The sequence below is a fragment of the Kaistia sp. MMO-174 genome (assembly GCF_037147815.1).
Taxonomy (GTDB): Bacteria; Pseudomonadota; Alphaproteobacteria; order Rhizobiales; family Kaistiaceae; genus Kaistia; species Kaistia nematophila.
The window spans coordinates 111,057-224,515 of record NZ_JBBCUO010000002.1 but is presented as its reverse complement, the minus strand read 5'-3'; the positions used below and the strand labels follow the sequence as shown (position 1 = coordinate 224,515).

Annotated in this window: 101 protein-coding genes and 5 tRNA genes (2 of these 106 cut by a window edge); 34 read left to right on the top strand and 72 right to left on the bottom strand. The window is 66.2% G+C overall.

The features are described 5' to 3' along the window. From WFK98_RS07040 to WFK98_RS06890, 31 genes are all read right to left on the bottom strand, one after another. Window positions 1-567 carry the 5' portion of a lipoprotein-releasing ABC transporter permease subunit gene (locus tag WFK98_RS07040; protein ID WP_336799745.1) on the bottom strand. Its footprint begins 702 nt before the window's first position, so only the first 567 of its 1,269 coding nucleotides appear in the window; it begins with the start codon at window positions 565-567; the stop codon falls past the left edge of the window. Between the two features lie 28 nt (window positions 568-595). Next, window positions 596-1,918 (bottom strand): proline--tRNA ligase, encoded by a 1,323-nt coding sequence (gene proS, locus WFK98_RS07035; RefSeq protein ID WP_266340066.1) that lies wholly within the window; start codon window positions 1,916-1,918, stop codon window positions 596-598. A gap of 500 nt (window positions 1,919-2,418) precedes the next feature. Continuing rightward, entirely contained in the window at window positions 2,419-2,679 is a 261-nt protein-coding gene (locus WFK98_RS07030) for a DUF1467 family protein (protein WP_266340065.1), read from the bottom strand. A 5-nt stretch (window positions 2,680-2,684) separates the two neighbouring features. Next, window positions 2,685-3,089 (bottom strand): methylmalonyl-CoA epimerase, encoded by a 405-nt coding sequence (gene mce, locus WFK98_RS07025; protein ID WP_266340064.1) that lies wholly within the window; start codon window positions 3,087-3,089, stop codon window positions 2,685-2,687. 38 nt (window positions 3,090-3,127) lie between these two features. Beyond that, complete coding sequence (locus tag WFK98_RS07020) at window positions 3,128-4,807, bottom strand: ribonuclease J (RefSeq protein WP_266340063.1); 1,680 nt, start codon at window positions 4,805-4,807, stop codon at window positions 3,128-3,130. Further along, a complete protein-coding gene (locus tag WFK98_RS07015) occupies window positions 4,804-5,640 on the bottom strand; it encodes a biotin--[acetyl-CoA-carboxylase] ligase (protein WP_266340062.1) in 837 nt (278 codons plus the stop codon). The genes WFK98_RS07020 and WFK98_RS07015 overlap by 4 nt, the downstream gene beginning before the upstream one ends. Window positions 5,641-5,644: 4 nt before the next feature. Beyond that, window positions 5,645-7,084 (bottom strand): NADH-quinone oxidoreductase subunit NuoN, encoded by a 1,440-nt coding sequence (gene nuoN, locus WFK98_RS07010; protein WP_442907380.1) that lies wholly within the window; start codon window positions 7,082-7,084, stop codon window positions 5,645-5,647. Between the two features lie 17 nt (window positions 7,085-7,101). After that, the gene (locus WFK98_RS07005) at window positions 7,102-8,613 is read right to left on the bottom strand and encodes an NADH-quinone oxidoreductase subunit M (RefSeq protein WP_266340061.1); all 1,512 of its coding nucleotides are present in this window, start codon (window positions 8,611-8,613) and stop codon (window positions 7,102-7,104) included. 10 nt (window positions 8,614-8,623) lie between these two features. Continuing rightward, a complete protein-coding gene (gene nuoL / locus WFK98_RS07000) occupies window positions 8,624-10,708 on the bottom strand; it encodes an NADH-quinone oxidoreductase subunit L (protein ID WP_336799744.1) in 2,085 nt (694 codons plus the stop codon). A gap of 8 nt (window positions 10,709-10,716) precedes the next feature. Beyond that, entirely contained in the window at window positions 10,717-11,025 is a 309-nt protein-coding gene (gene nuoK / locus WFK98_RS06995) for an NADH-quinone oxidoreductase subunit NuoK (protein ID WP_266340059.1), read from the bottom strand. 21 nt (window positions 11,026-11,046) lie between these two features. After that, window positions 11,047-11,655 carry an NADH-quinone oxidoreductase subunit J gene (locus WFK98_RS06990; RefSeq protein WP_266340058.1) on the bottom strand — a complete coding sequence of 203 codons (609 nt, stop codon included), beginning with the start codon at window positions 11,653-11,655 and terminating at the stop codon, window positions 11,047-11,049. A 69-nt stretch (window positions 11,656-11,724) separates the two neighbouring features. After that, window positions 11,725-12,213, bottom strand: a complete 489-nt coding sequence (gene nuoI, locus WFK98_RS06985) for an NADH-quinone oxidoreductase subunit NuoI (protein ID WP_266340152.1) — start codon at window positions 12,211-12,213, stop codon at window positions 11,725-11,727. Beyond that, window positions 12,213-13,259: an NADH-quinone oxidoreductase subunit NuoH gene (gene nuoH / locus WFK98_RS06980; RefSeq protein ID WP_266340057.1), complete on the bottom strand. Its 1,047-nt coding sequence runs from the start codon at window positions 13,257-13,259 to the stop codon at window positions 12,213-12,215. Before nuoH ends, nuoI begins: the two co-directional genes overlap by 1 nt. 7 nt (window positions 13,260-13,266) lie before the next feature. Next, window positions 13,267-15,360, bottom strand: coding sequence for an NADH-quinone oxidoreductase subunit NuoG (gene nuoG, locus WFK98_RS06975; protein WP_336799743.1), 2,094 nt, complete (start codon window positions 15,358-15,360; stop codon window positions 13,267-13,269). Window positions 15,361-15,363: 3 nt separating this feature from the next. After that, a complete protein-coding gene (gene nuoF, locus WFK98_RS06970; protein WP_336799742.1) occupies window positions 15,364-16,671 on the bottom strand; it encodes an NADH-quinone oxidoreductase subunit NuoF in 1,308 nt (435 codons plus the stop codon). Window positions 16,672-16,682: 11 nt separating this feature from the next. After that, window positions 16,683-17,531 carry an NADH-quinone oxidoreductase subunit NuoE gene (nuoE, locus tag WFK98_RS06965; RefSeq protein WP_266340054.1) on the bottom strand — a complete coding sequence of 283 codons (849 nt, stop codon included), beginning with the start codon at window positions 17,529-17,531 and terminating at the stop codon, window positions 16,683-16,685. Further along, the gene (locus WFK98_RS06960; RefSeq protein ID WP_266340053.1) at window positions 17,531-18,721 is read right to left on the bottom strand and encodes an NADH-quinone oxidoreductase subunit D; all 1,191 of its coding nucleotides are present in this window, start codon (window positions 18,719-18,721) and stop codon (window positions 17,531-17,533) included. Before WFK98_RS06960 ends, nuoE begins: the two co-directional genes overlap by 1 nt. 8 nt (window positions 18,722-18,729) lie before the next feature. Next, the gene (locus WFK98_RS06955) at window positions 18,730-19,359 is read right to left on the bottom strand and encodes an NADH-quinone oxidoreductase subunit C (protein WP_266340052.1); all 630 of its coding nucleotides are present in this window, start codon (window positions 19,357-19,359) and stop codon (window positions 18,730-18,732) included. Between the two features lie 9 nt (window positions 19,360-19,368). Further along, window positions 19,369-19,968, bottom strand: coding sequence for a NuoB/complex I 20 kDa subunit family protein (locus tag WFK98_RS06950; RefSeq protein ID WP_442907379.1), 600 nt, complete (start codon window positions 19,966-19,968; stop codon window positions 19,369-19,371). Beyond that, window positions 19,938-20,303: an NADH-quinone oxidoreductase subunit A gene (locus WFK98_RS06945; RefSeq protein ID WP_266331905.1), complete on the bottom strand. Its 366-nt coding sequence runs from the start codon at window positions 20,301-20,303 to the stop codon at window positions 19,938-19,940. Before WFK98_RS06945 ends, WFK98_RS06950 begins: the two co-directional genes overlap by 31 nt. Window positions 20,304-20,752: 449 nt before the next feature. Continuing rightward, window positions 20,753-21,061: a hypothetical protein gene (locus WFK98_RS06940; RefSeq protein WP_266340050.1), complete on the bottom strand. Its 309-nt coding sequence runs from the start codon at window positions 21,059-21,061 to the stop codon at window positions 20,753-20,755. A gap of 593 nt (window positions 21,062-21,654) precedes the next feature. Continuing rightward, window positions 21,655-21,731: transfer RNA gene (locus WFK98_RS06935), tRNA-Asp, on the bottom strand. 137 nt (window positions 21,732-21,868) lie between these two features. Next, window positions 21,869-21,945: transfer RNA gene (locus tag WFK98_RS06930), tRNA-Asp, on the bottom strand. Between the two features lie 305 nt (window positions 21,946-22,250). After that, window positions 22,251-22,326, bottom strand: a tRNA-Val gene (locus WFK98_RS06925). Window positions 22,327-22,471: 145 nt separating this feature from the next. Beyond that, window positions 22,472-22,747: an HU family DNA-binding protein gene (locus WFK98_RS06920; RefSeq protein WP_266340049.1), complete on the bottom strand. Its 276-nt coding sequence runs from the start codon at window positions 22,745-22,747 to the stop codon at window positions 22,472-22,474. Window positions 22,748-22,939: 192 nt separating this feature from the next. Beyond that, the gene (gene lon / locus WFK98_RS06915) at window positions 22,940-25,372 is read right to left on the bottom strand and encodes an endopeptidase La (RefSeq protein WP_266340048.1); all 2,433 of its coding nucleotides are present in this window, start codon (window positions 25,370-25,372) and stop codon (window positions 22,940-22,942) included. Between the two features lie 391 nt (window positions 25,373-25,763). Then, the gene (gene clpX / locus WFK98_RS06910; RefSeq protein WP_266340047.1) at window positions 25,764-27,035 is read right to left on the bottom strand and encodes an ATP-dependent Clp protease ATP-binding subunit ClpX; all 1,272 of its coding nucleotides are present in this window, start codon (window positions 27,033-27,035) and stop codon (window positions 25,764-25,766) included. 243 nt (window positions 27,036-27,278) lie between these two features. Beyond that, window positions 27,279-27,914: an ATP-dependent Clp protease proteolytic subunit gene (locus WFK98_RS06905; RefSeq protein ID WP_266340046.1), complete on the bottom strand. Its 636-nt coding sequence runs from the start codon at window positions 27,912-27,914 to the stop codon at window positions 27,279-27,281. Window positions 27,915-28,201: 287 nt separating this feature from the next. Then, window positions 28,202-29,554, bottom strand: coding sequence for a trigger factor (gene tig, locus WFK98_RS06900; RefSeq protein ID WP_266340045.1), 1,353 nt, complete (start codon window positions 29,552-29,554; stop codon window positions 28,202-28,204). 75 nt (window positions 29,555-29,629) lie between these two features. Next, window positions 29,630-29,714: transfer RNA gene (locus WFK98_RS06895), tRNA-Leu, on the bottom strand. Between the two features lie 63 nt (window positions 29,715-29,777). Then, window positions 29,778-31,250: an NAD(P)H-hydrate dehydratase gene (locus WFK98_RS06890; RefSeq protein WP_336799741.1), complete on the bottom strand. Its 1,473-nt coding sequence runs from the start codon at window positions 31,248-31,250 to the stop codon at window positions 29,778-29,780. Window positions 31,251-31,456: 206 nt separating this feature from the next. Here WFK98_RS06890 and WFK98_RS06885 point away from each other — a divergent pair, with 206 nt between their 5' ends. From WFK98_RS06885 to WFK98_RS06870, 4 genes are all read left to right on the top strand, one after another. Next, window positions 31,457-31,888: a TIGR01244 family sulfur transferase gene (locus tag WFK98_RS06885; RefSeq protein ID WP_336799740.1), complete on the top strand. Its 432-nt coding sequence runs from the start codon at window positions 31,457-31,459 to the stop codon at window positions 31,886-31,888. Between the two features lie 234 nt (window positions 31,889-32,122). Beyond that, window positions 32,123-32,461 (top strand): P-II family nitrogen regulator, encoded by a 339-nt coding sequence (locus tag WFK98_RS06880; protein ID WP_018185381.1) that lies wholly within the window; start codon window positions 32,123-32,125, stop codon window positions 32,459-32,461. Between the two features lie 114 nt (window positions 32,462-32,575). Next, window positions 32,576-33,985, top strand: coding sequence for a type I glutamate--ammonia ligase (gene glnA, locus WFK98_RS06875; protein WP_266340042.1), 1,410 nt, complete (start codon window positions 32,576-32,578; stop codon window positions 33,983-33,985). A 94-nt stretch (window positions 33,986-34,079) separates the two neighbouring features. Next, window positions 34,080-34,487 (top strand): acyl-CoA thioesterase, encoded by a 408-nt coding sequence (locus tag WFK98_RS06870; protein ID WP_266340041.1) that lies wholly within the window; start codon window positions 34,080-34,082, stop codon window positions 34,485-34,487. A 152-nt stretch (window positions 34,488-34,639) separates the two neighbouring features. On the opposite strand, the gene WFK98_RS06865 is transcribed toward WFK98_RS06870, so the two are convergent. Beyond that, window positions 34,640-35,518, bottom strand: a complete 879-nt coding sequence (locus tag WFK98_RS06865; protein ID WP_336799739.1) for an SMP-30/gluconolactonase/LRE family protein — start codon at window positions 35,516-35,518, stop codon at window positions 34,640-34,642. A 212-nt stretch (window positions 35,519-35,730) separates the two neighbouring features. On the opposite strand from WFK98_RS06865, the gene WFK98_RS06860 reads away from it, so the two are divergent. The 6 genes from WFK98_RS06860 (at window position 35,731) to WFK98_RS06835 (ending at window position 43,179) form a co-directional block, all read left to right on the top strand. Further along, on the top strand, window positions 35,731-36,678 hold the full coding sequence (locus WFK98_RS06860) for a dihydrodipicolinate synthase family protein (protein WP_266340039.1): 948 nt from the start codon (window positions 35,731-35,733) through the stop codon (window positions 36,676-36,678). Between the two features lie 31 nt (window positions 36,679-36,709). Next, window positions 36,710-37,513: an NAD-dependent epimerase/dehydratase family protein gene (locus WFK98_RS06855; RefSeq protein ID WP_336799738.1), complete on the top strand. Its 804-nt coding sequence runs from the start codon at window positions 36,710-36,712 to the stop codon at window positions 37,511-37,513. Between the two features lie 362 nt (window positions 37,514-37,875). Next, a complete protein-coding gene (locus WFK98_RS06850) occupies window positions 37,876-38,961 on the top strand; it encodes a substrate-binding domain-containing protein (protein WP_336799737.1) in 1,086 nt (361 codons plus the stop codon). A gap of 143 nt (window positions 38,962-39,104) precedes the next feature. Beyond that, window positions 39,105-41,387 carry an ABC transporter permease gene (locus WFK98_RS06845; RefSeq protein ID WP_336799736.1) on the top strand — a complete coding sequence of 761 codons (2,283 nt, stop codon included), beginning with the start codon at window positions 39,105-39,107 and terminating at the stop codon, window positions 41,385-41,387. Window positions 41,388-41,395: 8 nt separating this feature from the next. After that, window positions 41,396-42,187 (top strand): ATP-binding cassette domain-containing protein, encoded by a 792-nt coding sequence (locus tag WFK98_RS06840; RefSeq protein WP_266340035.1) that lies wholly within the window; start codon window positions 41,396-41,398, stop codon window positions 42,185-42,187. Window positions 42,188-42,525: 338 nt separating this feature from the next. Next, window positions 42,526-43,179 carry a nitroreductase family protein gene (locus tag WFK98_RS06835; protein ID WP_266340034.1) on the top strand — a complete coding sequence of 218 codons (654 nt, stop codon included), beginning with the start codon at window positions 42,526-42,528 and terminating at the stop codon, window positions 43,177-43,179. Here the strand turns inward: WFK98_RS06835 and WFK98_RS06830 are convergent. Both WFK98_RS06830 and moaA read right to left on the bottom strand, forming a co-directional pair. Next, entirely contained in the window at window positions 43,160-44,074 is a 915-nt protein-coding gene (locus tag WFK98_RS06830) for a DMT family transporter (RefSeq protein ID WP_336799735.1), read from the bottom strand. The genes WFK98_RS06835 and WFK98_RS06830 overlap by 20 nt on opposite strands. 212 nt (window positions 44,075-44,286) lie before the next feature. After that, window positions 44,287-45,315: a GTP 3',8-cyclase MoaA gene (moaA, locus tag WFK98_RS06825; RefSeq protein WP_336799734.1), complete on the bottom strand. Its 1,029-nt coding sequence runs from the start codon at window positions 45,313-45,315 to the stop codon at window positions 44,287-44,289. A 155-nt stretch (window positions 45,316-45,470) separates the two neighbouring features. Here moaA and WFK98_RS06820 point away from each other — a divergent pair, with 155 nt between their 5' ends. The 8 genes from WFK98_RS06820 (at window position 45,471) to WFK98_RS06790 (ending at window position 52,977) form a co-directional block, all read left to right on the top strand. Beyond that, window positions 45,471-45,842 carry a DUF971 domain-containing protein gene (locus WFK98_RS06820; RefSeq protein ID WP_336799733.1) on the top strand — a complete coding sequence of 124 codons (372 nt, stop codon included), beginning with the start codon at window positions 45,471-45,473 and terminating at the stop codon, window positions 45,840-45,842. Between the two features lie 107 nt (window positions 45,843-45,949). Then, the gene (locus tag WFK98_RS06815; protein ID WP_336799732.1) at window positions 45,950-46,138 is read left to right on the top strand and encodes a hypothetical protein; all 189 of its coding nucleotides are present in this window, start codon (window positions 45,950-45,952) and stop codon (window positions 46,136-46,138) included. Between the two features lie 216 nt (window positions 46,139-46,354). Further along, window positions 46,355-46,744: a ParB-like protein gene (locus tag WFK98_RS27340; protein WP_442907378.1), complete on the top strand. Its 390-nt coding sequence runs from the start codon at window positions 46,355-46,357 to the stop codon at window positions 46,742-46,744. A gap of 298 nt (window positions 46,745-47,042) precedes the next feature. Beyond that, window positions 47,043-47,135: transfer RNA gene (locus WFK98_RS06810), tRNA-Ser, on the top strand. Between the two features lie 695 nt (window positions 47,136-47,830). Continuing rightward, window positions 47,831-49,039, top strand: a complete 1,209-nt coding sequence (locus WFK98_RS06805) for an AI-2E family transporter (protein ID WP_336799731.1) — start codon at window positions 47,831-47,833, stop codon at window positions 49,037-49,039. Window positions 49,040-49,112: 73 nt separating this feature from the next. Further along, window positions 49,113-49,760 carry a cysteine hydrolase family protein gene (locus WFK98_RS06800; protein ID WP_336799730.1) on the top strand — a complete coding sequence of 216 codons (648 nt, stop codon included), beginning with the start codon at window positions 49,113-49,115 and terminating at the stop codon, window positions 49,758-49,760. Between the two features lie 121 nt (window positions 49,761-49,881). Further along, entirely contained in the window at window positions 49,882-51,687 is a 1,806-nt protein-coding gene (locus WFK98_RS06795) for an aminodeoxychorismate synthase component I (protein ID WP_336799729.1), read from the top strand. A 60-nt stretch (window positions 51,688-51,747) separates the two neighbouring features. Next, complete coding sequence (locus WFK98_RS06790; protein WP_336799728.1) at window positions 51,748-52,977, top strand: DUF763 domain-containing protein; 1,230 nt, start codon at window positions 51,748-51,750, stop codon at window positions 52,975-52,977. Window positions 52,978-52,980: 3 nt separating this feature from the next. Here WFK98_RS06790 and WFK98_RS06785 read toward each other — a convergent pair whose 3' ends face one another. From WFK98_RS06785 to WFK98_RS06760, 6 genes are all read right to left on the bottom strand, one after another. After that, a complete protein-coding gene (locus tag WFK98_RS06785) occupies window positions 52,981-54,033 on the bottom strand; it encodes an endonuclease/exonuclease/phosphatase family protein (RefSeq protein WP_336799727.1) in 1,053 nt (350 codons plus the stop codon). Window positions 54,034-54,047: 14 nt separating this feature from the next. Then, entirely contained in the window at window positions 54,048-54,968 is a 921-nt protein-coding gene (locus WFK98_RS06780) for a sugar phosphate isomerase/epimerase family protein (RefSeq protein ID WP_336799726.1), read from the bottom strand. Between the two features lie 21 nt (window positions 54,969-54,989). After that, window positions 54,990-56,099 (bottom strand): sn-glycerol-3-phosphate ABC transporter ATP-binding protein UgpC, encoded by a 1,110-nt coding sequence (gene ugpC, locus WFK98_RS06775; RefSeq protein ID WP_336799725.1) that lies wholly within the window; start codon window positions 56,097-56,099, stop codon window positions 54,990-54,992. Window positions 56,100-56,117: 18 nt separating this feature from the next. Then, complete coding sequence (locus WFK98_RS06770) at window positions 56,118-57,032, bottom strand: ABC transporter permease subunit (RefSeq protein WP_336799724.1); 915 nt, start codon at window positions 57,030-57,032, stop codon at window positions 56,118-56,120. A gap of 12 nt (window positions 57,033-57,044) precedes the next feature. Next, window positions 57,045-57,929, bottom strand: a complete 885-nt coding sequence (locus tag WFK98_RS06765) for a carbohydrate ABC transporter permease (protein WP_266340021.1) — start codon at window positions 57,927-57,929, stop codon at window positions 57,045-57,047. 193 nt (window positions 57,930-58,122) lie between these two features. Then, entirely contained in the window at window positions 58,123-59,472 is a 1,350-nt protein-coding gene (locus WFK98_RS06760) for an extracellular solute-binding protein (protein WP_336799723.1), read from the bottom strand. Window positions 59,473-59,838: 366 nt separating this feature from the next. Between WFK98_RS06760 and arsK the strand changes: the two genes are divergently transcribed. The 3 genes from arsK (at window position 59,839) to WFK98_RS06745 (ending at window position 62,338) form a co-directional block, all read left to right on the top strand. Further along, window positions 59,839-61,044, top strand: a complete 1,206-nt coding sequence (gene arsK / locus WFK98_RS06755) for an arsenite efflux MFS transporter ArsK (protein WP_336799722.1) — start codon at window positions 59,839-59,841, stop codon at window positions 61,042-61,044. A gap of 133 nt (window positions 61,045-61,177) precedes the next feature. Continuing rightward, window positions 61,178-61,438 carry a hypothetical protein gene (locus WFK98_RS06750; RefSeq protein ID WP_266340018.1) on the top strand — a complete coding sequence of 87 codons (261 nt, stop codon included), beginning with the start codon at window positions 61,178-61,180 and terminating at the stop codon, window positions 61,436-61,438. Between the two features lie 111 nt (window positions 61,439-61,549). Further along, window positions 61,550-62,338 carry a class I SAM-dependent methyltransferase gene (locus WFK98_RS06745; protein ID WP_336799721.1) on the top strand — a complete coding sequence of 263 codons (789 nt, stop codon included), beginning with the start codon at window positions 61,550-61,552 and terminating at the stop codon, window positions 62,336-62,338. A gap of 30 nt (window positions 62,339-62,368) precedes the next feature. On the opposite strand, the gene phnN is transcribed toward WFK98_RS06745, so the two are convergent. The 9 genes from phnN to phnG are packed head-to-tail and all read right to left on the bottom strand — an operon-like array spanning window position 62,369 to window position 69,207. Continuing rightward, window positions 62,369-62,935, bottom strand: a complete 567-nt coding sequence (phnN, locus tag WFK98_RS06740; protein WP_336799720.1) for a phosphonate metabolism protein/1,5-bisphosphokinase (PRPP-forming) PhnN — start codon at window positions 62,933-62,935, stop codon at window positions 62,369-62,371. Window positions 62,936-62,939: 4 nt separating this feature from the next. Continuing rightward, window positions 62,940-64,106 carry an alpha-D-ribose 1-methylphosphonate 5-triphosphate diphosphatase gene (locus WFK98_RS06735; RefSeq protein WP_336799719.1) on the bottom strand — a complete coding sequence of 389 codons (1,167 nt, stop codon included), beginning with the start codon at window positions 64,104-64,106 and terminating at the stop codon, window positions 62,940-62,942. Between the two features lie 22 nt (window positions 64,107-64,128). Next, on the bottom strand, window positions 64,129-64,836 hold the full coding sequence (gene phnL / locus WFK98_RS06730) for a phosphonate C-P lyase system protein PhnL (RefSeq protein WP_336799718.1): 708 nt from the start codon (window positions 64,834-64,836) through the stop codon (window positions 64,129-64,131). Then, window positions 64,833-65,621: a phosphonate C-P lyase system protein PhnK gene (gene phnK / locus WFK98_RS06725; RefSeq protein WP_336799717.1), complete on the bottom strand. Its 789-nt coding sequence runs from the start codon at window positions 65,619-65,621 to the stop codon at window positions 64,833-64,835. Before phnK ends, phnL begins: the two co-directional genes overlap by 4 nt. Then, entirely contained in the window at window positions 65,618-66,118 is a 501-nt protein-coding gene (locus tag WFK98_RS06720) for a GNAT family N-acetyltransferase (protein WP_336799716.1), read from the bottom strand. Before WFK98_RS06720 ends, phnK begins: the two co-directional genes overlap by 4 nt. After that, window positions 66,115-67,026, bottom strand: a complete 912-nt coding sequence (locus WFK98_RS06715) for an alpha-D-ribose 1-methylphosphonate 5-phosphate C-P-lyase PhnJ (RefSeq protein WP_336799715.1) — start codon at window positions 67,024-67,026, stop codon at window positions 66,115-66,117. The genes WFK98_RS06720 and WFK98_RS06715 overlap by 4 nt, the downstream gene beginning before the upstream one ends. Next, window positions 67,023-68,117: a carbon-phosphorus lyase complex subunit PhnI gene (locus WFK98_RS06710; protein ID WP_336799714.1), complete on the bottom strand. Its 1,095-nt coding sequence runs from the start codon at window positions 68,115-68,117 to the stop codon at window positions 67,023-67,025. Before WFK98_RS06710 ends, WFK98_RS06715 begins: the two co-directional genes overlap by 4 nt. Before the next feature lie 2 nt (window positions 68,118-68,119). Beyond that, window positions 68,120-68,719, bottom strand: coding sequence for a phosphonate C-P lyase system protein PhnH (phnH, locus tag WFK98_RS06705; protein WP_336799713.1), 600 nt, complete (start codon window positions 68,717-68,719; stop codon window positions 68,120-68,122). After that, entirely contained in the window at window positions 68,719-69,207 is a 489-nt protein-coding gene (gene phnG / locus WFK98_RS06700; protein ID WP_336800308.1) for a phosphonate C-P lyase system protein PhnG, read from the bottom strand. Before phnG ends, phnH begins: the two co-directional genes overlap by 1 nt. Before the next feature lie 73 nt (window positions 69,208-69,280). On the opposite strand from phnG, the gene phnF reads away from it, so the two are divergent. After that, the gene (gene phnF, locus WFK98_RS06695) at window positions 69,281-70,042 is read left to right on the top strand and encodes a phosphonate metabolism transcriptional regulator PhnF (protein ID WP_336799712.1); all 762 of its coding nucleotides are present in this window, start codon (window positions 69,281-69,283) and stop codon (window positions 70,040-70,042) included. Window positions 70,043-70,238: 196 nt separating this feature from the next. Here the strand turns inward: phnF and phnE (WFK98_RS06690) are convergent, their stop codons facing one another. The 4 genes from phnE (WFK98_RS06690) to phnC all read right to left on the bottom strand — a co-directional run bounded on the left by phnE (WFK98_RS06690) (window position 70,239) and on the right by phnC (window position 73,929). Beyond that, window positions 70,239-71,129 carry a phosphonate ABC transporter, permease protein PhnE gene (gene phnE / locus WFK98_RS06690; RefSeq protein WP_336799711.1) on the bottom strand — a complete coding sequence of 297 codons (891 nt, stop codon included), beginning with the start codon at window positions 71,127-71,129 and terminating at the stop codon, window positions 70,239-70,241. Next, complete coding sequence (gene phnE / locus WFK98_RS06685; protein ID WP_336799710.1) at window positions 71,126-72,010, bottom strand: phosphonate ABC transporter, permease protein PhnE; 885 nt, start codon at window positions 72,008-72,010, stop codon at window positions 71,126-71,128. The genes phnE (WFK98_RS06690) and phnE (WFK98_RS06685) overlap by 4 nt, the downstream gene beginning before the upstream one ends. Window positions 72,011-72,125: 115 nt before the next feature. Beyond that, entirely contained in the window at window positions 72,126-73,064 is a 939-nt protein-coding gene (phnD, locus tag WFK98_RS06680) for a phosphonate ABC transporter substrate-binding protein (protein ID WP_266340006.1), read from the bottom strand. Window positions 73,065-73,122: 58 nt separating this feature from the next. Next, complete coding sequence (phnC, locus tag WFK98_RS06675; protein ID WP_336799709.1) at window positions 73,123-73,929, bottom strand: phosphonate ABC transporter ATP-binding protein; 807 nt, start codon at window positions 73,927-73,929, stop codon at window positions 73,123-73,125. A gap of 173 nt (window positions 73,930-74,102) precedes the next feature. Between phnC and WFK98_RS06670 the strand changes: the two genes are divergently transcribed. Then, window positions 74,103-74,729 carry a chloramphenicol acetyltransferase gene (locus WFK98_RS06670; RefSeq protein ID WP_336799708.1) on the top strand — a complete coding sequence of 209 codons (627 nt, stop codon included), beginning with the start codon at window positions 74,103-74,105 and terminating at the stop codon, window positions 74,727-74,729. A 52-nt stretch (window positions 74,730-74,781) separates the two neighbouring features. On the opposite strand, the gene WFK98_RS06665 is transcribed toward WFK98_RS06670, so the two are convergent. The 3 genes from WFK98_RS06665 to WFK98_RS06655 form a co-directional block, all read right to left on the bottom strand. After that, window positions 74,782-75,552: an IclR family transcriptional regulator gene (locus WFK98_RS06665; RefSeq protein WP_336799707.1), complete on the bottom strand. Its 771-nt coding sequence runs from the start codon at window positions 75,550-75,552 to the stop codon at window positions 74,782-74,784. 56 nt (window positions 75,553-75,608) lie between these two features. After that, the gene (locus WFK98_RS06660; protein ID WP_336799706.1) at window positions 75,609-76,805 is read right to left on the bottom strand and encodes an adenosylhomocysteinase; all 1,197 of its coding nucleotides are present in this window, start codon (window positions 76,803-76,805) and stop codon (window positions 75,609-75,611) included. A gap of 121 nt (window positions 76,806-76,926) precedes the next feature. Next, window positions 76,927-78,393 (bottom strand): glucosamine inositolphosphorylceramide transferase family protein, encoded by a 1,467-nt coding sequence (locus WFK98_RS06655; protein ID WP_336799705.1) that lies wholly within the window; start codon window positions 78,391-78,393, stop codon window positions 76,927-76,929. Between the two features lie 83 nt (window positions 78,394-78,476). On the opposite strand from WFK98_RS06655, the gene WFK98_RS06650 reads away from it, so the two are divergent. After that, window positions 78,477-79,547, top strand: coding sequence for a glycosyltransferase (locus WFK98_RS06650; RefSeq protein ID WP_336799704.1), 1,071 nt, complete (start codon window positions 78,477-78,479; stop codon window positions 79,545-79,547). A 4-nt stretch (window positions 79,548-79,551) separates the two neighbouring features. Here the strand turns inward: WFK98_RS06650 and WFK98_RS06645 are convergent, their stop codons facing one another. Together WFK98_RS06645 and WFK98_RS06640 are read right to left on the bottom strand one after the other, a co-directional pair. Continuing rightward, complete coding sequence (locus WFK98_RS06645) at window positions 79,552-80,748, bottom strand: glycosyltransferase (protein ID WP_336799703.1); 1,197 nt, start codon at window positions 80,746-80,748, stop codon at window positions 79,552-79,554. A gap of 12 nt (window positions 80,749-80,760) precedes the next feature. Next, a complete protein-coding gene (locus tag WFK98_RS06640; protein WP_266339998.1) occupies window positions 80,761-81,543 on the bottom strand; it encodes a WecB/TagA/CpsF family glycosyltransferase in 783 nt (260 codons plus the stop codon). A 132-nt stretch (window positions 81,544-81,675) separates the two neighbouring features. Here WFK98_RS06640 and WFK98_RS06635 point away from each other — a divergent pair, with 132 nt between their 5' ends. Continuing rightward, window positions 81,676-82,782, top strand: coding sequence for an endo-1,4-beta-xylanase (locus WFK98_RS06635; protein WP_266339997.1), 1,107 nt, complete (start codon window positions 81,676-81,678; stop codon window positions 82,780-82,782). Here the strand turns inward: WFK98_RS06635 and WFK98_RS06630 are convergent. After that, window positions 82,779-83,840, bottom strand: coding sequence for a glycosyltransferase (locus tag WFK98_RS06630; RefSeq protein WP_336799702.1), 1,062 nt, complete (start codon window positions 83,838-83,840; stop codon window positions 82,779-82,781). The two genes, WFK98_RS06635 and WFK98_RS06630, sit on opposite strands and share 4 nt — an antisense overlap. 5 nt (window positions 83,841-83,845) lie before the next feature. Next, window positions 83,846-86,014 (bottom strand): Wzz/FepE/Etk N-terminal domain-containing protein, encoded by a 2,169-nt coding sequence (locus WFK98_RS06625; protein ID WP_336799701.1) that lies wholly within the window; start codon window positions 86,012-86,014, stop codon window positions 83,846-83,848. 347 nt (window positions 86,015-86,361) lie between these two features. Here WFK98_RS06625 and WFK98_RS06620 point away from each other — a divergent pair, with 347 nt between their 5' ends. The 3 genes from WFK98_RS06620 to WFK98_RS06610 are packed head-to-tail and all read left to right on the top strand — an operon-like array spanning window position 86,362 to window position 90,184. Continuing rightward, window positions 86,362-87,444 (top strand): acyltransferase, encoded by a 1,083-nt coding sequence (locus tag WFK98_RS06620; protein WP_336799700.1) that lies wholly within the window; start codon window positions 86,362-86,364, stop codon window positions 87,442-87,444. Continuing rightward, complete coding sequence (locus WFK98_RS06615; protein ID WP_336799699.1) at window positions 87,441-88,742, top strand: VpsF family polysaccharide biosynthesis protein; 1,302 nt, start codon at window positions 87,441-87,443, stop codon at window positions 88,740-88,742. Before WFK98_RS06620 ends, WFK98_RS06615 begins: the two co-directional genes overlap by 4 nt. Continuing rightward, window positions 88,736-90,184, top strand: a complete 1,449-nt coding sequence (locus WFK98_RS06610; RefSeq protein ID WP_266339992.1) for a lipopolysaccharide biosynthesis protein — start codon at window positions 88,736-88,738, stop codon at window positions 90,182-90,184. Before WFK98_RS06615 ends, WFK98_RS06610 begins: the two co-directional genes overlap by 7 nt. A gap of 6 nt (window positions 90,185-90,190) precedes the next feature. Here the strand turns inward: WFK98_RS06610 and WFK98_RS06605 are convergent, their stop codons facing one another. The 9 genes from WFK98_RS06605 to WFK98_RS06565 form a co-directional block, all read right to left on the bottom strand. Then, entirely contained in the window at window positions 90,191-91,318 is a 1,128-nt protein-coding gene (locus WFK98_RS06605; RefSeq protein WP_336799698.1) for a GNAT family N-acetyltransferase, read from the bottom strand. Window positions 91,319-91,358: 40 nt separating this feature from the next. After that, window positions 91,359-92,297 (bottom strand): hypothetical protein, encoded by a 939-nt coding sequence (locus tag WFK98_RS06600; RefSeq protein ID WP_336799697.1) that lies wholly within the window; start codon window positions 92,295-92,297, stop codon window positions 91,359-91,361. A 169-nt stretch (window positions 92,298-92,466) separates the two neighbouring features. Then, window positions 92,467-94,533 (bottom strand): glycogen debranching protein GlgX, encoded by a 2,067-nt coding sequence (gene glgX / locus WFK98_RS06595; protein WP_336799696.1) that lies wholly within the window; start codon window positions 94,531-94,533, stop codon window positions 92,467-92,469. After that, entirely contained in the window at window positions 94,533-95,984 is a 1,452-nt protein-coding gene (glgA, locus tag WFK98_RS06590) for a glycogen synthase GlgA (RefSeq protein ID WP_336799695.1), read from the bottom strand. The genes glgX and glgA overlap by 1 nt, the downstream gene beginning before the upstream one ends. A gap of 150 nt (window positions 95,985-96,134) precedes the next feature. Next, window positions 96,135-97,400: a glucose-1-phosphate adenylyltransferase gene (gene glgC, locus WFK98_RS06585; RefSeq protein ID WP_266339987.1), complete on the bottom strand. Its 1,266-nt coding sequence runs from the start codon at window positions 97,398-97,400 to the stop codon at window positions 96,135-96,137. 71 nt (window positions 97,401-97,471) lie between these two features. Continuing rightward, entirely contained in the window at window positions 97,472-99,664 is a 2,193-nt protein-coding gene (gene glgB / locus WFK98_RS06580; protein ID WP_336799694.1) for a 1,4-alpha-glucan branching protein GlgB, read from the bottom strand. A gap of 16 nt (window positions 99,665-99,680) precedes the next feature. Beyond that, window positions 99,681-102,179 carry a glycogen/starch/alpha-glucan phosphorylase gene (locus WFK98_RS06575; RefSeq protein ID WP_336799693.1) on the bottom strand — a complete coding sequence of 833 codons (2,499 nt, stop codon included), beginning with the start codon at window positions 102,177-102,179 and terminating at the stop codon, window positions 99,681-99,683. A 251-nt stretch (window positions 102,180-102,430) separates the two neighbouring features. Further along, window positions 102,431-103,168 carry a Crp/Fnr family transcriptional regulator gene (locus tag WFK98_RS06570; protein ID WP_266339984.1) on the bottom strand — a complete coding sequence of 246 codons (738 nt, stop codon included), beginning with the start codon at window positions 103,166-103,168 and terminating at the stop codon, window positions 102,431-102,433. Window positions 103,169-103,174: 6 nt separating this feature from the next. Then, complete coding sequence (locus WFK98_RS06565) at window positions 103,175-104,233, bottom strand: nucleotidyltransferase family protein (protein WP_336799692.1); 1,059 nt, start codon at window positions 104,231-104,233, stop codon at window positions 103,175-103,177. Window positions 104,234-104,615: 382 nt separating this feature from the next. Between WFK98_RS06565 and WFK98_RS06560 the strand changes: the two genes are divergently transcribed. The 3 genes from WFK98_RS06560 to WFK98_RS06550 are packed head-to-tail and all read left to right on the top strand — an operon-like array spanning window position 104,616 to window position 106,338. Continuing rightward, entirely contained in the window at window positions 104,616-104,909 is a 294-nt protein-coding gene (locus WFK98_RS06560) for a PqqD family protein (RefSeq protein ID WP_266339982.1), read from the top strand. Continuing rightward, on the top strand, window positions 104,906-105,337 hold the full coding sequence (locus WFK98_RS06555) for a lasso peptide biosynthesis B2 protein (protein WP_336799691.1): 432 nt from the start codon (window positions 104,906-104,908) through the stop codon (window positions 105,335-105,337). The genes WFK98_RS06560 and WFK98_RS06555 overlap by 4 nt, the downstream gene beginning before the upstream one ends. Further along, window positions 105,337-106,338, top strand: coding sequence for a hypothetical protein (locus WFK98_RS06550; RefSeq protein WP_336799690.1), 1,002 nt, complete (start codon window positions 105,337-105,339; stop codon window positions 106,336-106,338). Before WFK98_RS06555 ends, WFK98_RS06550 begins: the two co-directional genes overlap by 1 nt. Before the next feature lie 259 nt (window positions 106,339-106,597). On the opposite strand, the gene WFK98_RS06545 is transcribed toward WFK98_RS06550, so the two are convergent. Further along, window positions 106,598-107,203: a TetR/AcrR family transcriptional regulator gene (locus tag WFK98_RS06545; protein ID WP_336799689.1), complete on the bottom strand. Its 606-nt coding sequence runs from the start codon at window positions 107,201-107,203 to the stop codon at window positions 106,598-106,600. A gap of 191 nt (window positions 107,204-107,394) precedes the next feature. Here WFK98_RS06545 and WFK98_RS06540 point away from each other — a divergent pair, with 191 nt between their 5' ends. From WFK98_RS06540 to WFK98_RS06530, 3 genes are all read left to right on the top strand, one after another. Next, window positions 107,395-110,856 carry an acyl-[ACP]--phospholipid O-acyltransferase gene (locus tag WFK98_RS06540; RefSeq protein WP_336799688.1) on the top strand — a complete coding sequence of 1,154 codons (3,462 nt, stop codon included), beginning with the start codon at window positions 107,395-107,397 and terminating at the stop codon, window positions 110,854-110,856. Between the two features lie 287 nt (window positions 110,857-111,143). After that, window positions 111,144-111,920, top strand: coding sequence for a 2'-5' RNA ligase family protein (locus WFK98_RS06535; protein ID WP_336799687.1), 777 nt, complete (start codon window positions 111,144-111,146; stop codon window positions 111,918-111,920). 116 nt (window positions 111,921-112,036) lie between these two features. Then, window positions 112,037-112,525, top strand: a complete 489-nt coding sequence (locus WFK98_RS06530) for a Crp/Fnr family transcriptional regulator (protein WP_336799686.1) — start codon at window positions 112,037-112,039, stop codon at window positions 112,523-112,525. A 3-nt stretch (window positions 112,526-112,528) separates the two neighbouring features. Here WFK98_RS06530 and WFK98_RS06525 read toward each other — a convergent pair whose 3' ends face one another. Continuing rightward, window positions 112,529-113,299 carry a metallophosphoesterase family protein gene (locus tag WFK98_RS06525; RefSeq protein ID WP_266339976.1) on the bottom strand — a complete coding sequence of 257 codons (771 nt, stop codon included), beginning with the start codon at window positions 113,297-113,299 and terminating at the stop codon, window positions 112,529-112,531. Window positions 113,300-113,440: 141 nt separating this feature from the next. Further along, window positions 113,441-113,459, bottom strand: partial view of a TfoX/Sxy family protein gene (locus WFK98_RS06520; RefSeq protein WP_336799685.1) — the end only. It continues 332 nt past the right edge of the window; 19 of the gene's 351 nt are visible here — the last part of the coding sequence; its start codon lies off the right edge, out of view — the gene reads right to left on this strand; it ends in the stop codon at window positions 113,441-113,443.

Below are 113,459 nucleotides of genomic sequence, written 5' to 3'. Positions count from 1 at the left end.
TGGCGTCATCCCCATGGGGGTGACATTGCCGCGCGGCGAGACAAGCGTCAGCTTGTCTCCGATCGTCAGTCCCATGTTCGTGGCAAGCCGCGTGCCGATGGCGACACCCTCGGCCTCGTCGAAATTGTCGAGCGTGCCGAGGCGGACATTCTTCGAGATGCTCGGCAGGCTGGGCAAATCCTCGGCCCGGACGCCGCGCACGAGCGCGCCGGTCGAGTTGTTGGCGCCCGAGGCCAAGACCTGGCCCTCGACCAGCGGAATCGCGGCCGTGACGCCCTTCACCATCGCGATACGACTGGCGACGTCAGCGAAATCGGTGAACGGCGTATCGATCGGCTGCACCACGACATGACCGTTGATACCGAGGATCTTGTCGATCAGTTCGCCGCGAAAACCGTTCATCACCGCCATAACGATGATCAGCGTCGCGACGCCGAGCATGATGCCGATGAAGGAGAAGCCCGCGATGATCGAGATGAAAGTCTCGCGCCGGCGTGCGCGCAGATAACGCAACGCCAGCATCCATTCGAAGGCGGAAAACGGTTTGGTGCCGGTCGGCTCAGCCATTCCTGTCCTGATCGCGGCGCGCCGCGCCTTAAGAGCTGCCAAGAAGTTTGGCCACTGCCGCATCCACGCTAATGGATTCGCGGTCGCCCGTCGCCCGTTGCTTGAGCTCGACTTCGCCGCGCTCCAGCCCCTTCGGACCGACGATCAGCTGCCAGGGCAGGCCGATCAGGTCCATGGTCGCGAACTTCGCTCCCGCGCGCCCCTCGACATCATCGTAAAGGACTTCGATTCCGGCTTTCGTAAGGCGCTCATAGAGCTGGTCGCAGGCGAGATCCGTCGCCGCGTCGCCCACCTTCAGGTTGATCAGGCCGACCTTGTAGGGCGCGATGCTCTCCGGCCAGATGATGCCGGCCTCGTCATGGCTCGCCTCGATGATCGCGGCCACCAGGCGCGAGACGCCGATGCCGTAGGAGCCCATGTGGACCGCGTGCTCGACGCCGTCCGGACCGGTGACCTTGGCGCCCATCGGCTCGGAGTACTTGGTGCCGAAGTAGAAGACCTGCCCGACCTCGATGCCGCGCGCCTCGACCCGGTTCTCTTCCGGAAGTGCCTCGAACACGGCCTTGTCGTGCATCTCCTCTGTCGCGGCATACTTCTCGGTCCAGGCCGCCACGATCGGCGTCAGGTCGCCATAGAAGTCGATGTCGTCGCCCGGAACCGGCGTATCGAGCGCCGCCTTGTCGAGGAACACGGCGCTCTCGCCGGTCGAGGCAAGCACGATGAACTCATGCGTGGCGTCGCCGCCAATCGGGCCCGAATCGGCGCGCATCGGGATCGCCTTGACGCCGAGACGGTCGAAGGTACGCAGATAGGCGACGAACATGCGGTTATAGGCGCGGCGGGCCGAAGCCTCGTCGATATCGAAGGAATAGGCATCCTTCATCAGGAATTCGCGGCCGCGCATCACGCCGAAACGCGGGCGCAGCTCGTCGCGGAACTTCCACTGGATATGGTACAGGTTCAGCGGCAGCTCCTTGTAGGAGCGCACATAGCTGCGGAAGATGTCGGTGACCATCTCCTCGTTGGTGGGGCCGTAGAGCATTTCGCGCTCCTGCCGGTCCTGGATGCGCAGCATCTCCTTGCCGTAATCGTCATAGCGGCCGCTTTCGCGCCAGAGATCGGCCGACTGGAGCGTCGGCATCAGGATCTCGACAGCGCCGGCTCGGTCCTGTTCCTCGCGGACGATGCGCTGGATGTTGGACAGAACCTTCTGACCCAGCGGCAGCCAGGAATAGATGCCCGCGCTCTGCTGGCGAATGAGGCCCGCGCGCAGCATCAGCCGATGGGAAACGATCTCCGCTTCCTTCGGCGTCTCGCGGAGGGTCGGCAGAAACGAGCGGGAAAGGCGCATCAGATAGGGCTCCAGCGAGTCGAATGGGCGCACATCAAGCCACACACGGACGAAAACACAAGTCCCGGAAATCAGCGCGTTTGTCGCGGCGATTGATGAAGCGTTGGGCAGGATCGCACCCTGCCGTCATCAGCACGTTCCAACGCGCAAACGGGGCATTTCCGCGACGGAGGAACTAAGGTCAGTCATGTTGACGCAAAAAATATGGGCTGCCCATGCACAATTAGATGACAAGCGCGTAGCCATTGGATAACGTCGGGTCATAACAAAGGACCACGCAGTAAAGCGTGGCTCCAAACAAAGGCACGCGGTCTAAGTCTTGGGAGGAAGCCCCCTCTGGCGCGCTGAAAAGCAGCTGCCGCCGAGCTCGATATAAAGAGCTCGATCAAAGCCAATCGAGCGAAAAGCTCGGCTGAGGGGTTGAGCGCGAACTAAAAAAGGCAAGATCCTCGCGGATCTTGCCTTTTTTGTTTGCCATCTCTTGCCGGAATCGCGCCTGTTCAGAGCGCGATCTTGCTGAGCACCTCGGCGGTCCAGCCCATCTTCACGTAGCCGTACCAAATCCCGTACACGATTATTGCGCTGATCACGGAGGTGATGATCGCCTTGCGGACCAGGCGCAGATTGGCCGGAGCGCTCGGCGTCGTGCCGAGCAGGACGTTGCCTTCCTCTTCATGCGTGCGCACGCCGAAGGGCAGCACCATGAAGAGCACCAGCCACCAGATGATGAAGTAGACGGCGAAAATGCTGTAGATCGGCATCTCGTTCAGGCCTCCTCGAGTTCGACCAGCGTTCCGCAGAAATCCTTCGGATGCAGGAACAACACCGGCTTGCCATGCGCGCCGATCTTCGGCTCGCCATTGCCCAGCACGCGGGCGCCCTCGCCTGCGAGCCGGTCGCGGGCGGCGAGGATGTCGTCCACCTCGTAGCAAAGGTGGTGAATGCCGCCGTCCGGATTGCGGGCCAGGAATTTCGCTATGGGCGATTCCTCGCCGAGCGGCGCCAGAAGCTCGATCTTGGTGTTCGGCAGTTCGACGAACACCGTGACGACCCCGTGATCGGGCAGGCTCAGCGGCGCGGAAACGCGCGCGCCCAGCGTGTCGCGGTAGGTACGCGTCGCGGCCTCGAGATCCGAAACCGCGATCGCCACATGGTTCAGTCGGCCGATCATGCCATGGCTCCCTCGCAGACCTTACGTCTGCAAAGGCGTCATACGATCGCGACGAAGACAGTGCAAAGTGGCTTTTTGCCCCAAGCCTGCCGAACGGCGGCGCGGACGGAGCGACGAATCGCCTCGCGGACCAGATCGGGATCGCGCCGCCGGGCGCGCGGAATGCTCTCGATCGTGCCGAGAACCGCCGTCATCACCGTCTCTTCGAACGGATGGCCGGAGACGCCGTGGATCGGCAGGCCCGTCAGGGCGATCTCCGGATCGACGGCCACGCTGCCCTTCCCGTCGAGGACGACCGATACGGCGACATGCCCGGCGAAGCCGAGCTTGCGCCGCTCCGGCACGCCGACCGAATCCTCGTCGGCGATGATGATGCCGTCCTTGTAGAGGCGGCCGACCGGAACGTCGTCGATCTCCTCGGCGGCGCCAGGCGCCAGGCGAACGATGTTGCCGTTCTCCGTCAGCATGACCTGCTTGACGCCCATGTCGCGGGCGAAGGCCGCATGGGCCCAGAGATGCATCGCCTCGCCATGGACGGGAATCGCGATCTCGGGTCGAACCCAGCCATACATCTCGGCGAGTTCGTCGCGGCGCGGATGGCCGGATACATGCACCAGCCGATCGCGGTCCGTCAGCACGATGATGCCCTGGTCGCAGAGCTGGTTGATGATGTTGCCGATCGCCTTCTCGTTGCCGGGAATCGGCCGCGCCGAGAACACGACGGTGTCGCCCGGCGACAGCCCGACGAACTTGTGCTCGTCCTCGGCGATCCTGGCGAGCGCTGCGCGCGGCTCGCCCTGGCTGCCGGTCAGGATGGCGACGACCTTGGAGCGCGGCAGATAGCCGTAGGATTCCTCGTCGAGGAAGGGCGGCAGCCCCTCCATGTAGCCGAGCTCGGTCGCCACATCGATCGCCCGGCGCAGGGCGCGACCGACGACCACGACCTGACGATCCGCCGCCTGCGCGGCGAGCGCGATCGACTTGATGCGGCCGACATTCGACGCGAAGGTCGTGAAGGCGACGCGACCGGTGGCTTCCTTGACGATCTCGGCCAGCGACTGGCCGACCTCGGTCTCGCTCGGGCTGCGGCCGTCGCGCATGGCGTTGGTCGAATCACAGACGAGCGCCAGCACGCCTTCGTCACCGATTTCGGCGAAGCGGGCGGCATCGGTGACCGGGCCGATCACCGGCTCGGGATCGAGCTTCCAGTCGCCAGTATGGACCACGGTGCCGAGCGGCGTGCGGATTGCCAGCGCCATCGGCTCGAGGATCGAGTGGGCGACGGCGATGAACTCGACATCGAAATCGCCGATCGTCACGTGCTCGCCCGGCGAGACGATGGTGACCGGGATCTCCGGCGCGCCGGGCTGCGCCGCGCGCTTGGCGTTCAGCAGGCCGGCCGTGAAGGCGCTCGCATAGACCGGCACATGCAGCTGCGGCCAGAGGTCGAGCAGGGCGCCGAAATGGTCTTCATGCGCATGGGTGATGATGATCGCGTCAATGAAGTCGCGCTCTTCCACCATGTAGCGGATATCCGGCAGGACCAGGTCCACGCCCGGCAGGTCCGGGCCGGCGAAGCTGACGCCGAAATCGACGCAGATCCAGCGCCGGCGATTGGACGGACCATAGCCATAGAGCGACAAGTTCATGCCGATCTCGCCAACGCCACCCAGGGGAAGGAAGACGAAGTCGTCCGTAGCTGCTTTTTTTGCGCTCATTGCCTCGACGTCGCCACTGTACCGAAATGGACCTCGCCCGCGGCGATCGTCCGAACCAAACCATCCGGGGAACGGATGACGAGCCGACCTTCATCGTCGATCGTCTCGAAGACCCCGGAAAACACCTGCTCGCCGATCCGCACGGCGACCGTCTCGCCGAGACCGGCGGCGCGATCGAGCCAAAGCCGTCTCACCGCCTTGAAGCCGCGACCGTCATTCCAGACCCGAGCCACGCTCGCCCAGGCATCGGAAAGCGCCTCGAACACACGAGCCGCGTCGATGCCGACTCCCAGTTCCGCCAGTGCCGTTGCAGGATAGGGCAAGCCCTCCGGCGCGGCGACGACATTCACGCCGATCCCGATCACAACCGCGAGGCGATCGCCGGGAATCGGCTCAGCTTCCAGAAGAATACCCGCTAGCTTGGCGCCGTCGAGGAGAACGTCATTCGGCCATTTGAGGCGAAGACGATCGCGGCGACCGGCGGGACCTACTCCCTCAACGCCATCGAGCCCGATTCGCAGCATCAGGTCCGGCGCCACCGAGCGCAGCGCCTCGTCCAGGGCGAGACCCGCGACGAAGCCGAGCGTCGCGGCCGTGGCCGGGTGATTGGGAACGACGACCAGCAGGCTCGCCGCCATGTTGCCGACCGGCGTCACCCAGTGACTGCCGCGACGGCCCCTGCCCTGCGTCTGATGCGCGGAAACGAACCAGCACGCGCCGGGATCCCCGGCGCGCGCGGCTGCCATCGCCTCCGCATTCGTCGAACCGACCGTCTCGAAAGTCCTGAGGCGGTAGTGGTTCTCTGCGGAGGCCCGGCCGAGCTTGAACTCCATCAAATCAGAAGAAGGTCTTGGCTGCGACCGTCGCCGCCGAGCCGAGCGGGCCGGCGACGAAAACGAAGAGCATCACGAACAGCCCGGACAGGCCGAGCACGAGACGAAGCTCGCCCGACATCGGCTCGAAGGCGCCCGCCGGCTCGTCGAAATACATGATCTTGACGACGCGGAGATAATAGTAGGCGCCCACGACGCTGGAGAGCACGCCGATCACCGACAGGATGTAGAGGTGAGCCTCGATCGCCGCCAGGAAGACGTAGAACTTGGCGAAGAAGCCGGCCAGCGGCGGGATACCCGCCAGCGAGAACAGGATCATCGCGAAGATGAAGGCCACCACCGGATGGGTGCGCGACAAGCCGGCGAGATCGCTGATCTGCTCGACCGCTTGCCCCTGGCGGCGCATGAACAGGATGACCGCGAAGGCGCCGAGCGTCATGGCGACGTAGATCGCCATGTAAATCAGGACACCCTGCACGCCGGCCTCCGTGCCGGCGGCGAGGCCGACGAGCGCGAAACCCATGTGGCCGATGGAGGAATAGGCCATCAGGCGCTTGATGTTGCGCTGGCCAATCGCAGCGAAGGCACCGAGGATCATAGAGGCGATGGCGATGAAGGTGATGACCTGCTGCCAGTCCGACGCCGCCGGACCGAGCGCGCCGACGAGCACGCGGACGAACAGGGCCATCGCCGCCGCTTTCGGCGCAGCGGCGAAGAACGCCGTCACCGAGGTCGGAGCGCCTTCATAGACGTCCGGCGTCCACATGTGGAACGGCACGGCCGAGACCTTGAAGGCAAGGCCGGCGATCACGAACACCAGGCCGAACACGACGCCGACCGAGATCGAACCGCCGCCGAGCGCCGCGGCGACGCCCGGGAACTGGGTATGACCGGTGAAGCCGTAGATCAGCGAGATGCCGTAGAGCAGCATGCCGGACGAGAGTGCGCCGAGCACGAAGTACTTCAGGCCCGCCTCGGTCGACTTGACGGATTCCCGGTTGCTGGCCGCGACGACATAGAGCGCGAGCGACTGCAGCTCGAGGCCGAGATAGAGCGCGATCAGGTCATTCGCCGAGATCATCAGCATCATGCCGAGCGTCGCGAGCAGGATCAGCACCGGATACTCGAAGCGGGCGATCTTCTCCTGCTTCGTGTAGCCGGTCGACAGCAGGATCGCGAAGCCGGAGCCGATAAGCGCCAGCAGCTTCATGAAGCGGGCGAACGGATCCAGCACGAAGGCGCCATTGAAGGTGACACCGTCCTCGGCCTTAAAGATCAGCACGAGAGCCGCGACCAGAACCAGCAGCATGGCGAGCGTGGTGACGAGCGAAGTGGTCCGCTCGCCGCCGAAGGCGCCGATCATCAGCAGCACAAGAGCGCCACCTGCCAGAACGAGTTCCGGCAGGAACGGCATGAGCGAGGGGAACGTAGCGAGGTCCATCATGATCTATCCGTGTTCCCTCACTGCGCCGCCAGCGCGAGCTTGCCGGCAGCGGAAAGCGCGGCCTGATAGTTGGTAATCAGCTTGTCCACCGCCTGACCGGTCACGTTGAAGACCGGGGTCGGATAGACGCCGAAGAAGATGGTCAGCACGACCAGCGGGACGAGAATGGCGATCTCGCGACGAGACAGGTCGAAGATCGACTTGAGGTTCGCCTTCTCCAGCGCGCCCATGATCACCTTGCGGTAGAGCCACAGGCCGTAGCTGGCCGACAGGATGACGCCGGTGGTGGCGAAGGCGGCAACCCAGGTGTTGGCGCGGAAGACGCCGATCAGGACCATGAACTCACCGACGAAGCCGCTGGTGCCCGGAAGGCCGACATTCGCCATCGTGAAGACGAGGAACACGGCCGCGTAGAACGGCATCCGGTTGACCAGGCCGCCATAGGCCGCGATCTCGCGGGTGTGCATGCGGTCATAGATGACGCCGACGCAGAGGAAGAGCGCGCCCGAGACGATGCCGTGCGACAGCATCTGGAAGATCGCGCCTTCGACGCCCTGGGCGTTCATCGTGAAGATGCCCATCGTCACATAGCCCATGTGGGCGACCGACGAATACGCGATCAGCTTCTTCATGTCCGCCTGAACGAGCGCCACCAGCGAGGTATAGATGATGGCGACGACCGACAGCGTGTAGATGATCGGCGCGAAATCGGCCGAGGCGATCGGGAACATCGGCAGCGAGAAGCGCAGGAAGCCGTAGCCGCCCATCTTCAGCAGCACGCCCGCCAGGATGACCGAGCCGGCCGTCGGCGCCTCGACGTGTGCGTCCGGCAACCAGGTGTGCACCGGCCACATCGGCATCTTCACCGCGAAGGAGGCGAAGAAGGCGAGCCACAGCCAGGTCTGCATCGAGGCAGGGAACTGGTGGTCGAGCAGCGTCGGGATGTCGGTCGTGCCAGCCTGCCAGTACATCGCCATGATGGCGAGCAGCATCAGCACCGAGCCGAGCAGCGTGTAGAGGAAGAACTTGAACGCCGCATAGACGCGCCGCTGTCCGCCCCAGATGCCGATGATCAGGAACATCGGGATCAGGCCGCCTTCGAAGAAGACGTAGAAGAGAAGCAGATCAGTGGCGCAGAACACGCCGATCATCAGCGTCTCGAGCAGCAGGAACGCCAGCATGTATTCCTTGAAGCGGAACTTCACGGAGTACTTCGACGCCACGATGCAGAAGGGCATCAGGAAGGTCGTCAGGATGACGAACAGCATCGAGATGCCGTCGACGCCCATCGAATAGGAGATCTTGCCGCCGAGCCAGTCGGCGCGCTCGACGAACTGGAAGCCGGCGCTCGAATTGTCGAAGTCCTTCCAGATCAGCAGCGACACCACGAAGGTGACGAGCGTGGTCCAGAGCGAGATCCAGTAGACGTTGCGCCGCGCCGCGGCGTCATCGCCGCGGACGAGCAGAAGCAGGAGTGCGCCGACCGTTGGCAGGAAGGTAACGGTCGAGAGGATCGGCCAGTCAGTCATCTAAAACCCCTCAACCCGCGAACATCATCCAGGTGACCAGCGCAGCAACGCCGATCAGCATGGCAAAGGCATAGTGGTACATGTAGCCGGACTGCAGCCGGATCACCCGGTTGGTGACGTCGATGACGCGCGCCGAGATACCGTCGGGCCCGAGCCCGTCGATGACCATCCCGTCGCCCTTCTTCCAGAGGAAGCGGCCGAGCCAACGGGCCGGGCGGACGAACAGGAAGTCGTAGATCTCGTCGAAGTACCACTTGTGCAGCAGGAACCGGTACAGCACCGGCTGCTCGGCCGCGAGGCGCTTCGGCGTTTCCGGCGACCGGATGTAGAAGTAGTAGGCAATCAGCAGGCCGATCACCATCACGATGAAGGGCGAGTACTTCACGAGCGACGGCACGCCGTGCATCTCATGCAGGATGTGGTTGTCCGGGTTGGTGAACAGCGCACCCTTCCAGAACTCACCATAGCCTTCACCGATGAACTGGTTGGCGAAGACCATGCCGGCGAACAGCGCACCGACCGACAGCAGCAGCAGCGGCACGGTCATGACCGGCGGCGACTCGTGCACGTGGCTCATGACCTCGGCCGAAGCGCGCGGCTTGCCGTGGAAGGTCAGGAAGATCAGGCGCCAGGAGTAGAACGAGGTCATCAGGGCGGCGGCCACCGTCAGGACGAAGGCGTAGCCCGAGAAGGCGTTGTGACCGACGAAGGCGCTCTCGATGATCGCGTCCTTCGAGTAGTAGCCGGCGGTCAGCGGGAAGCCGGTCAGCGCCAGCGTGCCGATGATCATCGTCCAGTAGGTCAAGGGGATCTGCTTCCGCAGGCCGCCCATGTGACGCATGTCCTGCTGGCCCGAGACGGCATGGATGACCGAGCCGGCGCCGAGGAACAGCAGCGCCTTGAAGAAGGCGTGCGTGAACAGGTGGAACACGCCCGCGCCATAGGCGCCGACGCCGAGCGCGACGAACATGTAGCCGAGCTGCGAACAGGTCGAGTAGGCGATGACGCGCTTGATGTCGTTCTGCACCAGGCCGACGGTGGCGGCGAAGAACGCCGTCGTCGCGCCGAAGAAGGTGACGACCGTCAGCGCCGTCGGCGCCAGGTCGAACAGCGGCGACATGCGCGCGACCATGAACACGCCGGCGGTCACCATGGTGGCGGCGTGGATGAGCGCGGAGACCGGCGTCGGGCCCTCCATCGCATCCGGCAGCCAGGTGTGCAGCAGGAACTGCGCCGACTTGCCCATCGCGCCGATGAACAGAAGGATGCAGATGACGGTCAGCGCATCCAGGTCCCACGACAGGAAGTGGATCGTCTGGCCGGCGACGCTGCCGGTATTGGCGAAGATCGTCTCGAACTCGACCGAGCCGAACATCACGAAGATCGAGAAGATGCCGAGCGCGAAGCCGAAGTCGCCGACGCGGTTGACGACGAACGCCTTCATGGCGGCGGCGTTGGCGGCCGGACGCTTGAACCAGAAGCCGATCAGCAGATACGAGGCGAGACCCACGCCTTCCCAGCCGAAGAACATCTGGAACAGGTTGTCCGACGTCACCAGCATCAGCATGGCGAAGGTGAAGAGCGACAGATACGCGAAGAAGCGCGGCCGGTGCTCGTCATGGCTCATGTAGCCGATCGAGTAGAGATGGACGAGCGACGACACCGAGGTGACGACGACGAGCATCATGGCGGTCAGCGTGTCGACGCGCAGCGCCCAGTCGAAGGACAGCGTGCCCGAGGTGACCCAGGGCAGGACCTTCACGCGGACCGCCTCGCCTTCCGGCGAGCCGATCGTCAGGAACGCGATCCACGACAGGATGGCGGAGACGAACAGCAGGCCGGTGGTGATCAGCTCGGCCGGACGGGAGCCCGGCGCGGAAGCGTGATGGTGGTCATGGCCGTGGTCGTCATGGCCGTGATCGTCGTGACCATGGCCGTCGTGATCGTGGTGCGCGTGGTCATGGCCATGACCCGCATGGTCGTCCGAGCCGTCCTTGGGCGCGCCGACCATGGCGGCGGCGTAGCTGCCGCTGAGCGCGATGATGCCGGCAAGGATGGCGCCGAGAAGGGGAAGAAAGACGATGGCTGAATACATGGCTGGCCTCAGCCCTTCATCATGTTGATGTCTTCCACCGCGATCGAGCCGCGGTTGCGGAAGTAGACGACGAGGATGGCAAGGCCGATGGCCGATTCAGCGGCCGCGACGGTCAGTACCAGGATCGCGAAGACCTGCCCCACGAGGTCGCCCAGGAAGGACGAGAACGCGACGAAGTTCAGGTTCACGGAGAGAAGGATCAGTTCGACCGACATCAGGATGACGATCACGTTCTTCCGGTTCAGGAAGATGCCGAACACGCCGATCGTGAACAGGATCGCCGCGACGGACAGATAATGGGAGAGACCGATTGCCATGGTGTTTTCCTCGTCTCTCGCTCAGATGCCCTTGCCGGGTTCAACGGGACGCAGCTCGATCTTCTGAGACCGCGCGACCTGGTCGGCGATGACCTGGCGCTTGACCCGCGGCTTGTGGCGGAGCGTCAGCACGATGGCGCCGATCATGGCCACCAGCAGCACGAAGCCGGCGATCTGGAAGAAGTAGATGTAGTGGGTGTAAAGCAGCCGCCCGATCGCCGCCGTATTGGTGACCTGGCTCATGTCGGGGATCGGCTGCACGGCGTTGCCCGCCACGTTGGGCGCGAAGGCCCAGCCGCTGAGGACGATCAGCAGTTCCGCCAGCAGCACGACGCCGATCAGGCCGCCGACCGGCAGATACTGCAGGAAGCCCTGCCGCAGCTCCGTGAAGTCGACGTCGAGCATCATGACGACGAAGAGGAAGAGCACCGCGACCGCGCCGACATAGACAACGACCAGCAGCATCGCCAGGAACTCGGCGCCGAGCATCACGAAGAGCCCGGCCGCGTTGAAGAAGGCGAGGATCAGGAAGAGCACGGAGTGCACGGGATTACGGGACGAGATCACCATCAGCGCGGAGGCGATGGTGATGCCCGAGAACAGATAGAAGAAAATGGTATGCAGGATCATGATCCGTGCCCTCGGACAGCGCGGCGAGCCGCGGCATCCCTCCAGAATTGCGTCGTAACCACACCCCGCCTAGCGGTAGGGCGCGTCCATGCTGATATTCTGCGCGATCTCGCGCTCCCACCGGTCGCCATTCGCGAGAAGCTTCTCCTTGTCGTAGTAGAGCTCCTCGCGCGTCTCCGTCGCGAATTCAAAGTTCGGTCCCTCGACGATGGCGTCGACGGGGCAGGCTTCCTGGCAGAAGCCGCAATAGATGCACTTCACCATGTCGATGTCGTAGCGCGTCGTGCGGCGGGTGCCGTCGTTGCGGCGCGGACCGGCCTCGATGGTGATCGCCTGCGCCGGGCAGATGGCCTCGCACAGCTTGCACGCGATGCAGCGCTCCTCGCCGTTCGGGTAGCGGCGAAGCGCATGCTCGCCACGGAAGCGCGGGCTGAGCGCGCCCTTCTCGAACGGGTAGTTCAGCGTCTTCTTCGGAGCGAAGAAATAGCGCATGGCGAGGAAGAAGGCGGAGACGAACTCCGACAGGAACAGCGACTTGGCGGTCTGGTCGAGGCGCATCACGGTGCCCATCCCATGGTCTGCAGAACAACGGCCACGAGCACGACCATGCCAAGCGAGATCGGCAGGAACACCTTCCAGCCCAGCCGCATCAGCTGATCATAGCGGTAGCGCGGTACGATGGCCTTCGCCATGGCGAACATGAAGAAGACCAAGGTGCCCTTGAGCACGAACCAGACGATGCCCGGAACCCAGGTGAAGGGCGCCACGTTCACCGGCGGCAGCCAGCCTCCGAGGAACAGGATCGTCGTCAGCGCGCACATCAGGCAGATCGAGGCATACTCGCCGAGCATGAACATCATGTACGGCGTCGAGCCATATTCCGACATGAAGCCGGCGACGAGCTCCGACTCCGCCTCGACCAGGTCGAAGGGCGGACGGTTGGTTTCCGCCAGCGCCGAGACGAAGAAGATGACGAACATCGGCAGCAGCGGCAGCCAGTACCAGTCGAGGAAGCTGCCCGGCAGGCCAAGCTTGGTGCCGAGGCCCGACTGCTGCGACAGCACGACATCCGAGATGTTGAGAGAGCCGACGCAGAGCAGCACGGTGATCAGCACGAAGCCGATCGACACTTCGTAGGACACCATCTGCGCCGCGGCGCGCAGCGACGACAGGAACGGATACTTCGAGTTCGAAGCCCAGCCGCCCATGATCACGCCATAGACGCCGAGCGACGAGATCGCCAGCAGGTAGAGGATGCCGACATTGATGTTGGCGACCACCCAGCCCGCGTTGAACGGGATCACCGCCCAGCCGGCGAGCGCCAGCGTCACGGTGACGAGCGGCGCCAGCAGGAAGATGCCCTTGTTGGCGCCCGACGGAATGACGGGTTCCTTCAGGACGAACTTCAGAAGGTCGGCGAAGGACTGGAACAGGCCGAAGGCGCCGACGACGTTGGGGCCGCGACGCATCTGGACGGCAGCCCAGATCTTGCGGTCGGCCAGCAGCACATAGGCGATGAAGACCAGCAGCAGCACGAGCACGAGCAGGCTCTGCCCGACAATGATCGCGCCCGGGATGAGGTAGTTTTCGACGAAGCCGTTCATTCCCGCCTCACTCCGCAGCAGCGGCAAGCTGGCCGGCCGCGAGCGCCGAGCATTCCGCCATGATGGCAGACGCGCGAGCGATCGGGTTGGTCAGGTAGAAATCAGAGATCGGATTGGCGAAGGCCGCCCAGCCGAGCGAACCGCCGGCCGAAGCGAGCGCCGCCACGTCGGCGAGGTCGCCGGCGCGGACCGTGTCGATCGCCGCCAGGTGCGGATGCGCCGCATAGAGCGCCTTTCGCAGCTCGCCGAGCGAGTCGAACGGCAGCCGATGGCCGAGCACGTCGGAGAGGGCGCGAAGGATCGCCCAGTCCTCGCGCGCGTCGCCGGGCGGGAAACCGGCCCGGTTGGCGATCTGCACGCGGCCTTCGGTGTTGACGAAGGTGCCGGACTTCTCGGTGTAGGCGGCGGCCGGCAGGATGACGTCGGCGCGGTGAGCGCCCGCGTCGCCATGGGTGCCGATATAGACGACGAAGGCAGAGCCGAGCGCGGAGGTGTCGATCTCGTCGGCGCCGAGCAGGAAGAGTACGTCGAGCGCGCCCTGCCCTGCGGCAGCGACCATGCCGGCGACGTCCAGCCCGCCTTCCGCCGGCACGAAGCCGACGTCGAGCGCGCCGACGCGCGAAGCGGCGGTGTGCAGGATGCCGAGGCCGTTCCAGCCCTCGTCACGGCCGGGAGCCGTGGCGATGGCGGCAGCCGTCGCCAGAACCGCCTTGCCGTCGTCACGGGCAAGAGCGCCCTGCCCGACGATGACGATCGGCCGCTTCGCGGCGGCGAGCGCCTCGCCGAACGAGCCCTTGCCGGCGGCGATCTCGGCCAGCGTCTCGGGGCCGGCGCCGAGGTAATCGTGCGGGTAGGTCAGGTCGACGTGCTCGCCGACGACGCCGATGCGCACATTGCCGGCGCGCCAGCGCTTGCGGATGCGGGCGTTGAGGACCGACGCTTCCTTGCGAGGATTGGCGCCGACGATCAGGATCACGTCGGCCTGCTCGATGCCGGCGATGGTCGGGTTGAACACGTAGCTCGCGCGGCCGAACGCCGGATCGAGCTTCGCGCCGTCCTGGCGGGCGTCGAGATTGGCCGAACCGAGCGAGCCGATCAGCGCCTTCAGGGCGTAGAGTTCTTCGACGGCAGCCAGATCACCGGCGATGGCGCCGATCTTCGAAGCCGAGGTCGCGTTCACGCGGTCGGCGATCGCGGCGAAAGCCTCGGCCCAGCTGGCCGGCTTCAGGCGACCGTCGACGCGCAGATACGGGCGGTCGAGGCGCTGCGTGCGCAGGCCATCCCAGATGAAGCGCGTCTTGTCCGAGATCCATTCCTCGTTGACCGCCTCGTTGAGACGGGGCAGCACGCGCATGACCTCACGACCGCGCGTGTCGACGCGGATGTTCGAGCCGACGGCGTCCATGACGTCGATCGACTCGGTCTTGGCCAGTTCCCACGGACGCGCCGTGAAGGCGAAGGGACGTGAGGTCAGCGCGCCGACCGGGCAGAGGTCGATGACGTTGCCCTGCAGCTCCGAGGAGAGCGCCTTCTCGAGATAGGTGGTGATCTCGGCGTCCTCGCCGCGGCCGATCAGGCCGAGCTCGGAAATGCCGGCGACTTCCGTGGTGAAGCGGACGCAGCGCGTGCAATGGATGCAGCGGTTCATCACCGTCTTCACGAGCGGGCCGATATACTTGTCTTCGACGGCGCGCTTGTTCTCGGAGAAGCGGTTCTTGTCCACGCCATACGCCATGGCCTGGTCCTGCAGATCGCACTCGCCGCCCTGATCGCAGATCGGGCAATCGAGCGGATGGTTGATCAGCAGGAACTCCATCACGCCTTCGCGTGCCTTCTTCACCATCGGCGACTTGGTGAGCATGACCGGCGGCTCACCGTTCGGGCCCGGACGCAGGTCGCGCACGTTCATGGCGCAGGAAGCGGTCGGCTTCGGCGGACCGCCCTTCACCTCGACGAGGCACATGCGGCAATTGCCGGCGATCGACAGACGCTCGTGGAAACAGAAGCGCGGCACCTCGGCGCCCGCGGCTTCCGCCGCCTGCAGCAGCGTGTAGTCCGGCGGAACGTCGACTTCGATGCCGTCAACGATGATCTTGGCCATGGTTTACTCCGCCGCTTCCATCATCTGCCGTTCGACCGGCCGGGGGTTGCGGGAATAGAGGTCGATGCGCTCCTCGATCTCATGCCGGAAATGCCGGATCAGGCCCTGGATAGGCCATGCGGCGGCATCGCCGAGCGCGCAGATCGTGTGGCCTTCGACCTGGGTCGTGACCTGCAGGAGCATGTCGATTTCACGCTTCTCGGCTTCGCCGCGCGCCATGCGGTCGATCACGCGCCACATCCAGCCGGTGCCTTCGCGGCACGGCGTGCACTGGCCGCAGCTCTCATGCTTGAAGAAGTAGGCGATGCGGGCGATGGCGCGGATGACGTCGGTCGACTTGTCCATGACGAGCACGCCGGCGGTGCCGAAGCTCGACTTCACGGCGCGCGTGCCGTCGAAGTCCATGATCAGGTCTTCGCACTGCTCGGCCGGGACGATCGGGCAGGAAGCGCCGCCCGGAATTATCGCCTTCAGATTGTCCCAGCCGCCGCGGACGCCGCCGCCATGCTTCTCGATCAGTTCCTTGAACGGAATGCCCATCGCCTCTTCGACGATGCAGGGCGTGTTCACGTGGCCGGAGATACCGAACAGCTTGGTGCCGACATTATTCGGACGACCGATCGACGAGAACCAGGCCGGGCCGCGACGCAGGATCGTCGGGGCGACCGCGATGCTCTCGACGTTGTTGACCGTCGTCGGACAGCCATAGAGGCCGACGTTGGCCGGGAACGGCGGCTTCAGGCGCGGCTGGCCCTTCTTGCCCTCGAGGCTCTCGAGCAGCGCGGTCTCTTCGCCGCAGATATAGGCGCCGGCGCCGTGGGCGACGAAGATGTCCATGTCCCAGCCATGGACGTTGTTCTTGCCGATGAGGCGGGCTTCATAGGCCTGGTCGATCGCGGCCTGCAGATGCTCGCGCTCGCGGATGAACTCGCCGCGGACATAGATGTAGGCCGCATGGGCGCCCATCGCGAAGCCGGCGATCAGCGCGCCTTCGACGAGGTGGTGCGGGTCGTGGCGCAGGATCTCGCGATCCTTGCAGGTGCCCGGCTCCGACTCGTCGGCGTTGATGACGAGGTAGTGCGGCCGACCGTCGTTCTGCTTGGGCATGAACGACCACTTCAGGCCAGTCGGGAAACCGGCGCCGCCACGGCCACGAAGGCCGGAGGCCTTCATCTGGTCGATGATCCAGTCGCGTCCGGCCTCGAGGATGGTCTTGGTGCCATCCCAGGAGCCGCGCTTCAGCGCGCCCTGCAGGCCCCAGTCGTGATGACCGTAGATATTCGTGAAGATGCGGTCTTTGTCCGAAAGCATCGTCCGCTCCTCTACTCTTTCTTGGCCGCGTCCGGACGGACGGCGGGGTCCGAAGCCGGCACGGTCTGCTTGACCTGGGTGGGAACCTTGTCCTTGTCGGCCTCGCCCTGCGCCTTGACGGCGGGGGCGGCGGGCGGCTCGGCAGGCGCGGGGTTGGCGGCGGCGCGTGCAGCCTCGGCGGCCGCGGCCTCGCGGGCGGCGATCGCCTCGCGCGCGGCGGCCAGACCGGCGCCCTGCCCGACCATGGAGCCATCATAGAGCTCGGGGGTCGTCAGCGCCCGGAAGCCGCCGACCGGCGCCGAATGATGGCGTTCGATCTGCGGGCCCGGCTTGATCGGCCGGCCGGCCTGGATGTCGTCGATCAGCTTGTCCAGCGTCTCGACCGTCAGATCCTCGTAGGTATCGGGGACGATCTGCAGCATCGGGGCGTTGACGCAGGCGCCCAGGCACTCGACCTCTTCCCACGACAGGCTGCCGTCCGCCGACGCATGGAACGGCTCCGGATGGATCCGCTCCCGGCAGCGCTCGATCAGCTTGTTGGCGCCGCGCAACATGCAGGGCGTGGTGCCGCATACCTGGATGTGCGCCTTCTTGCCGACCGGAGCCAGCAGGAACATGGTGTAGAAGGTCGCGACTTCCAGGACGCGGATATAGGCCATGTCGAGGAACTCGCCGACCCAGCGGATCGCCGGCTCGGAAACCCAGCCTTCCTGCTCCTGAATGCGCCACAGGATCGAGATAACAGCGGAGGCCTGCTTGCCTTCCGGGAACTTCTGAACCTGCTTCTCGGCCCAGGCGAGGTTCTCGGGGGAGAACGCGAAGCTCGCGGGTTGCTCGGCTGCGAGACGACGTACGGACATTAGCGGTCAACCTCTCCGAACACGATGTCGATGGAGCCAAGGACCGCCGAGACGTCGGCAAGCATGTGGCCCTTGCACAGGAAGTCCATCGACTGGAGATGCGCGAAACCGGGAGCGCGGATCTTGCAGCGGTACGGCTTGTTCGAGCCATCCGCCACCAGATAGACGCCGAACTCGCCCTTGGGCGCTTCGACGGCTGCATAAACCTCGCCGGCGGGCACGTGATAGCCCTCGGTGTAGAGCTTGAAGTGATGGATGAGCGCTTCCATCGAGCGCTTCATCTCGCCGCGCTTCGGCGGCACGATCTTGTTGTCGGTGTAGGAGACCGGGCCGATCTTCTCGGTGCCGAGCAGGCGCTTCACGCACTGCTTCATGATCCGGATCGCCTCGCGCATCTCGGCCATGCGGACGAGGTAGCGATCGTAATTGTCGCCATGCGTGCCGACTGCGATGTCGAATTCCAGCTCCGAGTAGCACTCGTAGGGCTGGGCCCGCCGCAGATCCCACGCGGCGCCGGCGCCGCGGATCAGCACGCCCGAATAGCCCCACTTCCACGCCTCTTCCTGCGTCAGCACGCCGATGTCGACGTTACGCTGCTTGAAGATGCGGTTGCCGGTGACCAGGCGGTCGAGATCGTCGAGCCGCTTCAGGAACGGATCGCAGAAATCGCCGATGTCGCGAACGAGCTGCTCGGGGATGTCCTGGTGGACGCCGCCGGGACGGAAATAGGCCGCATGCATGCGGGAGCCAGACGCGCGCTCATAGAAGATCATGAGCTTTTCGCGTTCCTCGAAACCCCAGAGCGGCGGCGTCAGCGCGCCACAGTCCATCGCCCAGGTCGTCACATTCAGGATGTGCGACAGGATGCGACCGATCTCGGAGTAGAGGACGCGGATCAGCTGGCCACGCTTCGGCACCTCGATCTCGAGGAGCTTCTCGACGGCCAGCGCGAAGGCGTGCTCCTGGTTCATCGGCGCGACATAGTCGAGACGATCGAAATAGGGCACGGCCTGGAGATAGGTCTTCTGCTCGATCAGCTTCTCGGTGCCGCGATGCAGCAGGCCGATATGCGGATCGACGCGATCGACGATTTCGCCATCGAGCTCGAGCACGAGGCGGAGCACCCCGTGCGCCGAGGGGTGCTCGGGGCCGAAATTGATATTGAATGGACGAACCTGGGCTTCTGCCATCTCGTGCCTCAGCTCGACTTCTGTTCAGGCTTGGGGGCTTCCTTGGCCTTCTCGTCGCCCGGCAGCACGTATTCGGTGCCTTCCCACGGCGAGAGGAAGTCAAAGTCGCGGAATTCCTGCGTCAGGCGGACGGGCTCGTAGACGACGCGCTTCTGCTGATCGTCGTAGCGAACCTCGACATAGCCCGACACCGGGAAGTCCTTGCGGAGCGGATGCCCCTCGAAGCCATAATCGGTGAGAAGACGCCGAAGGTCAGGGTGACCGATGAACAGGATGCCATACATATCGTAGGCTTCGCGCTCAAACCAGTCCGCACCCGGCAGGATCGGCGTGATCGAGGGAACCGGCGTGACTTCGTCGGTCTCGACCTTGAGGCGGATGCGGAGGTTCCGCGTCGGGCTCAGCAGGTGATAGACGACGTCGAAGCGCATCTCGCGCTGCGGATAATCAACACCGCAGACGTCGGTGATGTTGAGGAAGCCGGTATTGGCGTCATGCGCCAGCCAATCGACGAAATGGCGGATGGCGTCGCGATGGATGCCGACGGTGAGTTCGCCATAGGCGACCTCGAAGGCGATCACATCGTCCGGACGCTGCGCGACGAGGTAGTCACCGAGCTCTTTGAGGGTCTCTTCCATGCTGTACCTTCAGCGCTCGATGGTGCCGGTGCGGCGGATCTTCTTCTGCAGGAGCAGAACGCCATAGAGCAGCGCCTCGGCCGTCGGCGGGCAGCCCGGAACATAGATGTCGACCGGGACGACGCGATCGCAGCCGCGCACGACCGAATAGGAATAGTGATAGTAGCCGCCGCCATTGGCGCAGCTGCCCATCGAGATGACATAGCGCGGTTCCGGCATCTGGTCGTAGACCTTGCGGAGCGCGGGGGCCATCTTGTTGGTGAGCGTGCCGGCGACAATCATCACGTCCGACTGACGCGGCGAGGCGCGGGGCGCGAAGCCGAAGCGCTCGACGTCGTAGCGCGGCATCGAGACCTGCATCATCTCGACGGCGCAGCAGGCGAGGCCGAACTGCATCCACATCAGCGAGCCCGTGCGGGCCCAGGTGATCAGGTCATCCGCAGCCGCGACAAGGAAACCCTTGTCCGCCAGCTCATTGTTGACTTCCATGAAAAAGGGATCGTCGTGACCGATCGGACGGCCCGACGCATCGACAAGCCCCTTCGGCCGCTGCGCGACCTGGGTGCCAGAGGTTCCGCTCAATCCCATTCGAGCGCTCCCTTCTTCCATTCGTAAATGAAGCCGATGGTGAGGACGGCCAGGAAACTCATCATCGACCAGAAGCCAAACCAGCCGAGATCGCCGAACACGACCGCCCACGGAAACAGGAAGGCCACTTCCAGATCGAAGATGATGAACAGGATCGCGACGAGGTAGAACCGCACGTCGAACTTCATGCGCGCATCGTCGAAGGCGTTGAAGCCGCACTCATAGGCCGAGAGCTTTTCGGGGTCGGGGTTCCGGTACGCGACCAGGAACGGCGAGATCAGCAGCGCAAGGCCGATCACGAGGGCGATCCCGAGAAACACGACAATTGGAAGGTATTCGCGCAACAGGTCTTCCATGTATCCGGCTCCGTTGCTCCCTCTCGCGCAGCCGCGCCGCTGCCCGAGATGGTGCGGCGCAATAGGCCGCCAAGCGTTTCACTCGTCTAAGATATCGGCCGGCCGCGGGAAACGCGGCGATCCGCCGGGGCGGCGGTCGAAAACATGAGGCGAGGCTTATCGGAGGCGAACAGACGTGGCAAGCCCCAAGCCCGCCGCCGACGGCGCCCCGGAACAACAACCTAGCGCATCAGACGCCGAAAACCGGCAAAAATTAGAACTGGAAGAATGAAAGCGATTTTGTGTGCGGCGAGATGTCCCGGCGGAGCAGGCCGAAGGCGCGGCAAAATCGGCAAAAACCGACAATTCACCATAAGGCTCACTTTCATAAAAAAATGGGGGCGAATCGCCCCCATCGACCGTCCGCAAGCGCTTCGGATGGCACGCGCCGCCGGGTGCCGGACGAGCGCCTACCGCGCCCCGGAAACCTGATTCTTCAGCATGCCGACGATCGCGGTCAGGATTGCGCCGCCCGCGCCGCCGCCGACGATGTCGGTGACGATCTTGCCGATGTCCAGCCCGGCCATCGCCGCGCCCGCGTCAGGCGCGCCGCCGCCCATGACGGCCTGCAGGATCTGGCCGAGGACGATGCCGCCGATGCCGCCGGCGATCGAGTTGCCGGTCGTGCCCAGGCTCCGCTCCTTCAGCGCGGAGCCGGCCGCGTTGCCGCCGATGAGGCCGGCGACCACCTGGATGATCAATGGCAGTAGAGTTTCCATGAGAACCCCCTCAAAGGCCGACCGAGCCCGAATCATTCGTGACCGTTGTCAGCAATCGAATGATAAACTTGTCACGTCGGCCGACCTAATCTTATTGACGCTGCGTCGCAGCATAAGTAATGGCGCCCCGGAGCCTTCCCGACATCCGATTTGAACCGCAACAACAGAGAATCGTGCTGCACGCGGCGACGCCCGATCCGGCGATTGCATCCGCCATGCCCGAGTTCGATCCCCCGCCACGCCATCCGCGCCGACGCAAGGCTCTCGATCCCCGGCGTGGGGCAACTGGCTGCCCTCACCCAGGGATGCAGCGGACCGCCGCGAGGGCCAGGCGAGGCGCGGGAGGCTGGGATAGACGGTGCGCTAGCCTCACCGGCCCCGGGAGAGACTGCCACTCCTTAGCGCCCTCTTCCGCCCGCTGCGCGGGTCGCTGGCGGCCGATCGGCACAGCCCGCGGGGGAGAGCCTGAAACGGCCTGCAGCGCGCCAGGCGGCCGCGCAGGCGCGATTGCCGCAAAGACAGAACCCAACACCGGATGCCTGCCGTACGCGCACTCTGTGCAGTGCCGGAAATCGTCTGGGAGAAGAAGAAAATGGCGGGAGTGACGGGGCTCGAACCCGCGACCTCCGGCGTGACAGGCCGGCGCTCTAACCAACTGAGCTACACCCCCGCGGGTGCCCCTTTCGGGCAATGCGGCCATGACCGCATTGAGGTGGATACGAAGCGCCAATTGACCGGACGGGTCCGCGCGGCTTCGATCCGCATTCCAAGCAGATTGACAAGATGCAATCCGATGGTCGGTAAAAATGGCGGGAGTGACGGGGCTCGAACCCGCGACCTCCGGCGTGACAGGCCGGCGCTCTAACCAACTGAGCTACACCCCCGCTGGGGTCCCCTTCCGGGGCCGCCGCAGCTCGTCGCCGCGTCGTGTTGAGCGCTGAAGTACGGTACCGACCTATCCAAGTCAAGCACGCTGTCCAGCGGTATTGTGGAAAACCACGGTCGCCGCTCAAAGCGGCGGAATTCCGCCAAAACGACCCTGCCCTTCCTGTGGACCCCGCGCATCGCCGGGAAAGCCGGGCGCGAGCGCACGGCCACGACGACGCCTGTGCGGCGATCGACGACGGCAAAAGAATATCACGATGGGGGAAGCTTGGGTGCAGGCCCGGCGCCTGGTGCGCGGGGAGCATGGTGGGCGGTGAGAGACTCGAACTCCCGACATCCTCGGTGTAAACGAGGCGCTCTACCAACTGAGCTAACCGCCCGCAGTTTCCTGCAGCGCGTGACGTGTAGGCGAAAAGCGGCCCCCCTTACAAGGGCGGAAGGTCGGGCTTTCGGTCGCACGCACAAAATAAAACGGCCTCACGCTGTCCGCGCAAGGCCGTAGAAACCCAATAAGCCCGACTTGGCCTAGTTGACGGCGTCCTTGAGGCCCTTGCCGGCCTTGAACTTCGGCGTCTTGGAAGCGGCGATCTGGATCGTCTCGCCGGTACGCGGATTGCGGCCTTCGCTGGCGGCGCGCGATGCAACGCTGAAATTGCCGAAGCCGATGATCTTGACTTCGTCACCCGACTTCAGGGCAGCCGTGATCACGTCGAACGTTGCGTCGACAGCCTCCGCGGCGGCGGCCTTGGACGTGCCGGTACGCTCGGCGACGGCGGCGATGAGATCGTTCTTGTTAGCCATGGATGATCCTTTCTCAGGTCTTGAGCCGGGACGATTCGCAAGCCCCGACCGAGCGCGAGAAATCCCTGAAAATGGGCCCAAAGGCAAGCGAAACTGGCGGATTTCCGCGCTTTTGATCGATATTTGGTCGAAATACCACATGAAAACGCCCGCCGAAGGGGCGGGCGTCGTCATTTTGGCGGGATTCCGCCGTTAGTGAGCGGTCAGAGCCGATGCCGGATCGTCCTGTGCGACGACCGTCTTGTCCGCCACTTCCTTGCTCTCATCCCAGGTGATCGGCTCCGGCTGACGCACCAGGGCGTGGGCCAGAACATCGTCCATCCGGGCGACCGGAATGATCTCGAGGCCGTTCTTCACATTGTCCGGGATCTCGGCGAGATCCTTGGCATTGTCCTCGGGGATCATCACGGTCTTGATCCCGGCGCGCAGCGCCGCGAGCAGCTTCTCCTTCAGGCCACCGATCGGCAGGACGCGACCACGCAGGGTGATCTCGCCCGTCATGGCGACATCCTTGCGGACGGCGATGCCGGTCATGGTGGAGACGATCGCCGTCACCATCGCGATACCGGCCGACGGGCCATCCTTGGGCGTCGCGCCTTCCGGCACGTGCACGTGGATGTCGCGCCGGTCGAACAGCGGCGGCTCGATACCGAAATCGACCGAACGCGAGCGGACATAGGACGCCGCCGCGGAGATCGATTCCTTCATCACGTCGCGAAGGTTGCCGGTCACGGTCATGCGCCCCTTGCCGGGCATCATGACGCCTTCGATGGTCAGGATCTCGCCGCCGACTTCCGTCCAGGCGAGGCCCGTCACGACGCCGACCTGGTCCTCGAGCTCCGCCTCGCCGTAGCGATAATGCGGAACGCCGAGGTATTCCTCGACGACCTTCTCGGTGACATCGACCGACTTCACCTTCTTCAGCAGGATGTCCTTGACCGCCTTGCGGGCCAGCGTGGCCAGCTCGCGCTCCAGGCTCCGGACACCGGCCTCCCGCGTGTAGCGACGGATGACGAAGCGCAACGCCTCGTCCTCCAGCGTGAACTCCTTGTCGTGCAGGCCGTGGTTCTTCACGACCTTCGGCAACAGGTGGTTCCGGGCGATCGCCAGCTTCTCATCCTCGGTGTATCCGGCGATGCGGATGATCTCCATACGGTCCATCAGCGGGCCGGGGATGTTCAGCGTGTTGGCCGTCGTCACGAACATCACGTTCGACAGGTCGTAGTCGACCTCGAGGTAATGATCGTTGAACGTGCTGTTCTGCTCCGGATCCAGCACCTCGAGCAGGGCCGAAGACGGGTCGCCGCGGAAGTCCTGGCCCATCTTGTCGATCTCGTCGAGCAGGAAGAGCGGGTTGGACTTCTTCGCCTTCTTCATCGACTGGATGACCTTGCCGGGCATCGAGCCGATATAGGTGCGCCGGTGGCCACGGATCTCGGCCTCGTCGCGCACGCCGCCGAGCGACATGCGGACATATTCACGGCCGGTCGCCTTGGCGATCGAGCGGGCGAGCGAGGTCTTGCCGACGCCCGGAGGGCCGACGAGGCAGAGGATCGGCCCCTTCAGCGTGTTGGCGCGGCTCTGCACGGCCAGGTACTCGATGATCCGGTCCTTGACCTTGTCGAGGCTGTAGTGATCCGCGTCGAGCACCTCCTGCGCGAAACGCAGGTCGTGCTTGACCTTGGAGCGCTTGCCCCACGGAATCCCGAGCAGCCAGTCGAGGTAGTTGCGGACCACCGTCGCCTCGGCCGACATCGGCGACATCTGGCGGAGCTTCTTCAGCTCGCCGATCGCCTTCTCGTTGGCTTCCTTCGACAGCTTGGTCTTGGCGATGCGCTCCTCGAGTTCGGCGAGTTCGTCCTTGCCGTCCTCCTGGTCGCCCAGCTCCTTCTGGATCGCCTTCATCTGCTCGTTCAGATAGTACTCGCGCTGGGTCTTCTCCATCTGCCGCTTGACGCGGGAGCGGATGCGCTTTTCCACCTGCAGCACGGAGATCTCGCTCTCCATCAGGCCGAGCACGCGCTCCAGGCGGCCGGCGACGGTCGGCAGGGCGAGGATCGCCTGCTTCTCCGGGATCTTGATGGCGAGGTGCGAGGCAACCGTGTCGGCCAGCTTCGAATAGTCGTCGATCTGCGTGACCGCGCCGACGACCTCGGGCGAGACCTTCTTGTTGAGCTTCACATAATTCTCGAACTCGGTGACGACCGAGCGGGCGAGCGCCTCCACCTCGACCTTGTCGCCAAAGTCGTCGGGGAGAACCTTCGCATAGGCCTCATAATAGGCCTCATGGTCGGTGTAGCGCTGGATCTCGGCGCGGGCGATGCCCTCGACCAGAACCTTCACGGTGCCGTCCGGCAGCTTCAGGAGCTGCAGCACGCTGGCGAGCGTGCCGACGGGGAAGATCGCGTCGGGCGCCGGGTCGTCGTCGCTGGCATTCTGCTGGGTCGCCAGCAGGATCTGCTTGTCCGCCCGCATCACCTCTTCCAGCGCACGGATCGACTTCTCTCGCCCGACAAACAGCGGCACGATCATATGCGGGAACACGACGATGTCACGCAGCGGCAGGACCGGATAGAGTTCGTCGCCCGCTTCGAGGCCGATCGAACGCTTGGTATCAGCTGTCATGAGGCATTCCTTTCGAACCGGGTACGGCCCAGAATTGGCACCGTTCGGCTTGGGAGATGAGCCGCCCGCCAAGAAAAGGATGGCCGGCGGATCGACTCAGGGGTCGGAGCATCTTGCAATGCGTTGTCCATTAGGTGGCGTTGCACCATCGGGGTGTCAAGTTGCCGGCCTCACGCTTCCTGTCTCCAGGATCCAGGTTTTCGTCGGGTCCCTTACGACAGAAGGGCCGTCCCGCTCCACGGCACGCGCCGACCGCCGATAAACCTCTGAGCGCCAAACCGATTTGCCCAGTTCATCGGCATTCGGACACCCTCATCATGCTGCCCGAAAACGGACAAAAAAACGGCGGGGACAAGCCCCGCCGTTTTCAACTCGCTATGGCAGCCTTCGCTTACGCGCCGGCGTTCGCCACCACTTCGTCCTGCCGCTCGGCATAGATGTAGAGCGGACGGGCGGAACCATCGACCACCTCGGCCGAGATGACGACTTCCTGCACGCCATCGAGGCCCGGCAGGTCGAACATCGTCTCGAGCAGGATCGCTTCCATGATCGAACGGAGGCCGCGGGCGCCGGTCTTGCGCTCGATGGCCTTGCGGGCGATCGCCGAAAGCGCGTCCGGATGGAAGGTCAGCTCGACATTCTCCATCTCGAACAGGCGCTGGTACTGCTTGACGAGCGCGTTCTTGGGCTCGGTCAGGATGGTGATCAGCGCCGGCTCGTCGAGATCCTCGAGCGTCGCCAGGACCGGCAGACGACCGACGAATTCCGGGATCAGGCCGAACTTCAGCAGATCCTCGGGCTCGACATTGCGGAACAGCTCGCCGGTGCGGCGATCTTCCGGCGCCGCGACCCGCGCACCGAAGCCGATCGAGGTCGACCGGCCGCGATCCGAGATGATCTTCTCGAGGCCTGCAAAAGCGCCACCGCAGATGAACAGGATGTTCGTGGTGTCGACCTGCAGGAACTCCTGCTGCGGATGCTTGCGGCCGCCCTGCGGCGGCACGGAGGCAACCGTGCCTTCCATGATCTTCAGAAGCGCCTGCTGCACGCCCTCGCCCGACACGTCGCGCGTGATCGACGGGTTGTCGGACTTGCGGGAGATCTTGTCGACTTCGTCGATGTAGACGATGCCGCGCTGGGCCCGCTCGACATTGTAGTCGGCCGACTGCAGCAGCTTCAGGATGATGTTCTCGACGTCCTCGCCGACATAGCCGGCCTCGGTCAGGGTGGTAGCGTCGGCCATCGTGAAGGGCACGTCGAGGATGCGGGCCAGCGTCTGCGCGAGCAGCGTCTTGCCGCAACCGGTCGGGCCGATCAGCAGGATGTTCGACTTGGACAACTCGACGTCGTTGTTCTTCGCCGCGTGGTTCAGCCGCTTGTAGTGGTTGTGGACCGCGACCGAGAGCACGCGCTTGGCGTGGCGCTGGCCGATCACGTAATCGTCCAGAACGGCGCAGATCTCGAGCGGCGTCGGAACGCCGTCACGCGATTTCACCAGCGAGGACTTCGATTCCTCGCGAATGATGTCCATGCAGAGCTCGACGCATTCATCGCAGATGAACACGGTCGGACCTGCGATCAGCTTGCGCACCTCATGCTGGCTCTTGCCGCAAAACGAGCAATAGAGCGTATTCTTGGTGTCGCTTCCGCTGACTTTGCTCATCCGTCTACCTCGCTGTCGTTCAGGCTTAGGACCTCCAAACGACTTCTTCGATGTCTCGTCCGGTCCGACCTGGCTCGAACCGGTGGTCGAAAATCGGACCCTTGTGTCCCTTCCGACGGAAGCAATCCTACGATTGCGATCCAATCATGCTAAGCGCGACATGATCAACAGATACTTAATGTCGCGGTCGGCCGTCGTACAGCCGACCCAGCTTGGCGGGAGGGTTAGTCCGGATCGATGCGATCAGTCCTTCTTGATCGAATCGAGCGCCTCGCGGCTCGTCAGAACCTGGTCGATCAGACCAAACTCGACGGCGCGCTCGGCCACCATGAAGTTGTCGCGCTCGAGCGCGTCTTCAACCGTCTTCATGTCCTGGCCGGTGTGATGCACGTAGATCTCGTTGAGCCGCTTGCGCAGGCTCTCGACCTCGCGGGCATGGATCAGGATGTCCGTCACCTGGCCCTGATAGCCGCCGGAGGGCTGGTGCACCATGACACGGGCGTTCGGGAGCGCGAAGCGCATGCCCTTCTCGCCGGCGGTCAGGAGCAGCGAACCCATCGAAGCCGCCTGGCCGACGCAGAGCGTCGAGACGGCCGGCTTGATGAACTGCATCGTGTCATAGATCGCCAGGCCCGACGAAACCACGCCGCCCGGCGAGTTGATGTACATCGCGATCTCTTTCTTCGGGTTCTCGGCCTCGAGGAAGAGAAGCTGCGCGGTGATCAGCGTCGCCATGTAGTCCTCGACGGGACCCGTGACGAAGATGATCCGCTCCTTCAGCAGTCGCGAATAAATGTCGTAAGCACGCTCGCCGCGATTGGTCTGCTCGACCACCATCGGCACCAGCGTGTTCATGTAGAGGTCGATAGGATCTTTCATGATCTTCCTTCGGCGCAGTGGACTGCCACGGTTACCTTGAGATGCCCCGGCCGACCTCACTCGGCTCGACCGATTCCCCGGGGCTTGAAGGCCCATACATATGGTACGCCGTCTGCGTTCGAAAGGGGTCGCGGAAGACCCTTTCGCAGATCGTCATCCCGACACGGTCGAGATCGGCGATCTCCTTGCATCCCGACCGTTTCGTGCGGAAGACCCGGCTTTCGCCGGGTCGCCCAGTTCGTTGCGGAGACGAGCCTCGCCCGTCAAGGAGGCGGAACGGAGGCCGATCAGGCCTTCGCTTCTTCCTCGTCGTCCTTCATCAGCTCTTCGCGCGACACCGTCTTGTCGGTGATGTCGGCGAGGCCGAGAACGTAGTCGACGACCTTCTCCTCGAAGATCGGCGCGCGCAGGCTGGCCAGCGCGTCCGGGTTCTCGCGGTAGAAGTCGTAGACCTGCTTTTCCTGGCCCGGGAACTGACGGATCCGGTCGACGAGAGCGCGCTGCACCTCCTCGTCGGTGACCTGGATCGAGTTCTGCTCGCCGATCTCCGACAGGACGAGACCGAGGCGCACGCGGCGCTCGGCGATCTTGCGGTAGTCGGCCTTGGCGGCCTCTTCCGTCGTGTCCTCGTCGGCGAAGCTGCGGCCCGAACGCTGCAGATCCTGGGTGACCTGGTTCCAGACGTTCTGGAACTCCTGCTCAACCATGGTCGGCGGCAGCTCGAAGGCATGCTTCTCGTCGAGCTGGTCGAGCAACTGACGCTTGACCTTGGTGCGGGTCGCGGCGCCGAGCTGGCTCTGCAGCTGCTGGCGCATGGTGGCCTTCAGCTCGTCGAGCGATTCGATACCGAACTTCTTCGCCCACTCGTCGTCGATGGTCGTCTCGGCCGGAGCCGCCACTTCCTTGACGACGACGTCGAAGGTCGCTGCCTTGCCGGCCAGCTGCTTCGCGCCATATTCCTCGGGGAAGGTCACGTTGAGAACGCGCTCTTCACCGGCCTTGGCGCCGAGGAGCTGCTCCTCGAAGCCCGGAATGAAGCGGCCCGAGCCGAGCGTGACGAACGCGTTGTCGTCGGCGCCGCCCTCGAAGGCCTCGCCGTCGAGCTTGCCGAGGTAGGAAATGGTCAGGCGATCGCCGTCGGCAGCCGCGCCATCCTTGGCAGCGTAGTCGGCCGAATCGCGGGCGAGCCGCTTGATCTCGCCGTCGACTTCCTCGTCGGTGACTTCGGCGACCGGACGCTCGATCTTGACGCCCTTGAAATCGCCGAGCTCGAACTTCGGCAGGACCTCGTAGGTCATCGTGTAGGCGAGATCCTTCTTGCCCTCGAGCACGGCGCCGGCATCGGCCTCGTCCTCGGGCAGATCGAAGCTCGGCTGCATCGCAGCACGCTCGCCGCGCTCCTCGAGCGTCTTGCGGGCGTTCTCGTTCAGCACGTTCTGGACGATCTCAGCCATGGCCGACTTGCCGTAGATGCGGCGCAGATGCGCCACCGGCACCTTGCCCGGACGGAAGCCCTTGAGCTGGACCTGGCCCTTCATCTCTTCCAGGCGCGCCGAAAGGCGGCTGTCGAGTTCGGTCGCCGGGACCACGATCTTGAGTTCACGTTTCAGGCCCTCTGCGAGGGTCTCGGTCACCTGCATGTTCAGCGCTTTCTGTCTTGATCCGATCGGTCTTTGGCGTTTCGCCCGGCTGCATTCACGGCTTATTCCGGACGTTGGTGCGGGCGGAGGGACTTGAACCCCCACGGCGCAAGCCACTGGAACCTAAATCCAGCGTGTCTACCAATTCCACCACGCCCGCAATAACCGGTCGCGGCTAGGCTCCGGCCAAGGTGGCGCCTCTATAGCACTAGCGGTCGCAGGGTCAAACGAAAAGCCGCGTGAACACACGGGGAAGCGCGTCGGCGAGATCTTCCGCAATCAGGCCGCGCCCCAGCACCGCTCCCGCCTCGCCATGCAGCCAGACCGCCGCGCCCGCTGCCTCGAAAGCGGGCATGCCCTCGGCGACTAGGCCGAGGATGATGCCGGCGAGCGTGTCGCCCGAACCGGCCGTGGCGAGATAAGGCGGCGCATTGTCGGCAATCATCGCCCGGCCGAACGGATCGGCGACGGTCGTGTCCGCCCCCTTGAGCAGGACGACCGCGCCCGAACGGGCCGCCGCCTGGCGGGCGCGGTCGAGCTTGCCGGGAAGCGCGGCGAGATCGGGAAAGAGACGCGCGAACTCGCCGTCATGCGGGGTCATCACCACCGGCGCCGGCCGGCCGGCGATCCGCGCGAACAATTGCTGCGGCTCCGCCTTGAAGGCGGAAAGGCCATCGGCATCGAGGACCACGGCCGCCGGGGACGCCAGCGCCGCCTCGACCAGAGGCCGCGCCACCTCGATCGCGCCGAGGCCGGGCCCGAGGCCGACCGCGTTGAGCCGGCGATCGGAAAGGAGCGCCGCCAGGCCGTCGGCGCCGTCCATCCGCTTCAGCATGACGGCCGTCAGATGGGCGGCGTTGACCGCCAGCGCATCCGGCGGCGATGCGAGCGTCACCAGCCCCGCCCCGCTCCGCAGCGCCGCATGCGCCGCGAGCCGCGCCGCCCCGGTCTGCGTCATGCCGCCGGAAACCACCACGGCATGACCGCGGTCATATTTGTGGCCGTCGACCTTCAGCACCGGCAGAGACGGCAGCCAGGCCTCGGGGCGGTTGAGCGCGGCCTTGGGCGCGATCCGCTCCAGCACCGTCTCGCGGATGCCGATGTCGGCGACCGTCAGCCGGCCCACATGCACCCGGCCCGGCATCAGCACATGGCCGGGCTTCGCGCGGAAGAAGGTCACGGTCTCGGTCGCCCGCACGGCGACGCCCAGAACCTGGCCGGTCTCGCCCTGGATGCCGCTCGGCAGGTCGACGGCGACGATGCGCGCGCCCGAACGATTGATCGTCTCGATGGCGCGCGCCGCCTCGCCGCCGATCTCGCGATCGAGGCCGGCGCCGAACAGCGCGTCGACGATGACGCCGCTGCCATGAAAATCGAGTTCGGCGAGCGACACGACCTCGCCGCGCCAGGCTGCGGCCGCCAGCGCCGCGTCCCCCTTCAGCCGGTCGAGCCCGCCGAGCAGGCCGAGTTGCACGCGGTAGCCGCGCCCGGCCAGGATGCGCGCCGCGACGAAGCCGTCGCCGCCATTGTTGCCGGGGCCGCAGGCAATGGCGATTCGCGCGCCGAGCGGCGAGCGCGCCACCACGTCGGCGACGGCCCGCCCGGCCGTCTCCATCAACTCGATCCCCGGCGTTCCCGCGGCGATCGTCAACCGGTCCGCCTCGGCCATCTCCGCCGGCGTCAAAAGCTCGATCATGCTCTCCACCCATCTGCCGCGCACGGGCGCCCTGCAGCCCGCCCTGTCGCCCGGGCAGAGTGGAGCGGCACCGGCCATATCGCAACCGCGTTGCCGGCAGGATCGGTGGCCGCGACGAAGCCACCCGCGGCGCCATCGGCGAGGTTGTTCATTTTCCGTGCTGCGGTAAGTTCTCCGCCGACATCATTCGGAACAGGGACACGCGCATGACCGCCCTCATCAAGATCAACGACAAGCTCTCCGTCGCCGGACAGATCGAACTCGAGGATTTCGCCACGCTGGCCGGGCTCGGCTTCAAGGCCGTCATCAACAATCGCCCCGAGGGCGAGGAGCCGACGCAGCCGGCATCGGCCGAGGAAGCCGAGGCCGCGGCGAAGAACGGGCTCACCTATGCCCACATTCCCGTCACCGGCCCGTCGATCCGCGAGCAGGACGTGCGCGACCTGCAGGCGGTGCTGGCGAAGACGGACGGCCCGGTGCTGGCACATTGTCGCAGTGGAACGCGCTCGCTGACCCTCTTCGCCATCGGCGAGGTGTTGGATGGCCGCATGAAGCGCGAGGATCTGCCGGCTTTCGGCGCCAGCCACGGCCTCGACATGCGGGGCGCCGACGCCTGGCTGGCACGCAACGGCCACTGATTGCCGGGCGCGCTGCGCAACTGATGCCAGCTTGTTGATCAATTGCCTATAAATTGATCAATATTCAGATGGCTTTTGCGCGATACGCGCTATGATGCGGTGCGATAAGCCCAATTTTCTGGCGTTTTCTGGCAAAGCCGGCAATTGGCACGGAGACTGCAAGTGAGGTTGCCAGGCCGACAGATCGGCCAGGTTGGCAGGCATTTGAGGCAAGCATTCGGAGATGCGGAGGCAATGAAGAAGATCGAAGCCATCATCAAGCCCTTCAAGCTCGATGAAGTGAAGGAAGCGCTGCAGGAAGTTGGCCTGCAAGGCATTACCGTCACCGAAGCCAAGGGCTTTGGACGGCAGAAGGGCCACACCGAGCTGTATCGCGGCGCGGAATACGTGGTCGACTTCCTGCCCAAGGTGAAGGTCGAGATCGTGCTGGGCGACGAGCTCGTCGAACGCGCGGTCGATGCCATTCGCAAGGCCGCGCAAACTGGTCGCATTGGTGACGGCAAGATTTTCGTCTCCAACATCGAGGAGGCGGTTCGGATTCGCACAGGCGAAAGCGGACTCGACGCGATATAGCTCTTTCATTCCGCCGACAGATGTGATTGTCGGCATTCCCTCCCCCGGCCCAGCCGGTTCCTGCTTGCCTCAGCCACGACCGGGCACAATTCCCCTGATAGAAGGAAGAAACTGATGACGACCGCGAAAGACGTCCTGAAGCTCATCAAGGAGCAGGACGTGAAGTATGTGGACTTCCGGTTCACGGATCCGCGCGGCAAGTGGCAGCACGTGACGTTCGACATCGGCATGATCGACGAAGAGATCTTCGCCGAAGGCACGATGTTCGACGGCTCCTCGATCGCCGGCTGGAAGGCGATCAACGAGTCCGACATGCTGCTGATGCCCGATCCGTCGACCGCCGCGATCGACCCGTTCTTCGCGCAGTCCACGCTTTCGATCGTCTGCGACGTACTCGAGCCGTCGACCGGCGAAGCCTATGACCGCGACCCGCGCGGCATCGCCAAGAAGGCCGAGGCCTACCTGAAGCAGACCAAGATCGGCGACACGATCTATGTCGGCCCGGAAGCCGAATTCTTCGTTTTCGACGACGTCAAGTTCTCGGCCACCCCGTACAACACGGGCTTCAAGCTCGACGACATCGAGCTGCCGACCAACTCGGACACCGACTACGAGAGCGGCAACCTCGGCCACCGCGTCAAGACCAAGGGCGGCTACTTCCCCGTCCCGCCGATCGACAGCCTGCAGGACATGCGCGGCGACATGCTCGCAGCGATGCAGTCGATGGGCGTCGTCGTCGAGAAGCACCACCACGAAGTGGCTTCGGCCCAGCATGAGCTCGGCGTCAAGTTCGGCACGCTCGTGACGATGGCCGACCACATGCAGATCTACAAGTACGCGATCCACAACGTCGCAAACTCGTATGGCAAGACCGCCACCTTCATGCCGAAGCCGGTCTATGGCGACAACGGCTCGGGCATGCACGTGCACCAGTCGATCTGGAAGGAAGGCAAGCCGGTCTTCGCCGGCAACGAATACGCCGACCTGTCGGAGACCTGCCTGTACTACATCGGCGGCATCATCAAGCATGCCAAGTCGCTGAACGCCTTCACCAACCCGCTGACCAACTCCTACAAGCGTCTGGTCCCGGGCTACGAGGCTCCGGTCCTGCTCGCCTACTCGGCGCGCAACCGTTCGGCTTCCTGCCGTATCCCGTTCGCGACCTCGCCGAAGGCGAAGCGCGTCGAAGTCCGCTTCCCGGATCCGGGTGCGAACCCCTACCTCGCCTTCGCTGCCATGCTGATGGCCGGCCTCGACGGCATCAAGAACAAGATCCATCCGGGCGCCGCGATGGACAAGAACCTGTACGACCTGCCCCCGAAGGAACTGAAGAAGATCCCGACGGTCTGCGGTTCGCTGCGTGAAGCGCTCGCCTCGCTCGAGAAGGACCACGCCTACCTGCTGGAAGGCGGCGTCTTCTCGAAGTCCATGATCGACGCCTACATCGAGCTCAAGATGGAAGAAGTCATCCGCTTCGAGCACACCCCGCACCCGGTCGAATTCGACATGTACTATTCGGTCTGACCGGACCCGGATGCAGTATCAGCGGGGCGCCTTCGGGCGCCCCGTTTCGTTTCAAGTCCGATCGCCAGCCGATCGCCAGCTTTCAGGAACCACGATGACCGCCCAGAACGCGCCGGACTTCCCGCACCAGACGACCATCCCCGTCATCCGCACCATCGCCATGCCGCACGACACCAACCCGGCCGGCGACATCTTCGGCGGCTGGCTGATGTCGCAGATGGATCTCGGCGCGAGCACGATCGCGACCCGGCGCGCGCGGGGCCGCACGGTGACGGCATCGGTGGATGGAATGTCGTTCCTGAGCCCCGTCTTCGTCGGCGACGAAGTGACGATCTACGGGCGCATCCTGTCGACGGGCCGCTCGTCGATGCGCGTCTTCGTCGAGGCCTGGCGGCGCAACCGCCAGAGCGACGAGGTCACCAAGGTGACCGAGGCGACCTTCACCTTCGTGGCGATCGACGCGACCCGCAAGTCGCGACCGCTGCCGCCGGAAGAGGGCTGACGCGCGCTCCGATAGGAGAAAGGCCCTCGCCCACCCCTCTCCCGCGAGCGGGCGAAGGCGTTTGGGCCGGCGCCAGGGCGGGCGACTACTCCCTCCCCCCGCTCGCGGGAGAGGGTTGGGGCAAGGATCTTCGAACCTCGCCCCTTGAAAAGCTAGACGTCGCGGAAGCGCGAGACCGGCGAGCCGGCGACCGGTGACGTGCCGATGAAGACGGAACCCGTCAGCGGCCAGCGCTGCAACTGCTCCTCGGTCCGGCCGTCGCGCAGGCTGGTCAGGAACAGGGTCTTCATGTCCGGGCCGCCAAAGGCCGGCATGGTCGGCGCGGCGGCGGGAACGTCATAGCTCGCCAGCAGTTCGCCCTCCGGCGAGAAGCGGTTCAGCTTGGCGCCCGAGACGCCGGCGCTCCAGTAGCAGCCCTCGGCGTCCGTGGCGCCGCCATCCGGCCGGCCGATCGTGTCGTCGAGCACGGCGATGCGCTTGCGATCGCTGATTTCGCCGGTTGCCGGATCCAGGCTCCAGCGGTCGATCCAGGGGCCGCGCGAATCCGAATGGAACATCGTCCGCCCGTCCGGGCTGAAGGCGAGACCGTTCGACACCATCAGGCCGTCGACCTTCTTCTCGACGGTGCCGTCCGGCGCGACGCGGTAGAGCGCGCAGACCGGCTGGCGATTCGCGTCCATGCTGCCGACCCAGAAGCAGCCATCCGGCCCGACCTTGCCGTCGTTCAGGCGCGTATCGGGCATGTCGGCCTCGATTTCGGCCAGCGTCCGGCTGTCACCCGTCTCCGGATCGAAGATCACGACGCTGTCGCGCAGCGCCACGACGAACCGGCCGCTCTCGGTCAGGCCGAACGAGCCGACCACGGTCGGAAAGCGCCACACCTGCGTCTCCCCCGTGGCGAGGTCCACCGCGTGGATCGCCTTGTCGGGGATGTCGCAATAGAGCAGCCGGTTGTTGCGATCGTCATAGACGGCACTCTCGGCAAGCTGGTGCAGGGTGGGAACGAGCGGGCGAAGGCCGAGATCCGTCATGAAGAGTCTCCAGTTGATTGCAGGGGCGCACCATCGCACGCCCTTTGCTCCGCGTCGACCGCCGCCAGGTGCGGCTTCGACCGTTGCAGAGCCCCGGATTTGTCACCTGCCTGCTCAATCCCGATCACGGAATCGCGAAATGCACGGATTTCGGTCGCCAGAACGGACCCAATATGTAATAATAAATTACAAGTTGATGTCGGAGCCGTCAGATGAAGACAGATGCCGTTACCCCCGCCGATCTCGCCCGTTCCGTTCTGTCCGTGCCGCCGCTGCCGCGCGGCGCGGATGGCGCCATCCATGAGGGAGAGACAGGGCGGCTCGTCGAGTGGCTGCATTCCGGCGGCGTGACGACCTATCTCTTCGGCGGCAACGCCAACCTCTACAACATGGGCACCGCCGAACTGGCGACGCTGCTCGATGTGCTGGAACGGATCTCGCCGGCCGATGGTTGGATGATCCCGTCCTTCGGCGCGGACTACGGCAAGTCCTGCGATCAGATCGACCTGCTGCGCCAGCGCGCCTTCCCGACCGCGATGCTGCTGCCCCTCACCTTCCCGGCCACGCCCGGCGGGGTCGCGACCGGCATCCGCAAGCTGGCCGACCGCTATGGCAGGCCGGTCATCGCCTACCTAAAGAACGAGGGCTACCTGGAGCCGCGCGATCTCGCCGCGCTGCTGGCCGATGGCGCGGTGTGCGCGGTCAAATATGCCGTCGTGCGGAAGAACCCCGCCGAGGACGCCCTGCTCGCCACCCTGCTCGATGCCGTCGGCTCGGCCGAGCGGATCATCAGCGGCATCGGCGAGCGGCCGGTGATCGACCATCTGACCGGCTTCGGCCTGAACGGCTTCACGTCGGGCTCGGTCTGCATCGCGCCGCATCTCTCGACGGCGATCCGCCGGGCGCTGGCGCAAGGCGACGTCGCCAAGGCCGCCAGCCTGCGCGAGCACTTCCTTCCGCTCGAGGACCTGCGCGACCGTCATTCGCCGATCCGCGTCCTGCACGAGGCCGTGGCGCTGGCCGGCATCAGCGCGACCGGACCGATGTCGCCGTTCCTGACCAATCTGGACGATCCGACCGTGCTGGCCGACATCCGAGCCGCCGCGGCGACGCTGCGGGCCGCCAGTCTTGAGCATGGAAGCGCCACGACGGTAAGGTGATCGGCGACGGCGCCCGAGCAAAGGACGGATCATGCCCTATCATCGCGTCCTGCTGACCGGCGCCGCCGGCAATCTCGGCCGCGTGCTGCGCGAGCGTCTCGCCGGCCGCTTCCCCGTGCTGCGGCTTTCCGACGTCGCCGAGATGGCCCCGGCCGGCCCCGGCGAGGAAGTCGTCCGCTGCGACCTCGCCGACGCCGATGCCGTGACCAAGCTCTGCCGCGACGTCGACGTCATCCTGCATTTCGGCGGCCGCTCGACCGAGGCGGACTGGGACACGGTCGTTCCGGCCAACATCCTCGGCGCGGTCAATCTCTGGGAGGCAGCGCGCAAGGCCGGCGTGAAACGCATCGTCTTCGCCAGTTCCAATCACGTGATCGGCCTGCACAGCCGCAGCGAGCGCATCGATCATCGCGCCATGGCGGCGCCCGACTGTCGCTATGGCCTGTCGAAGGCGTTCGGCGAGGATCTCGCCGCGCTCTACGCCTACAAGCACGGCATCGCGGCCCTCTGCATCCGCATCGGCTCGTCCTATGCCGAGCCGGCCGACGCCCGGCAATTGTCGACCTGGATGTCGTTCGGCGATCTGGTCCGGATGATCGATGTCGGGCTCACGGCCGACTACACCTACGAGATCGTCTACGGCGTTTCCGACAATTCGCGCTCCTTCTGGGACAATGCCAATGCCGAGCGGCTCGGCTACACGCCCCGGGACAGCGCCGACCGCTTCATCGCGGCCCTCGCCGGCAAGACCTCCGACGACCCGATCGCCGAGAAAACCCAGGGCGGCAGTTTTTCGGGCGTCGAGTTCAGCGGCGATCCGGACGCCCTGCCCTAGCCTCGGCACGCCGTCGACCGCCGGCCGCGCCGCCGATCGACAATTCCCGTCCGTCTGGCGCCTCGGGGCTGCCTTTCAGTAAATCCACCGCCGGGGCCACGGGCGATACAAAGCCTGCCGCAGCGCAACGGCGCCGCTTCGCAAGTGTGAATTGCTGCGGATTTTGAACTATCTAGACTTTTTGCATTGCAGCAATCGATCTCACATTGTTGAAGCAATGCGATGTAGATTGAGGTGCGAACCTCAAAACTATGACAACTTGCATCATCTGGACGTTGCGGCAGGTCGGCGGCTTGCCTATGCTGCGCTGATCCCGGAGCGCCGCAGAACGCTCCCGGGTTTAGCTATTGGGGAGGATAGTTATGAAAAAGGTTCTGAAGACGCTGGCGCTCGGCGCGTCCGTCTCGCTGATCGCCACGCTGGCGCACGCTCAGGGCGGCGGCTCGCTCGGCAAGGCCGTCGGCGGCTATTCGTTCGAGGATGCGGCCAAGGAAGCGCCGACCACCAAGGATTTCCACTCCAAGGATGGCAAGCTCACCTTCGCCATCGTCACGCACACGGCCGGCAACGGCTTCTTCGATCCGACCTATGTCGGCGCGCAGGTTGCCGCCGACGCCTTCGGCATCAATCTGATCAAGCTCGGCTCCGAAGCGCCGGTCGACGACATTCCGCGCGAAATCGAGATCCTGAACCAGGTCATCAACGATCCGACGATCGACGGCCTGATCATGACCACGCCGCAGTCGGGCGCTTATGACGACATCGTCAACAAGGCCTTCGCCAACGGCATCCCGGTCGCGACCACCAACTCGTTCGATCCGAAGCTCGCCCACCGCTCGCAGATCAGCCACACCGGCCAGCTCTCGTCGGCGGCGGCGATCGGCGGCGAGGCGCTCGCCAAGTGCATCCTCGACTCGGGCGCCAAGGGCGGCTCGATCATCTTCCCGTCGACGACGACGCTCGGCAACGAGGAGGTCAACCGCCGCGTCACGGCTGCGTTCGAGGCCACCGTCAAGGCGCTGAACGACGCCGGCCGCCTGGCCGATTTCAAGGTCGACGCCGGCCCGGAGAACATCGGCATCGACGTGAACAAGGACGACATCGTCAACTCCGTCGTCTCGCTGATCGAGTCGCGCGGCGACGTCGTCGGCGGCTTCGCGGCGAACGGCTTCGTCACCCCGGCGCTCGGCGACGCCGTCGCCCAGCTGAAGCTCAACGGCAAGATCTGCGCCTTCGGCTTCGACCTCGGTCCGAAGCAGCAGGAACAGATCCGCACCGGCGCGCTCACCGGCTCGCTCGGCCAGCAGCCCTTCCTGCAGGGCTTCTGGCCCGTCGCCCAGCTCTATCTCCAGATCGACCGCGGCGTTTCCGCCGCCAATCTCGACACGAGCGCGCAGCTCGTGACGAAGGACACGGTCGACCTGGTCGGCAAGCGCTTCGAAAACTAGGCCGCTTTCCGCCAGCCTTCCCCGCGAAGCGCTGGCGGACGACGCTTCCGTCTCTCTGTCCGGATCGGCCTCGCGCGCCCGGACGGAGAGACGCGACGCGCCCTGGAGCCAGAGGCTCGTTTCGACGCAAAGATGCAAAGCCCATGACATCGACGACCCTTGCCCCCGCACGCAGACGCCTGCCGCTCGAACTGATCGGGGGCTGGGAAGTCGGCCTGCTGATCTTCATGGTGCTGCTCTACCTCGCGGGCGTTTTCATCAACCCGAAGTTCTTCGGTCAGACCGACGCGATCTCGGCGATCCTGCGCGACACCGCCCGCTACGGCGTGATGGCCGCCGGCATGACGTTCGTGATCATCAACAAGGACCTCGACCTCTCGGTCGGATCGACCTTCGGACTGGTCGCGACGATCTTCTCGCTCGCTTTCTCAACCTCCTACTATGACCTCGGCATCGTGCCGTCGCTCGTCGCTGCCATTCTCGTCGGCCTGGGCGTCGGGCTGATCAACGGCTTCTTCATCACCGTCCTGCGCGTTCCCTCCTTCATCACGACGCTGACCATGCTGTTCATCGGGCGCGGCTTCGTACTCGGGCTCACCGGCGGCAAGACGGTCTCCTACAGCGAGAAGGCGGCGACGGCGCCCTGGTTCTTCCAGATCGGCGAGACCAACGCCTTCGGCTTCAACAACCAGATCCTGATCTTCGTGCTGGTGACTGTCGTCGGCATGATCGTGCTCGCCAAGACGCGCTGGGGCTACGAGACCTACGCCACCGGCGGCAACGAGCTGGCGGCGACCTATGCCGGCATCCCGACCCGTCGCGTCCGCATGCGCGCCTATGTGCTCTCGGCGCTGGCGGCCACCCTCGCCGGCCTGATGAGCGTCGCGCAGGACAAAGGCATAACCTCGCAATATGGCCAGGGCGCCGAGCTGATCGTCATCGCCGCCGTCATCGTCGGCGGCGCCTCGATCCTCGGCGGTCGAGGCCGGCTCATCGGCGGCGCGCTCGGCGCGGTCCTCGTCACGCTAATCGACAAGGTGCTGCGCGAGGGCATCCCGATGACCCGCACCGTCAAGGTGGGCGACGTCGAGATGCAGGTGCAGGGGATGGCGCAGCTGCCGCCCGGCGCGGTGCCGGCCTTCCTCGGCCTGATCCTGCTGATCTCCGTGCTGATCGAGCCCTGGGTCATCCGCCGCAACGTCTTCCCGCGCCTCTGGGCGCGGCTGCGCGGGCGTCCTCTGCCACCCGTCATCGAGGTGGGCGGTGTCGCGATCGAGGGCGCGCAGACCAAGGGCTCGTCCGCCTCCGACCGCTCCATGCGGGCGCGGGGTCCGATCGGCCACTTCCTGGCCCGGCGCGACGCGGCGGCGATCATTCTCGCCGTCGTGCTCTGGTGCGTCGGGCTTTATCTCCGTCCCGACTTCTGGGGCTCGCTCGACAACACCTTCAACCTGATGCTGTCCTTCACCGAGGTGGGCCTGCTCGCGATCGGCATGACCTATGTCATCGCCAATGGCGACATCGACCTCTCGGTCGGCTCGGTGCTGGCGCTTTCCGCCGCCACCTGCGCCTTCCTGATGAAGCAGATGGGCTTCGATCCCTGGCAGGCCGTCTTCATCGCCCTGATCGCCGGCGCGGCGGCCGGCGTGGTTAACGCATTGCTAACAGTCAGCTTCGGTCTGCCGGCCTTCGTCGCGACGCTCGGCATGTTCTACATGGCGCGCGGCATCGGCGCCTGGCTGACGGCGGGCCGGCAGCTCTCCTCCTTCCCGGAGGCGTTCAACCTGATCGGCCGCAAGCTGATCGACGCGCTGGCCTATTTCGGCATCGCGCCGGCGCGGGGAACGCTGCTCTACGACATCGCGGCGGCGCTCAGCGTGCAGACGATCTTCATGGTCGTGGTCGCCGTTCTCGCCGGCATCGTCCTGGCCAAGACGCCGTTCGGCCAGATGGTCTATGCGACGGGCGGCAATCGCCGCGCCGCCGACTATGCCGGCATCAACACGGCGCGGGTGCGGGCGCTCAGCCTGGTGTTCTCGGCGCTCTGCGCGGCGTTTGCCGGCGTCATCTACGTCGCCTTCCTGCGCTCGTTCAATCCGTCGGCCGGCCAGCTCCGCGAGCTCGACGCGATCGCCGCCGTCATCATCGGTGGCGGCTCGATCTTTGGCGGCTACGGCACGGTGCTCGGCGCCCTCGCCGGTGCCGCCGTGATCGCGCTCATCCGGTCGCTGCTGTCGCTGCAGTTGATCCTCGGCAACGGCCAATCCTTCGTGATGCCGCAGCACTGGGTCAACGTCTTCATCGGCCTGATCCTCGTCGTCGCCGTCGTCGGCGACATCTGGTTCCGCCAGGGCGACCTGGCCGGTGCCATCCGTCGCCGCCTTTCCCGCAAATCCGGGCCCGCGCCCGAAACAGCGCACGTCTGAGAACGCCCATGTCAGAAAACAAGACCGCCAAGCCGATCGTCGAGATGCGTCACATCTCCAAGGCCTTCGGCCCCGTCCAGGCCCTGAAGGACATCAACCTGACCCTCGGCGAGGGCGAGATCCTCGGCCTCGTCGGCGACAATTCGGCCGGCAAGTCAACGCTGATGAAGGTGATGACGGGCGCCTACCAGCGCGATACCGGCGACGTTCTGGTGTCGGGCAAGCCGACCCACTTCAAGAACCCGCATGAAAGCCGCGAAGAGGGGATCGAAATGATCTACCAGGACTTCGCTCTGTGCGGGAACATGGACATCGCCCAGAATATCTTCCTCGGTCGCTGGCCGAAGAAAGGCCTCTTCGTCGATCGCAACCGCATGTATGCCGAAGCCGACGAGGTGCTGAAGCGGCTCAAGGTCGACGTCAATTCCGTGTTCCAGAAGGTAGAGAGCCTTTCCGGCGGCCGCCAGCAGTCGGTCGCCATCGCCCGCGCCATCTCCTTCAACCCGCGCGTCGTCGTCCTCGACGAGCCGACCGCCAATCTTTCCGTCATGGCGACGGAACGGCTGCTCGAGACCATGGCCGAGTTGAAGCGCCAGGGCGTGGCGCAGATCATCATCTCGCACCGCCTGACCGACATTTTCGAGGTCGGCGACCGCATCATGGTGATGAAGCGCGGCCAGAATGTCGGCGACCGCTACATCCAGCACACGACCGAACAGGAAGTGCTGGAACTGATCGTCTCCGGCACGCCCGAGACGGCCCTGACCGCCGACCAGGCGCTGGCAGGCCGCGCCGCCTGAGTCGGCTTGCGCGAGCCGTGATCCGGCTCGCGAGGTATGGCGCGGCACGATGAGGCGCCGCGCTCCGCGCGCGCAATACGCATCGACATGTCCGTCGCGGTGGATGAGGCCGAGTTCGCGCGCCTGCGGCACCTGCCCACAAATTTGCCGCCTCAGGTCGGAATTTGTGCAGGTTTCTGTTCGGATACTGTCGAATCCGCGCAACACGAAACGCGAATTCGTCCTCAGCGTGTGCTGGAAGCAGGGTATTCCACCCTCCTCCCAATCTTGCAAATCATCCGGTCGGGGAGCATTTCTTGCGCGTAAACCGCGCCTGAAGATGAAAGCCTGCCCCCCACATGACCCATCAAGGCTCCTCCCATCACGCCGCACCGGCTTCGGCGGCCGTTCCGGTCTATGACGACGACTTCGAACTGCAGTTCTCGCCGAACATGCTCGCCAAGCTCGAAACGCGCCGCTCCGTGCCGATGCGCGCCTTCGACCCGATGCCGATCCCGGCCGATCATCTCGACCGTATCCTGAAGATTGCCGCCCGCTCGCCCGACCATGGACGCCTGGCGCCCTGGCGCTTTATCGTGATCGCCGGCGAGGCCCGGCAGGCCTCAGGCCGGCGCTTCGACGCACTCTACGCCGCCCGCAATCCGGGCCTCGACCTCTCGAAGCGCGATATGTGGACGCTCTACATGATGCGCGCGCCTGTTACCGTCGTCGTCGTCAGCCGCCCGGATCCGACGTCTCGCATCCCGGAATGGGACCAGATCCTCGGCTCCGGCGCCGTCGGCATGAACCTGATCTCGGCAGCCTCGGCGCATGGCTACGCGACCCAGTGGCTCTTGAAGTGGCCGGGCCGCGACCCCGAAGCCGCCGCAATTCTGGGCGTCCAGGCAGGCGAGCGTGTCGCCGGCTTCATCCATCTTGGCCGCCAGACCGAGCGTCCCGCCGATCGGGCTCGCCCGGACATGGACGCGATCGTCACGCACTGGACCGGCTGACAGCGCTCGCCTCGATCGACCGCACCTGCTGTGCCAGCCGCATTTCCCTCCGGAACGTATAGACGCCGGTCGCCACGACGATGAGCGTGCCGACCAGCGTCAGCACGTTCGGCACGTCTCCCCAGACCAGGAAGCCGAGCACGACCGCGAACAGAATGCCGGTGTAGCGGAAGGGCGCCACGACGGCCATGGCGCCAAAGCGCATCGCCATGATTGACGTCCCGTAGCCGCAGAGCAGTAGCGTCGACGCGGCTCCGAGGATCGCCCACTGCTTCAGCGACGGAACCGGCCAGTTCTCCACCAAGGAAAGGGTTGCCCCCGTCGCCGTCATCGCGGCGGCCGTGACCGCAACCACCAGCAGCGTCGGCACGCCGGACGGCATCTCGCGCGTGACGAGATCGCGCATGGTGATGAACCCCATCGAGGCGAACGCAGCCAGCGAGAACATGTCGAAGCCCGATACGCTCGGCCGCATGATCAGCAGCACGCCCAAGAAACCGACCGCGATCGCCGTCCACCGGCGCCAGCCTACCGGCTCCGCCAGGAAGATGGCGGCCGCGGCCGTCGTCATCAACGGCACGATCTGGCCAATCGCAGAGACATTGGCGATCGGCATGTTGAAGAGCGCGTAGAGGTAAAGCACGGTTGCGCCGATCTCACCGACCGTCCGCCAGGCGACCATGCGGTTGCACACGGCGCGCCACTGACGGTGCATGCCAGTCGCGAACACGACGGCGGAGATCAGCAGGAAGGAAATCGCGCCCCTTATGACGAGGATCTGGCCGGTCGGCAGGCCCTCGCTGACCAGCTTGATCAGGGTGTCGTTGATGATGAAGACCAGGTTCGAGAGCACCATCATGATGATGCCGCGAGAATTATCGGCCAGGGCGGGCATGGGACTTCAGGCAATGCGCGGCAACGCGGCGCCGCAGATGATCCGGGTCCGGGCGGCTCGGCCCTGACTGGACGAGATTGACCAATAAACCGGCACGAAGCAACCGAAGTGACGCCGTTTGCGTCACGAAATACATGAAAGGGAAGAAAAACGGGCGCGCTCGCCAGCTACGCGGAGTGTGCAGCGCAGCATAGACGGGGCCGTTTCGAGAACTAGCCGCCGGTCATGCTCATGTGACGGGCTACGGCCGGTCGGCGATGGTCGCGATCGATAACGAAGTCGTGCCCCTTGGGCTTGCGCCCGATCGCCTCGTCGATGGCGGCGGAAAGCAGGGCGTCGCTTTCGGAGGCACGCAGCGGCGCACGCAAATCGGTGGCGTCCTCCTGGCCGAGGCACATGAACAGCGTGCCCGTGCAGGTGACCCGCACGCGGTTGCAGCTTTCGCAGAAATTATGAGTCAGCGGCGTGATGAAGCCGAGCCGCCCGCCCGTCTCCGCCACCTCGACATAGCGCGCCGGACCGCCCGTCTTGTAGGGGATGTCTTTCAGCGTCCAGTGCTGTTCGAGCCGCGACCGCACGGTCGAAAGCGGGAGGTATTGCTCGGTTCGGTCGAGCTCGATCTCGCCGAGCGGCATGGTCTCGATCAGCGTCAGGTCCATGCCGCGCCCATGCGCGAAGCGGATCAGGTCGTCGATCTCGTGCTCGTTGACGCCCTTGAGCGCGACGGCGTTGAGCTTGACCTTGAGGCCGGCCGCCTGGGCGGCATCCAGTCCCGCCATCACCTTGTCGAGGTCGCCCCAGCGGGTGATCTGGCGGAAGCGGGCCGGATCGAGCGTGTCGATCGAAACATTGATGCGGCGCACGCCGGCATCGGCCAGTTCCCCAGCGAAACGCGAAAGCTGCGAGCCATTGGTGGTGAGGGTCAGTTCGTCCAGATGGCCGCTGTCGAGGTGGCGACCGAGGGAACGAACCAGCGACATGATATTGCGGCGGACCAGCGGCTCACCGCCCGTCAGCCGCAGCCGGCGCACGCCCTTGGCGATGAAGGCGCTGCAAAGCCGGTCCAGTTCCTCGAGCGACAGCACGTCCCGCTTCGGCAGGAAAGTCATGTCCTCGGCCATGCAATAGACGCAGCGGAAATCGCACCGATCCGTCACCGAGACGCGGAGATAGGTAATGGAGCGACCGAAGGGATCGACCATCGGCGTCGTTTCGGCCACCAGAGGCACGATCTGGTTCATGCACATTCCTCGACCCGCCCGTCTTGTCGTCTGGGCGGCGATCTCTGCTATGTAGACGAGATGTCGCGTCGTTTCAAAGGTGCGCGGCTGAAAGCGGGCGTCGCGGCGCGGCGACCCGAGCCATTTTCGCGGCCTGCCGGCCGCCGGGGTCCATCATGAATACCGCATCCACGCCTTGGCCGACCGAAATCCGCCTGTCGCCCGACAAGCGCACGCTGACCGTGACCTTCGAGGACGGCGCGCGCTACGCGCTGGCGGCGGAGTATCTCCGCGTCACCAGCCCCTCGGCCGAGGTGCAGGGCCACAGCAAGGCGCAGAAGCAGACCGTGCCCGGCAAGATCGACGTCGCGATCGGCTCGATAACGCCGGTCGGCAACTACGCCGTCCGCCTCAATTTCGACGATGGCCACGACACCGGCCTCTTCACCTGGACCTATCTCGCCGAGCTCGGCCGCGACCACGACAGGCTCTGGGCGGCCTATCTGGCCGAGTTGCAGGACAAGGGCCTTTCGCGCAACCGCCGCTGAGGTTGCAACGACGCCGTCCCTCCCCCATCGCCATTGAACTTTTGCCACTACTTCCGCGTTGTATTCGCGGAAGCGCAGCTGGCGACAAGGCTGCCGGGAGGAGACAGATGACCGACGCCAAGGTCCTGATCGAAATCGATGCCCGGATCGCAGCGATCCGGGAAACGATGCAGCGTTTGACGGAGCAGGCTTCCTCCGCCTCGGGCGCGGCCAGCGAGACCCGTCTGGCGGACCGGATGGCGGATCTGGAGCAGCAGCTCGAAACCCTGCAGAACGAACGCGCCGCGCTGTCGTGACTCTTTCGGGCGCCCTCCGTGACGGACGAAAGCGAATGAACAATGGGACGCGGGAGCCTTTCACCCGCACGCGGACAATCGGCGCTTCGACCGGGTAGGAGCCCAGATTTCGACATTGGAAGGTCGGAAAACCGGCGCTCCGGACCGGTCGTACTCGCGAACTGCGGCCGACCCAGTTGACCGTCGGATGCTGGAAGTTCGCGAGAAGCAGCCGCAATGGCACGAGGCCGGCGATCTAAGGCCGGAGTTCCCCTGGGGCAGCGCGAGCAAGTGAGGCATGTGCTGACCAGGCCGGTCGCCGATCTGCACCACCTCGACACCAGCACGTTCTGGTTCGTGATGGCCCACCAGAACGGGATGCATCGCTACCACGCCGATGGTGAGTTCCACACCTACAAGGACACCCCGAAATCGATCGGCCAGATGCAGGACACCCCTTTCAATCGCTTGCAGGGGCGCTGCGTCGCGTTGGCGGCTATGCCAAGGACATGTCGCTCTGCAGCGAATTCCTTTTGGCGGATTCCCTCCGGCGAACCATCGAGAGGTCCCGCGTCACCGACAATTTCGCCGGCCAAGACCAGGAGCGCCAGCCACATGCCCGGCTGATGCGGCCGTTCCCTGCCGGATTCGGGCGGCGGATATCCCGCCATCGGCAGCCCCGGCCGCACGGCACGGCAGCCCGCCAGACTTCGCCTCCGGCTTCCTATCCGCAACCGGCGCCTGAACAGGCGGAGCGCGAACAGAGCGCGACGGCACCCGCTCCATTCGGGTGCACCCAGATCCCTGGATCCCGCTTTGTTCCCCACCGAGCCTTGAGAAGCCGCAAGATCGTCCCGTGTGGAAAAGGTCAGCCCCCGCACGAAACCGCTTGTATCCCGCGATTTGTGCCGGTAACACCAGCGGCGGAGAGGTGGCCGAGTGGCCGAAGGCGCTCCCCTGCTAAGGGAGTAGACGGCTTAAAACCGTCTCGAGGGTTCGAATCCCTTCCTCTCCGCCATTCCCTTTATCTATCGATTTGATACAGCTGTTGCTTCGTTGGCTAGAGGCGGAACATCCCGCTTCGGTCCCCGTCTCCACGACCGGCGTCGCCAGGTGCAGGATCATCCCGTTGTAGCCAGGATCCAACCGCCGCGGCTCGGGCCCGTGCCATATCGGCTCGGGAATCGGCCTTCGTGAAGGTCGAGGGCGAACCTAGAAGGCGGAACTCGGCATCTGAGCCCGCGCGTGACTGGCTCGTCCGGCAGACGAAAGCAAAGGAGCAAGCTGCGCGCGATGGCGCCGTCTTCGCCCCGCCACTTTCCTCGCGTGACCTGACGAATGTTGCCACCCGCCCCTGGAGCGGGCCACCAGGGCGTCACCTTCGCCCTCTCCTCTCCTTCCGCCGTCATCCGGGCGCGACAATCGCCGGCTAGGATCGGGCGATTTGGCGTTCCGCCGGGATCCGGAGTCTCCAGCCCCGGCGTGCCGGAAAGGCGCTCTCCCGGCGTCGAAAGGGTGGAGGCCATCGGCTGCGCGGGACGCTGCGACGATGGGACCACCCCGGCGTCTCCCATGGCGGAGTCAAAAATGCCAAACTGGCTGCGTTGGCACGGGCGATTGCATCCGCCACACTGACAACGGCTTCCGCCTCCGGCTGTGTCGCCTGCTATCGGGGTCGCGTGTCCCACGCGCTAAGCTATTGGAGTTTATGACTTGCCTGATGCGCGCCTTCCTGTGGAGCCCCCGACGCCGACGCGTGAACCCCGGCTGCTGGGCACTGCAGGATCGTCGAGATCGGGGCTGATCGCCCCGCTTTCCGCCGCGCGCTGGCTTCTGATCCTGATCGCGATCGCCGGAATCTATTTCTTTCACAGTTTTGTCGTGCCGGTCCTCGCGGCGCTGGTGATCGCCTTCGCCGGCTGGCCGATCTATCGCCGCATCGTCGATTTCACCGGCGGCAACCGGACGGCGGCGGCATCCCTGGCGCTCGCGCTTTTCACACTGTTCCTGATCGTGCCGATCGCCATCGCCGGCTGGTATGCCATCGACGAAGTGCGCGGTCTCTCTGCCTGGGCGATCCAGACCAACCGCTTCGGCGCCGACGTTCCGGCCTGGATGGCCAATATCCCCGGCATCGGCGAATGGCTGTCGATCCGCTGGGCCGAATATGTCGGACGCCCCGGCGCGATCGGCGAAATGATCTATGCGATCAGCGGCGCCAATATCGGCAACATTTACCGAGCCGTGCTCGCCGCCGGCGGTGGCCTTTTCGGCCTGCTGCTAACCCTGATCTTCATGCTGATCACGCTGTTCTTCGTCTTCCGCGACGGCGAGTTGTTCGTCGCCAAGATCGACCTGATCGGCGAGCGCATCATCCCGATGCGCTGGGAGCGGATCTCGCGCGTAGTTCCGGCGACGATCAGCGCCACGGTCACCGGCATGACGCTGATCGCCATCGGCGAGGGCATCGTGCTCGGCTTCGCCTACTGGATCGCCGGCGCGCCCTCCCCGATCACGCTCGGCGTCATCACCGGCATGATGGCGCTCATCCCCGGCGGCGCGCCGCTGGCGATGTCGCTGGTTTCGGTCTACCTCGCGGCCAGCGGCTCGATCGTCGCCGGTCTTGCGCTGTTCGTCTGGGGAACTGTGGAGCTCTTCATCGTCGACAAGACGCTCCGCCCCAAGCTCGTCGGCGGACCGATCAAGCTGCCCTTCCTGCCCACCATTTTCGGCCTCGTCGGCGGCGTGAAGACGCTGGGCTTCCTCGGCCTCTTCATCGGCCCGGTGCTGATGGCGCTTCTCGTCGCGATCTGGCGCGAGTGGATCCGCGACATCGAGGCTACCGACCCGCCGCTCACGGGAATCAAGCCCAAGCCTGGCGAGCTGCCCGAAGAGATCCGCTCCGAAATCGCGCAGCTCTAGGCCGAGAGGCTGCCTACCCAGCGCAACCCGCCTGTCGAGACCAGGCATCGCCACACCCGGAAAGACACGCTCGATGAACCCGACCCTGCCGCGCCGCGACGAGCCGTTCCGCCGCAACGAGACCGCGCTTCTCCTCGTCGACATGCAGCGCATCTGGCTGGAGCCGGGCCTCGATCCCGACCATGCGGACTGGGGACCCGACCACTATTTCTACCGCCAGACCCGCGAGACAGTGATCCCGAACCAGCAGCGCCTGCTGGCGACGGCGCGAGCGGCCGGTGTCGAGGTGCTGCACACCATCATCCAGAGCCTGACCGAAGACGGTCGCGACCGCTCGCTCGACCACAAGCTGACGCCGATCCACATTCCGCCGAGCCTTGCCGCCGGACGCCCCTCGCCCGCCGTCGCGCCCGTCGGCGACGAGATCCTGCTGCCGAAGACCTCCTCCGGTGTCTTCAACTCGACCAACCTCGACTATCTGCTGCGCAATCTGGGCATTCGCCATCTGGTGGTGGCCGGCATCCTGACCGACCAGTGCGTCGACATGACGGTGCGCGACGGCGCGGATCGCGGCTTTCTGGTAACCTGCGTCGCCGACGCCTGCGCCGCGCCGACGCCCGAGCGGCATGCCAATGCCCTGAAAGCGTTTGGCGGCTATTGCTGGGTCTCGGACACAGCCATCGTCGCCGCTCGTTTCGAGGCCATGGCCCGCGACGCCTGAGCGACGGCTCGCGGGCTCGCCGCAGTACAAAGGCGCGGGCGGTCGCCTTCCGTCCCGCCTCGGGCTATGGAAGGACCCGCGCCGCTTCCGGCCTTCGCTTCGCTCAGGATCAACGCCCGCAATGCCGCCTGCTCTTGCCGACCTGCTCACGGCATCGTCGCCCTTCGTGCTGCTGGAAGACCGTCTGGCCGCTTCCGCCACGGCGGCCCTCTATGCCGATCCGGTCGAGATCGTCCGCTGCGAGGACGCGGCGGCTGTCCCGGATGCAATGGCCAGAATGGAGGCCGGGCTGGGGCGCGGACTGCATGCGGCAGGATTCCTCGGCTACGAGCTCGGCTATGCGCTGCAGGACCGCCTCGTCGCCGCGCTTCCGGCCGGGCGAGAACTGCCGCTTCTCTGGTTCGGCCTGTTCCACGAAGCGCTCCGCCTGGGGGCGGCGGAACTCGATGCCGTTTTCGGCGCCCTCGCCCCGCCGCCTGCGATCGCCGATGTCCGCCCCCGGCTGGACGAAGCCGCGCACGCATCGAAGATCGGCCGCGTGCTCGACTATCTTGCCGCCGGCGACGCCTATCAGATCAACCTCACCTTCCCGATCGATTTCCGCTATGGCGGCGACCCGCTCGCGCTCTATGCGGCGCTGCGCGCCAACCAACCGGTCGCGCATGGCGGCATCGTTTCCTTCGACGGCGCCACGATCCTTTCGGTGTCGCCGGAACTGTTCCTCGACGTTTCGGCAGGCCGGGCCACGACACGGCCGATGAAGGGCACCGTGCCTCGCCAGGCCGACCCGGACGCCGACCGGGCGGCGATCGACGAACTGCGCGAGGATCCGAAGCAACGCGCCGAGAACCTGATGATCGTCGACCTGCTGCGCAACGATCTCGGCCGGATCAGCGAGATCGGATCGGTCGAGGTCGAGAACCTCTTCAATGCCGAGACCTATCCGACCTTCCATGCCATGGCGTCGACTGTGACCTCGCGACTGCTGCCCGGAACCTCGCTCTCCGAGCTCATGCAGGCCGCCTTCCCCTGCGGCTCGATCACCGGCGCGCCGAAGCTGCGCGCGATGGAGATCATCCGCGAACTGGAAGAGGACCCGCGCGAGATCTACACCGGCTCGATCGGGGCGATCGCGCCGAATGGCGACCTCCGCTTCAACGTCGCGATCCGGACGGCAACGCTCCTTGCCGATGGCCGCGGCCGCTATGACGTCGGGAGCGGCATCGTCGCGGATTCGCGCGCCGAAGCCGAATATGCCGAATGCCTCCTGAAGGCGCGGGTACTGACCGATCTTGGAGAGGACTATGGCCTGATCGAGACGTTGCGCGGCTCGACCGAAACGGGGCTTGGGCGGCTGGACCTGCACCTGGATCGCCTCGCCGCTTCGGCAAGCGCGCTCGGCTTCGTCTTCGACCGCGGCGAGGCGGAAGCCCGGCTCGAAGCCCTGCGGGAGGCCTTCGGCGGCGAGCAGGACCGCCGGGTCCGCCTGGAGCTGCGCCGCGACGGAGCGCTCGACATCGTCGCCCCGGCCCTGCCGCCCGAGCCGGACCGACCGGTCGCCACCATCATCGCCAGTCTGCAGGCCGATGCCGGCGATCCCTTCCTGCGCCACAAGACGACGAAAAGGCGGCTCTATGAGGCCGCCTTCGCCGAGGCCGGCGCCCGCGGCGCCGACGAGGCCATCCTCGTCAACCGCTCCGGCTTCGTCACCGAGGCGACGCGCAGCAACATATTCGTCGAGCGCGAGGACGGCATGCTGCTGACGCCGCCGATCGCCGACGGCCTGCTGCCCGGCATCCTGCGCGAGAGCCTGCTCCGGTCCGGCAAGGCCATCGAACGGCAATTGACGCCGGACGACCTCGTCACGGCCGGGCGCTGGTACCTCGGCAACAGCCTCCGCGGCCTCCGCCCCGCACGGCTGCTGTAGGCGCAGCCTGACATGCTAAGCTCGCGCCAACGCCACCAGACGTAACGGACGGAACCGATCATGGCCAAGCGAGCCGGGAGCGCGGATCTGCCGCTGCATGGCGGGCATGTACCGCGCTGGCTCTCCGACCGGATGACCCGGCTTGGCGCCGTCATCAGCGAGGCCATCGTCCAGGAATATGGCCGCGACGAGCTGCTTCGCCGCCTCGCCCATCCGTTCTGGTTCCAGTCCTTCGGCGCCGTGATGGGGATGGACTGGCATTCGTCGGGGATCACCACCAGCGTGCTCGGCGCGCTGAAGCGCGGTTTGACGCCGCTCTCCGGCGAGCTCGGCATCCATGTCTGCGGCGGCAAGGGCCGCCATTCGCGCCTGACACCGCAGGAACTGATCGGCATCGGCGACCGGGTCGGCTTCGACGGCATGGCGATGGCCCGGGCGAGCCGGCTGGTCGCCAAGGTCGACAGCGCCGCGATCCAAGACGGCTTCGACCTCTATCTGCACGGTTTCATCGTCACCGACGACGGCAGCTGGGTGGTGATCCAGCAGGGCATGAACGAGGACACCCATCAGGCGCGGCGTTATCACTGGCAGTCCGAGGGCCTGAAGAGCTTCGTCGACGAGCCGCATGCGGCGATCGACGGCGAGCGGCAGGGCGAGATCGTCAACCTGACCGACAGGCGGGCCGAGGCCTCGCGCAGCGGCCAGCTCGACATGCTGAATGATCTCGGGCCGGACAAGATCGCGCTCGAATTCGCGGCGCTCCGCGCGGAAGCGGCGCCGCCGCCCGCGCAGACCGACGAGCCGCTGCTGCCGCATCTGATCATGCCGGCGCATCACGACGTGCGCTCCAGCGATGTGGTGACTCGACGCCTGCATGGCGCGCTGGCGGCAGCCGCCGACCAGGGACCGGCCGATTTCGCCGATTTGCTACTGGTGCCGGGCGTCGGCGCGCGGACGGTGCAGGCGCTGGCCATGGTCGCCGAGGTCGTGCACGGCGCGCCCTATCGCTTCAGCGATCCGGCGCGCTTCTCGTTCGCGCATGGCGGCAAGGACCGCCACCCCTTCCCGGTGCCACTCCGGGTCTATGACCACACCATCCGCGTCATGACCTCGGCCGTGCAGAAGGCGAAGCTGGGCGAAGCGGAGGAGATGGCGGCGCTGAAGCGGCTCGACGAGCAGGCGCGCCGGCTGGAGCGCGTCGCCACCGGGCCGAGCGTCGAGGAGATGATCGCCGACGAACGCGAGCGGTCGGCGAGCTATGCCGGCCGCAGCGTCTTCGGCTGGGAATAGGCGCTATCGGAACGCAAAGTCGGCGACGATGAGGTCGTGGTCCGAGATGGCGTCGCCGGCCTTGTCGAGCGCCGGCACGGTGCGGGCGTTCGATGCGTCGAGGCCGCGGGAAAGCAGCCAGTCGATCCGGCAATAGGGCGGCAAGGGCGTGCCGTCCGGACGCATCCGCAGGGTCGCGTCGGCCGTGTTGCCGTCCTGCCAGTCGAAGCCGGCTTCGGCCATGACCGCGAACAACAGCTCGTGCTTCTGCGGCCCAGCCAGCCAGTCAGCCGGGCTATGCCCCATCAGCGCATTCGTGTTGAGATCGCCGCCGATCACGACCGGCAATCCCTGCGCCAGGCCATCGACGGCCTGCAGCAGGCGGATCATCTGGCGGGCACGATCGGCCGCGTCCGATTTGCTTTCGAGATGGACGACGACCGCCCAGAACGGTCCCTGCTCGGCTTCGACCCTCGCGGCGATCGCCATGCGCCAGCCGAGCCGGTGCTCGCCATCCTTGGCATCGAGCCACCAGACGGCGCCGTCGTCGAGCCGGATCAGCGCGACGTCGCCGAACGACAGTCGCGACAGCAGGGCATTGCCGTGAAAGCCGGCGGCATTGGTCTCGCCGGCATGCCAGGCGCGTTCGCGGTCGTCGCCGAGGCCAAGTTCCAGGAACTCGACGCCATAGGCGTAGCCCATGCCGAGCGCGGCGGCGAGGTCGCCGGCGGTGTGGCGGTTGCCGGCGCGCGCCATGCCGAGATCGGTCTCGGACAGCAGCAGCACGTCCGGCGCCACGCCGGCGACCAGATCGGCGGAAGGCTTCTGGTATTTGAGCCGCTCGGCATTCCAGGCGGCGATACGGAGCGGACCGTCCGGTCGGATGATGGGAGCCGGACCGCGGATCTCGACGGCGTTGAAGGCCGGCAGGTCGAGGGCGAGGCGGTCATGCTCCGCCCTCGTCTTCGGCGAACGCATCGCCTCCTCGCGGAACGCGATCGTCGGAACCGGCAGCTTCGGCACGACGGTCGTCACCAGTTCGACAGCTTCGTTAGGAGCCAGATCGTCCGCGGTCATGGCATTTCCCTCGGTCAGGCGGCGCGGGCGGCGTGACGGGCGTTGAGGCGGGCGGCCAGCGCGCGGGCCATCTCGATCGACTCGGCCCTCTCGGCATCGAAGCGCTCGCCGATCTCCATGATCAGCGCCGTGCCGGGCAGCACGTCGATGGTGTCGAACACGCTTTCCCACGGCAGGTCGCCCCAACCGAGCGGCAGGTGCAGATCGCCGATGCCGAGCGCGATCGCCTCGCTCTGGTGATAGAACTTCGACATCGTGTAGGGACGGCCGAAGCTGTCATGCACATGCAGATGGCCGGCGACCGGCCCCATCGCCGCAACCTCGGAGAGGAAGTCGCCGCCGGTGCGGGTCGCCTCGATATAGGCGTGGCCGAAGTCGATGGTGGTGACGAGATAAGGGTGATTGATCGCCTCGACCGTCGCCGCGACCTCGGAGGGCTGCTGGCGATACATGTCGTCGTCGACGGCGAAGATGTTTTCGAGCGCGATGCGAACGCCGTGCTTGCCGCCGAAATCGGCCAGCTCCTTCAGCGCGTCCTCCTGCATGCGGTCATAGCCGGCGATCACGCGGCGCGGCGCCATCGGCGCGTGGCCGCTGTGATGGACGAGCGTTTCGGCTCCGACGCGCTGGGCGAGTTCGACCATGGCCTTGGCGGCGGCCATCTGGAATTCGAGGTTCGGCGCATCCATGAAATTGGAAACGATCAGGCCGTGTACCGTGTAGCGCAGCGGGAACCTGGCGCAGATATCGACCAGGCGTTTGGCGCGGGCTTCCAGCACGCGGCCGCCGGCGATCAGGTCGTCGCCGCAGAGCGAGAGTTCGGCGACGTCGGCCCCGAGTTCGACGATGCGGGCGAGCGACGCCTCGATATGGTTCATATCGCCCTCGCCGGAGGTGGTGGCGAAGCCGACATGCGTGATCAGGTCTTGGGTCATGACAGGTCTCTCGGCTTGGGGTCAGAGGGAGGCGACAGCGGCCGGCTGCGACCCGAGGGCGTCGATGCGCCGGCCGGTATCGACAGCGAACAGGTGGACGTCGGCCGGATCGATCCGGATGCCGACGGCATCGCCGGTCTGGACGGTGGCGGCATCACTCAATGCGACCGCGAAGGAGAGGCCGTCGAAATCGGTGTGGACGACACGGCCGGCGCCAAGTTCCTCGATGAAGTCAACGGTCGCGGGGATCGAGCCCGGCGTGCCGGCGGAAACGAGGCGGGCGGCCTCGGCGCGGACGCCAAGCACGACCTTGTGGCCGACGAGACGCGCCTCGACGGCGCCGGGAAGCGGGATACGGCGCTGGTCGTCATAGACGAACACGCCATGCCGGTCGATCTCGCCCTCCATCAGGTTCATCGACGGCGAGCCGACGAAATTGGCGACGAAGCGGGTGGCCGGGCGATTGTAGACCTCGGCCGGCGTGCCGACCTGCTCGATGCGGCCGCCATTCATCACGACGAGCCGGTCGCCCAGCGTCATCGCCTCGGTCTGATCATGCGTGACGAAGACCGAGGTGGCGCCGAGGCGGCGATGCAGGCGGCGGATCTCGGCGCGCATGGCGACGCGCAGCTTGGCGTCGAGGTTGGAGAGCGGCTCGTCGAACAGGAACACCTTCGGCTCGCGCACGATGGCGCGACCCATGGCAACGCGCTGGCGCTGGCCGCCGGAAAGCGCGGCCGGCCGGCGATCGAGGAAGGCTTCCAAACCGACGATCTTGGCCGTCGCGGCGACACGCTTCATCCGCTCGGCCTTCGGAACGCCGGCGACCTTGAGCGCGTAGCCGATGTTTTCCGCCACCGTCATGTGCGGATAGAGCGCGTAGTTCTGGAACACCATGGCGCAGCCGCGTTCGCGCGGCTCCATGCGGTTCACCAGCTTGCCGTCGATCCAGATCTCGCCGCCGGAAATCTCTTCCAGCCCGGCGATCATGCGCAGCAGCGTGGACTTGCCGCAGCCCGACGGACCGAGGATGACGATGAACTCGCCGGCGGCGATCTCGAGGTCGACGCCGTGGACGACGGCGTTCTTCGAATAGGCTTTCCTGACGCCCCGGATGGCAATGGATGACATCGGTTTGGTCCTTTCCAATCACTTCTCGGTCGAGATCAGGCCGCGCACGAACCAGCGCTGCATCAGGATCACGACGATGAGCGGCGGAGCCATGATGATGAGCGTCCCCGCCATGGCGACGTTCCAGTCCGGCAAGCCGAATTCAGAGGGAATGAGGTGTTTCAGCTGGGTCACCGCGATGCCGAAATTCGGGTCGGTGGTGATCAGCAGCGGCCAGAGATACTGGTTCCACGACCAGACGAACATGATGGTGAAGAGCGCGATCATGTTCGGCTTCGACAGCGGCAGCAGGATGTCGGCGAAGAAGCGGACCGGGCCGGAGCCGTCCATCTTCGCCGCTTCCGCCAGTTCGTCCGGCACCGTCAGGTAGAACTGGCGATACAGGAAGGTGCCGGTCGCCGTGGCGACGAGCGGCAGGATCAGGCCTGTATAGGAATTGAGCAGGCCCCATTCGAGCTTCAGCTGCAGGCCGGCGACCGTCTGCACCAGCCAGGTGATACCGGTGATGTTCAGGATCGCCTGGAACGGCGCCAGCGCGTTGGCCGCGACCGCATAGGTCGGCACGATGCGGACTTCGAGCGGCAGCATCAGCGTGACGAAGATCAGCCAGAACATCAGCGACCGGCCGGGAAAGCGGAAATAGACGATCGCGAAAGCCGCCATCGACGACAGCAGCACCTTGCCGGCCGCTACGGCGCCGGCGAACAGCAGCGAGTTGAAAAGCTTGCGGCCGAGATCGGCGCGAACCCAGGCCTCGTGCAGATTGACGAGCAGATCCGATCCCGGGACCAGGGGCATCGGCACCGTGTTGACGGTGCGGATGTCGTGCGTCGCCGCGACGATCACGATGACGAAGGGCAGCAGCACCGTGACCAGGCCGATCAGGAGAACGATCTGGCAGATGGCGTTGAAGATGGGAGTGCGTTCGACCATGGGACCCGCCTCCTATTTGTAGTGCACGCGCCGCTCGATGAAGCGGAACTGCACGATGGTGAGGAGGACGACGAGGCCCATCAGGATGATCGACTGGGCGGCGGCGCCCGAATAGTCGAGGCCTTTGAAGCCGTCGAAATAGATCTTGTAGACCATCAGCTCGGTGGCCCGCGCCGGGCCGCCCTGGGTCATGATGTCGACGATGCCGAAACTGTCCTGGAAGCTCTCGGTGATGTTGATGACCAGCAGGAAGAACAGCGTCGGGGTCAGCAGCGGCAGCTGGATATCCCACATGCGGCGCATCGGGCCGGAGCCGTCCATCGCGGCGGCCTCGATCAGCGAGCGCGGGATCGACTGCAGCGCCGAGAGGAAGAAGATGAAGTTGTAGCCGATATATTTCCACGAGAAGGCGATGATGACGGCGATCATCGCATCGGTGCCGTCGAGCGCCGGATTCCAAAGGCCCGGCCAGATCTGGTTGATCAGCGACAGGAAGCCGGCCTCGGGCGCGAGGATGAAGCGGAAGGCGAGGCCGAGCGCCGGGGCCGCGATGGCATAGGGCCAGATGAAGATGGTGCGATAGGCCTTGTGGCCACGGAGCTCGCGATCGGTGAACAGCGCCAGCAGCAGCGCGACGCCCATGGCGATGCCGGTCGAGCCGAGGCCGAACACCATGCTGCGCGAAATGGCGCCCCAGTAATAGGGATCGCTCAGAAGCTGACGGAAGTTCTGGAGCCCGACCCAGGTGTTGCCACCGCCCCAGGGCTGTTCCAGCGTGAAGGCCCAATAGAGCGCCTGACCGCTCGGCCAGTAGAAGAAGACGAAGATCAGCACAAGCATCGGCAGGGCGAACAGAATGCCGATCGTCGTGGACGAGAAGGTAGCGCGCTTTTCCATCGGACGGTCTCGTTCTTCAGGCTGCCGGCGTCCCGCGACGGTGGGACGACGGCGACCTGGATCCGGCGCTGCGCATGGGGGACGAGGCCGGATCGAGGAATAGGCGGAACGTGAACGGGTCACGTTCCGCCCGGCCTCCCTTGTCCCTCCCCGCCGGGGCTGGGAGGGTGGGGTGGGAGCTCAGCGTGGCAGACTACGGCAGCGTCTTGCCGGCGTAGGTCTGCTCGAACTTGCGCAGGATCTGGTTGCCGCGGTCGGCAGCCGTGTCGAGCGAAGCCTGGACGTCTTCGTTCTTGATGAAGATGGCCTGAAGGCCGTTCGAGACTTCCTGGCGGATCTGCAGCAGGCCGCCGAGACGGATGCCGTGCGGAGCCGGATCTTCGGCCGGCGAGGCGGTCAGGCTGGCGATCGCCAGTTCACGGCCCTTGTACGGGGCCTTGTCGTAGAAGGCCTGCTCGTTCAGGTACTTGAAGCCCGAGTTGCGGACCGGGATATAGCCGGTCACGGTCGACCAGGTCAGCGCTTCTTCCGGCTTGGCGATGAAGTCGAAGAAGGCCGCGGCCGCCTTATATTCCGGCTCGGACTTGCCGGAGAGAACCCAGAGCGAGGCGCCACCGACGAAGGAGCTCTTGCGAGCGGTGCCTTCGTAGACCGGCAGCATCGCGACGTCCCAGTTCATGCCTTCCTTGGCGGTGCGGCCGATATTGCCGTGGTCGCCGACCGAGGTCAGGATGACCTGGCAATCGCCATTGGCGAAGGCTTCGATGAAGGTCTGGCCGGTTTCCTTCGACTTGATGACGGCTTCGCCGTTGTCGTACCAGCCCTTGAGATCCCGAACGAACTGGACCCACTTGCCCTTGTTGAAGGTCAGTTCGGCGTCGAGACCGTCGAAGCCGTTGCGCTTGGTCGCGATCGGCTCGCCATGGATGGCGTTGAACTGCTCTTCGAGCTGCCAGACTTCGTCACGCGAGATGTTGAAGCCGAGCGGGCAGGCATAGCCGGCAGCCTTCAGCGCCTTGAAATCGGAGGCGGCTTCTTCCCAGGTCGCGGGAGCATGGTCCTTGCCGATCTTAGCAAAGGCGTCCTTGTTCCAGTAGAGCAGCGCGGTCGAGGAGTTGAAGGGGAACGAGTACATCTCGCCCTTCGACGTCGCGTAGTAGCTGGCGATGCCGGAGAAATAGTCCTTCCAGTCGACCGTGTAGCCCATGTCGGTCATGAGCTTGTTGGCCGGGTAATAGGCGCCCGACAGCATGATATCGAGGGTGCCGGCGTCCGAGACCTGCGCGATCGTCGGCTGCTGGCCGGCGCGGAAGGCCGCGATGGTGTTCTGCAGCGAGGCGTCATACGAGCCCTGGCTGGTGCAGACGACTTCATAGTCGGACTGGCTGGCGTTGAAGCGGTCGCACTGTTCCTGGACGCGCTTGGCAATGTCGCCCGAATTGCCGAACCAGAAATCGATCTTGGTCTTTTCTGCCGCGGCGGGGCCGGCGAGCAGCGCGGCAACGGCGAAGGTGCCGACGGCGCTGAGAAGCTTGGCGTTCATGAGAGCCTCACGAAGGAAAGGGAGCGCCTGGACCGGCGCGACGGCCACCGCCTTAGCCCGCAGGCCGTAACGCTCGGATGACACGCCGGCTAAGGGGAGAACAAAGCCCGTCCGGGGGCTGGCGGACGCTGCGAAAAGCCCCTTCCCCAGCCGGCAGGCCGTCCTCACGGGCGACCGGGCAGCGACGGCGCGGCGCGTCCAGTCGCGCTCTTCTTGCTGCAGGAGAATCCTCCGCTTCCCCCGCGTTTTCGGTTGTCTTGTCCGATCGCGAGCGCGCATAGAGCCATCGAGCGGCACGATTCGCGGCAGCGCTCGCCGCAGGTTTTCAAGCCGTCCGACGACGGGCAGGCATCCAAGGCGTCCACCATGAAATCCCGCACGGCGGTCCTAGCCCTCGGCCTGACCCAGATCATCGGCTACGGCACGCTCTACTACAGCTTCAGCGTCCTCGCGCCGGCGATGGCGCGCGAGTTCGGCCTCTCGACCGAGTGGGTGTTCGGCGCGCTCTCCGTATCACTGCTGGTCGGCGGGCTCTCCGCGCCCTGGGTCGGCGGCTGGATCGATCGCCGGGGCGCCGGACGCGTCATGACGATCGGCTCGCTGGCCGCTGCACTGGCGCTCGCCGTCTGCGCCATGGCCTATAACAGCGCCATGCTGGTTCTAGGGCTGATCGCCATCCAGATCGCCTCTACGCTGGTGCAGTACAGCGCCTCGTTCACGCTGCTGGTGCAGCTGAACCCGGCTAATGCGCAGCGCTCGATCACCTATCTGACGCTGATGGCCGGCTTTGCGTCGACGCTGTTCTGGCCATTCACGACGGCGCTGCATGCGAGGCTCGACTGGCATCATGTCTATCTACTGTTCGCGCTGATGCATCTCTTCGTCTGCTTGCCGGTGCATGGCTGGCTAATGGTCAAGACGCGCACCATCTCCGACCGCCGCGACCCGCCCGACCACACGCCGCGAGCCGCCGCGTCGGTGACGGGCGTCATCGAGGGAGCCGCAAGGCCGCGCGCCTTCGGGCTGATGCTGCTCGGCTTCGCGATCCAGAGCTTCGTGACCTCGACCTTCCTGGTCCACATGCTGCCGATGCTGACCGGGCTTGGCCTCGCCAAGGCGAGCGTGCTGGTCGCCTCGGTCTTCGGCCCGGCGCAGGTATTGAGCCGGTTCACCAACATGACCTTCGGCGGGCGATTGTCGCAGCGGACGCTCGCCATCATCGCCTCCGGCTTCCTGCCGCTCGCGACCGGCATCCTGCTCGCCACCGCGCCAAGCCTCTCCGGGGCCTTCGCCTTCGCCATCGTCTTCGGCCTCAGCTCCGGGCTCTCGAGCATCGTTCAGGGCACACTGCCGCTCGAACTCTTCGGCAGCGACGGCTATGGCAAGCGCCTGGGCCGCCTCACCTCGGTGCGGCTGGTGGTCTCTTCCGCCGCGCCTTTCGCCTTCGCACTGATGACGGAACATCTCGGATATCCGATCTCGCTCTCGATCGTCGCGGTGCTGAGCACCCTGGCCGTCATCGCTTTCCTGGCCATCGGCAGCCCGGCGGGACCACGCCCCACATCGGCCTGAACTCGCCCCGGGACAAGGACCGAATAGCCACACTCCGTCCACAACCGACCGGACCTGCAACCGGAAGTGCTTTCTGCGCACACATGACCATCCGACTCAGCTAAGCAGTCAGAGGAGCTTAAGGAGACGTTAAGTGTTTGATTCGGCGGTCTACTATGTTCAGCCCAATGAAGACCGGGGCTATGCGATCGTGAGCCAGAGCGGATCGCAAATCGGAGCTTTCACCTCGCATGATGTCGCGGTGTCGATGGCCAAGCATCTCGGCCACTCCGCGGCAGAACTCGGCATGGCCGCGCGCGTCTTCGAGCGCTCCGCCGAAAATGAAGAGACACTGGTCTACGAACGCTGGCCGATCCGCGTCGCCGATCTGCCCTGGGACGCGGTCACGGACTGAACGGCCGGGGCCGGCCGCCCCCTCACCGTCCTGACGTGCGACCGCCGGCTTGACAGCCGGACCCCGATCTGTTGAAAGGCGCGCCCCTCACGAACTGGAAGGCGCTGCCCCATGGACCCTTCGATCGTCGCCGCGCATTGGGAAGCCAATGCCGAAGCCTGGACCCGTCACTCGCGCGCCGGCTACGACGTCTATCGGGACGCGCTGAACACGCCGGCCTTCCTGGCGATTCTGCCGCCGATCGACGGCCTCGAGGGGCTGGACATCGGCTGCGGCGAGGGTTCGAACACCCGCAAGCTCGCACAGCGGGGCGCGCGGATGACGGCGGTCGACATCGCCCCGACCTTCATCCGCCACGCGCAGGAGAGCGAAGCGGCCGAGCCACTCGGCATCCGCTACCTGCATGGCGACGGCATGGCCCTGCCCTTCGCCGATGCGAGCTTCGATTTCGCCACCGCCTTCATGTCGTTGATGGACATGCCGAGCCAGCAGACCGTACTGCAGCAGGCGCGGCGCGTCTTGCGCCCCGGTGGCTTCCTGCAGTTCTCGATCCTGCATCCCTGCTTCGTGCCGCCGCGCCGCCGCAACATCCGCGATGCGGACGGCATACCGCGCGCCGTCGAGGTGGCGGACTACTTCGAAGAGACGAACGGCGCGGTGGAGACGTGGTGGTTCTCGTCCCTGCCGGCCGAGGAGCGCAGCAAGGTCGAGCCGTTCCGCGTCCCGCGTTTCCACCGCACGCTCACCGACTGGGTCGCGATGATCGTCGGCGCCGGGCTCGCCATCGAAGCCTTCGGCGAGCCAAAGGCGACCGAGGCGCAGGCCGCCGCGGAGCCGATCATCGCCGACACGCGCGTCGCGCCGATCTTTCTGCATGTTCGGGCACGCCGGCCGGACTGAGCAAGCCGAGTTCCCCACGGCGAGGCTGCATCAGGCGGAGGCTGTCGTCCGCAGCCCCTTCAGATAGGCGACCAGTTCGCCGCCGGATTGTTCGATCGGACGGTCATTGACGATGGTGAGATCGGGATCGATCTCGCGGGCGCATACCGCCTCGCGCGCAAGGCGGGCGGCGACGCCCTCTTCCGTCTCGCGCCCACGGGCGATCAGGCGGGCCGCGAGGATCGCGTCCGGCGCCGAGATCGCCACCACACGCACTGCGGGGAAGCGCTCCCGCGCCGCCGCGATGGCGCCGCGGGAGAAGTTGCAGATGACGACTGCGCCGGCCTCGATCGCCTCAAGGGTCGCGGCGGGAAGCGCATAGCCGAGGCCGTGCGCGCGCCAGGACACCGGAAAGCGGCCTGCCTCGACGCCCTCGGCGAATGCCGCCTCGTCGAGCGTATCGTGGTCCTCGAAGGCGTTCTCGCCGCGCGTCACCAGGCGGCGGACGAAGACGAAGCCGTCATCCCTCACCAGCGATGCCCTGGCATGGCCGATCAGCGTGTCCTTGCCGACGCCGCTCGGTCCGACGACCGCCACCAATACGCCCGTTCCCATCATGCCCTCACGAGATCCGCTGGCCTTCGCGCCAGACCTGGCGAACGATCGGCGTCGGGCTTTCCCTGTCCTTGCCGGTCACATGCACCCGCACGAGATCGGCGCGCAGGCCAGCCTCGATGGCGCCGCGATCCGAGAGCCCGGTGGCGCGCGCCGGCGTCTGCGTCACGGTGCGGATCGCAGCCGCGAGGTCGATCGAGGCAATGCGACGGGGCAATTCGAAGGCGGACATCAACAGACTCGCAGGCACATAATCCGACGACAGAATATCGAGAAAGCCGGCGCGTGCGAGATCTTCGGCTGCGACATTTCCGGAATGCGAGCCGCCGCGCACGACATTCGGGCCGCCCATGATCACGCTGATGCCGGCATCGTTGAGAGCTTCGGCCGCTTCCAGGGTCGTCGGGAACTCGGCCAGCGCGACGCCATTGCCGACCGCCTCCGCCGCATGCGCGGCCGTGGCGTCGTCATGGCTCGCGAGAACGGCGCCCTTCGCGGCGGCGATCGCCACCAGCTTCAGGCGGTTCGGGCCGGCATTGTTGGCATGCAGTTCGAGGCGGGCCGAAACGAAGCGGTTCACGTCCTCGTCCGACATCGGCTTCTTGCGCATGTAGTAGCGCCGCCAGGTCTCCAGATCCTTGAACTGGCGCTGGCCGGGGGTGTGGTCCATCAGCGACATCATGTCGACGGGATAGAGCGCGGCGTAGGCTTCGACATGCTCGATGACGTCGTCGCAGGCGATCTCGCAACGCAGATGCGTCCGGTGATCGACGCGCAGGTGGCCGGTGGCGCGCGCCTCCTCGATGGCCGACGCCAGCAAGGCGAGGTCGGTGCCGATCGACGCGGAGTCCGCATCGGAACCGGCGCGGAGTGAGTCGAACACCGTGGTGATGCCCGCCGCCGCGATCTGCGCGTCATAGGCCATGACAGAGGAAAGCGCATGCCAGCGCACATGCGGGCGCGGGGCGAAATGCGCCTCGAGGTGATCGGTGTGCAGTTCGACGAGACCCGGCACCAGATAATCGCCGGCGATGTCGATGCCGCGTTCCGGCGCCCTGCCCTCGCCGATCTCGGCGATCTTGCCGCCGGCAACGGCGATCCAGCCATTCTCCACCACACGATCGGGCAGGACGAGGCTGGCATTCTCGATCAGGAATTCGGTCGGTTCGGTCATTTCGATCCCGTTTGGTCTGAGCTCAAGCCGCCCTGGAGGAGGCGAATTCCGTGACGTCGACGATGCGGTCGGCGACATGGTCGCGAACGTCCTCGTCGTGGAAGATGCCGATGACAGCCGCGCCGGCCCGCTTCTTCTCCTCGATCAGCCGCACCACGACGGCACGGTTGGCCGCGTCGAGCGAGGCGGTCGGTTCGTCGAGCAGCAGGATCGGCCGGTCCGCCGCGAGGCCGCGCGCGATGTTGACGCGCTGCTGCTCGCCGCCGGAGAAGGTTGCCGGCGGCAGGCTCCAGAGCTGCTCCGGCACGTTCAGGAGCGTCAGAAGCCGCTCGGCCCGCGCCCAGGCCTCGGCCTGCGCCACGCCACTGTCGGTCGCCGCGCCGGCGACGATATCGAGCGAGGAGACGCGCGGGATGACACGCAGGAACTGGCTGACATAGCCCATCACCGATCCGCGCAGCGCCAGGATCCGGCGCGGCTCGGCGGTGGCGACATCGACCTGCTCGTCGCCGTCGCGGACCCAGATGCGGCCCTGGTCGCAGCGATAATTGCCGTAGATCATCTTGAGAATCGACGACTTGCCGGCGCCCGACGGCCCGCCCAGCACGACGCATTCGCCCGGCTTCACGCCGAACGAGACATTGTCGACGACGCTGATCTTCATGCCGTCGCGCAGATGCAGGGTGAAGGCCTTCGAGACGCCTTCGAGACTGACGAGGTTCTGGGTCATGCTGCGAGCACCGAGGAAACGAGAAGCTGGGTGTAGGCTTCGCGCGGATCGTCCAGCACCTGGTCGGTGAGGCCGGTCTCGATCACGCGGCCCTGCCGCATCACCATGATCCGGTGCGACAGGAGACGGGCTACGGCGAGGTCGTGGGTGACGATGATGACGGCGAGGCCAAGCTCGGAAACCAGCCCGCGGATCAGGTCGAGCAGGCGCGCCTGCACCGAGACGTCGAGGCTCGATGTCGGCTCGTCCATGAAGACGAGGCGCGGATGGGTGACGAGGTTGCGGGCGATCTGCAGGCGCTGGCGCATGCCGCCGGAGAAGCTCTTCGGCAGGTCATCGATGCGCTCCGGCTCGATCTCAACGCGGTTGAGCCAGTCGCTCGCCGTGTCGCGGATGCGGCCATAGTGCCGGCCACCGACCGCCATCAGCCGCTCGCCGACATTGCCGCCGGCCGAGACGGCCATGCGCAGGCCGTCGCGGGCATCCTGGCGGACGAAGCCCCAGTCGGTACGCAGTAGGAAGCGGCGATCGGCCTCGGAGAGGTCGAACAGGTTTCGCGTCTCGCCATCGCGCATGCGGTAGTGGACCGCGCCGGCCGTCGGCGCCAGTTCGGTCGCGAGCAGGCCGAGCAGGGTCGACTTGCCGGAGCCGGATTCACCGACCACGGCCAGAACCTCGCCTTCGTAGAGGTCGAAATTCACGTCGCGGCAACCGAGCCGTTGGCCATAATGCTTGCCGAGATTGCGCGCGGAGAGAAGCGGCTTGTCGTTGAGATTGGCCGTCATGATGCACGTCCGTCGATGAGTTCTGGCTGAAGGGCAGGCTCGGCCGGCACCGGCTCCAGGCGGAAGCTGAAGCCGTATTTCTCGAAGCCTAGGCTCTCGTAGAAGGCATGCGCCCGGATCGAACGGATGTTGGAGGAGAGCGCCACCTTGTAGGCGCCCTTCGCCTCGGCCAGCCGGAACGCCTGCTGGATCATGGCGCGGCCGATGCCCTCGCCCTGATGGCCATTGGCGACGACGACGTTCTCGACCAGCGCCGATGCCATGCCCCAATGCGCGAGATTGTCGATCACCATCAGCGAGAAGGTGCCGACGATCTCGCCCTCTACCTCGACGCAGTAGGCGGCGAAATCGGGATAGGTCGCCATGCGGGCAAGCGTCGCCCGCGCCGCCTCAAGCGAGGTGACGCGGCCATTGTTGAAGTCCGGCTGGCCATAAAGCGCGAGCAGCGCCGGCAGGTCGGCCTCGGTCGCCTTGCGGACGGAGATCTCGGCCATCATGCCACCCCGCCGACCGCATGCAGCGCCGGCGCCTCACCGGAAAGCTCGCCGCGATGGCCCTCGGCCCGGCGTTCCTCGCAATAGTCGGAGTCCGAGCAGACGAACATCCGGCCGCCACGATCGTCGAGCACGACCTCGTCGAGATAGACGTTGGTCGCCGCGCAGAGCGCGCACGGCTTGTCGAAGCGCTGCACCTCGAAGGGATGATCCTCGAAGTCGAGGCTGCGCACCTTGGTGAAGGGCGGCACGGCGTAGATGCGCTTCTCGCGACCGGCGCCGAACAATTGCAGGGCCGGCGACATGTGCATCTTCGGATTGTCGAATTTCGGCGTCGGCGACGGGTTCATCACATAACGATCCGCGACCTCGACCGGATAGTCGTAGGTGGTGGCGATGTGGCCGTGCCGGGCGATGTCCTCGTAGAGCTTCACATGCATGAGCCCGTAATCGGCGAGCGCGTGCAGCTTGCGCGTCTCGGTCTCGCGCGGTTCGAGGAAGCGCAGCGGCTCCGGGATCGGCACCTGGAAGACGATCGTCTGCTTCGCCGTCAGCTCGCGCTCCGGGATTCGGTGACGCGTCTGGATGATCGTCGCGTCCTTCGTCTCCGTCGTCGTGGCGACGCCGGCGGTCTTGGCGAAGAACTTGCGGATCGAAACGGCGTTGGTGGTGTCGTCCGAGCCCTGGTCGATCACCTTCAGCACGTCGTCCGGGCCGATGATCGCCGCCGTCACCTGCACGCCGCCGGTGCCCCAGCCATAGGGCATCGGCATTTCGCGGCTGGCGAACGGCACCTGATAGCCGGGGATCGCGATCCCCTTCAGGATCGCGCGGCGGATCATCCTCTTGGTCTGTTCGTCGAGATAGGCGAAGTTGTAGCCGCTCGCCTGCGGCGCTGCCACGGCGCTCATTCCGCCGCCTCCTTCAGCTCTTGCTGGCGCGCCTGGTATTCGGCGCGCATCTGGCGGACGAGCCCGAGCTCGGCCTGGAAATCGACATAGTGCGGCAGCTTCAGATGCTCGACGAAGCCGGTCGCCTGGACGTTATCGCAATGGGAGAGGACGAATTCCTCGTCCTGCGCCGGGGCGACGACATCCTCGCCGAACTCGCGGGTGCGAAGCGCCCGGTCGACCAGCGACATCGACATCGCCTTGCGCTCGCTCTGGCCGAAGACGAGGCCGTAGCCGCGGGTAAACTGCGGCGGGATCTCGGCCGAGCCGTGGAACTGGTTGACCATCTGGCATTCGGTCAGGGCGACCGGACCCAGCGGCACGGCGAAGCCGAGCTCTTCCGGCACGAATTCCGCCATCACCTCGCCGAAGCGGATCTCGCCGACAAAGGGATGGGTACGGCCATAGCCGCGCTGGGTCGAATAGCCAAGCGCCAGCAGGAAACCCTCGTCGCCACGCGCCAGCGCCTGCAGGCGCAGGTCGCGATCGGCCGGGAAATCGAGCGGCGCGCGGGTCAGATCTCCGACCTCCGCCGTGTCGTCGGGCAGTTCCTGCTCGATCAGCCCCTGGCCGTCGAGCAAGTCCGTCACGCGCGGCGATGCCTCGTGCTCGGTCTCGACCTCGACGGGAGCCGGCGGCTCGACACCGGCGGCCAGCATGAAATCGATCAGGCGATGGGTGTAGTCGAAGGTCGGCCCCAGCACCTGCCCGCCGGGCAGATCCTTGAAGGTCGCGGAGATGCGGCGCTCGATCGCCATGGCGCCGGTATCGACCGGCTCGGCATTGCCGAAGCGCGGCAGCGTCGTGCGGAAGGCGCGGACGAGGAAGATCGCCTCGATCAGGTCACCGCGCGCCTGCTTGATGGCGAGCGCCGCCAGTGCCGGATCGTAGAGCGAGCCTTCGGCCATGACGCGGTCGACCGCGAGCGCCAGCTGGCTCTCGATCTGGTCGGGAGAGAGGTCGGGGATGGAGGTCGAACCGCGACGCTCATGGGCGAGCAGCCCATGCGCATTGTCGATCGCCTGCTCGCCACCCTTGACGGCGACATACATGATCAGACCTCCGAAACGAGTGTCGTGCGCGGCAGCGCCGCGACTTCGCGCGTGCCTGCGAAAACCAGATCGACGCCGCGCGGGAACTGCGCGCGGTTGATGGCGAGTTGCGCCGTGAAATCGGCAGGAACCGGCGAGAGGCCGATCCGTGCGCAATCCTGAATGCCCGGGCCGCTCAGTTCAAAGCTGCCCTCGGGCTCGATGGAAGCGGCGGCGAGGATGATCGTCGTCGAGCGGTCCGGGTATTCGTCCGTGCCCTGCGCGAAGCTCGCGAGCGACGGCATGGCGGCGACATCGACCACCAGGGCGAAGGCGGCGTCGGCCGGGTCGGCGACGATGCGCGCGCCGGTGTGGAAACGGATGTAGTCGACGACCGGCTTCGCGGCGGCAAGCGTCGCGTCGAGCCAGAGCGTCGCCTCATGGTCGACGAGTGTCAGCGCGACGGCGGCGAGTTCCGCCGTCAGCGGCGCCGGGGCGTCGAGGGCGGCCGGGAAAGACTGGATCGAGCCGGGCCGGGCCAGCGCGTTCATCAGCGCGTGGAAATGCGCCTGCGCTTCGATGACCGGATCGGCGAAACCGGCCGTGATGGCGAGGGCTGACATCAATCGTCTCCGCGAACCATGGTGAAGAAGTTGACCCGCGTGGCGGCGACCCGGCGCGCCTTGGCGGCGGCCTCGTCGGCAATGCGCTGCCGCGCCGGGGCGAGCGCCGCCTCGACGGCCGTCCGTTCCGCGCCCTGCCAGAGGGCGTCGAGGATGGCGGCGGCGCGCGTCTTGGCGGCGTCGCGGCCGAGCTGGTAGGCGAAGCCGGTGCGGCCATCGGCAAGCCGGACAGCGGCGCGGGTCACCGTCGCCTCGCCGAGATTGAACGGCCGGCCGTCGCCGCCCATCCGGCCGCGCAGCATGACGAGGCCGTTCTCGGTGCCGCGCAGGTCGGTCGCCTGCGGGATGTCGCCAAGGGCAGCCAGCGCCTGCTCCAGCTCGACGCACGTCGCGCCCGTGCAGGTCGCCATGACCGCCTGACGGGCGGCAATCTCGGGATTTTCCGCCGGCTTCGCGCCGGCCGCCTCATGTCGCATGATTTGATCCATCATCATCGAAGGCTTCTCATTCGAGTTGTCTAATGATATAGACAACCACATGAATAGGTCCAGTGACGATTTGATGACAAACACAGTGCTCCCGGCCGACGACAACGGCGTGACGGAGGTCGCCCGCGGCCGCGGCATCGCCGCCTGGCGGCAGATCGCCGACGAGATCGAGGCGGATATCCGCAGCGAGCGGCTGCGCGCCGGCATGCAGCTTCCGACCGAAAGCCAGTTGGCGACCCGCTTCGCGGTCAACCGCCATACGGTGCGGCGCAGCCTCGCCGAACTGGCGTCGCGCGGGCTGGTGCGGGCAACGCAGGGACGCGGCACCTTCGTCGAGGACAGGCCGATGCCCTACCCGATCGGCACCCGCACCCGCTTCTCGGAAAACGTCTCCCGCGCCGGGCGCGAAGCCGGCGGCAAGCTTCTCGAGGCCTATGAGACGGTGGCGGATCCGGGCGTCGCCAAGGCGCTGGCGATTGCGTTGGGTGCGCCGGTGATGCGCCTCGACACGGTCCGCATGGCGGATGGCAGCCCGATCTCGCTCGGCAATGCCTATTTCCCGCTGCCCCGCTTCGCCGGGCTGGTCGCGGCCTATCGCGACACGGGAACGGTAACGCAGGCACTCTCGGCCTGCGGCGTCAGCGACTATCGCCGCCTGGAAACGCGGATCTCCGCGCGGCCGGCCGGCGCGGAGGAAGCGCAAAAGCTCGACCTCGCGCCGGGCCGGCTGCTGCTGACGGTCGAAAGCATCAATGTCGATACGGACGGCACGCCGATCCAGTTCACCCGCGCCGCCTTCGCAGCCGACCGGACGGAGCTCGTGGTCGAGAGCTGAGTGCTTTCACTGGCTGAGCGCGTGAGTGCGGGCGTCTAGCAGCACGCACGGCTTGAACCCTCCCCTGGAGGGAGGGCAAAACTGGCCGGAGCCAGCTTTGGAGAGGGGTCTCAGACTGAACGGCGCAGCCACCCCCCTTCCCGAAAACGCATGCGCGTTTTCGACCTCCCCTCTGGGGGGAGGTTCAAGAGCGGCCTCACACCATCTTCGACTTGCCGATCACCGCCATGCGCAGCTTGGACGAGATGAAATCGATGACCGCGACGGTGACGAGGATCATCAGGATAAGGAAGGCGACCTGCTTCAGTTCCAGTACGCGGATCAGTTCGGTCAGGTAGGCACCGACGCCGCCGGCGCCGACAATGCCGATGATCGTCGCCGAGCGGACGTTGGATTCGAAGAAGTAGAGCACCTGGCTCGCGATCACCGGCAGCACCTGCGGCACGAGGCCGAAGCGGACCTGGTGAGCCTTGCTGCCGCCAGACGCCGCGATGCCTTCGGTCGCCTTGCCGTCCGTCGCCTCGATCGCCTCGGAGAACAGCTTGCCAAAGGCGCCGAAATCGGCGCAGGCAATCGCCAGCGCGCCGGCGAACGGGCCGAGGCCGACGACGTTGATCCACATCAGCGCCCAGATCAGCGTATCGACCGAGCGGAAGACGTCGAAGGTCCGGCGGGCGCCGAAATGCACGAAGATATTGGGAATGACGTTCTTGGCGGCGAGGAACGCGACCGGGAAGGCGAGGATTGCCGCCGTCAGCGTGCCGAGAAAGGCGATCGCCAGCGTTTCGCCGAGCGCGATGGAAAAGGCCATGAACCGGCCTTCGGGCGCCGGCGGGATCATCAGGATGGCGAACTGGCCGAGACGATGCAGGCCGTTCCAGATCCTGACCAGCGAGAAATCGAGCCAGACCATGGCGGCAAGCGCCAGAGCCACCATCACCACCGGCAGGCCGATCATGAACAGCCGCCGCAGCGGCGACTTGGCGAAGGCACCAGGGTGGCGTCGTCGCAGGCCGTCGAGATCGGCCAGCGCCGTCTCGCGGATGGCGCGCTTGCCGGGAGAAATCGAGGGGACAGCCGTATTCATCGCATGCGCTCCATGCCGATCAGCCGATGACGGACCTGCTCCGTGCCGAGATCGATCAGGATCACGGTGGTGATGATCATCAGGAGGATGGCGCTGACGTCGGTGTAGTAGAAATTGCGGATGGCGATCAGGAACTCCTGGCCGATGCCGCCGGCGCCGACGAAGCCCATCACGCCCGCGCCGCGCACGTTGATCTCGAAGCGCAGCAGCGCATAGGAGGCGAAGCCGGACGAGACCTGCGGCAGCACGCCGAAGCGCACCGTCTGCAGCCAGGAAGCGCCGGTCGCCTGCAGGCCCTCGACGGGTTTCATGTCGATGTTCTCGACGACTTCGGCAAACAGTTTGCCGAGCGCGCCGACCGTGTGGATCGTCAGCGCCAGGACGCCCGCCATCGGGCCGAGGCCGAAGGCGATGACGAAGATCAGCGCGAAGACGATGTCGGGAACGGTGCGGCAGAATTCGAGGAAGCGCCGGGCGACGAACCGCGTCGCCTTGTTGCGGACGAGGTTGGCCGAAGCGAAGAAGCAGAGGCAAAAGGCGAGGATGCCGCCCAGGAAGGTGCCGAGATAGGCGATCAGGATGGTCTCGACCAGCAGGCGAAACCAGGCGCCGAAGTTCCAGTACCAGGCGGCGATATCGGGGAAGAGATTGCCCAGCGTCAGCGTCGGCAGCGTGCGTCCGATGAAGGAGCCGAAATTGCCGATGTTGGCGATCAGCTTCCAGGGGCGGATATCCGCCATCTGGCCGCTGATGACGATCAGCACCGCCAGCACGGCGAGGACGGCCAGCGTCTTCATCCGCTTGGCTGCGACCGCGCTGGCATAGCCACGACTGAGCGCGGCGGCCTGCTGGTCCGGAAGCTTTGCAATGGCGGTCGCCAAGGGCCGTCTCCGCTTGTTCTTCATCCGCCGGGCATGACGGACAACCGCGACATGCGGCCGGTTACGAAAAAGGCGGCCGGATGGACCGGCCGCCTCCCGAAAGGCTCGAAGGGGCTCAGGAGCCCTTCTTGCGCTGCTCGTCGTTGAACTTGACCATGTCGATGATCGGCTGGAGCGTTGCCGGCTCGATCGCGACGAACTCGGTGTCCTTGCCGTCCGAAAGGCCGGCGAACGCCTTGGCGTCGTTCTTCGGCATGTCCAGGAAGGCCTGCTTGATCTGTGCCTTCAGGTCGGCCGGCAGAGCCGACAGGACCGAGAACGGGCCTTCCGGCAGGAAGTCGGTCTTGAAGACGATGCGGAAGTCTTCCTTCGTCATCGGCTTGCCATCGGCATTCTTGAGAACGCCCTTGGAGATCATGCGGGTCAGGTTGGAATCGTCTTCCGAGTTCCAGGAATTGGCAGCAGCGTCGACGGTGCCCTGGGCAAGCGCGAGGACGGCGTTGTCATGGCTGCCGGCGAAGATCGCCTTGCCGAAGAACGTGTCGACGTCCTTGCCATCGCGATGCAGGAAGAAGCGCGGGGCGTTGTTGCCCGAGGTCGAGTTGGAATCGACCAGAGCGAGCGTCTTGCCCTTCAGGTCGTCGATCGACTTGTAGGGGCCGTTCGCGAGCGTATAGATGACCGAATAATAGCCGGTGGCGCCGTTCGAATGGCGCGGAACGACCAGCGGGTCGACTTCGACGCCGGTCAGCACGGCGCGAGCGTAGGAGGCCGGGCCGTACATGGCGATCTGGGCATTGCCGGCGCGCTGCGCCTCGATGACGGCGGCGTAGTCGGTGGCGACGGCCAGCTTGACCGGAACGCCGAGCTGCTTGCCGAGATAGTCGGCCAGCGGCTGGTAGCGGTCGGTGGTGGTCGAGGCGTTCTCAGCCGGGATAACGGCGATGGTCAGCTCCGGGAAATCCGCCTTCCAGTCGGCGAAAGCGGGCGAAGCGACACCGGCAAGCGCGAGGCCTGCGAAAGCGGCGCCGAAAAGCGTGCGGCGGTTCAGCATGGGTATTCTCCAGGTGTTGGCAGTGCCGTTCCGGCACCGTTTGAACTCGGTCTTGAGATCAGGCCGCGGCAGGCACGGCGCCGCGGAAACGCTCCGGCGAAATCGCCGGGTCGAAATCGAGAACGTCATCGGCCTCGAGGCCGTAGAGGTCGCGGGCGACATCCTCGGTCAGTTCTTCGGGAACGCCGTCGAAGACGACACGGCCGGCCGACATGCCGATCAGCCGGTCGCAATAAGTGCGGGCCAGATCGAGCGAGTGCAGGTTGCACATGACGGTGATGCCGTAGTGGCGATTGATGCGCAGCAGCGCATCCATCACCACCTTGGTGTTGCGCGGATCGAGCGAGGCGATCGGCTCGTCGGCGAGAATGATCTCGGGTTCCTGCACCAGCGCGCGGGCAATCGCGACACGCTGCTGCTGGCCACCGGAAAGGCTGTCGGCGCGCTGCGCCGCGAGTTGGGAGATATCGAACTGCTCGAGCGCGGAAAGCGCCACGGCGCGGTCCTCGTCCTTCCAGAGCTGCAGCAACGAACGCGGCGTCGAGACGGTGTTCAGGCGGCCCATCAGGACGTTGGTGAGGACATCGAGGCGGCCGACGAGGTTGAACTGCTGGAAGATCATCGCGCAGCGGGCGCGCCAGTCGCGCAGCGCCTGGCCCTTCAGCTTGGTGACATCGACATCGCCGAAGCGAATGGAGCCGGCCGTCGGATCGACGAGGCGGTTGACCATGCGCAACAGGGTCGACTTGCCGGCACCGGAACGCCCGATCACGCCGACAAAGCTACCGGAGCCGATCGTCAAGCTGACGTCGCTGACGGCTGCCTTGTTGTTGAAGTGTCGCGCAACGCCGTCCAGAACCAACATGTCATGATCTCCCGAATTGGGCGGATCATGCAATTTCGAAGCAAAGCTTTTGTGACGGTCTTTTCCACTTGGGGCCCGAACAACACTACACGGCAGATCAAGCATAAATCGGCTTCGCCGGCTTAGTCATCGCAGCGTCATGATCTGGATCCACTTATCGCCGGATCCACCACATGGGAGTTCCCGCGATGCCGCTCGGCCTGACGCCGTCCATCCACACGACCGCCCGCGTCGAGCAATCGACGCTCGGGCGCTACACCGAGGTCGGCGCCGGAACGTCGATGATCGAGACGACGATGGGCGATTATTCCTACGTCTCCGAGCAGGGCGACGTGATCTATTCGACGATCGGCAAGTTCTGCTCGATCGCCGCGGCGGTGCGCATCAACCCGGGCAACCATCCGCAATGGCGGGCCAGCCAGTCCCACTTCACCTATCGCGCCTCGAAGTATTTCGAGGGCGAAGCCGACGAAGCCGCGTTCTTCGACTGGCGCCGCTCGACCCCATGCACGATCGGCCACGACGTCTGGATCGGTCACGGCGTCACGGTGCTCGCCGGCGTCTCGATCGGCACCGGCGCGATCATCGGCTCCGGCGCCGTCGTCACGAAGGATGTCGGCCCATATGAGATCGCCGTCGGCGTCGCCGCCAGAACGATCAAGCGCCGCTTCCCCGCCGAGATCGCCGACCGGCTGCTGGCGCTCGCCTGGTGGGATTGGGATCACGAGGCGCTGCGGCTCGCCCTGCCCGACTTCCGTACCCTCGAAATCGAGGCGTTCCTGGAAAAATACGAGCGCTAGTTTGGTCGCGTTTTCTTCACGCGAACCGGTCTCCACTTCGCTCGGAAACGCTCTAGCCGCCCTCGCCCCGGATCGCCGCGTTGATCGCCGCGGCGGCATTCCCGGCCGCTGCACGGACATCGGCGATCGGCCGGCGACTGTAGCTCGTCGTCACATAGGGCACGGTCAGGGCCGCGACGACGCGGCCGTCGCGAGAGAGGATCGGAAAGGCCAGGTCGGTGACGCCAGGTTGCAGGCTGTCCGCCTCCTCCTCGAAACCGCGCTCGCGGATCGTCGCGAGACCAACCCCCAACGTTTCCAAGGCCGACTCGCTGTCGCCCTGCAGCCAGCACCGCACCTTGGCGTCATCCGGCTCAAACGCCATCAGCAGCCGGCCGGTGGCGCTTTCGAACAGCGGAAAGGTCGCGCCGGCGCGGACGCGAAAGCCGAACGGGCTGGGACTGTCGATCTGAGCGATGACGACGACCCGGCCGGCATCGTGGATGCTGAGATTGCAGGACTGGCCGATCGCCTCGCTGAGGGCGCGCATCGCCGGCAGAGCCATATCGATAAGCCCGCGCATCGGCTCCTGCCGGTGCACGATCTCGAACAGCATCAGCGACAGGAAATAGAGCCCGGACGGACGGGCGCGGAACAGATAGCCCCGCCGCTCCAGCGTCACCAGCGTCCGGTAGATCTGGTTGACCGAGCGATCCACCGCCGCCGCGATCTCGCCCAGCGTCATCCCCTCCTTGCTGCCGGCCAGCAGTTCCAGGATATCCAGCGCCTTGTCGAGGGCGGGTACGCCATAGTTCGGGCTCTCGATCCCGCCTTCGTCCGTCATCCGACCGCCCGCTCCCGAAGGTTCCATCCTGCCGCGCCGATGGCGACAGGGTGCTTCTACAGATGCGCTCCCATCTCGGCCACCATGCGGCGGGCGATCGTCTGGTTGATGTCGTCCGGAACCGGCTGGGCGCCCGGCACCAGTCCCGTACGGCCGGCCCCGGCGACGCGCGCGAGCGACAGCGCCTGCAGCATAAAGCCGATGTCCATGGATTCGATCGAATTGCCCTTCGGCTCGCGGCCAGCGAGGTTGAACATGCGCCCGTCGGCGACAAGCACGACATGGCGGCCATCCGCGAGTTCGATCCGCTCCAGCGAATCGTCCACCAGTTGCGAGCCGACCGCCTGGGCCCGAAGTGCCGCGACATCGATCTCCCAGGGAAAGTGGCCGGAATTGGCAAGCACCGCGCCGGAGCGCATCCCGGCGATCGCCTTGGCGCCGAGCACGCCCGGTCGCCCGGTCGCCGTGATGAAGACTTCGCCCCAGGGGGCCAGGTCCTCGGCCGTCCCGACGCGATAGCCGTCGAGGGCCGCCTCCAGGGCCTTGATCGCATCGGTCTCGACCACCGCGACGCGACCGCCAAGCGCATCGAGATATTGCGCAATGCCCCGCCCGCACCAGCCATAGCCGACGACGACGAAGCGCCGGCCGGGGATCATCAGGTTGGTGATCCGCATGAAGCTCTCGACGATCGACTGGCCGACGGCATGGCGGTTCTCGGCGATCTGCTTCAGCGGGCTGTCGTTGATGACGATGACCGGAAACGGCACCTTGCCGGCGAGTTCGCCGCGCAGCCGGTCGCCGCCCGATGTCGTCTCCTCCGTGCCGCCCCGGATCGTGGCTTCGGTGCCCGCCTCGATCGCGAGCGCGACGAGATCGGCGCCATTGTCGAGCAGGATGTCCGGCTTCGCCGCGACGACCTTCGCCACGTTCGCCAGATGCTGCTGGAGGTCATCGTCGCGCTTGCCGAACAGGTTCATGCCCTGCGCCCGCAGAACGGCGACGATGTCGTCCTGCGTCGAGCCATGATTGCCGGTGCCGACGATCGCAGCACCGCCTGCCTTCAGAACCTCGAGCAGCACCGCCGTCTTCGGCTCCAGATGCAGCGAGACGCCGATGGAGAGGCCGGCAAAGGGCTTCTCGCGCTCGAACTCGGCCCGGACGCCCGCGAGCAGCCGCATCCGCGAGCGGATCCAGTCGATCCGCTTGCCGCCCCGCACGACCAGGTCGCTCTCCACCATCGTGTCCGCCATATCGACCCCTCACTCGGATTTCTTATGCAAAAATCTTTTTCATATTTGTCGAGATCGAGTCAATAGAACCCTCCCCCAGCCCGCTGGGGGAGAAGGTCGGGTGACGGACTTTGGCGAAGGTTCAGCCGCGCGGGCCGAAGAGGTCGATCACTTCAAGCGTGGCGCTGCGGTTGTAGGTATGCAGCCCGCTGTTGTCGCCCCAGGGCAGCGCGGAAGCCGACAGCGTCTGCGCATAGGTCTGCGACGAGAGAGTGCGGATTTCGGCGAAGCCGAGCGCGGCGCCATAGAGCCCGTCGCAATTCTGCACCGGCCGCACGAGCCGGCCGCCGATGTCGAGAATGCGGCCGGCCGGCCGCGCGGCGTGGAGATCGACCAGAACCGGATTGCCGGGATGCGGCTGCCACGGCCCGAAGGGCGACGGCGCACGAAAGAGCGAGAGCGCATCCCAGCTCGACGTCCAACGCTCGCGCGAGCCGGCGAACATCCACCAGATGTCGCCGACCTTCTGCAGCGTCGCGTCGCCGAGATCGACATTGTCGAGCAGCACCGAGTGCAGCGTCCAGCGATCCGGGAACGGATCGGCGCGATAGAGCTCGACGGTCCGCCGCGACGAGGTCTCGGGGATCATCCAGTGGGCCCCATCATGCTCGAACAGATAGGGATAGGAGAGATGGCAATCCGTCTCGAAGATGACGCGCGGCGTCGTGGCCTTGCCGTCGCTGCCGATATCGCTCAGCGAGAGCACACCCTTGCCGGTCGCATAGGGAAACTCCTCGACGAAAAGGTAGCGTTTGCCGCCCTGCTCCCAAAGGAACGGATCGGCGTAGAAGCGCTGGCCGTCATCGGCGAGCCGGCGGAAGCCAGCCGGGCCGATCACCGGCAATTCGTCGCCGCCCACGCGGTCGCGCCAGGCGACGAACCAATTCGGCGCGCGACCGAGCTGGCGCTCAATGCGATTGCGCACGCGAGCGGCCAGCGAGGTGGTGAAGAAGCTGGCCGCGGAACGGTCCAGCGTCTCAGGAAGAGGCGGAGCGGCAAGGCTGCCTCCCGGGATGCCATCCGCGAGGCGCGCCGCGTCATGCACCAGCATGTGGGCGGCGCGGCCGAGCAGCATGCCGAGCGCTGCCGTCGCGCTGCGCCGGTTTTCGACCGCCGGCCGCCAGACAGAAAGAATGCGCACGGCGCCGTCGAGCGCGAGACAGGTGTGCATGGAGGGCGCGCGTTCGTCGAGGACTGCGGCCAGCGCCCCCGCCTCCGGCTCTTCGCCGTCGCAGCGGAGGCTGAGCACGCCCATCGCCGTCCCCTCGGAAGTCCCGTCACCGCAGAAATCGATCCTGAGGTCAGGGCTCCAGTCGTCCTCCGCCGCCGGCAGGTCGGGCCAGGCCGCCCCCGTCGCGAGGGCGCCGTGCTCGGCGTGGAAGAGCGTGCGCTCCAGCCAGAGCAGCGTGTCGGCGGATTTCGGCAGGCCGGCGTTCGCCGTGCCCCTGGAAAGGCGGACGTCGCAGCCAGGCCGCGCCCGCAATGCGGTGACGACCTCGCACTGCCAGCCGCGCAACTTGCTCGGGTCGAGCCGGATATCGATCCGCATCGGCATCTCTCTCCTTGGCGCGACGCGCATTCGGCATTACGGCTCGGTGCGGTAGATTCCCGGCACGCGGAACGAGCAGGCTAGTGGCAAAGCGTAAGTATCTCTTTTACACGCGATCGCTCGCCGGAGGCGGCGGGGCCGAACGCGTCTGGGCGCTGCTCGCCTCGCATTTCGCAGCAGAGGGCAATGACGTGGTGCTCGCCGTCGACGGCGTGGGCGACGGGACGACCGGGCTCGATCCGGCCGTGCGGGTCGAGGTGCTGCCCTCCGGAAACCGCGCCGGCGTCGCCGCTCTCGCCCGCCTGCTTCGCGATTTCGCGCCAGATGTCGCGCTCTCTGCCCTTTCCGGCAATGCCACCAAACTGGCGCTCGCCAAGCTCCGGGCCCGCAACCGCGTGCCGCTGGTGATCTCCTTCCATGGTTTCGAGGAATACAAGACCGGCAAACTCGCCGCCGCCGCCTATTACGGCATGCCGATCCTCACCAAGCTGTGCAGCCGGATCGTCTGTGTCTCCGAGACCCTGAAGACGGTGATGGTCGACCGCTGGGGCGCCGAAGCCGACAAGACGGTGCGGATCTACAATCCGGTGCCCCTGCCCGCGACGACAATCGACGCTTCGAGCCTCGCGGCGCGCGCGCCAAACATCGTCGCCGTCGGCCGGCTGTCGCGCGAGAAGGGCTTTGACGATCTGATCGCCGCCTTTGCCCTGGTCTCCGCCTCCGGCGCGACGCTGACGATCGCGGGCGAAGGACCGGAACGACCGGCGCTGGAAGCGCAGATCCGGCAGCTCGATCTCGGCTCGAAGGTGCGGTTGGCGGGATATACCGATCCGACGCCGCTCTATGACGCGGCGCGGCTCTGCGCGATCCCATCGCGCACCGAGGCGTTCGGCATGGTCGCCGTCGAGGCGCTGGGAGCCGGCCTGCCGGTGGTCGCCACCGCCTGCGCCGGTCCGCGCGAGATCCTGGCAGGCGACCGCTTCGGCAAGATCGTGCCGATCGGTGCCCCGCGGGCCATGGCCGAAGCGATCGACGCGACGCTGGCCGATCCCGGCGATCCCGCCCCCCGCATCGCGCGCGCCCGCCAGTTTTCGAGCGAGGCCGGCTTCGCGGCCTGGCAGAAGCTGCTCGACGAGATCGCCCGCGAGGAGTGACCCGCTAGCTCCGATCGGCCGCCAGTTGCCGATGCCGCTCGAACAGCTTCGGCATCTGCACCTTGGTCGAATAGGGAAACGCCTTGGCGCGGATCGCCTCCGGCGCCAATCGGCCGGTCGCGATCTCGTCCCAAAGCGTCAGGAAGCCCGCCGTCATCTGCTCCGCCGAGGCGAGGGCATCCGCGGGGCGCTCGACCAGGAATCCGCTCTCGCCCGCGACGAGCAGCGGATCGAACTGCGGCAGGCGGATCGCGCCGACGGGACGGCCGGTCGAGAGAAGTTCGAGCAGGTAGCAGGGCATGCCTTCGAAGAAGGAAGTGAGCACGCCGGAATGGCATTGCCGCATGATCGCGGCCACGCCTTCGGAATTCTGGAAGCCATGCCGGATCGTGAACGGCTCGATCGCGGCGAATTCGGCGAAGCGATGGGGATCGCTGGTTCCGATATAGTGAAACTCGAACCGCCCGCCCCGCGCCGCATGCAGGCGGCGCATGGTCTCGAACATCAGGGGCGGGTCCTTGAAGGTGTCGAGGCGGCCGGCGAAGACGATGCGGAACACGTCGCCTTCCGGGAACGGCGCCAGCGCGAAGCGGTCCATGTCGACCGAGACGGTCAGCAGCTCCGACTTCGTCACGAATTGCGGCATCACCTTCTTGAACCGCTCGATGATGTTCTGGTTGACGCAGACGATGCGGCTGGCGAGGCGAAGCGCGATGCGCTCGTTCAGGGCGTTGATGTACCAGAATCGCTTGATGAGCGAATCCATCTGGTCCTTGCGGCTACCCTCGCCATGCACGAGTTGAACCACCGGACGCCCGAGCATCCGGCCGATCGGCGCGAACTCGAAACGCTGCAGCTCCGTCGTCGCGTGAGGCGCGTCGCCGAGCCGGCGGATCGTCGGCAGGTAGCGCAGCGCGCCGAGCGCGAAGCGCAGCGTCACCGATTGCCAGAGCTTCTTGGCGGCGCCATGGATCTCGCGGTCCGGAATGTGCACGACGGGAAGGAAGTCGATCGTGTGGTCGCCGACCGCCAGCTTGACCACCTTGCCGAGCTCGAGATCGCCTCGCTCGTCGACGCCAACCAGCAGGACCGAGAAATCCGGCGGATGGCGCTCGAACATCAGGCGGACATGCGTCTCGATACCGCCGACCTTCGAGCCGCGCGGATCGATCGGATGCAGCATGGTCAGCCGGTGTGTCATTCTCGAATTACCCTAGCCGCGCGCGGAGCCCTTCATCAGGTAACCGATGTAGTAGCCCATCGAGCGGGCGTAGCGCATCCCCAACCGGCGCGGCTCCTGGATGAAGCGCCAGACCCATTCCGTCCCGGTGCGCTGGAACAGAAGCGGCGCGCGCTTGCTGCGGCCCGAAATGAAATCGAGCGCCGCGCCGATGCAGATGTAAATGACCCCGGAGGGCCGCTGCTGCACGGCGGCATGTGCGAAGAGCTCCTGCTTCGGCGCGCCGAGCGCCACGAAGCAGATGCCGGCGCCTGAAGCGGCGATGCGGCCGGCGGCGGCCATCGCGTCGGCCCCGACCGGATCGAAGCCGCGCGGCGGCGATTCCGAACCCGCGATCTCAAGACGGGGAATGGCGGCTCTGAGCCGCGCGGCGGCCTCGTCGCGGATGGCGTCGGATGTGCCGAAGAGATGGATCGAGACGCCGGCGGCGGCGGCGGCCTCGCAGAGCGGCACGACCAGATCGGCGCCGGTCACGCGATCCACCGCAACGCCCTGGCGTCGCGCGATGCTGACGACGGGCGCGCCGTCCGCCGTCACATAGGTCGCGGCGGCGTAGGCCTCGCGAAATCGGGCATCGTCCCTGAGCTTGACCAGATGGTCGAGGTTGAGCGTGAAGACATCACCGCCGATGCCGTTCGCCGCATCCGAGATGACGCGTGCGATCAGTTCGGCCTGCGTCGCGACATTCACCCGCCCAGCATCGATGCGCACGAGATCCGGCGGCGTTGTCGATCGCATGGTGTCTGAACTTGCCATGATCGCCTGCTCGTCTCCCGTTTATCCAATCGGCGGCTTCCGGCCAAGGCGTTGCGCCTCGCCGAGGCTTGCCGGGTACCGATATAGCTGAGAAGGTTAAAAAGACTGGAACCGGACGCGATGGAGACCGCCGTGAAGTTCTCCCGCAGGGATTTCCTTGCCGCTGGCGCCGGATTGTCAGCCGCGCTGCTGCGGCCGCCAGGGATCGCGGCGACACCGAAGAGCGAAACTCTGGGCGCGATCGCCGGGCAAGCCCGCGTCGTCTTCGGCACGTCGATCGCCGCCGATACGCTGGAGAACCAAGCCCAGGCTTCGCTCTATGTCGAACAGGCGCGGATCTTCACGGTCGACTGGGCGCTGATCTTCGGCCATCTGCGGCCCGAAGCCAATCTCTTCCTGCCGGGAGACGCGGAAGCGATCCTCGCCTTCGCCGAACCGGCGGGCATTCCCGTTCACGGCCACGCCCTCGCCTGGAATGAGAGCCGGCCGGAATGGCTGATGGCGCTGTCGCGGGCCGAAAAGCAGAAGGCGCTCGACCGCCATATCGACGAGACCGTCGGCTATTTCGCGGGCCGTCTGCCGTCCTGGAATGTGGTCAACGAACCATTCTGGCCGGGCCACGGCCTGGCCGGCGACTTTCGCGGCGGTCCCTGGCTGGACGCGTTCGGTCCGGACTATGTGAGCCGCGCCTTCAAGCGCGCTCAAGCCGCTGACCCGAAGGCTCGGCTGGTCCTGAACGAGGCGATGACGGAGGTCTGGAACGAGGACGGCGCAAAAATCCGCGCCGGTCTCCTGAAGCTTGTCGACAGGCTGCAGCACGACGGAGTGCGGCTCGACGCGGTGGGGCTGCAGGGGCATCTGGACCCAGGACGCCCGTTCGACGATTCCGGCTTCGCAGACTTCCTGCACCAGCTGGCCGAACGCAAGATCGACATCCTGATCACCGAGCTGGACGTCGACGACAGCAGCTTTCCGGACGACATCCCGGCGCGCGACGCCGCCGTCGCCGCCCGCTACCGCGACTTCCTGAATGCCGTGCTGAGTGTGCCGGCGGTCAAGACGGTGATCACCTGGCAGCTCGCCGATTCCGCCAGCTGGTATGAGCACGCCGCGCGCGAGGCCGACCCCGACGCGAAGCGCCTGCCCCGGCCCCTGCCCTATGATTCGGATTTCCGGCCAAAGCCTGCCGTCGACGCGATCGTGGCGGCGCTCACGGGCCGGCCGAAGCGAACGCCCTAGCCACGCGCGGCGAGCTTGGCGGCAAGGCGCTCAATCAGTTGCGCCTTGTCGCGATCGGCAGCGCTGTTCCAGCGATCGAGATTGGCCTTGGCGAGCTCAGCCGCCGCGACAAAGCCATCGGGCGGGTCGATGAGCCGCGCCCGGATTCGCAGGGCGGCCTCATCCGGCCTGGCCGGATCGATCAAAAGACCGGAGGCCCCCAGCGCTTCGCGAAACACCTTGATGTCGGCCACGATGGTGGCCAGCCCGCCCTGCTGCGCTTCGAGCGGCGCGAGGCCGAGGCCCTCGTCATGCGAGGTGGTGATCAGCGCATGCGCGGCGGCGATCAGTTCGCGAACGCGGTCGGCGGGCTGATAGCCGTGCAGCGTCACATGCGGCAATGCCTTCAGCGCCTCGACCTCATTGCCCCAGCCCAGGCGGCCGACGATGTCGAGCCGGGCATCGACGCCGGCCGCCTGCAACGCGGCGGCGACGGCCGCGGCGGCGCGGAGGTTCTTGCGTGGTTCGACCGTGCCGATCGCGATCAGCCGAAGCGCCTGCCCCTTCGACCAGATACGAGCCCGGCCAGCCTGATGGGCGATGCCGAAGACATCGCGGACGCATGGCCGATAGAGCGAAATCTCCGCATCCGGCCGGGCGAAGCGGGAGACCTCGTCGCGGGTGGTTTCGGAATTGACGAGCAGCCACGGCAGACGGCGCAAGGCGAAACGAAATGCTGGCGCCATATAGGTTTGGGCGCGCCAGTTCAGATCCTGCTTCCGTGTCAGCAGGAAGGTGTCATGAATGTAGGGAATGACGCGATCACCGAACAGCGACACAGGGATCGACGGCGGAAAGCCCGGACAGAGCGCCAGCGAGCGCCGATTGGCCGCGAGCCGCGCGGGGAGCCGGACCGTCTGGGCCACAATCATGCCGCGCGTGCCGGAGGCGCGCAGAGGCTCCACCGGAAGCGGCGCAAGCGCTTCGGCAGAAAAGAGTTCGAGCGTAATCCGTTCCAGCCCCGTCACGTAGCGGCCGAGATGGCTCTCGTCGACATGGATGACGGGGGACTGCGCCATGGCGATCAAGCCGTCGCGGTCGCGGGGGGCGCATCGTCGACGACGACCGACGTCGCCCGGGCCGCCACCATGCCTCGCAGGTCCGGCACGAGGCGGCGAAGATCGGCGAACATGGAGCGGATCTCCGGAGAATCCGCCTCCTCGGCATCGACGACCATGACGACGTCGTCGGCGATATCGACCAGGGAACTGAACAGGGCCGGCGGACAGGAGGGGCCGAGATCGACCACGACGCGCTGGAACCCATCCGCCACGTCGCGGATCGTCTCGACCAGGCGTTCGCCATGAAAGCCGATCTGGTGGCGCAGGCGCGCGCTCGCGGCGGGCAGAAGCACGATGGAGGCGCCCTCGAGCCGACTGCCGATGGCGTCAGCCTCGGCGTGACGGAGATCGAGATCGAGAATGCCGGAGACGTCGCGGCCGAGAAGCGAGGAACCCGTCGTCACCGCGCCGCTATTGGCATCGATCAGCAGCGTCTCGGCCGACTGCTCCGCCATGACGCGGGCCAGGCCATAGGCCACGGCGGCGATCGCGCCGCTGGCGGCGGTTCCGAACAGGACATGCACCGCCGGCCCCTCCGTATCGGCCGGCTTCATCAGCTGGTCGGCGAGCGACTGGAAGGCAGGGCGGGAGTCGACGGCAACGCCGCCCATCAGTTCTCCGGCCGCCTCCTCGGTCACCACGTCGCCGCTCGCCAGCGATCCGGGAACGCCGATTTCGGCAAGCACATTGCCGGGCTCGGGCGGGGCGGGACGGGCTTCCGGCAGTTCAGCTTTTGGCCCGGCCGCGTCATCGACGAGATGAAGCGCGGGCGCTCCCTGGGGACGGTCCAGGCGCGAACGACCACGATAGAGCGCGAGGGCGAAGCCGACGCCGAGACCGCCGATGCCGGCCAGTCCCAGGATGATCTTCTTGCGCGGCCAGGAGGGATAGAGCGGCACCTGCGCCGGGCTGATGATGCGCGCGTCGGAAACCTGGAGATTCTCCTGCAGCCCGGTCTCCTGCGCGCGGGCGACGAAGGCGCGGTAAACGTCACGACGGATCGTCGCCTCGCCTTCGAGATCGCGAAGCGCGATGCTGGCGTCGCTCGTCTGGCTCACTTTGTTCGTCGCGGCGGCCAGCGCCGCGGCGGAACTCGCCACCTGCGACTTGGCGAGGTCCGCGTCGACGCGGGCGCGCGCCACCATCGTGTCGAGCTCCTGCTTGATCAGGCCGCGGCTGCGGGCGATGTCGGCATCGATCGCCTGCATGCGCGGATGGCGATCGCCGAGCGTCTGCTGCAATTCGGCCTGCTGCCGCAGCGCCAGCGCATACTCGACCTTCAGGCGGCCGAGCACGGGGGAATCCACGGACGAAAGCGCCGAGGCGAGATCGCCGCCGCCCGAACGTGCGATGGCGTCGAGCTTTGCCAGGCGGCTGGAAGCCTCGTCGGCCTTGAGCCGCGCCGTAACGTTCGCCTCATTCAACTGCTTCAGCGTCTGCTCGTCGACCGGTCGCCCGTCGACCTGGACGACGTTGTTCTCGCGGCGATAGGCCTCGACGCGGTCCTCGGCCTCGCGCGCCTTGGCCTTCAGGTCGTCGATCTGCCGGGCAATCAGGATATTGGCCTGGCGCGCGGCGTTCTGCTTGGCCTCGGTGAGACTGGCGATGAAGGCGTCGGCGACCGCGTTCGAAAGCCGGGCCGACTTCTCCGCCGAAGTCGAGGAGACGATGACGTCGATGACATAGGTCTGGGCGCCGCGCTCGGCGCGGACATGGCGCGCGAAGGAATTCATCACGGCGTCCAGATCGGCCGGACTGCCGGTGCCGCCGAATTCGGGATCATCGATGAGATGCTCCCGTTCGACCACCTTGCGCAGCGTGCCGGTGGCGGTGACGAGATCGACCTGCGTCTCGATCCAGCTCAGATCGACGCCCTGGGTCGGGCGCACCACTTCCTCGCCGACGAGCTGCTTGTCGCGCGGATCGAGCAGCACGCGGGCCGTCGCCTGATAGACCTTGTCGGCCAGATAGGAATAGGCGAACCCGGCGCCGACGAAGAGCGCGGCGACCAGCAGGATCAGCAGGACCTGGCGGCGCAGCATCGCCAGCAGCATGGAGAGGTCAATGGAATCCGAGGCGGCGGAATCGAACGCTCCGCCGGCTTCGCCCGCCGGATCGGAGGGGCGACTCATCGAGAAATTTGCCTTGGCCGCCATTGTCTTCCATGGACGAGGATGGAATCCGCACGCCTTACGGATCGCCGGCCCGCAGGTCCGGCCCAATGACTATGGAGACGCGCGATTAAGGATACCTAAACGTTGATTTGAGGCCGCGTCACGGCGATTTGTTCATAAATCGCGCAGCCGCCTGTCTTCCCCGCGCGACGAAAGATCCGTCCTCGCGTTCACGCACTCGTCGCTTGCTTTTTGCACGCGGGATGAAACGGTTAACGCTATCGCCAGAAACAGGGACGCGTCGGGCGGGAATGGGCCTATAGCTCGTGCGCGCGCAACCCTGCGCAACGGACAAGTTCTCAGGCATGGTGACGACCTCCCCTCGGAGAGACAGGCATATCGAGGCACTACGCGGTTTGGCCTGCGTGCTGCTCGTCGCCTACCACGTCATCGGCAATGACCCGCAGCACGGGATGCACATCGCCGGACACAATGGCTGGCGGCTCTTCACCGAGCTATTCATCCACATCCGCATGCCGCTGTTCTCGTTCCTGTCCGGATACGTGTTCCAGGCTTATGTCGCCGACCGCGCGGCGCTGTCCGTCGCCTTCGGCAAGAAGCTGCGCCGGATCGGCATCCCCTTCGTGGTCGTCTCCACCCTGTTCTATTTCTGCTTTGGCCTGATCAACCACGATTTCTCGCAACCGATCTGGCAGCTCTACCTTCTGCCCTACGAGCACTACTGGTATCTGCAGGCAACCATGCTGATGATGGCAGCACTGCTTACCGGAAACTATATCGCCGGGAGGCATTCCCGCGCCTTCATGACGGCGCTGTTTCCAGTCGCCTGCGCCATCTTCGTCGCCGCGCCGACCTTCAATCCCGACCTGTTCGCCATCGGCTCGGCGTTCTATCTCCTGCCCTATTTCCTGCTCGGCCAATTGCTGCGGGTCTGGTCTCTCAACGCGCGGATCGGCGACGTGCCGGCGCGACGGCGCCTCGTGACAGCCCTTTTCGGGCAGGCCGTGGCCGTGCTGTTCCTGCTCAATCTCGGACAGTATGAAGGCTGGAACGGGCTGAACTTCGCCCGCCAGTCCACCTTCGGGCTCCTGTTCGGGCTGGCCGCCTGCCTGTTTCTCTTCTTCAGTCGCCTGACCTGGCAGCCGCTCGAATTCGTCGGCGGCTATTCCTATACGATCTATCTCTTCCACGTCTTCTTCACCGCCGCGCTTCGCAAGGCGCTGGGGACGCTGCTGCCCGGCCTGCCGAACGGGGTGTATTTCGCCGCGGCCCTCGTCGTCGGTCTCGGCATGCCGATCCTGCTCCATCGGCTGCTCGTCCGCACGCGCTGGACGGCGCTCCTGTTCCTCGGCATCACGCTGCGCCCGGTGAGCGGCGCGCGCGCCGACGGCGCGGATGCGAAAGCGGAGAAGGCGGCGACGACATGAGCGCTTCCCGGACCGCGCCGAGCTTCCATCGACCGATCCGGATTGCGCGCCCCTACGGGCTCGCCACAGGCCTGACGGCGCTCACCGTCGCCGTGCTGTTCCTGGTCTCGTCCAAGGTGCTGCAGGCGGCGGGCCTGCCCTATGCGTCTGCGGGCGGATCGCCGCTCGCAAAATTCCATCCGGCGACGTTCCTGTCGCTGGCCTCGCTCGCCGTATGGGCGGTCGCGATCGGTCCGGGGTCTATGCTGGCGACGCTGGCGGTGCGCCGGCCGGGCCTGCTCGTCTTCGCGATGGCGATCGCGCTGCTGACATTCCAGACCGCCATCGTCCAGAAGCTGCCGATCTCGGCGATCGCCGACACCTTCGTCCTGCCGCTGGCGATGTTCGTCTCGCTCTCGGCGCTGCGCGCGCCGATGATGGAGCGACTGGTCATCGCGCTGCACCTGTTCTTTCTGGTCAACTCGACGCTGGGCTTCGCGGAGTATTTCACCGGCTGGCGGCTGACGCCCTATTATTCAGGCGGCGAGGTCATCACCTATGACTGGCGATCGACGGCGCTGCTCGGACATCCGCTGATCAACACGCTCGCCACCGGGCTCTATCTGCTGATTCTGACCGGCCCCGGCGGCCGCCGCTTCGACCTGCCGCTTCGCACCTTCCTGCTGATCTACAACCTCAGCGCCATGGTCACCTTCGGCGGCCGCGCCGCAACCGTCGTGGTGCTGCTCCTGCTCGCCGCCCGCAGCGCCTGGAGCATCGCCGCCGTCCTCGCCGGCAGGCGGTTCCGCCTGCGCGACGCCTTCGCCGTCATCGTCGTGCTCACCCTGATCGCCACCGTCGGGTCGCTGCTGGTCCAGGGGGGTATTCTCGATACCTTCCTGAGCCGCTTCGAGGATGATTCCGGCAGCGCCGCCACCCGCATCGCCATGTTCCACATCTTCGACGGCATGGCACTGCGGGATCTGGTCTTCGCCCCCGACCTCTCCCATGTCGCCTCCAACCAGCGCCGGCTCGACCTCGCGATCGGAATCGAGAGCTTCGTGGTTGCCTTCTTCGCCTACTACGGCATCATCACCACGCTGCTGTTCTTCGTCGGGCTCCTCTTCTTCTGCTCCGAGATTCTCCGCAGCGTCGGGTGGGCGGGCCTGCTGCCGCTGGCCTATTTCTTCCTCGTGACGTCGACCTCGACCGGCATCGCCAACAAGACGACGGACATGGCGCTCATGATGACGATGATCCTGATCCTGCTCGATCGTCGCTTCATTCCGCCTTCCACCAACGAACCGCGCGCATGCTGATCCGCCAGACGATCCGCTACCTTCCGGCACAATTGCTGTCGCCCGCCTTCCAGCTGCTGTCGATGGTGGTCTGGACCTATTTCCTGCCGCCGGCCGAGATGGGCTCCTACGTGCTCATCACGGCGACGCAGGAGTTCGCCTATCTGATCGCGTTGTCCTGGTTCTCGGTCTACGCGCTGCGTTTCATGCCGTTCGAGCGCGGTCGGGCCGAGCGCAGCGCCTTCCTGCACACCGAAGCGGCGGTCATCTTCCTCTCGGTCGCAATCAGCCTCGTCGCCGCGGTGATCACGGTTGCGATCATCGACGTCACCCATCTCACCTGGCAAACCGTGCTGGTCGTCGCCTTCTTCTTCGCGACGCGCGGCATCAACACCCACTATTCCGAGCGGGCACGGGCGCAGTCAAACATCCTGGCCTACACGCTGCTGCAGATCCTTGGGCCGATCCTCGGCTTCGGCATCGGCCTGGCGCTGCTGACATGGTGGCAGCCGACCAGCGAGGCTCTGATCCTCGCCTATGGCGCGGCACAATTCATCGCCAATCTCGTCGCCGCGCCAATGATCGGCATCGCCATCCTGCCGCGCCGGATCGAGGCCGCGATCCTCCGCGCCGCCTTCGCCTATGGTGGCCCGATCCTGATCCTCTATGGCCTCGGCTGGATCGCCGAGAACAATTTCCGATACGTCGTCGGGCACATCTCGGGCGCCGCCGCCTTCGGCCTGATGGCCGTCGGCTGGGGGCTCGGCCGGCGCTGCGCATCCTTCGGCGCCATGCTGGTCGCGGCGGCCGCCTTCCCGATCGCGGCCCGCCTCCTGAACGAGGGCAGGCGCGCCGAAGCGCTGCAGCAACTCGCCACCAACGCCGCCCTTCTGATCGGCGTCATGGCGCCGACCGTCGTCGGCATCGCCATGATCAGCACGCCGGCCACCGACCTGCTGATCGCCGAGCCCTACCGCGAGATGACCAAAACGATCCTCGGCCTGTCGGCACTCGCCGCCGCCATCCGCTTCCTGCATGTGCATGTCAGCGACCAGATCTTCATCCTGGAGAAGCGGCTCTCTTATGCCGGCATCGTCGACATCGTCGAGATCGTCGCGGCAGTCGTCCTGACCACCGCGGGACTGCTGCTCTTCGGTCCGATCGGCGCCGTAGTCGGCACGGCCCTCGGCTCGACCGCGGCAGCGGCCGTCAGCATGTATCTCGCCATGCGGAGGCTCGACTTCGTCCCGCCCGTGCTCGACATCGTCAAGGTCATGGCCGCAACCAGCGTCATGGCGCTCGGCCTCGCCCTCGTCCCGACCGCACGGAGCGTCACCGGGCTGGTACTGACGATTCTTCTCGGCATGGGGCTCTATGCGATCGCCATCCTGGTCGCCTATGGCGGCGAGGCGCGGACCATCCTACGACGCCGGCTGGACCGTCGCGCCCAAGCCGCCGCGTGAGCGGGCTCAGGCGGCCCGTCGCAATACCTTGCGGGCCAGCTTTTCAATCGCGGGATGGCGCTTGACGAACGCCTTGGCGCCTTCGTAGCCGACCGTCGACCAGCCGCGCCACGAGAGGCTCTCGTGAATGCTGACGAGCGGCACGCGTTCGACTTCGAAGGCGCGCTTGTGGCCGTAATCCCCGATCGTGAAATCAAAGACGCGATAGCCCTGCCGGTGCAGCGCCTCCATGGTCCGCTCGATCACCAGCCGGCCCGGCGAGCAATTGGCCCATTCACCACCTGCCGTGCTGATCCGCACCATTGAATAGTGATCGCCATGCGCGATGCCGAACAGGCCCGCGACCAACTCGTCGCCGGCGACCAGCGCCGACAGTTTCGCCGACCCGTCCTTGAGGCCATCGAGCAGCATATCACGGTAGAAGGCGTCATAGTCCGGCTCGTCGAGCAGATAGGGCAGCCCGAGCGAGCGGATACGCGCGCTCTGCTGCGCCGTCAGGTAGCCGTAGATCTTCCGTACCGTTTCCGCATCCTCGACGAAGATGAAGCGCGCGCGCTCGTCCCGCGTGAAGACACGCCAGAATCGCCCGAGTTCCTTTCGGTTCTCCTTGGCGAGGCTGCGCAGCCAGGTCTCGTAGTCGGTATCTATGCGGACATAATTGCCGAAGAGATGCGAGGCCTCGCCGCCGAGCGCCTGGACCAGCGGATTGGGCCGCCCGCCGATCTCCGTCACCACCTTGGTGAACTCGATCAGGTCGGCCGGCGGCAAGGATGCGCGAACGGCGCGCCACAGCGACAGCGCTTCCGCGACATCGACCGGCGCGGCGGGTCCGAGCAGCGGCGCGTTGTAGTCGGTGATGCCGAGATCGGCGAATTCGATGGTTCTCAGACGATCGCGGCGCAGGATCAGAGGCAGCGCGACAGCAGCAGCTCCACCGGCGTCGGCGACATGAACGAGCAAGGGTTGGACATCGGGCCGGCCCGAGAAGGCGGCATACCAATGCGCCAGCCACGGCTCGGCCTGGAAGGGCGTGGGCGACGGCCCCTCGGCGAAGAAGGGCCGCCAGTCGCCGGCCGCCTCCTGCCAGGATCCATGCACGGTGACCGTCCAGCGATCACGCGCCCCGCTGCTCATCGCGCTCATCCTCCGCTCATGGCGGTTGTGCCAAAGAGCCTCAGACGACGTAAGCGGGGATGTCGACGATCGTCGTGGTTGTCCCCGGCGCAAGCCGGAAATCCACCGGCATCATCTTGCGCTGCTCGCGCTTGTACCAGGGACTGCGGCGCCATCCCGCCTGCAGGGCGGCCTTGGCCCAGAAGGCCGGACCATCGGCGCTCCCGCGCTTCGGCTTGACGCCGAAATGCTTGCGGAGGATGCCGTTCGCCACGGTCATCATCTGTTCGCGACGGATTTCCTCCGTCCAGTGCTCGGTCGTCATCGAGACGCTGAGCTCGTCATGGTTCTCGACGCGGTGCGGGGCGTTCAGCTCCCAGGTCAGCATCTGGCCAGGCTCGAGATCGAGCACCAGCGCGTCGCGATCGAACTCGGGATCGTAGCGAAGCGCCGATTCAAGCCCGGTCAGCGCGATCTTCTCCAGCTCGTCCTGCGGCAGGTAGGGCTCGGCGGCCGGATAGATATAGACGCGCTTGCGGCCGAGGATCTGCCAGAGCGCCTGCCCCGGAAGATCCGCGTGATAGTGCGCCTTGGCGTTGGGCGACGAGATCAGGATGCCCATTTCGTGGCCGAAGGAATGGAAGCCGGGCACGCGCTCGCGGACCTCGGCGTAGATCGACTGCAGCAGGTCGTTGTAGCGCTTGTCGACGAGCTTCAACTCGCGCAGCTGAAGCCACAGACCACCCGAGGCGATCTGCGCCATGACCTCATGGCCGCTGAGGCCGCCGACTTCGCCGCGACGCCAGATCTTCTTCTCCTCGCCGCGCGAACTGGTCCGCATCAGCGAGTAGTGCTCGATCGGGTAGCGCTCGATCAGTTCGGCCAGGGCTTCCTTGGAAAAGAGATCATTCTGGCTGAGCGTGTGATCGATCCGGATCGGCTTCCTGCCCCAGTCCCTGCTGAAGTCGCTGGACCAATTCCTGAAAATGGTATCGGGCACGACAGCCTCCGTCAGCAGATCCCGGTTCTTGCCTACAAGTTTAACGAAAAGCGCCCGCAGCGGCCATTGAATTTGGCCAACACAGTAAATGCTGGGCAAGCTTTATCTCGCGCGCTTTTCGTAAAATTCTCTTGATCGCGCAAAATACCAAGACCGGCGCAAGCATTCCCTAGCCGAGCAGGAGCAATGCCGACCTTGGCTCCAGGCGCAGGGACTGCGCGGACACGGACATGGCCGCCCGGATGCCATCCGGATCGAGAGACGCCGCGCCCAGCCGCCAGCGACCGCCGCCGGCATGGGGCGGCAGACGCAGATCGATCGGCGCCGGACCGGCGTGCAGCACGAGGCAGACGCGGTCCAAAGGCACGTCGGCCGTCGCCGTCGCCAGAACGGCGACCAGCGCCCGGTTCCCCGGCGCGTGCCAGCCGGCCTCGTCCAGCGGCCGGCCGTCGGCGTCGAACCAGCCTACATCCGGCTCGTCGCTGCCCGGCACGACCTTACCGGTGAGCGGCCGGGGGTCGCGCAGCGCTGGATGATCCGCACGCAAGGCTATGATCTCGCTCGTGAAATCAATCAGTTCCTCGTCTGCCGATACCCAGTCGAGCCAGGCGAGCGGCGTGTCCTGCGCATAGGCGTTGTTGTTGCCCTTCTGGCTGCGGCCGAGTTCGTCGCCCATGGTCAGCATCGGCGTGCCGCGCGAGAACACCAGCGTCATCAGCAGCGCGCGGACATCGGCGCGGCGGCGGGCGAGGATCGCTGCGTCGGCCGTCTCCCCCTCCGCGTCGTTGTTCCAGGACTTGTTGTCGTCGGTGCCGTCGCGGTTGCGCTCGCCATTGGCGTCGTTGTGCTTGCGGACGTGGGCGACAAGATCGGCGAGCGTGAAGCCGTCATGCGCGGTAACGAAATTGACGCTTCTGGTAACGCCCCGGTAACGGGGCGCGAAGATGTCGGCCGAGCCGGCGAGGCGCGTGGCGATGTCGCCGACCATGCCGCCGTCGCCACGGAAGAAGCGTCGCACCGTGTCGCGATAGCGGTCGTTCCACTCGCCCCAGGCGGCCGGAAAATTGCCGAGCTGATAACCGCCCGGCCCGATGTCCCAGGGCTCGGCGATCAGGACGAGATCGCGCAGCAGCGGATCCTGCTCGATCGCGGCGAGCAGCGGCGCGGCAGGATCGAAACCATCCTCGCGCCGGCCGAGCGTGGTGGCGAGGTCGAAGCGGAAGCCGTCGACGCCGGCGCGCTCGACCCAGGTCCGGAGCGCATCCATGACGAGGCGCACGACCGGCGGGCGATCGCAGGCGAGGATGTTGCCGGTGCCGGCGTCGTTGACATAGCCGGAGGGGTCGCCGTGCTCGAGCCGGTAGTAGGTGGGATTGTCGAGGCCGCGCAACGACACGGTCGGGCCGAGATGGTCGCTCTCGCCCGAATGGTTGAAGACGACATCGAGGATGACGGCGATGCCGGCCGAATGAAGCGCCGCGACGGCGTCGGCCACTTCGGCGAAACCGCCCGGCGCCAGGCGCGGATCCGGCGCCATCCAGGCGATCGGGTTATAGCCCCAGTAATTGACGAGGCCGAGCGGCGGCAGGTGGCGTTCGTCGAGCCAGGCCGCGACCGGCAGCAGTTCGACCGTGGTGACGCCGAGCCGCTTCAGATGCGCGATCGAGGCGGGATGACCGAGGCCGGCGAAGGTGCCGCGAATGGCCTCCGGCACGGCCGGATTGCACTTGGAAAAGCCGCGCACATGCAGTTCGTAGATCACCTGCCGGTCCCAGGCGATCGGCGGCGTCAGGCGCGGCCTTGCCTTCGCGGCGGCGGTGACGATCGCTTTCGGCACGACGGCGGCGCTGTCGCGCCCGTCGCTCGCCGCACCCAGGCGGCGGGCGTCGAACAGGACGTCGTCGAGCCGGAACGGCCGGTCGAGCGCCAGCGCATAGGGATCGACCAGGAGTTTCGCGCCGTTGAAGCGCAGGCCCGCCTCCGGACGCCATGGCCCCTCGGCGCGCAGGCCATAGCGCGCGCCCGGCCGGACGCCCTCGACATGACCGTGATGGACGTCGCCCGTGCGGCCCGGCAGGCGGATGCGGCGAAGCTCGACCTCGCCTTCCGCGTCGAAGAGGCAGAAGAAGATCGCCTCGGCATGGGCGGAAACGACCGCGACATTGACGCCGATCGCGGTCGGCGTGACGCCGAGCGGTTCGGCCGATCCCTCGCCGAAAGGAATGCCGGCCACCATCAGCTTGCCGCCGCCAGATCCCGATAGAGCCTCGCATAGGCGGCTGCCGGCCGGGTCCAGGAAACATCCGTCTTCATGGCGTTCTTCTGCAGCTTCTTCCAGCTCGGACGGTCGCGCCAGAGCGCGGCGGTGCGCAGGATCGCGCCTTCCAGCGCGTCGCCGGAGACGGGGTTGAACTGGATGCCGGTGCCGACGCCGGCGGCGAGCGCCACCTCGTTGGCGTCGATCACAGTATCCGCCAGACCGCCGACGCGAGACACCAGCGGCAGCGCGCCATAGCGCAGCGCACAGAGCTGCGTCAGCCCACAGGGTTCGAAGCGAGACGGCACCAGGATCACGTCCGAGCCGGCCTGGATCAGATGCGCCAGCTCCTCGTCATAGCCGTTCAGCATGCCGACGCGGCCGCGATGCAGCGTGGTGGCGGCGGCAAAGCCGTTCGCGAGCCCCGGTTCGCCCGAGCCGAGCAGCGCCAGCTGCCCGCCGGCGCCGAGCAGCGCCGGCAGCCGTTCCAGCAGGAGGTCTAGCCCCTTCTGCCAGCTCAACCGGCTGACGACGCCGAAGATCAGCGCATTCGGATCGACGTCGAGCCCGAGCTTCTGCTGCAGCGCCTTCTTGTTGGCGGCGCGGCCGGCAAGGCGCGCCAGATCGAAGGGGGCGGCGATCCTCGGATCGTCGGCCGGGTTCCAGACCCCGGTGTCGATGCCGTTCAGGATGCCGGAAACCGCGTTGCCGCGGGCGCGCAACAGGCCGTCGAGCCCCATGCCGCCCTCCGGCGTGCGGATCTCGGCCGCATAGGTCGGCGACACGGTGGTGATGCGGTCGGAAAGCTGCAGGCCTGCCTTCAGGAATCCGATTGTGCCGTAATATTCGACGCCGTCGATGGCATAGGCGTGGGCCGGCAAGCCGAGGGCCGGCAGCAGGTCCCGGCCATACTGGCCCTGGAAGGCGAGGTTGTGGACGGTCATCACCGTCGGCACGGCCGGACGGTCGGAATAGCGCAGATAGGCGGCGGTCAGGCCCGTCTGCCAGTCATGCGCGTGGATGACGTCCGGCTTCAGCTTCGGCACCAGCCCCTGCCCGATCTCGGCCGCCGCGCGCGAAAGCGCGGCGAAGCGAAGCGGATTGTCGAGCCAGTCCTTGCCACCGGCATCGACATAGGGATTGCCCGGCCGGTCGAAGAGATGCGGCGCGTCGAGCACCAGAAGGTCGAGCCCCGCCGCATGCGCCTTCAGAAGCCGGGCGTCGCGGCCGAACAGGCCGGCGAAGGTGTGCACGACCTCCGGCTTCTTCAGAGCCGCCAGCACGGCCGGGTAGCCCGGAACCAGCGTCGTCACCGCCACATCCTCCGGCGCCAGCGCGCCCGGCAGCGCGCCGGCAACGTCGGCCAGGCCGCCGGTCTTCACCAGCGGGTAGATCTCGGAGACGACGGCGAGGATCTTCAGGGTCATCAACTACAGGCCTTTTGACAAGGAAGCCCCTCACCCCGCCCTCTCCCGCAGGCGGGAGAGGGAGTCCCTCCGCCTGCGCGCGATCGTGGGCAAGGAAGCCGGCAGAAAGCCCTCGCCCGCTTGCGGGAGAGGGTTGGGTGAGGGTCTTGCGGACTATTCCTCCAGCGCGTCGATCATCGGCTGGGTGATCAGGCAGATGCCGTTCGCGGTTCGCATGAAGCGCTTGGCGTCGAGCTCGGGATCCTCGCCCACCACCAGCCCTTCCGGGATCTGCACACGCGCATCCACCACCACGTTGGAGAGGCGCGCCGAGCGGCCGACGTCGACATAGGGGAGGATCACGCCGTTCTCGATATGCGAATAGGAATTGCAGCGCACGCCGGTAAAGAGCAGCGCACGCTCCAGCGAAGCGCCGGAAACGATGCAGCCGCCGGATACCAGCGAGGACAGCGCATAGCCGCGCCGGTGATCCTCGTTGTGGACGAACTTCGCCGGCGGCGTGACCTCGCTATAGGTCCAGATCGGCCAGTTGCGATCGAACAGGTCGAGATCCGGCACGATGCTGGTCAGGTCGATATTCGCTTCCCAGTAGGCGTCCACCGTCCCGACATCGCGCCAGTAGCTGACCGATTCCTGGGTCGAGCGCACGCAGGAATTCTCGAAGTGATGCGCGACCGCCTTGCCGTTCTTGACGATGTTCGGAATGATGTCCTTGCCAAAGTCGCGGCTGGAATTCGGATCGTTGGCGTCGCGCTCCAGTTCCTCGATCAGGAACTTGGTGTCGAAGACATAGATGCCCATCGAGGCCAGCGCCTTGTCCGGCTTGCCGGGCATGGCGGGCGGATCCTTCGGCTTCTCGACGAACTGCAGGATGCGGTCCGTCTCGTCGACATGCATGACGCCGAAGCCGGTCGCCTCCATGCGCGGCACTTCGAGACAGCCGATCGTCACGTCGGCGCCGGAGTCGACGTGCTGCTGCAGCATCAACTCATAGTCCATCTTGTAGATGTGGTCGCCGGCGAGGATGACGAAATACTTGGCGTCATAGTCCTTCAGGATGTCGAGGTTCTGGTAGACGGCGTCGGCCGTGCCGCGATACCAGGCGTCCTCGGAAACGCGCTGGCTGGCCGGGAAGACGTCGAAGATCTCGTTGCGCTCCGGGCGGAAGAAGTTCCAGCCACGGTTCAGGTGGCGGATCAGGCTGTGCGCCTTGTATTGCGTGGCGACGCCGATCTTGCGGATGCCGGAATTCACGGCATTGGAAAGCGCGAAATCGATGATGCGCGACTTGCCGCCGAAATAGACAGCCGGCTTGGCGCGCCGATCCGTCAATTCCATCAGGCGGCTGCCGCGTCCACCCGCCAGCACGAAGGCCATGGCATTACGCGCAAGAGGCGCGTTGGTCTGCGGCCGTTCCATCCTTTGTCCCTCCAAAACGCTCGTTGCCCTGCAGTGTTTTTGTCAAACCAAGCCCCCGCGCCGCAGCCGGCCTATGGATCGAACTCGAAGAAGACGGTCGAGAGCGGGGGAAGGACCATTGTGGCCGAAGCCGGAAAACCATGCGCCGGCACCGGGACGGCCTCGACGGCGCCCAGATTGCCCTTGCCGGAGCCGCCATAGATCTCGGCGTCCGAATTCAGGATCTCGCGCCAGCGCCCGGCTTCGGGCACGCCGACGCGGTAGAAATCGCGCACCACCGGCGTGAAGTTGGAGACGACGAGAACCGGCCTGTCGCCCGGCGCGCCGAAGCGCAGGAAGGCGAAGACCGACTGTTCCTTGTCGTCGGCGACCACCCAGCGGAATCCCTCGCCCTCGCAATCGCGCGCATGGAGGGCCGGATGCTGCCGGTAGGCATGGTTCAGGTCGCGCACGAAGTCGCGCAGGCCGGCATGGGCCGGCTCTGCCAGCAGATGCCAGTCGAGGCTCTGGTTGAAGTTCCATTCGTTCTGCTGGCCGAACTCCTGGCCCATGAACAGCAGCTTCTTGCCGGGGTGCCCCCACATGAAGCCGTAATAGGCGCGCAGATTGGCGAATTGCTGCCAGCGATCGCCCGGCATGCGACCGAGGATCGAGCGCTTGCCATGCACGACCTCGTCATGGCTGAGCGGCAGGACGAAATTCTCCGAGAAGGCATAGAGCAGGCCAAAGGTCAGCTTGTCGTGGTGGTAGCGGCGATGGATCGGCTCGAGCGACATGTAGTCGAGCGTGTCGTGCATCCAGCCCATGTTCCACTTGAAGCCGAAGCCGAGGCCGTTTTCATGCGCCGGGCGCGACACGCCGGGCCAGGCGGTCGATTCCTCGGCGATCGTCACCGTGCCGGGATGCTCGCCATAGCAGAGCTGGTTGACGCGGCGCAGGAAGGCGACGGCATCCTTGTTGTCGTTGGTGCCATCCGGGTTGGGCAGCCACTCGCCGGCCTTGCGGGAATAATCGAGATAGAGCATCGACGCGACGGCATCGACGCGCAGGCCGTCGACATGGAAGCGATCAAGCCAGTAGAGCGCGCTGGCGGCGAGGAAGTTCGCGACCTCGGCGCGGCCGAAATCATAGATCGCCGTGTTCCAGTCAGGATGAAAGCCGCGGCGCGGATCGGCATGCTCGTAGAGCGGCTTGCCGTCGAAATGGGCGAGGCCGTGCCGGTCGGTCGGGAAATGCGCCGGCACCCAGTCGAGGATGATGGCGAGGCCCGCCTGATGGGCGCGATCGACGAAGCGGGCGAAGCCTACGGGATCGCCATGGCGGCGCGTCGGCGCAAACAGCCCGATCGGCTGGTAGCCCCAGCTGTCGTCGAGCGGATGCTCGCTGACCGGCAGCAGTTCGAGATGGGTGAAGCCCATCTCGACCGCATAGGGGATCAGCCGGTCGGCGAGTTCGTCATAGGTGAGGAAGGCATTGCCGTCGCCGCGCTGCCAGGAGCCGAGATGGACCTCGTAGATCGCCATCGGCTTCCGGCGCGCCTGCCCCTCTTCGCGCTGGCGCAGATAGTCATCGTCGCGCCAGCTGAAATTGTCGGTCCGCGCCACGATCGAGGCGGTCGAGGGCCGCAATTCGCCGGCGAAGCCGACCGGATCGGCCTTGAGCGGCTGCACGATGCCGTCGGCGCCGACGATCTCGTATTTGTAGATCTCGCCCTCGCCGAAGCCGGGCGCGAACAACTCCCACAGCCCGCTGTCGACGCGCTTGCGCATCTGGTGGCGGCGGCCGTCCCAGCCATTGAAGTTACCGACGACGGAAACGCGCTGCGCGTCGGGCGCCCAGACGGCGAAATGCACGCCATCAACGCCCTGATGATGCAGCAGATGGGCGCCGAGCTTGGCGTAGAGCTGTCGGTGGGTGCCCTCGACGAGCAGATAGTCGTCGGTGGCGCCGAGCACGCCGGCGAAACTGTAGGGATCGTAGAAGGTCCAGCCGCCGCCGGCATTCTCGGCGCGGAGGCGATAGCCGAAGCGTTCGGACCGGCCGGGAATCAGTCCCTCGAAGAAGTCCGTCCCGGGCCGCCGCTCCAGCGGCGCGACCCGCCTGCCGTCGAGATCCTCGACGGCAAGCGTCTCGGCATGGGGCACGAAGGCGCGGATGACGAGGCCGTCAGCCGTTTCGTGCGGCCCGAGAAGGGCAAAGGGATCACCATGGCGCGCGGCAATCAGGGCTTCGACATCTGCACCACTCGCACGCCAAACCGACATCGCGTCTCCGTATGCCCTAGCCTGCCGGCCGGACGGGTACGTTCCAGATCTCCTTGGCGTATTCCGCGATGGTGCGGTCCGAGGAGAACCAGCCGACCCGAGCCGTATTCAGCAGGCTCGCCTTCCACCATGCTGCTCTGTCGAGCCACAGCGCGTCAACGTCTCGTTGCGCGGCATAGTAGGAATCGAAGTCGGCGGTCACCAGGAAGTAGTCGTGATGGCGCAATGCCGTTGTCAGCGCGGCGAAGCGGCCGGGCTCGCCGGGCGAGAAGATGCCGCTCTCGATCGCCTCCAGCACGTCCGCCAGCATGCGGGACTTCGCGATCGTGTCGCTGGCGTCGATGCCGGCGGCGCGGCGGGCCGCGACCTCCTCGGTGGTCAGGCCGAAGATGAAGATGTTGTCGTCGCCGACGCGCTCGTGGATCTCGACATTGGCGCCGTCGAGGGTGCCGATGGTGAGCGCGCCATTCAGCGCCAGCTTCATGTTGCCGGTGCCGGACGCCTCCATGCCCGCCGTCGAGATCTGCTCGGACAGGTCGGCGGCCGGGATGATCATCTCGGCGAGGCTGACATTGTAGTTCGGCAGGAACACGACCTTGAGCAGGTCGCGCACGGTCGGGTCGCTGTTCACCACCTGCGCCACGTCATTGGCGAGCTTGATGATCAGCTTGGCCTGGTGGTAGCTCGCCGCCGCCTTGCCCGCGAAGATCTTTACGCGCGGCACCCATTCCTTGTGAGGCTGGGCGCGCATCGCCTGGTAGAGCGCGATCGTCTCCAGGATGTTGAGCAGCTGGCGCTTGTATTCGTGGATGCGCTTGATCTGCACGTCGAACAGCGCGTTCGGATTGACGCGGATGTCGAGCCGGTCGCGGATCAGCTTGGCGAGCGCCACCTTGTTGTTGCGGCGGACGGCGCCGAAGGCGTCGTGCAGCGCCGTGTCGCCGACATGCGGCTCGAGCCGGTCCAGCACAGTGGCATCGTCGAGGATCTCCGGGCCGCAGGTGTCGACGAGGATGCGCGTCAGGCCCGGGTTGGCCTCGTGCAGCCAGCGCCGGAAGGTGATGCCGTTGGTCTTGTTGTTGACGCGGCCCGGGTAGACGAGGTCGAGGTCGTGGAAGATCGTCTTCTTGACCAGGTCGGAATGCAGCGCCGAAACGCCGTTGATCGAATGCGAGCCGATGAAGGCGAGATGGCCCATGCGCACGCGCCGGCCATTGTTCTCGTCGATCAGCGAGACGGAGGAGAGGAAGCGGTCATTCGATTCGGGCAGCTTCTTCGCCTTTTCGAGATGGATCGCGTTGACGAGGTAGATGATCTGCATCTGGCGCGGCAGCAGCCGCTCCAGGAGCGGCACCGGCCAGGTTTCCAGCGCCTCGGGCAGCAGCGTGTGGTTGGTGTAGCCGAGCGTGCGGACGGTGATGTCCCAGGCCTCGTCCCACGGGATCTCGCGCAGGTCTACGAGGATGCGCATCAACTCGGCGACGGAGATCGCCGGGTGGGTATCGTTCAGCTGGATCGCCACCTTGTCCGGCAGCGAGCGGATGTCGCCATAGGTGCGGGTATGGCGATGGATCAGGTCCTGCAGCGAGGCGGAGACGAAGAAGTATTCCTGCCGGAGGCGCAGCTCCTGCCCGGCCGCGCTCTCGTCGCTCGGATAGAGAATCTTGGAGATCGTCTCGGCCCGCACCTGCTCGACCAGCGCGCCGATGTGATCGCCGGAGTTGAAGGCGTCGAGGCGGAGCGGGTCGACGGCGCGCGCCGACCAGAGGCGCAGCGTGTTGACATGGCGGCCGCGCCAGCCGGGGATCGGGGTGTCATAGGGCACCGCCTCGATCGTCTCGGCCGCGTGCCAGACATAGCGCGCGACGCCGGAGGGCGTCATGATCGCCTCGACCGAGCCGCCGAACTGGATGTCGTAGACGACCTCGGGACGCTCGAACTGCCAGGGATTGCCGAAGGAGAGCCAGGTCTCGGGATATTCCTGCTGCCAGCCGCCCTTCACCACCTGGCGGAACAGGCCGTGGTCATAGCGGATGCCGTAGCCATAGGCCGGGATCGACAGCGAGGCCATCGAATCCATGAAGCAGGCGGCGAGACGGCCGAGGCCGCCATTGCCGAGCGCCGCGTCCGGCTCGACGGTGCGCAGCCGCTCCATGTCGACGCCGAGATCGCCGAGCGCGGCGCGGAACGCCTCGGTCAGGCCGAGATTGTTCATCGCGTCGAATAGTAGCCGGCCGATCAGGAATTCGAGCGACAGGTAGTAGACCCGCTTGCGGCCCTCGGCATAGGTCGCCTTGGAGGAGGCGATCCAGGGATCGACCATGCGGTCGCGCACGGCGAGCGCCGTCGCGACGAACCAGTCGCGGTCGCTGGCGGTGACGGCGTTCTTGCCGACAGCATAGGTGAGCTTGGCGTTGATGGCGTCGCGCGCGGCGGCGATCTGGGCCTCCGTCGGCGTGGCGGCGGGACTCCGCGCCGGCTCCACCGCCTCGGCATCCTCGGTCGATATCGACATGGTAGCGTCTTGCATCGATAGGCCTCGTCGTGGCTCGCCGCGTCCTGCCTTGCACCCGGCCCCCGGCGAACGCTCGGGCCAGGCAGAATTCCATGCAACAACAATGCCGGATCGAACTGCCCCGCCGGATTCAACCATAAGGGCGCAAAACGGAACCGCATTGCTGCGGCACCTTATGCCATAGTCCGTTTCGGCAAGACGACAGCCTATTTTTCAGTCATTCGGCCGGGAGCCCTTGGCGCGGGCGCCGCTCAGGCATCGCGCATCGAGCGATGCACGATGATGCGATGGCCGTCGACCGAGAGGCGGCCTTCCTTGATCAGGGCGCGAATCTGCTTGTTCACGGCCTCGCGGCTCGCGCCCAGCATCTGCGCCAGCGTGCCCTGGGTCAGGTCCAGCTCGACCACGGCGACATCGCGCTCGATGCGGCCATGGATGAGAGCGAGCTGGCGCAGGAGCACCAGCAGGCGGTGGCGCAGGTCGGTGAACACGGCGCGGTTCACCTGCTCGTTGGTCTGGCGGAGCCGCTCGCAGAGGCTCAGGATGATCTGGCGCTGCAGCTGGCTGGAAGTGTCGAGCAGGTTCAGGAAGGGCTGGCGCGGCACGAAGATCAGCTTCGTCTCCGTCAGCGTGGCCGCGCCGGCGCTGCGCGGCAGGCCGTCGATCAGCGCGATCTCGCCGATCACCTCGCCTTCCTCGAACAGCTGGATCGTCAGTTCGCGGCTGTCGTCCGCCGTCAGAAAGATGCGCACGATGCCGTCGACGACAGAATAGAGCCCGTCCGATTCGTCGCCCTGGGAAAACAGCACCGTATCGGCGGGATAGGTCGTGACGCGGGCGATCTGCGCCAGACGCGTCAGATCTTCCTTTTCGAGGCCGTTGAAGAAGCTCGTCCGACCGAGCCAGGAAACAATCTCGCCGACCTGCACCCTGCCCTCCGTCGTGATCTGCGTACTACCCTGATGCGTTGTGTAACGGATAGCATTCAATTCGCCTCATGACGAGGGAAGTGAAGCCCGCCCCTCACCGCGCTTCAGCAATTCGCGGAACAGCGACCGCCGCCACGATTGCAGCGCCCGCTCGCCGGTCTCCATCGCCATCACCATGTCGCCGCTGATCAGCAGCCTGGACATCGAGCGGAAGCGCACGGGAGCCAGCCCGCCCGCGAGCTCCCGGCAGCGCCGGTCGTCATAGAGCCCGGCCGCGAGGTCGAGCGCGGCGACCAGCGCCAGGCGCGTGCCGGAACGGCGGACGAGATCTTCGAGCGCCTGTTCCTCCGCCGCGCCCTGCAGCCGGCGCGCCGCCTGCAGCACGTCGATGACCAGCCGCAGCAACTCGAAATGATGCGAGCTCGCAGCGTGGACGCCGGCGATCGCGAGCCGCGTCGAGGAACGCGCGGCCTCGGCCGGATCGCCATGCGGGCAGAGCTCGGCAAAGCCGAGCGAAAGCTTCGAGCGAAGGCCGGGCGCGTGGACCAGGTTGCCCTGGATCTCCAGCATCAGCCGCTTGTGAACCGCATGGAACCACTTGCGCTCCATCTGCTCGTCGTCGCGCTGGTCCGGCCACAGTTCGAACCCTGAGGCCGCCACCACGGCCTCGACCGCATCGAGGCTCTCGACCGGGATGATCAGGTCGATGTCGCTGGTCGGCCGCAGCACCGGGTCCGGATAGATGTTGTCGGCGAAATCATGCCCCTTGATCAGCAGCGCCGGCTGGCCTGCCGCGCGGAGCGCCGTCGACAGCCCCTTCGCCTCGGCGCGCAACTGCATGTTGAACGCGATGCCGCTGGCGAAGCGGCCGGCGAAATCGTCGCGCACGGGGCGAAGCTCGGTGCTGGAAAGCATCGGCCGAAGCTTACGCAAAACCGCGGGAAGCACACCATGCCGCTCGGCCTGCGACAGTAGCAGGCCGGCCCGTTCGCGGGTGAGCGTCATCGGGGCGAGGGTCGATTCCGGGTCCGCGAGTTCGATCAGCAGGCGGCCATCGGCGCGCGACAGACGACGCGGCGTCCCGCCCGGCGGCGGCGCGGTCTCAGCGGAATCGACAGCGGACATACAATCCTCATTGCATCGGCAGACAAGCCGGACGGACACCGCCGCCCGGATGAACAAAGGGCGATGCCTCCGCACCGCCCATCATCCCCTGCATATTCAGGACGGCCAACCGGCGTCGAGCGACGCACGGCTCAGCCGAAACGGGATCCGCCTACGGAGGCGGCGCATTGCCGGACGTGGCGGCGACGATCATCGCCACGCGTTCGCGCTTCAGCAATTTGGGCTTCTCATACGTCTTCTTCATTCCATATTCCCTGCTGACTATCTTTGAATCGATCGGACGAAGCCGCCGTTCGGTTAGCCAACCGCAAGCCGCACCTCTGGTCAAGCACACCTGGTTCGGCTATCCCACGTTTCGCACCAGCCAAGAGAGAGACTTCCCGTGTCCAGAATTGAGCCGAGCGCCGTTTGGGCGCTTCATGAAAACACGAGCTTTCAGCCGCTCGGCGACGGCGAAGGCGGCGTTCTGCTCGACACCGTGTCGGGCCAGCTCTTCACCTGCAACGACACCACGGCCGCTTTCCTGTCGACCGTCGACGGAACCCGCAATTTCGCCGGCATCCTGACGGAGCTGGAAACCGTGTTCGACGTCGACGCCGACATGCTGCGCGACGACATGTCGGATCTCGCCAACCATCTGGCCTCCGAAGGCCTGATCGTTCGCGTCGACAAGTGACATCCGGCAGCGTCCTTCGCCGGGCGATGTTCCGGGTCGAGATGTGGTTCTGGGCCCGCACCCTGCCGCTCCGCTGCCGAAAGTCCCGTGATTTCGCCGACATCATGAAGATCGCCGATGCCGGCGCCGATCGACGCTACCGCGGCCTCGCGCCCGCCTATATAGCCCACCGCGCCAAGCGCGCGGCACGGCGCCCCTGGGTGATGCGCGACCGCCGGTGCCTGCGCGAGGGCATTCTCGCCTATCGCTTCCTGACGCTCGCGGGGATCCCGGCCGCCATGCATTTCGGCGTCGACCGCAAGAGCATCGGCAGCGCCAGGCTCTCCGCCCATTGCTGGGTCGTCGTCGACGACAAGCCCCTTCTCAATCCGCCGGAACCATCCATGGTGACGGTTTTCATCGAAAAGAACCGCGCCGGATCCGCCTGATGCACAAGACCCGTTTCGTCATCCCCGGCCTCGCCTTCAACGTGATCGCCGAGCGCGAGGGACTGGGCGCGCCGATCTTCCCGCAGCTTGCCGGCTTCGAGCAGGCGGAAGGCCCGGTCGCGCACGAAATCCTGGTCCGCGAAGCCGCGGGCGACGACATCGCCACCGAGGGCGAGTTGATCTGGTCCGGCACGCTGATCGACGGCCTCTATGCCGAGATCAGCGCCAATGGCGACCGCCAGCAGTTCCGCGTTCCCGGCAAGCTCTCGATCACAGAGGAAATCGGCCGCGCACAGACCGAGGTTCAGGTCACGGCCTCGGCCGAGCAGCCGTTCCGCTCGATGGCGGGCGCGGTGCTTCTCGACATGGCGCTGCGCGGGCACGGCCTGATGACGATCCATTCCGCGTCGCTGATGCTTCCCGGGCGCGACGAACTCATGCTGCTGTTCGCCCCGAGCGGCTTCGGCAAGACCACGACCTCACTCGCGCTGGCGCTCGGCGGCTACGGCCATATGGGCGATGACGTTGTCATCCTGCGCCAGGAAGGCGTGGAACTGTTCGGCTGGGGCATGCCGCGCACGCTGAAGGTGCAGCGGCGGACGGCGGCGATGTTCCCCGAAATCGCGCCGCATCTCGGCGCCTTCGGCGGCGAGGAGGACGAGGCGCCGCTGACGCGCGCCGCGCTCGCCGAATTGCTGCCGCTGCCCGATGCCTCGAAGGGATACCGGATCGGCGCAGTCGTGGTCGTGGGTCCGCGCTCGGAAGGCGAAGCGAGCCTGAAGCGCCTCTCCAAGGCCGACGCGCTCACCGTGATCCTCAGTGACAATATCGGCCTGCTCGGCGGCGGCGTGCCACGCGCGCAGCAGGAGTTGTTCCGGATGCTGTCGAAGCTCGTCGGATCGACGCCGACCTTCCGCCTCGATGCCGGCACCGAGCCGCGCCGCATCGCGCCGGCCTTCGACAAGGCGCTGGGCATCATCCACGAGGCGATGGCGGGCTGAGGTTTGGAGGCTCGGAGAGCTGGCTGGCCCCTCCTTCGGGGCCCGGCTGCGCCGGGCACCTCAGGATGATGGTCGTGGCTTGGATGGGGCCGGGAGCTTTGGCGCCCGGCAAGCGCCCGACGTCCCGCCGTTCCTGACTTTCGCTGCACCACCCATCCGGCACGCCCTAGGCGCCTGAACTCCCCGGCCATCATCCTGAGGTGCTTCGCGCAGCGAAGCCTCGAAGGAGGGTCCAGAAGTCTCTCCTGTCGACCTCCGCCTAGCCGGTCGCTTCAGCCGCCGGGCCGCCCAGCATCCGCCGCACCAGCAGGTGGCCGAGCGCGCGCGGCTCGGTCTCGGCGACCAGCGCCAGCTTGCTGGAGACGGCGAGCGTCGAGATACCGTGCAGGCCGGCCCACATGGTGACGGTCGCCGCCTGCCGCGCCGCGGCGGAGGTGTCCGGCATCAACGGACCGAGCGCCTCGGCGACGAGCGAGATCAGGGCCGCGAGCTTCGGCCGATACCAGTCCGGCAGGTCCTCGCCCTCCGGCAGGCGATGCTCGAACAGCAGGCTCCAAAGGCGCGGGCGGCTCTCGACGAAATCGAAATAGGCGTCCACCAGCCGTTCGGGTCGCCGCGCCGGTTCCGCCCTTGCCGCCTCGACCAAAACCAGCGCGAGAGCGTCGAGCGTCGCCGCGTTCACCTGGACGATGAGGTCGTCGAGATTGGCGAACAGATTGTAGATCGTGCCCGGCGCATATCCGATCCGCTCGGCGACCCGGCGCACCGTCAGGCCGCGCAGGCCCTCCTCCACCACGATCGCGCGCGCCGCCTCCAGCGCCAGATGCTTCAGCTCTTCGGGGGCATGGTCGCTGCGACGTGCCATCTCGCCTCCTGACAGGCTCTTACCCGGCGCATGCTCTCGCCGGCCCGTTCCGTAGCACATATTGAACATCGTTCAAAACGCTGTTATGAAATTGAACATCGTTCAATTCATGCGACTTGCGAGTCGCCGCGAACAGGCCGAGGTTTGACGCCATGGACGCTTCCGCAAAGACATCCTCGCCCGAGGCATCGTTGCCCGCCCACTCCCGGGCCGGCTCGCCGCCGCTCCTGAAAACGCCGGGCTTCCTGCCCCTCTTCATCGTGCAATGGTTCGGCGCCTTCGCCGACAACGCCCTGAAGAGCGCCTTCGGCTTCATGGTCGCCTATGGCGGCGCGGAGCTGTTCGGCCTGTCGCCGCAGGTGGCGGTAACGCTGGGCGGGGCGGTGTTCATGTTGCCCTTCTTCCTGTTCTCGGGCGTGTCGGGCCGGCTTTCCGATACCGTCGACAAGATGCTCGTCGTGCGCTGGACGCGGGTGGCCGAGGTCGGCCTCGCGATCCTCTCCTCGATCGCCATCATGATCCACTCCGCCCCGCTCGCCCTGCTCGGCATGTTCCTCTACGCCGTGCAGTCGACCATCTTCGGGCCGGCCAAATATTCGATCCTGCCGCAATTCGTCGGCCGCGACCGTCTGGTCGCCGCCAACGCGCTGTTCGAGGGCTCGACCTTCGTCGCCATCCTGCTCGGCACCCTGTTCGGCGGCCTCAGCGTCGGCCTCGGCGGCAAATGGGTGGCGATCGTCGGCCTCGTCTCCGTCGCGCTGGTCGGCGCGGTCGCCGCCTTCTTCGTGCCCTCCGCGCCGCCGGCGCCGAATGCCGGCACGTTCCGCTTCTCGCTCGTCGGCTCCAGCCGCGACGCCTTCGCCGCCATCCGCCGCAAGCGCTCGCTGTTCCTCGCCGTCTCCGGCATTTCCTGGTTCTGGATGATCGGCCTGATCGTGATGTCGGTGTTCCCCGACTTCGCAAAGTCGACGCTCAAGGTCGACGAGATCGTCGCCAACCTGCTGGTCGCCGCCTTCGTCGTCGGCATCGGACTCGGCTCGGCCGCGACGGCCAAGCTGCTCGCCGGCCGGATTTCGGCCCGCCACACGCCGATCGGCGCGCTGGTGATGGCCGGCTTCATGGTCGACCTGTCGCATTCGGCCAGCGCGCTCGGCATGGTCGGCGCCGGCGGCGCGCTCGATTTCGGCGCTTTCATAACCTCGGCCGCCGGCATCCGCGTGCTGGTCGACCTCGTCGGTGTCGCCTTTGGCGGCGGGCTCTTCACCGTGCCTCTCTATGCGCTGCTGCAATCGCGCGCCGAGGAGCACGAGCGCTCCGCGGCCATCGCCGGCAACAACATCATGAACGCGGCCATCATGGTGCTCGGCACGGTGGTCGCCGCCGCCCTTCTCGCCGCCGGCGTCACGACGCTGCAGCTCCTGTTCTGGCTCGGCCTCGCCAACATCATCGCTGCCATCGTCTGCCTGAAATTCGTCCCCGACGAACTGGTCAAGGCGATCGGCCACCGTATCTTGCAGATCCTGTTCCGCGCCCGCGTGAAGGGCCTGGAGAACTATGGCGACGGCGAGGATGCGGCCGTCGTCGTGGTCAACCACACCTCCTTCATCGACGCCGTGCTGATCGGCTGCCTGCTGCCGGGCAAGCCCGTCTTCGCCATCAACAAGTACATCGCCGAACGCTGGTGGGTGCAGCCCGCCTTCCTGTTCTTCGACCTCGTCCCCGTCGACCCGACCAGCCCGTTCACCGTCCGCAGGATGGTCAAGCTGGTGAAGGAAGGCCGCCGGCTGGTGATCTTCCCGGAAGGACGCATCACCGTCACCGGCGCGCTGATGAAGGTCTATGACGGCCCGGCGATGATCGCCGCGCTCGCCGACGTGCCGATCATCCCCGTCCGCATCGACGGCGCGCAATACACGATCTTCTCGCGCCTCAAGGGCAAGGTGCGGCGCCGGCTCTGCCCCGACATCCAGATGACGGTGCTGCCGTCGCGGCGGATCGAGCTGACGCCGGGCCTGGTCGGCCGCAAGCGGCGGCACGAGGCCGGCCATCACCTGCAGGCGATCATGACCGAGATGGTCTATGCGACCAGCCCGGCCGCCGAGACGCTGTTCGCCACGCTGCTGCGCGCCCGCCACATCAACGGCAAGCGGCCGATCCTGGAGGACGTCACCCGCGCGCCGATCGGCTACACGCAGATCCTCCGCGGCGCCTTCGCGCTCGGCAAGTCGTTCGCCAGGCTTTCGGCGCCGGGCGAGCGGGTCGGCGTGCTGCTGCCCAACACGCTCGCCGCCGTCGTCACCTTCTTCGCTCTGCAGGTGACCGGCCGCATCCCGGCCATGCTCAACTTCTCGGCCGGCCCGGCCGCCGTCGACGCGGCCCGCAAGGCGGCCGAGGTCAAGCTGGTGCTGACCTCGCGGCAGTTCATCGAGAAGGGACGCCTGCAGCCGCTCGCCGACGTGCTCGGCCAGAATGCCCGCCTCGTCTATCTCGAGGACCTGCGCGGCGAGATCGGCCTCGCCCGCAAGCTGTTCGCGTTTGCCGGGGGCATCGCGCCGCGCTTCGTCTCCCGCACCGCCTTCCAGCGCCCGACCGACCCAGAAGCCGAAGCCGTGGTGCTGTTCACCTCCGGCTCCGAGGGCACGCCGAAGGGCGTCTCGCTCAGCCACCACGCCATCCAGGCGAACCGGCAGCAGATCGCCAGCGTCATCGACTTCTCCGGCGAGGACATCGTCCTGAACGCGCTGCCGCTGTTCCACGCCTTCGGGCTGACGGCGGGCTGCCTGCTGCCGCTCTTCTCCGGCGTCCGGCAGATGCTCTACCCCTCGCCACTGCACTACCGGATCGTGCCGGAGATGGCCTATGACGTGAACGCCACCATCATGTTCGGCACCGACACCTTCCTCGCCGGCTATGCCCGGATGGCGCACCCCTACGACTTCTATTCGATCCGCTACGTGTTTGCCGGGGCCGAGCGGGTGAAGCCGGAGACGCGCCGCGTCTGGTCGGAGAAGTTCGGCATCCGGCTGCTCGAAGGCTATGGCACGACCGAGACAGCGCCGGTGATCTCGATCAACACGCCGATGGCCAACCGCCCGGGCTCGGTCGGCCGGGCGCTGCCGGGCATAGAGACCCGGCTGGAGAAGGTCGCCGGCATCGAGGAAGGCGGCAAGCTGCTGGTGCGCGGCGCCAATGTCATGCGCGGCTACTACCGCGCCGAGGCGCCCGGCGTGCTGGAGCCGCCGGTCGACGGCTGGTACGACACCGGCGACATCGTCACGCTCGACGACGGCTTCATCACCATCTCCGGCCGGGCCAAGCGTTTTGCAAAAGTCGGCGGCGAGATGGTGTCGCTGGCGGCGATCGAGACGCTCGCCGGCGAGTTCTGGCCGCACCACGCCACGGCGGCCGCCGCCGTGCCGCATGAGCGCAAGGGCGAGGAGATCGTGCTGGTGACGGAACGGCCGGACGCCGATCTCGCCGAGTTCCAGCGCTTCGTCCGTGGCCGCGGCCTGTCGGAGATCATGCTGCCCCGCACGCTGCTGTTCGTGGAAAAGCTGCCGCTGCTCGGCTCCGGCAAGGTCGACAACGCCGCCGTGACGGACATCGCGGTCAAGGCGAAGGCGCCGCAGCCGGAAGTGGTGGCGGTGGAGTAGCCAGCAAGCCCCTCACCCCAGCCCTCTCCCGCAGGCGGGAGGCGAGTCCGGACGCAGGTGGCGGAGATGCGCGGCGCCGATGAAGGCCGCAGGAGGAAAAGCCCTCGCCCGCTTGCGGGAGAGGGTTGGGTGAGGGGTTTGCCCCTCTCGTACCAGACCGGTTGCGCGGTCCTTCGCCTTCCACGTTTGCGTGAGGGGCCTTGAAGGCGGCGGGCGGCGCACCTCTTTCTGCACACGCGATGACCAACCTCCCCGGCGAACCGGCGGGGATTCAGGGGAGAAAAGCGATGGAGCAGGCTGTCCCGGAGGTCCTTCCCCCACCCCAGCGCCGGCACCGGCGCATGGCGGTCGTGCTGGCGACCGGCATGGCGCTCTGTCTTGGGCTGGCCCTTGCTGTAGGTTCGCCGCCCGCAGCGCTGGCGAAATCCGGCTCCGTGACGGCGATCGACATCGCGCTCGAACCCGACGCCACCATGATCCAGCACGCCAGGGACGCCAATGCGCGGCTGCTCAAATCCTTCCCGAAGGGGTTCGCGCTCGACGCGACGCACCACCCGCATGTGACGCTGCTGCAGCAGTTCGTCCGCACCGACGAGCTCGACAAGGTCTATGCGGCGGCGGGGACGGTCCTCGCCAAGGAAAAGCCGACGGCGTGGACGCTGAAGGCGTTCAAATACTACTACATCCCCTCGCCGCCCATGGGCCTCGCGGGGATCGTCGTCGAGCCCAGCGACGACCTGCGCCGCCTGCAGGATGAACTGATCGCCGCCATCCAGCCCTACACGGTGAAGACGGGAACTCCGGCGGCGTTCTTCAGCCGGAGGGGCGGACGCGACATCCAGGAATCGCTGATCCGCTATGTCGACGACTTCGTCACCGACGCGGCGGGCGAGCATTTCAACCCGCATGTGACGATCGGCGTGGCTAGGGAAAGCTATTTGAAGAAGATGCTGGCCGAGCCGTTCGTGGCCTTCACGTTCCAGCCGACCGGCGCGTCGGTCTACCAACTCGGCACGTTCGGCACGGCGCGCAAGGAGCTGAAGGCGATCGAGCTGACGCCCTGAGGGCCTCGCGCTGTCGCGGCCGCCGCTCGGACACGGAGGCCGCGCCGCGTTGGCCAAGCCGCGAAACTCTGCTTAGGATATCGCCTGCTCTTTTCAGGACAGATCGGGAGCCGGCCTTGAAATCGATCCTGCAGACCTGCGCGGATATTGGCGCCACGGAACGGCAGTTTGCGGCGGGCTCGGTGCTGTTGGAAGAAGGAGCGATGTCGGGGCTCCTCTACGTGCTGATCGAAGGCGTGATCGAGGTGGCGCGGGGCGAAACCACGATCGTCGTATCCAGCGAACCGGGCTCGGTATTCGGGGAGATGTCGGCCCTCCTCGACGCGCCGCACTCCGCCACCGCGCGAACCCTGACGCCGACGCGGGCCTATGTGTTCGAGGGATCCCGCGACATCATCCAATCGCATCCCGAGATCGCCTTCGGCGTCGCCAGGATCCTGGCGCAGCGCCTCCAGGCGGCGACCACCTATCTGGTCGACATCAAGCGGCAATATCAGGATCACGAGAACCATTTCGCCATGGTCGACGAAGTCCTCGAGAGCCTGGTCCACCAGCAGGGCCTGTTCTCGCCCGGCTCCGACCGTCAGCGCAACGCGACGGAATAGCGGCTACAGCCAGTCCGGCAGCCCGGTCAGTTTCGGGACCGGGCGGATCAGGGGCTGGTCGAGCGCCACCGTCTCGTTGCCGGCGGCCGAGAGCCAGAAAGCCTGCCGGCTCTCCGTGTCGACGACGACGCAGCTTGGCGGCGCTCCGAACTGCCGTCCGGCGTTGAACACCCAGGTCGAGCCGATCCGGTCGACCCAGGAGCCGCCGGCGGCGAACGGCGCCTGATGGACGTGGCCCGAAAAGACGAAGTCGGGGCTGTAGTCGCCGATCCACTGCTCCAGCTCGGTGTCGCCATGAAAGCGCTTGCCGTCCCAGCTGATGGGCGTCGTCCGCGGCGGCGCATGATGGACCCAGATCCAGCGCGAAAGGCGTCTGGCCGAGGCCTCGGCGAGCTGACGGGCGATGGCATCGCGCACGATCGGGCCATCCCACCACGGGCAGATGGTGAAGAGCATGTCGTCCCGGACGAAGGAATCGCCGTCCGACAGGACGCCCTTCGCCTGGGGCTGGAGGATCCAGCGGGTGATCTTCTCGCCGGATTCATTGCGTGAATCGAGATCGTGATTGCCGGAGCAGACGAGGACGATGGCCTTCTGCCGCAGGCGGTCGATGTATTTCTGGATGACGATGCTCTGCGCGCGCAGATCGACCAGCGAGCTCGTGTCGAGATGGTCGCCGGCGACGATGACCATGTCGAAGCGGCCGGCGACATCTACCAGCCAGTCATATTGCGGCAGGGCATAGTGAAGGTCGGCGACGACGAGCAACCGCATCGGCGATGCAATCCCGAAACGAGAACCGCTGGCATGACGGGAGACTTCCCTTAGGGAACCAAGCCTAGCCGTCCGCCCCGAACCTGTCATCCGGCAATCGTGGCCGCCCCTCGCCCCTTGGGACGAGCCGCGCCGAAAGCCCTAGCGCTTCTTTCCTGAC

Excerpts from the sequence above, each read along its gene's own strand:
- WFK98_RS06865 (WP_336799739.1), bottom strand. The coding sequence starts at position 35,518 with ATGACGGATCTCGGCCTTCGCCCGCTCGTTCCCACCCTGCACCAGCTT.
- WFK98_RS06665 (WP_336799707.1), bottom strand. The coding sequence starts at position 75,552 with ATGACGGACGAAGGCGGGATCGAGAGCCCGAACTATGGCGTACCCGCC.
- ugpC (WP_336799725.1), bottom strand. The coding sequence starts at position 56,099 with ATGTCATCCATTGCCATCCGGGGCGTCAGGAAAGCCTATTCGAAGAAC.
- WFK98_RS06830 (WP_336799735.1), bottom strand. The coding sequence starts at position 44,074 with ATGCCCGCCCTGGCCGATAATTCTCGCGGCATCATCATGATGGTGCTC.
- WFK98_RS06815 (WP_336799732.1), top strand. The coding sequence starts at position 45,950 with ATGACCGACGCCAAGGTCCTGATCGAAATCGATGCCCGGATCGCAGCG.
- nuoF (WP_336799742.1), bottom strand. The coding sequence starts at position 16,671 with ATGCTTTCGGACAAAGACCGCATCTTCACGAATATCTACGGTCATCAC.
- nuoG (WP_336799743.1), bottom strand. The coding sequence starts at position 15,360 with ATGGCCAAGATCATCGTTGACGGCATCGAAGTCGACGTTCCGCCGGAC.
- nuoK (WP_266340059.1), bottom strand. The coding sequence starts at position 11,025 with ATGGCAATCGGTCTCTCCCATTATCTGTCCGTCGCGGCGATCCTGTTC.
- WFK98_RS06610 (WP_266339992.1), top strand. The coding sequence starts at position 88,736 with ATGCTGATCCGCCAGACGATCCGCTACCTTCCGGCACAATTGCTGTCG.
- phnC (WP_336799709.1), bottom strand. The coding sequence starts at position 73,929 with ATGTTGGTTCTGGACGGCGTTGCGCGACACTTCAACAACAAGGCAGCC.
- WFK98_RS06885 (WP_336799740.1), top strand. The coding sequence starts at position 31,457 with ATGACCGCCCTCATCAAGATCAACGACAAGCTCTCCGTCGCCGGACAG.
- WFK98_RS07005 (WP_266340061.1), bottom strand. The coding sequence starts at position 8,613 with ATGACTGACTGGCCGATCCTCTCGACCGTTACCTTCCTGCCAACGGTC.
- WFK98_RS06645 (WP_336799703.1), bottom strand. The coding sequence starts at position 80,748 with ATGACACACCGGCTGACCATGCTGCATCCGATCGATCCGCGCGGCTCG.
- WFK98_RS06880 (WP_018185381.1), top strand. The coding sequence starts at position 32,123 with ATGAAGAAGATCGAAGCCATCATCAAGCCCTTCAAGCTCGATGAAGTG.
- glgX (WP_336799696.1), bottom strand. The coding sequence starts at position 94,533 with ATGGTGGCCGGCATTCCTTTCGGCGAGGGATCGGCCGAACCGCTCGGC.
- WFK98_RS27340 (WP_442907378.1), top strand. The coding sequence starts at position 46,355 with ATGGCACGAGGCCGGCGATCTAAGGCCGGAGTTCCCCTGGGGCAGCGC.
- WFK98_RS06565 (WP_336799692.1), bottom strand. The coding sequence starts at position 104,233 with ATGTCCGCTGTCGATTCCGCTGAGACCGCGCCGCCGCCGGGCGGGACG.
- WFK98_RS06620 (WP_336799700.1), top strand. The coding sequence starts at position 86,362 with ATGGTGACGACCTCCCCTCGGAGAGACAGGCATATCGAGGCACTACGC.
- WFK98_RS06655 (WP_336799705.1), bottom strand. The coding sequence starts at position 78,393 with ATGCGGATCGATATCCGGCTCGACCCGAGCAAGTTGCGCGGCTGGCAG.
- WFK98_RS06845 (WP_336799736.1), top strand. The coding sequence starts at position 39,105 with ATGACATCGACGACCCTTGCCCCCGCACGCAGACGCCTGCCGCTCGAA.
- WFK98_RS06550 (WP_336799690.1), top strand. The coding sequence starts at position 105,337 with ATGCACAAGACCCGTTTCGTCATCCCCGGCCTCGCCTTCAACGTGATC.
- WFK98_RS06770 (WP_336799724.1), bottom strand. The coding sequence starts at position 57,032 with ATGGTCGAACGCACTCCCATCTTCAACGCCATCTGCCAGATCGTTCTC.
- WFK98_RS06790 (WP_336799728.1), top strand. The coding sequence starts at position 51,748 with ATGGCCAAGCGAGCCGGGAGCGCGGATCTGCCGCTGCATGGCGGGCAT.
- phnD (WP_266340006.1), bottom strand. The coding sequence starts at position 73,064 with ATGCTGAACCGCCGCACGCTTTTCGGCGCCGCTTTCGCAGGCCTCGCG.
- WFK98_RS06735 (WP_336799719.1), bottom strand. The coding sequence starts at position 64,106 with ATGACCGAACCGACCGAATTCCTGATCGAGAATGCCAGCCTCGTCCTG.
- WFK98_RS06630 (WP_336799702.1), bottom strand. The coding sequence starts at position 83,840 with ATGGCGCAGTCCCCCGTCATCCATGTCGACGAGAGCCATCTCGGCCGC.
- WFK98_RS06795 (WP_336799729.1), top strand. The coding sequence starts at position 49,882 with ATGCCGCCTGCTCTTGCCGACCTGCTCACGGCATCGTCGCCCTTCGTG.
- WFK98_RS06890 (WP_336799741.1), bottom strand. The coding sequence starts at position 31,250 with ATGATCGAGCTTTTGACGCCGGCGGAGATGGCCGAGGCGGACCGGTTG.
- arsK (WP_336799722.1), top strand. The coding sequence starts at position 59,839 with ATGAAATCCCGCACGGCGGTCCTAGCCCTCGGCCTGACCCAGATCATC.
- WFK98_RS06870 (WP_266340041.1), top strand. The coding sequence starts at position 34,080 with ATGACCGCCCAGAACGCGCCGGACTTCCCGCACCAGACGACCATCCCC.
- WFK98_RS06660 (WP_336799706.1), bottom strand. The coding sequence starts at position 76,805 with ATGGCGGACACGATGGTGGAGAGCGACCTGGTCGTGCGGGGCGGCAAG.
- WFK98_RS06535 (WP_336799687.1), top strand. The coding sequence starts at position 111,144 with ATGGAGCAGGCTGTCCCGGAGGTCCTTCCCCCACCCCAGCGCCGGCAC.
- WFK98_RS06950 (WP_442907379.1), bottom strand. The coding sequence starts at position 19,968 with ATGGAAGAAGGGAGCGCTCGAATGGGATTGAGCGGAACCTCTGGCACC.
- WFK98_RS06850 (WP_336799737.1), top strand. The coding sequence starts at position 37,876 with ATGAAAAAGGTTCTGAAGACGCTGGCGCTCGGCGCGTCCGTCTCGCTG.
- glgC (WP_266339987.1), bottom strand. The coding sequence starts at position 97,400 with ATGGAACGGCCGCAGACCAACGCGCCTCTTGCGCGTAATGCCATGGCC.
- WFK98_RS06990 (WP_266340058.1), bottom strand. The coding sequence starts at position 11,655 with ATGATCCTGCATACCATTTTCTTCTATCTGTTCTCGGGCATCACCATC.
- WFK98_RS06720 (WP_336799716.1), bottom strand. The coding sequence starts at position 66,118 with ATGATGGCCGAGATCTCCGTCCGCAAGGCGACCGAGGCCGACCTGCCG.
- WFK98_RS06800 (WP_336799730.1), top strand. The coding sequence starts at position 49,113 with ATGAACCCGACCCTGCCGCGCCGCGACGAGCCGTTCCGCCGCAACGAG.
- moaA (WP_336799734.1), bottom strand. The coding sequence starts at position 45,315 with ATGAACCAGATCGTGCCTCTGGTGGCCGAAACGACGCCGATGGTCGAT.
- WFK98_RS06545 (WP_336799689.1), bottom strand. The coding sequence starts at position 107,203 with ATGGCACGTCGCAGCGACCATGCCCCCGAAGAGCTGAAGCATCTGGCG.
- phnL (WP_336799718.1), bottom strand. The coding sequence starts at position 64,836 with ATGACCCAGAACCTCGTCAGTCTCGAAGGCGTCTCGAAGGCCTTCACC.
- WFK98_RS06640 (WP_266339998.1), bottom strand. The coding sequence starts at position 81,543 with ATGGCAAGTTCAGACACCATGCGATCGACAACGCCGCCGGATCTCGTG.
- nuoE (WP_266340054.1), bottom strand. The coding sequence starts at position 17,531 with ATGTCCGTACGTCGTCTCGCAGCCGAGCAACCCGCGAGCTTCGCGTTC.
- WFK98_RS07020 (WP_266340063.1), bottom strand. The coding sequence starts at position 4,807 with ATGAGCGCAAAAAAAGCAGCTACGGACGACTTCGTCTTCCTTCCCCTG.
- WFK98_RS06525 (WP_266339976.1), bottom strand. The coding sequence starts at position 113,299 with ATGCGGTTGCTCGTCGTCGCCGACCTTCACTATGCCCTGCCGCAATAT.
- WFK98_RS06945 (WP_266331905.1), bottom strand. The coding sequence starts at position 20,303 with ATGGAAGACCTGTTGCGCGAATACCTTCCAATTGTCGTGTTTCTCGGG.
- WFK98_RS06760 (WP_336799723.1), bottom strand. The coding sequence starts at position 59,472 with ATGAACGCCAAGCTTCTCAGCGCCGTCGGCACCTTCGCCGTTGCCGCG.
- WFK98_RS06820 (WP_336799733.1), top strand. The coding sequence starts at position 45,471 with ATGAATACCGCATCCACGCCTTGGCCGACCGAAATCCGCCTGTCGCCC.
- WFK98_RS06860 (WP_266340039.1), top strand. The coding sequence starts at position 35,731 with ATGAAGACAGATGCCGTTACCCCCGCCGATCTCGCCCGTTCCGTTCTG.
- WFK98_RS06780 (WP_336799726.1), bottom strand. The coding sequence starts at position 54,968 with ATGACCCAAGACCTGATCACGCATGTCGGCTTCGCCACCACCTCCGGC.
- WFK98_RS06840 (WP_266340035.1), top strand. The coding sequence starts at position 41,396 with ATGTCAGAAAACAAGACCGCCAAGCCGATCGTCGAGATGCGTCACATC.
- WFK98_RS06835 (WP_266340034.1), top strand. The coding sequence starts at position 42,526 with ATGACCCATCAAGGCTCCTCCCATCACGCCGCACCGGCTTCGGCGGCC.
- WFK98_RS07015 (WP_266340062.1), bottom strand. The coding sequence starts at position 5,640 with ATGGAGTTCAAGCTCGGCCGGGCCTCCGCAGAGAACCACTACCGCCTC.
- WFK98_RS06765 (WP_266340021.1), bottom strand. The coding sequence starts at position 57,929 with ATGGAAAAGCGCGCTACCTTCTCGTCCACGACGATCGGCATTCTGTTC.
- nuoN (WP_442907380.1), bottom strand. The coding sequence starts at position 7,084 with ATGATGGACCTCGCTACGTTCCCCTCGCTCATGCCGTTCCTGCCGGAA.
- WFK98_RS06960 (WP_266340053.1), bottom strand. The coding sequence starts at position 18,721 with ATGGCAGAAGCCCAGGTTCGTCCATTCAATATCAATTTCGGCCCCGAG.
- WFK98_RS06615 (WP_336799699.1), top strand. The coding sequence starts at position 87,441 with ATGAGCGCTTCCCGGACCGCGCCGAGCTTCCATCGACCGATCCGGATT.
- WFK98_RS06625 (WP_336799701.1), bottom strand. The coding sequence starts at position 86,014 with ATGAGTCGCCCCTCCGATCCGGCGGGCGAAGCCGGCGGAGCGTTCGAT.
- lon (WP_266340048.1), bottom strand. The coding sequence starts at position 25,372 with ATGACAGCTGATACCAAGCGTTCGATCGGCCTCGAAGCGGGCGACGAA.
- WFK98_RS06905 (WP_266340046.1), bottom strand. The coding sequence starts at position 27,914 with ATGAAAGATCCTATCGACCTCTACATGAACACGCTGGTGCCGATGGTG.
- WFK98_RS06715 (WP_336799715.1), bottom strand. The coding sequence starts at position 67,026 with ATGAGCGCCGTGGCAGCGCCGCAGGCGAGCGGCTACAACTTCGCCTAT.
- WFK98_RS06670 (WP_336799708.1), top strand. The coding sequence starts at position 74,103 with ATGGGAGTTCCCGCGATGCCGCTCGGCCTGACGCCGTCCATCCACACG.
- nuoH (WP_266340057.1), bottom strand. The coding sequence starts at position 13,259 with ATGAACGGCTTCGTCGAAAACTACCTCATCCCGGGCGCGATCATTGTC.
- WFK98_RS06955 (WP_266340052.1), bottom strand. The coding sequence starts at position 19,359 with ATGGAAGAGACCCTCAAAGAGCTCGGTGACTACCTCGTCGCGCAGCGT.
- mce (WP_266340064.1), bottom strand. The coding sequence starts at position 3,089 with ATGATCGGCCGACTGAACCATGTGGCGATCGCGGTTTCGGATCTCGAG.
- phnN (WP_336799720.1), bottom strand. The coding sequence starts at position 62,935 with ATGATGGGAACGGGCGTATTGGTGGCGGTCGTCGGACCGAGCGGCGTC.
- phnH (WP_336799713.1), bottom strand. The coding sequence starts at position 68,719 with ATGTCAGCCCTCGCCATCACGGCCGGTTTCGCCGATCCGGTCATCGAA.
- WFK98_RS06605 (WP_336799698.1), bottom strand. The coding sequence starts at position 91,318 with ATGAGCAGCGGGGCGCGTGATCGCTGGACGGTCACCGTGCATGGATCC.
- WFK98_RS06920 (WP_266340049.1), bottom strand. The coding sequence starts at position 22,747 with ATGGCTAACAAGAACGATCTCATCGCCGCCGTCGCCGAGCGTACCGGC.
- phnE (WP_336799711.1), bottom strand. The coding sequence starts at position 71,129 with ATGAATACGGCTGTCCCCTCGATTTCTCCCGGCAAGCGCGCCATCCGC.
- glgB (WP_336799694.1), bottom strand. The coding sequence starts at position 99,664 with ATGTCGGTTTGGCGTGCGAGTGGTGCAGATGTCGAAGCCCTGATTGCC.
- WFK98_RS07030 (WP_266340065.1), bottom strand. The coding sequence starts at position 2,679 with ATGCCGATCTACAGCATTTTCGCCGTCTACTTCATCATCTGGTGGCTG.
- proS (WP_266340066.1), bottom strand. The coding sequence starts at position 1,918 with ATGCGCCTTTCCCGCTCGTTTCTGCCGACCCTCCGCGAGACGCCGAAG.
- clpX (WP_266340047.1), bottom strand. The coding sequence starts at position 27,035 with ATGAGCAAAGTCAGCGGAAGCGACACCAAGAATACGCTCTATTGCTCG.
- WFK98_RS06855 (WP_336799738.1), top strand. The coding sequence starts at position 36,710 with ATGCCCTATCATCGCGTCCTGCTGACCGGCGCCGCCGGCAATCTCGGC.
- glnA (WP_266340042.1), top strand. The coding sequence starts at position 32,576 with ATGACGACCGCGAAAGACGTCCTGAAGCTCATCAAGGAGCAGGACGTG.
- phnF (WP_336799712.1), top strand. The coding sequence starts at position 69,281 with ATGACAAACACAGTGCTCCCGGCCGACGACAACGGCGTGACGGAGGTC.
- WFK98_RS06575 (WP_336799693.1), bottom strand. The coding sequence starts at position 102,179 with ATGTCGATATCGACCGAGGATGCCGAGGCGGTGGAGCCGGCGCGGAGT.
- tig (WP_266340045.1), bottom strand. The coding sequence starts at position 29,554 with ATGCAGGTGACCGAGACCCTCGCAGAGGGCCTGAAACGTGAACTCAAG.
- nuoI (WP_266340152.1), bottom strand. The coding sequence starts at position 12,213 with ATGCGCCTCGACCAGACCGCCAAGTCGCTGTTCCTGTCGGAGTTCGTC.
- WFK98_RS06745 (WP_336799721.1), top strand. The coding sequence starts at position 61,550 with ATGGACCCTTCGATCGTCGCCGCGCATTGGGAAGCCAATGCCGAAGCC.
- nuoL (WP_336799744.1), bottom strand. The coding sequence starts at position 10,708 with ATGTATTCAGCCATCGTCTTTCTTCCCCTTCTCGGCGCCATCCTTGCC.
- WFK98_RS06785 (WP_336799727.1), bottom strand. The coding sequence starts at position 54,033 with ATGACCGCGGACGATCTGGCTCCTAACGAAGCTGTCGAACTGGTGACG.
- WFK98_RS06710 (WP_336799714.1), bottom strand. The coding sequence starts at position 68,117 with ATGTATGTCGCCGTCAAGGGTGGCGAGCAGGCGATCGACAATGCGCAT.
- phnG (WP_336800308.1), bottom strand. The coding sequence starts at position 69,207 with ATGGATCAAATCATGCGACATGAGGCGGCCGGCGCGAAGCCGGCGGAA.
- WFK98_RS06940 (WP_266340050.1), bottom strand. The coding sequence starts at position 21,061 with ATGGAAACTCTACTGCCATTGATCATCCAGGTGGTCGCCGGCCTCATC.
- phnK (WP_336799717.1), bottom strand. The coding sequence starts at position 65,621 with ATGACGGCCAATCTCAACGACAAGCCGCTTCTCTCCGCGCGCAATCTC.